Annotated in this window: 98 protein-coding genes, 1 tRNA gene and 2 pseudogenes (1 of these 101 running past the window's edge); 56 read left to right on the top strand and 45 right to left on the bottom strand. The window is 48.2% G+C overall.

All coding sequences use genetic code 11. The features are described 5' to 3' along the window. Positions 1-1,181: the 3' portion of a 1-deoxy-D-xylulose-5-phosphate synthase gene (gene dxs / locus U2F10_RS19060; RefSeq protein WP_499873045.1), read on the top strand. It extends 733 nt beyond the left edge of the window; the window shows 1,181 of its 1,914 coding nt (coding positions 734-1,914); the start codon falls outside the window, past its left edge; it ends in the stop codon at positions 1,179-1,181. 89 nt (positions 1,182-1,270) lie between these two features. Here dxs and U2F10_RS19055 read toward each other — a convergent pair whose 3' ends face one another. Continuing rightward, positions 1,271-1,747, bottom strand: a complete 477-nt coding sequence (locus U2F10_RS19055) for a hypothetical protein (protein ID WP_499873044.1) — start codon at positions 1,745-1,747, stop codon at positions 1,271-1,273. A gap of 198 nt (positions 1,748-1,945) precedes the next feature. Here U2F10_RS19055 and U2F10_RS19050 point away from each other — a divergent pair, with 198 nt between their 5' ends. The 3 genes from U2F10_RS19050 to U2F10_RS19040 all read left to right on the top strand — a co-directional run bounded on the left by U2F10_RS19050 (position 1,946) and on the right by U2F10_RS19040 (position 4,286). Next, complete coding sequence (locus U2F10_RS19050; protein ID WP_499873043.1) at positions 1,946-2,644, top strand: hypothetical protein; 699 nt, start codon at positions 1,946-1,948, stop codon at positions 2,642-2,644. Then, positions 2,641-3,330 (top strand): molybdenum cofactor guanylyltransferase, encoded by a 690-nt coding sequence (locus U2F10_RS19045; protein ID WP_499873042.1) that lies wholly within the window; start codon positions 2,641-2,643, stop codon positions 3,328-3,330. The genes U2F10_RS19050 and U2F10_RS19045 overlap by 4 nt, the downstream gene beginning before the upstream one ends. Before the next feature lie 137 nt (positions 3,331-3,467). Then, a complete protein-coding gene (locus tag U2F10_RS19040; RefSeq protein ID WP_163699987.1) occupies positions 3,468-4,286 on the top strand; it encodes a phycobilisome rod-core linker polypeptide in 819 nt (272 codons plus the stop codon). 89 nt (positions 4,287-4,375) lie between these two features. On the opposite strand, the gene U2F10_RS19035 is transcribed toward U2F10_RS19040, so the two are convergent. The 3 genes from U2F10_RS19035 to U2F10_RS19025 all read right to left on the bottom strand — a co-directional run bounded on the left by U2F10_RS19035 (position 4,376) and on the right by U2F10_RS19025 (position 7,295). After that, complete coding sequence (locus U2F10_RS19035) at positions 4,376-5,332, bottom strand: RluA family pseudouridine synthase (protein ID WP_163671016.1); 957 nt, start codon at positions 5,330-5,332, stop codon at positions 4,376-4,378. Positions 5,333-5,391: 59 nt separating this feature from the next. Then, positions 5,392-6,198, bottom strand: a complete 807-nt coding sequence (gene cobA, locus U2F10_RS19030) for a uroporphyrinogen-III C-methyltransferase (protein ID WP_163671870.1) — start codon at positions 6,196-6,198, stop codon at positions 5,392-5,394. 200 nt (positions 6,199-6,398) lie between these two features. Beyond that, positions 6,399-7,295, bottom strand: coding sequence for a sirohydrochlorin chelatase (locus U2F10_RS19025; RefSeq protein WP_490795993.1), 897 nt, complete (start codon positions 7,293-7,295; stop codon positions 6,399-6,401). A gap of 558 nt (positions 7,296-7,853) precedes the next feature. Here U2F10_RS19025 and U2F10_RS19020 point away from each other — a divergent pair. From U2F10_RS19020 to U2F10_RS19000, 5 genes are all read left to right on the top strand, one after another. Then, positions 7,854-7,926: transfer RNA gene (locus U2F10_RS19020), tRNA-His, on the top strand. Between the two features lie 568 nt (positions 7,927-8,494). Next, entirely contained in the window at positions 8,495-10,195 is a 1,701-nt protein-coding gene (locus tag U2F10_RS19015) for a ShlB/FhaC/HecB family hemolysin secretion/activation protein (protein WP_499873041.1), read from the top strand. A 100-nt stretch (positions 10,196-10,295) separates the two neighbouring features. After that, complete coding sequence (locus U2F10_RS19010) at positions 10,296-14,756, top strand: two-partner secretion domain-containing protein (protein WP_499873040.1); 4,461 nt, start codon at positions 10,296-10,298, stop codon at positions 14,754-14,756. Between the two features lie 41 nt (positions 14,757-14,797). Next, on the top strand, positions 14,798-16,435 hold the full coding sequence (locus U2F10_RS19005; protein ID WP_499873039.1) for a tetratricopeptide repeat protein: 1,638 nt from the start codon (positions 14,798-14,800) through the stop codon (positions 16,433-16,435). Next, positions 16,426-17,709 carry a CHAT domain-containing protein gene (locus U2F10_RS19000; protein ID WP_499873038.1) on the top strand — a complete coding sequence of 428 codons (1,284 nt, stop codon included), beginning with the start codon at positions 16,426-16,428 and terminating at the stop codon, positions 17,707-17,709. Before U2F10_RS19005 ends, U2F10_RS19000 begins: the two co-directional genes overlap by 10 nt. Before the next feature lie 45 nt (positions 17,710-17,754). Here the strand turns inward: U2F10_RS19000 and U2F10_RS18995 are convergent, their stop codons facing one another. Continuing rightward, positions 17,755-17,925, bottom strand: coding sequence for a hypothetical protein (locus tag U2F10_RS18995; protein ID WP_163666591.1), 171 nt, complete (start codon positions 17,923-17,925; stop codon positions 17,755-17,757). 778 nt (positions 17,926-18,703) lie between these two features. On the opposite strand from U2F10_RS18995, the gene tftA reads away from it, so the two are divergent. Both tftA and U2F10_RS18985 read left to right on the top strand, forming a co-directional pair. Then, positions 18,704-20,077, top strand: a complete 1,374-nt coding sequence (gene tftA, locus U2F10_RS18990) for a hormogonium tapered terminus morphoprotein TftA (protein WP_163666590.1) — start codon at positions 18,704-18,706, stop codon at positions 20,075-20,077. 320 nt (positions 20,078-20,397) lie between these two features. Beyond that, positions 20,398-21,537 carry a SpoIID/LytB domain-containing protein gene (locus U2F10_RS18985; RefSeq protein WP_163703333.1) on the top strand — a complete coding sequence of 380 codons (1,140 nt, stop codon included), beginning with the start codon at positions 20,398-20,400 and terminating at the stop codon, positions 21,535-21,537. 85 nt (positions 21,538-21,622) lie between these two features. Here U2F10_RS18985 and ilvB read toward each other — a convergent pair whose 3' ends face one another. Beyond that, positions 21,623-23,470, bottom strand: a complete 1,848-nt coding sequence (gene ilvB / locus U2F10_RS18980) for a biosynthetic-type acetolactate synthase large subunit (RefSeq protein WP_163666585.1) — start codon at positions 23,468-23,470, stop codon at positions 21,623-21,625. A 319-nt stretch (positions 23,471-23,789) separates the two neighbouring features. After that, positions 23,790-24,308 carry a hypothetical protein gene (locus U2F10_RS18975; RefSeq protein ID WP_163666583.1) on the bottom strand — a complete coding sequence of 173 codons (519 nt, stop codon included), beginning with the start codon at positions 24,306-24,308 and terminating at the stop codon, positions 23,790-23,792. Positions 24,309-24,704: 396 nt separating this feature from the next. Between U2F10_RS18975 and U2F10_RS18970 the strand changes: the two genes are divergently transcribed. Together U2F10_RS18970 and U2F10_RS18965 are read left to right on the top strand one after the other, a co-directional pair. After that, positions 24,705-25,031, top strand: a complete 327-nt coding sequence (locus tag U2F10_RS18970; RefSeq protein ID WP_163666581.1) for a late competence development ComFB family protein — start codon at positions 24,705-24,707, stop codon at positions 25,029-25,031. Positions 25,032-25,225: 194 nt separating this feature from the next. Beyond that, positions 25,226-26,731 (top strand): sensor histidine kinase, encoded by a 1,506-nt coding sequence (locus U2F10_RS18965; protein WP_499873037.1) that lies wholly within the window; start codon positions 25,226-25,228, stop codon positions 26,729-26,731. 18 nt (positions 26,732-26,749) lie between these two features. On the opposite strand, the gene U2F10_RS18960 is transcribed toward U2F10_RS18965, so the two are convergent. From U2F10_RS18960 to U2F10_RS18950, 3 genes are all read right to left on the bottom strand, one after another. Next, entirely contained in the window at positions 26,750-27,706 is a 957-nt protein-coding gene (locus tag U2F10_RS18960) for an SDR family oxidoreductase (RefSeq protein ID WP_163666577.1), read from the bottom strand. A gap of 222 nt (positions 27,707-27,928) precedes the next feature. Beyond that, entirely contained in the window at positions 27,929-28,033 is a 105-nt protein-coding gene (petM, locus tag U2F10_RS18955; protein WP_006516600.1) for a cytochrome b6-f complex subunit PetM, read from the bottom strand. A 120-nt stretch (positions 28,034-28,153) separates the two neighbouring features. Next, positions 28,154-28,588, bottom strand: coding sequence for a glutaredoxin family protein (locus U2F10_RS18950; protein ID WP_163666575.1), 435 nt, complete (start codon positions 28,586-28,588; stop codon positions 28,154-28,156). 241 nt (positions 28,589-28,829) lie between these two features. On the opposite strand from U2F10_RS18950, the gene U2F10_RS18945 reads away from it, so the two are divergent. Next, positions 28,830-30,005, top strand: a complete 1,176-nt coding sequence (locus U2F10_RS18945; protein ID WP_163666573.1) for an HhoA/HhoB/HtrA family serine endopeptidase — start codon at positions 28,830-28,832, stop codon at positions 30,003-30,005. Positions 30,006-30,237: 232 nt separating this feature from the next. Here U2F10_RS18945 and U2F10_RS18940 read toward each other — a convergent pair whose 3' ends face one another. From U2F10_RS18940 to rpsT, 5 genes are all read right to left on the bottom strand, one after another. Next, positions 30,238-34,236: a DNA-directed RNA polymerase subunit beta' gene (locus U2F10_RS18940; RefSeq protein ID WP_163666571.1), complete on the bottom strand. Its 3,999-nt coding sequence runs from the start codon at positions 34,234-34,236 to the stop codon at positions 30,238-30,240. 54 nt (positions 34,237-34,290) lie between these two features. Then, positions 34,291-36,156, bottom strand: a complete 1,866-nt coding sequence (locus tag U2F10_RS18935) for a DNA-directed RNA polymerase subunit gamma (protein ID WP_163666569.1) — start codon at positions 36,154-36,156, stop codon at positions 34,291-34,293. A gap of 187 nt (positions 36,157-36,343) precedes the next feature. After that, entirely contained in the window at positions 36,344-39,697 is a 3,354-nt protein-coding gene (rpoB, locus tag U2F10_RS18930) for a DNA-directed RNA polymerase subunit beta (RefSeq protein WP_163666567.1), read from the bottom strand. A 452-nt stretch (positions 39,698-40,149) separates the two neighbouring features. Continuing rightward, complete coding sequence (locus tag U2F10_RS18925) at positions 40,150-40,959, bottom strand: TatD family hydrolase (protein ID WP_163702721.1); 810 nt, start codon at positions 40,957-40,959, stop codon at positions 40,150-40,152. 6 nt (positions 40,960-40,965) lie between these two features. Continuing rightward, on the bottom strand, positions 40,966-41,262 hold the full coding sequence (rpsT, locus tag U2F10_RS18920) for a 30S ribosomal protein S20 (protein WP_163666563.1): 297 nt from the start codon (positions 41,260-41,262) through the stop codon (positions 40,966-40,968). A 160-nt stretch (positions 41,263-41,422) separates the two neighbouring features. Between rpsT and hisD the strand changes: the two genes are divergently transcribed. After that, positions 41,423-42,715, top strand: coding sequence for a histidinol dehydrogenase (gene hisD / locus U2F10_RS18915; protein WP_163666561.1), 1,293 nt, complete (start codon positions 41,423-41,425; stop codon positions 42,713-42,715). Positions 42,716-42,731: 16 nt separating this feature from the next. Here hisD and U2F10_RS18910 read toward each other — a convergent pair whose 3' ends face one another. Further along, positions 42,732-43,136, bottom strand: a complete 405-nt coding sequence (locus U2F10_RS18910; RefSeq protein WP_499873036.1) for a hypothetical protein — start codon at positions 43,134-43,136, stop codon at positions 42,732-42,734. A gap of 219 nt (positions 43,137-43,355) precedes the next feature. Between U2F10_RS18910 and hslO the strand changes: the two genes are divergently transcribed. After that, the gene (hslO, locus tag U2F10_RS18905) at positions 43,356-44,264 is read left to right on the top strand and encodes an Hsp33 family molecular chaperone HslO (RefSeq protein ID WP_163666557.1); all 909 of its coding nucleotides are present in this window, start codon (positions 43,356-43,358) and stop codon (positions 44,262-44,264) included. On the opposite strand, the gene U2F10_RS18900 is transcribed toward hslO, so the two are convergent. Both U2F10_RS18900 and U2F10_RS18895 read right to left on the bottom strand, forming a co-directional pair. Next, entirely contained in the window at positions 44,265-45,587 is a 1,323-nt protein-coding gene (locus tag U2F10_RS18900) for a four-carbon acid sugar kinase family protein (protein WP_499873035.1), read from the bottom strand. A 61-nt stretch (positions 45,588-45,648) separates the two neighbouring features. After that, positions 45,649-46,407 (bottom strand): DsbA family protein, encoded by a 759-nt coding sequence (locus U2F10_RS18895; protein ID WP_499873034.1) that lies wholly within the window; start codon positions 46,405-46,407, stop codon positions 45,649-45,651. Positions 46,408-46,496: 89 nt separating this feature from the next. On the opposite strand from U2F10_RS18895, the gene pdxA reads away from it, so the two are divergent. After that, positions 46,497-47,513, top strand: coding sequence for a 4-hydroxythreonine-4-phosphate dehydrogenase PdxA (gene pdxA, locus U2F10_RS18890; protein WP_499873033.1), 1,017 nt, complete (start codon positions 46,497-46,499; stop codon positions 47,511-47,513). A gap of 755 nt (positions 47,514-48,268) precedes the next feature. On the opposite strand, the gene U2F10_RS18885 is transcribed toward pdxA, so the two are convergent. After that, positions 48,269-49,186, bottom strand: coding sequence for a DUF72 domain-containing protein (locus U2F10_RS18885; RefSeq protein WP_499873032.1), 918 nt, complete (start codon positions 49,184-49,186; stop codon positions 48,269-48,271). A 1-nt stretch (position 49,187) separates the two neighbouring features. Then, a complete protein-coding gene (gene grxC / locus U2F10_RS18880; protein ID WP_163702725.1) occupies positions 49,188-49,496 on the bottom strand; it encodes a glutaredoxin 3 in 309 nt (102 codons plus the stop codon). A gap of 428 nt (positions 49,497-49,924) precedes the next feature. Here grxC and U2F10_RS18875 point away from each other — a divergent pair, with 428 nt between their 5' ends. Beyond that, the gene (locus U2F10_RS18875) at positions 49,925-50,746 is read left to right on the top strand and encodes a lysophospholipid acyltransferase family protein (RefSeq protein ID WP_490794755.1); all 822 of its coding nucleotides are present in this window, start codon (positions 49,925-49,927) and stop codon (positions 50,744-50,746) included. A gap of 40 nt (positions 50,747-50,786) precedes the next feature. On the opposite strand, the gene U2F10_RS18870 is transcribed toward U2F10_RS18875, so the two are convergent. Continuing rightward, a complete protein-coding gene (locus U2F10_RS18870; RefSeq protein WP_499873031.1) occupies positions 50,787-51,776 on the bottom strand; it encodes a hypothetical protein in 990 nt (329 codons plus the stop codon). A 298-nt stretch (positions 51,777-52,074) separates the two neighbouring features. On the opposite strand from U2F10_RS18870, the gene U2F10_RS18865 reads away from it, so the two are divergent. The 3 genes from U2F10_RS18865 (at position 52,075) to U2F10_RS18855 (ending at position 55,754) form a co-directional block, all read left to right on the top strand. After that, the gene (locus U2F10_RS18865; RefSeq protein WP_499873030.1) at positions 52,075-53,532 is read left to right on the top strand and encodes a protein kinase domain-containing protein; all 1,458 of its coding nucleotides are present in this window, start codon (positions 52,075-52,077) and stop codon (positions 53,530-53,532) included. Between the two features lie 238 nt (positions 53,533-53,770). Further along, positions 53,771-54,085, top strand: a complete 315-nt coding sequence (locus tag U2F10_RS18860) for a DUF4212 domain-containing protein (protein ID WP_163666539.1) — start codon at positions 53,771-53,773, stop codon at positions 54,083-54,085. Next, on the top strand, positions 54,075-55,754 hold the full coding sequence (locus tag U2F10_RS18855) for a sodium:solute symporter family protein (RefSeq protein WP_499873029.1): 1,680 nt from the start codon (positions 54,075-54,077) through the stop codon (positions 55,752-55,754). Before U2F10_RS18860 ends, U2F10_RS18855 begins: the two co-directional genes overlap by 11 nt. Before the next feature lie 188 nt (positions 55,755-55,942). On the opposite strand, the gene U2F10_RS18850 is transcribed toward U2F10_RS18855, so the two are convergent. Then, the gene (locus tag U2F10_RS18850; protein ID WP_499873028.1) at positions 55,943-57,019 is read right to left on the bottom strand and encodes a formylglycine-generating enzyme family protein; all 1,077 of its coding nucleotides are present in this window, start codon (positions 57,017-57,019) and stop codon (positions 55,943-55,945) included. A gap of 150 nt (positions 57,020-57,169) precedes the next feature. Beyond that, a complete protein-coding gene (locus U2F10_RS18845) occupies positions 57,170-58,924 on the bottom strand; it encodes an ABC transporter ATP-binding protein (RefSeq protein WP_499873027.1) in 1,755 nt (584 codons plus the stop codon). 100 nt (positions 58,925-59,024) lie between these two features. On the opposite strand from U2F10_RS18845, the gene rdgB reads away from it, so the two are divergent. Then, the gene (rdgB, locus tag U2F10_RS18840; RefSeq protein WP_499060678.1) at positions 59,025-59,603 is read left to right on the top strand and encodes an RdgB/HAM1 family non-canonical purine NTP pyrophosphatase; all 579 of its coding nucleotides are present in this window, start codon (positions 59,025-59,027) and stop codon (positions 59,601-59,603) included. An 87-nt stretch (positions 59,604-59,690) separates the two neighbouring features. Next, positions 59,691-60,476, top strand: coding sequence for a Uma2 family endonuclease (locus U2F10_RS18835; protein ID WP_499873026.1), 786 nt, complete (start codon positions 59,691-59,693; stop codon positions 60,474-60,476). Between the two features lie 92 nt (positions 60,477-60,568). Here the strand turns inward: U2F10_RS18835 and U2F10_RS18830 are convergent, their stop codons facing one another. Further along, positions 60,569-60,691: a photosystem II protein Y gene (locus U2F10_RS18830; RefSeq protein WP_006516626.1), complete on the bottom strand. Its 123-nt coding sequence runs from the start codon at positions 60,689-60,691 to the stop codon at positions 60,569-60,571. Positions 60,692-60,974: 283 nt separating this feature from the next. On the opposite strand from U2F10_RS18830, the gene U2F10_RS18825 reads away from it, so the two are divergent. Further along, a complete protein-coding gene (locus U2F10_RS18825; RefSeq protein ID WP_499873025.1) occupies positions 60,975-61,721 on the top strand; it encodes an SDR family NAD(P)-dependent oxidoreductase in 747 nt (248 codons plus the stop codon). 82 nt (positions 61,722-61,803) lie between these two features. Here the strand turns inward: U2F10_RS18825 and U2F10_RS18820 are convergent, their stop codons facing one another. Together U2F10_RS18820 and U2F10_RS18815 are read right to left on the bottom strand one after the other, a co-directional pair. Then, positions 61,804-62,670 (bottom strand): MBL fold metallo-hydrolase, encoded by an 867-nt coding sequence (locus U2F10_RS18820; RefSeq protein ID WP_499873024.1) that lies wholly within the window; start codon positions 62,668-62,670, stop codon positions 61,804-61,806. Positions 62,671-62,869: 199 nt separating this feature from the next. Beyond that, positions 62,870-64,039 (bottom strand): DUF58 domain-containing protein, encoded by a 1,170-nt coding sequence (locus U2F10_RS18815; RefSeq protein WP_499873023.1) that lies wholly within the window; start codon positions 64,037-64,039, stop codon positions 62,870-62,872. Positions 64,040-64,145: 106 nt separating this feature from the next. On the opposite strand from U2F10_RS18815, the gene U2F10_RS18810 reads away from it, so the two are divergent. Then, positions 64,146-64,367, top strand: coding sequence for a hypothetical protein (locus U2F10_RS18810; protein ID WP_348918081.1), 222 nt, complete (start codon positions 64,146-64,148; stop codon positions 64,365-64,367). A gap of 40 nt (positions 64,368-64,407) precedes the next feature. On the opposite strand, the gene U2F10_RS18805 is transcribed toward U2F10_RS18810, so the two are convergent. Beyond that, entirely contained in the window at positions 64,408-64,740 is a 333-nt protein-coding gene (locus U2F10_RS18805) for a Uma2 family endonuclease (protein ID WP_499873022.1), read from the bottom strand. Between the two features lie 108 nt (positions 64,741-64,848). On the opposite strand from U2F10_RS18805, the gene U2F10_RS18800 reads away from it, so the two are divergent. Next, positions 64,849-65,079: a hypothetical protein gene (locus U2F10_RS18800; RefSeq protein WP_499060682.1), complete on the top strand. Its 231-nt coding sequence runs from the start codon at positions 64,849-64,851 to the stop codon at positions 65,077-65,079. Here U2F10_RS18800 and U2F10_RS18795 read toward each other — a convergent pair. Both U2F10_RS18795 and typA read right to left on the bottom strand, forming a co-directional pair. After that, the gene (locus tag U2F10_RS18795) at positions 65,047-65,715 is read right to left on the bottom strand and encodes a hypothetical protein (RefSeq protein WP_499873021.1); all 669 of its coding nucleotides are present in this window, start codon (positions 65,713-65,715) and stop codon (positions 65,047-65,049) included. The two genes, U2F10_RS18800 and U2F10_RS18795, sit on opposite strands and share 33 nt — an antisense overlap. Before the next feature lie 306 nt (positions 65,716-66,021). Then, complete coding sequence (gene typA / locus U2F10_RS18790) at positions 66,022-67,818, bottom strand: translational GTPase TypA (protein WP_163666517.1); 1,797 nt, start codon at positions 67,816-67,818, stop codon at positions 66,022-66,024. Between the two features lie 413 nt (positions 67,819-68,231). Between typA and U2F10_RS18785 the strand changes: the two genes are divergently transcribed. The 4 genes from U2F10_RS18785 (at position 68,232) to U2F10_RS18770 (ending at position 73,269) form a co-directional block, all read left to right on the top strand. Beyond that, on the top strand, positions 68,232-68,579 hold the full coding sequence (locus U2F10_RS18785) for a DUF760 domain-containing protein (protein WP_163666515.1): 348 nt from the start codon (positions 68,232-68,234) through the stop codon (positions 68,577-68,579). A gap of 69 nt (positions 68,580-68,648) precedes the next feature. Further along, entirely contained in the window at positions 68,649-69,842 is a 1,194-nt protein-coding gene (gene mutY / locus U2F10_RS18780) for an A/G-specific adenine glycosylase (protein WP_499873020.1), read from the top strand. A gap of 428 nt (positions 69,843-70,270) precedes the next feature. Beyond that, positions 70,271-71,791, top strand: a complete 1,521-nt coding sequence (dacB, locus tag U2F10_RS18775) for a D-alanyl-D-alanine carboxypeptidase/D-alanyl-D-alanine endopeptidase (protein ID WP_499060685.1) — start codon at positions 70,271-70,273, stop codon at positions 71,789-71,791. A 92-nt stretch (positions 71,792-71,883) separates the two neighbouring features. After that, positions 71,884-73,269 carry a serine/threonine protein kinase gene (locus tag U2F10_RS18770; RefSeq protein ID WP_499060686.1) on the top strand — a complete coding sequence of 462 codons (1,386 nt, stop codon included), beginning with the start codon at positions 71,884-71,886 and terminating at the stop codon, positions 73,267-73,269. Positions 73,270-73,322: 53 nt separating this feature from the next. Here the strand turns inward: U2F10_RS18770 and U2F10_RS18765 are convergent, their stop codons facing one another. Further along, the gene (locus U2F10_RS18765) at positions 73,323-73,664 is read right to left on the bottom strand and encodes a hypothetical protein (RefSeq protein WP_499060687.1); all 342 of its coding nucleotides are present in this window, start codon (positions 73,662-73,664) and stop codon (positions 73,323-73,325) included. A gap of 446 nt (positions 73,665-74,110) precedes the next feature. Continuing rightward, positions 74,111-75,208 carry a photosystem II q(b) protein gene (gene psbA, locus U2F10_RS18760; RefSeq protein WP_499060688.1) on the bottom strand — a complete coding sequence of 366 codons (1,098 nt, stop codon included), beginning with the start codon at positions 75,206-75,208 and terminating at the stop codon, positions 74,111-74,113. A 202-nt stretch (positions 75,209-75,410) separates the two neighbouring features. Here psbA (U2F10_RS18760) and U2F10_RS18755 point away from each other — a divergent pair, with 202 nt between their 5' ends. From U2F10_RS18755 to U2F10_RS18700, 12 genes are all read left to right on the top strand, one after another. Further along, on the top strand, positions 75,411-76,073 hold the full coding sequence (locus U2F10_RS18755; RefSeq protein ID WP_499060689.1) for a TetR/AcrR family transcriptional regulator: 663 nt from the start codon (positions 75,411-75,413) through the stop codon (positions 76,071-76,073). 233 nt (positions 76,074-76,306) lie between these two features. Next, positions 76,307-77,911 carry a DUF6399 domain-containing protein gene (locus U2F10_RS18750; RefSeq protein WP_499870936.1) on the top strand — a complete coding sequence of 535 codons (1,605 nt, stop codon included), beginning with the start codon at positions 76,307-76,309 and terminating at the stop codon, positions 77,909-77,911. 87 nt (positions 77,912-77,998) lie between these two features. Then, positions 77,999-78,493: a hypothetical protein gene (locus tag U2F10_RS18745; protein ID WP_006516645.1), complete on the top strand. Its 495-nt coding sequence runs from the start codon at positions 77,999-78,001 to the stop codon at positions 78,491-78,493. Positions 78,494-78,711: 218 nt separating this feature from the next. Continuing rightward, positions 78,712-80,814, top strand: coding sequence for a M3 family metallopeptidase (locus U2F10_RS18740; protein ID WP_499873019.1), 2,103 nt, complete (start codon positions 78,712-78,714; stop codon positions 80,812-80,814). 123 nt (positions 80,815-80,937) lie between these two features. Then, the gene (mgtE, locus tag U2F10_RS18735; RefSeq protein ID WP_163666501.1) at positions 80,938-82,335 is read left to right on the top strand and encodes a magnesium transporter; all 1,398 of its coding nucleotides are present in this window, start codon (positions 80,938-80,940) and stop codon (positions 82,333-82,335) included. A gap of 273 nt (positions 82,336-82,608) precedes the next feature. Beyond that, entirely contained in the window at positions 82,609-83,388 is a 780-nt protein-coding gene (locus U2F10_RS18730; protein WP_163666499.1) for a DUF502 domain-containing protein, read from the top strand. A 71-nt stretch (positions 83,389-83,459) separates the two neighbouring features. Next, positions 83,460-84,173, top strand: a complete 714-nt coding sequence (gene nusB / locus U2F10_RS18725; protein ID WP_163666497.1) for a transcription antitermination factor NusB — start codon at positions 83,460-83,462, stop codon at positions 84,171-84,173. A 95-nt stretch (positions 84,174-84,268) separates the two neighbouring features. After that, positions 84,269-85,846, top strand: a complete 1,578-nt coding sequence (ftsY, locus tag U2F10_RS18720) for a signal recognition particle-docking protein FtsY (protein WP_163666495.1) — start codon at positions 84,269-84,271, stop codon at positions 85,844-85,846. 76 nt (positions 85,847-85,922) lie between these two features. Then, a complete protein-coding gene (holA, locus tag U2F10_RS18715) occupies positions 85,923-86,909 on the top strand; it encodes a DNA polymerase III subunit delta (protein ID WP_499873018.1) in 987 nt (328 codons plus the stop codon). Positions 86,910-86,973: 64 nt separating this feature from the next. Further along, entirely contained in the window at positions 86,974-87,444 is a 471-nt protein-coding gene (locus U2F10_RS18710; RefSeq protein WP_499873017.1) for a DUF4168 domain-containing protein, read from the top strand. A 42-nt stretch (positions 87,445-87,486) separates the two neighbouring features. Further along, positions 87,487-88,560 (top strand): GTPase ObgE, encoded by a 1,074-nt coding sequence (obgE, locus tag U2F10_RS18705; RefSeq protein WP_163701509.1) that lies wholly within the window; start codon positions 87,487-87,489, stop codon positions 88,558-88,560. A 6-nt stretch (positions 88,561-88,566) separates the two neighbouring features. Then, positions 88,567-89,916 (top strand): serine/threonine protein kinase, encoded by a 1,350-nt coding sequence (locus tag U2F10_RS18700; protein WP_499873016.1) that lies wholly within the window; start codon positions 88,567-88,569, stop codon positions 89,914-89,916. A 9-nt stretch (positions 89,917-89,925) separates the two neighbouring features. Here the strand turns inward: U2F10_RS18700 and U2F10_RS18695 are convergent, their stop codons facing one another. Genes U2F10_RS18695 through U2F10_RS18685 form a run of 3 tightly spaced genes read right to left on the bottom strand, consistent with a single transcriptional unit; the run spans position 89,926 to position 92,234 of the window. Next, on the bottom strand, positions 89,926-91,266 hold the full coding sequence (locus U2F10_RS18695; RefSeq protein ID WP_499873015.1) for a hypothetical protein: 1,341 nt from the start codon (positions 91,264-91,266) through the stop codon (positions 89,926-89,928). 3 nt (positions 91,267-91,269) lie between these two features. Further along, complete coding sequence (locus U2F10_RS18690) at positions 91,270-91,683, bottom strand: VOC family protein (RefSeq protein ID WP_499873014.1); 414 nt, start codon at positions 91,681-91,683, stop codon at positions 91,270-91,272. 41 nt (positions 91,684-91,724) lie between these two features. After that, positions 91,725-92,234, bottom strand: coding sequence for a TIGR02652 family protein (locus U2F10_RS18685; RefSeq protein WP_006516656.1), 510 nt, complete (start codon positions 92,232-92,234; stop codon positions 91,725-91,727). Positions 92,235-92,572: 338 nt separating this feature from the next. On the opposite strand from U2F10_RS18685, the gene U2F10_RS18680 reads away from it, so the two are divergent. The 3 genes from U2F10_RS18680 (at position 92,573) to U2F10_RS18670 (ending at position 95,697) form a co-directional block, all read left to right on the top strand. Then, entirely contained in the window at positions 92,573-93,118 is a 546-nt protein-coding gene (locus U2F10_RS18680) for a gamma carbonic anhydrase family protein (RefSeq protein WP_163666483.1), read from the top strand. A 145-nt stretch (positions 93,119-93,263) separates the two neighbouring features. Continuing rightward, positions 93,264-94,211: a serine hydrolase gene (locus U2F10_RS18675; RefSeq protein WP_163666481.1), complete on the top strand. Its 948-nt coding sequence runs from the start codon at positions 93,264-93,266 to the stop codon at positions 94,209-94,211. A 46-nt stretch (positions 94,212-94,257) separates the two neighbouring features. Then, positions 94,258-95,697, top strand: coding sequence for a RecQ family ATP-dependent DNA helicase (locus tag U2F10_RS18670; protein WP_499873013.1), 1,440 nt, complete (start codon positions 94,258-94,260; stop codon positions 95,695-95,697). 174 nt (positions 95,698-95,871) lie between these two features. On the opposite strand, the pseudogene U2F10_RS18665 reads toward U2F10_RS18670, so the two are convergent. The 3 genes and pseudogenes from U2F10_RS18665 to U2F10_RS18655 all read right to left on the bottom strand — a co-directional run. Further along, positions 95,872-96,264, bottom strand: a pseudogene (locus U2F10_RS18665) (transposase); the annotation flags it as partial. 205 nt (positions 96,265-96,469) lie between these two features. After that, a complete protein-coding gene (locus tag U2F10_RS18660) occupies positions 96,470-97,741 on the bottom strand; it encodes an insulinase family protein (protein WP_163666477.1) in 1,272 nt (423 codons plus the stop codon). Positions 97,742-97,797: 56 nt separating this feature from the next. Continuing rightward, positions 97,798-99,105, bottom strand: coding sequence for a M16 family metallopeptidase (locus tag U2F10_RS18655; protein ID WP_250565040.1), 1,308 nt, complete (start codon positions 99,103-99,105; stop codon positions 97,798-97,800). Between the two features lie 1,102 nt (positions 99,106-100,207). Between U2F10_RS18655 and sds the strand changes: the two genes are divergently transcribed. The 3 genes from sds (at position 100,208) to U2F10_RS18640 (ending at position 102,854) form a co-directional block, all read left to right on the top strand. Then, a complete protein-coding gene (sds, locus tag U2F10_RS18650; protein ID WP_163666475.1) occupies positions 100,208-101,179 on the top strand; it encodes a solanesyl diphosphate synthase in 972 nt (323 codons plus the stop codon). Positions 101,180-101,335: 156 nt separating this feature from the next. Further along, positions 101,336-102,298 carry a carbohydrate kinase family protein gene (locus U2F10_RS18645; protein ID WP_163666473.1) on the top strand — a complete coding sequence of 321 codons (963 nt, stop codon included), beginning with the start codon at positions 101,336-101,338 and terminating at the stop codon, positions 102,296-102,298. Positions 102,299-102,371: 73 nt separating this feature from the next. Then, positions 102,372-102,854 carry a CYTH domain-containing protein gene (locus tag U2F10_RS18640; protein ID WP_499873012.1) on the top strand — a complete coding sequence of 161 codons (483 nt, stop codon included), beginning with the start codon at positions 102,372-102,374 and terminating at the stop codon, positions 102,852-102,854. Here U2F10_RS18640 and U2F10_RS18635 read toward each other — a convergent pair. Next, entirely contained in the window at positions 102,838-103,578 is a 741-nt protein-coding gene (locus U2F10_RS18635) for a carbonic anhydrase (protein WP_499873011.1), read from the bottom strand. The two genes, U2F10_RS18640 and U2F10_RS18635, sit on opposite strands and share 17 nt — an antisense overlap. 317 nt (positions 103,579-103,895) lie before the next feature. Between U2F10_RS18635 and rnhA the strand changes: the two genes are divergently transcribed. Together rnhA and U2F10_RS18625 are read left to right on the top strand one after the other, a co-directional pair. Then, positions 103,896-104,762 (top strand): ribonuclease HI, encoded by an 867-nt coding sequence (gene rnhA, locus U2F10_RS18630; protein WP_163699863.1) that lies wholly within the window; start codon positions 103,896-103,898, stop codon positions 104,760-104,762. A 328-nt stretch (positions 104,763-105,090) separates the two neighbouring features. Next, entirely contained in the window at positions 105,091-107,202 is a 2,112-nt protein-coding gene (locus tag U2F10_RS18625; protein WP_163699865.1) for a S8 family serine peptidase, read from the top strand. Positions 107,203-107,339: 137 nt separating this feature from the next. Here the strand turns inward: U2F10_RS18625 and psbA (U2F10_RS18620) are convergent, their stop codons facing one another. The 3 genes from psbA (U2F10_RS18620) to U2F10_RS18610 all read right to left on the bottom strand — a co-directional run bounded on the left by psbA (U2F10_RS18620) (position 107,340) and on the right by U2F10_RS18610 (position 109,494). Further along, positions 107,340-108,422, bottom strand: coding sequence for a photosystem II q(b) protein (gene psbA / locus U2F10_RS18620; RefSeq protein ID WP_499060702.1), 1,083 nt, complete (start codon positions 108,420-108,422; stop codon positions 107,340-107,342). A gap of 206 nt (positions 108,423-108,628) precedes the next feature. After that, positions 108,629-108,973: a histidine triad nucleotide-binding protein gene (locus tag U2F10_RS18615; RefSeq protein ID WP_163699284.1), complete on the bottom strand. Its 345-nt coding sequence runs from the start codon at positions 108,971-108,973 to the stop codon at positions 108,629-108,631. A gap of 173 nt (positions 108,974-109,146) precedes the next feature. Continuing rightward, complete coding sequence (locus U2F10_RS18610) at positions 109,147-109,494, bottom strand: hypothetical protein (protein ID WP_163671250.1); 348 nt, start codon at positions 109,492-109,494, stop codon at positions 109,147-109,149. Between the two features lie 390 nt (positions 109,495-109,884). Here U2F10_RS18610 and U2F10_RS18605 point away from each other — a divergent pair. Then, positions 109,885-110,220 (top strand): annotated as a pseudogene (locus U2F10_RS18605) (magnesium chelatase domain-containing protein); the annotation flags it as partial. 171 nt (positions 110,221-110,391) lie between these two features. On the opposite strand, the gene U2F10_RS18600 reads toward U2F10_RS18605, so the two are convergent. The 4 genes from U2F10_RS18600 to U2F10_RS18585 form a co-directional block, all read right to left on the bottom strand. Further along, entirely contained in the window at positions 110,392-110,676 is a 285-nt protein-coding gene (locus tag U2F10_RS18600; protein WP_499873010.1) for a hypothetical protein, read from the bottom strand. Positions 110,677-111,083: 407 nt separating this feature from the next. Continuing rightward, positions 111,084-111,506, bottom strand: coding sequence for a hypothetical protein (locus U2F10_RS18595; RefSeq protein WP_499873009.1), 423 nt, complete (start codon positions 111,504-111,506; stop codon positions 111,084-111,086). A 123-nt stretch (positions 111,507-111,629) separates the two neighbouring features. After that, positions 111,630-111,803, bottom strand: a complete 174-nt coding sequence (locus U2F10_RS18590) for a hypothetical protein (protein WP_499873008.1) — start codon at positions 111,801-111,803, stop codon at positions 111,630-111,632. Between the two features lie 685 nt (positions 111,804-112,488). Next, on the bottom strand, positions 112,489-112,908 hold the full coding sequence (locus U2F10_RS18585; RefSeq protein WP_499873007.1) for a hypothetical protein: 420 nt from the start codon (positions 112,906-112,908) through the stop codon (positions 112,489-112,491). Between U2F10_RS18585 and U2F10_RS18580 the strand changes: the two genes are divergently transcribed. The 5 genes from U2F10_RS18580 (at position 112,908) to U2F10_RS18560 (ending at position 115,136) form a co-directional block, all read left to right on the top strand. Beyond that, positions 112,908-113,978 carry a hypothetical protein gene (locus tag U2F10_RS18580; protein WP_499873006.1) on the top strand — a complete coding sequence of 357 codons (1,071 nt, stop codon included), beginning with the start codon at positions 112,908-112,910 and terminating at the stop codon, positions 113,976-113,978. The genes U2F10_RS18585 and U2F10_RS18580 overlap by 1 nt on opposite strands. Then, a complete protein-coding gene (locus tag U2F10_RS18575) occupies positions 113,971-114,210 on the top strand; it encodes a hypothetical protein (RefSeq protein WP_163671285.1) in 240 nt (79 codons plus the stop codon). Before U2F10_RS18580 ends, U2F10_RS18575 begins: the two co-directional genes overlap by 8 nt. Next, positions 114,207-114,452 carry a hypothetical protein gene (locus U2F10_RS18570; RefSeq protein WP_499873005.1) on the top strand — a complete coding sequence of 82 codons (246 nt, stop codon included), beginning with the start codon at positions 114,207-114,209 and terminating at the stop codon, positions 114,450-114,452. Before U2F10_RS18575 ends, U2F10_RS18570 begins: the two co-directional genes overlap by 4 nt. A 179-nt stretch (positions 114,453-114,631) precedes the next feature. Beyond that, positions 114,632-114,820: a hypothetical protein gene (locus tag U2F10_RS18565; protein WP_499873004.1), complete on the top strand. Its 189-nt coding sequence runs from the start codon at positions 114,632-114,634 to the stop codon at positions 114,818-114,820. A 10-nt stretch (positions 114,821-114,830) separates the two neighbouring features. Continuing rightward, a complete protein-coding gene (locus U2F10_RS18560) occupies positions 114,831-115,136 on the top strand; it encodes a hypothetical protein (RefSeq protein WP_499873003.1) in 306 nt (101 codons plus the stop codon). Positions 115,137-115,343: the final 207 nt, after the last annotated feature.

Here is a 115,343-nt window from a genome sequence, read left to right as displayed (position 1 = left end):
TCGGCTTTACCTACATGGGTCCGGTTGATGGTCACAACTTAAGTGAACTGATCAACACGTTTAAAGAAGCCCATGCCAAGGGGGGACCTGTATTAGTACATGTGTCTACGATCAAAGGCAAAGGGTATGAAATCGCTGAAAAAGATCAGGTGGGCTATCACGCTCAGTCCCCCTTCAATTTAACGACTGGTAAGGGTTATCCATCTACAAAGCCAACGCCTCCAAAATATTCCAAGGTTTTTGCAGAAACTCTGATCAAACTAGCAGAAGATAATCCGAAGGTTGTTGGCATTACAGCAGCCATGGCCACTGGCACTGGTCTCGATAAGCTACAAGCCACACTCCCTCAGCAATATATAGACGTTGGTATCGCCGAACAACATGCCGTTACTCTGGCAGCAGGTCTAGCCTGTGAAGGCATGCGCCCAGTGGCCGCTATCTACTCCACCTTCCTGCAACGCGCCTACGACCAGATTGTCCATGATGTTTGCATCCAAAACCTGCCGGTATTTTTCTGTCTAGATCGGGCGGGCATTGTCGGTGCTGACGGCCCTACCCACCAGGGCATGTACGACATTTCCTATCTGCGCTCCATTCCCAACATGGTGGTCATGGCTCCGAAAGATGAGGCCGAACTCCAGCAGATGGTTGTTACTGGCATTGAGCACACTGATGGCCCCATTGCAGTACGTTATCCCCGTGGCAGTGGCTATGGCGCTCCGCTCATGGAAGAAGGCTGGGAAGCACTACCCATTGGCAAAGGAGAAGTTCTACGCCAGGGCGATGACCTACTCCTACTAGGCTATGGCTCCATGGTTTACCCCACCATGCAAACCGCAGAAATTTTAAGTGAGCACGGTGTTGAAGCGACTGTGATCAACGCACGCTTTGTGAAGCCTCTAGATGAGGAATTGATTGCTCCGTTGGCTCAGAAAATCCAACGGGTCGTCACCTTTGAAGAGGGCTGCCTCATGGGTGGGTTCGGCTCAGCCGTAGCAGAAGCCTTACTCGATAATGATGTCAACGTACCCATTTTGCGTCTGGGCATCCCTGACATCTTGGTGGATCATGCGACTCAGGCTCAAGCCAAAACAGCCCTAGGATTGACCCCTGCTCAGATGGCAGACAAAATCCTCAAGCGGTTCGCCTTAGCTCAGCGTGAACTGGCCAGTATGGGTTAACTACACTCACATCTAAATCATTACGCCCCTGCCAGGCTGTCCTGGCAGGGGTTTCTTTTTGAAAATCTTGCTGATTTCTGATTTCCTGATTACCGCCGCTGTCTGCGCTGGACGCGACGCCGCCGGGTACCCGTTGCCATCGAAGCAGGTAGCAAAGCTATCGGTGGGGCATGAAGCAGATCACCCTCCCCAGACCGCCTAGCAACTGGGAAAGCAGGCAGATCGCCACACAGATCAACAAACCATAGCCCCAGGGCTATTAACAGGGTAATCACACTTAACAAAAAAATAGCCATTGCCCCGATTACCAGAGCATTAACAGCAATCATGGTGCGCAGGATAAGTACGCCTAAACTGGTCAACATGCCCAGCAGCGTGGCAACTGTCAGCACAAAACTAAGGTAGGCCCACCGACACCGACGTCTTATGCCTCGGGTCACCGTGCTGCCTGAGCGCAACCAACACCACCGCAGCCAAGCAGCTAGAGTCACCGTCATCACGATAATCACCATCAAGACGTTATTAAACAACAGTGAGATGAGTTGACCCGTTTGGACAGAAGACATCACAACCAAACTCCACTTGACTTAATGGATATTAGTTCAATTGTACTATTTTATTGTGCTCATGACTCCATCATGGGAGAAAAGCCAGTCGAGTGGTATCGTTGTTGGCGTGTTTGTCACCTTCTAGGCAGAAAATGATTTTCCATAGGCATTTTTGGCCTGACACAAGGCGTTACTAATCCTCTGTTTCGGTTGTTCATGCAAGTGAAGTCACGTCCAAGGCACATTGGGATTTATTTTTTACTCGGCATCCTTGCCTGTGTATTGGCTATCGCTTCCAAACTTGCCATTGTTTGGAGTGTTGACTCATACGTATATTCCTTGCCCATTGTGGGTGGCGTTCTAGCTTCTCTTGAAGTTGCTGAAATCGCTAGCCCAATACTGTTAGCACTGTTAGGGGTAGCCCTGGGTGCACTCACCTACTATTTACCCACAGGCAGCAACCTCCACCTGCGCTTGCTGCTACTTGGCATCACTCTACCGCTGGTTCTGATGCTTGGCCATCGAGTGCGTTATAACGCTTGGGTCAGACAGGTCGCCAACCAAGAAAGTTTGTCGATCACTCAAGCTCAACAGCTCACTGACGATTTTTTGCGACGGGAGACGTCAAAGTCTGGCAATGTGGGCTTTTACTGGTATACGGCCACTCGAGCGACTCCACCTACCCGACTAGATAATCTGGAAAATCCCAATGATACTAGCCCACTGCAAACTCAGTTGACTGATGTAGGGCGACAGCAGACGGGTTTATTAAGGTTGGCTTTCGATATTTACAACTGGCTTTTTAACAATGCGGGCTGGGGCATCCGCGTTGCTTATGCAGTGCTGTCTGGGTTTATGGGGCTGTCATATTTTTATAGAGGGCAGCTTTGGGCTAATCGCCAACGTCGTCAATGAACGGAGACTGTGACGTCAATCAATCAACCCATGATGGGCATAGGACTGCTGCTTTAGTCTTAGCAGGGGGGCGAAGCAGCCGCATGGGGCAAGATAAGGCCCTACTGACATTACCCATGGCAGGGCAAACAGGGGAAGCATTAACGTTACTGCAGCAGACTTGCTCCGTGGCCGAAAGTTGTGCAGCCCATACTTACGTATTAACTCCTTGGCCAGCAAAATACGCCAGTCGCTTGACGTCAACTGCCATTTTGCTAAAGGAAGAAGCTGCTGGGGCTGGCCCACTGGTTGCGTTAGCTCAAGGTTGGTCCATGATTTTGGCCCAAAGTCAGAGACGGGACCAGGAAATTCCTGACTGGCTGCTCCTGCTGGCCTGCGATATGCCCGCTCTTGATACAACCACAATCCAGCAATGGCAGGAGCAGCTGAAAACGATAGATGAGAATGCGATCGCAACCCTACCCAAAGCAGGCGATCGCTGGGAACCCCTCTGCGGGTTTTATCACCGTCGCTGCATTCCTAGTCTAAACAAGGCTTTGGCAGATAATATCCGATCATTCCAACGATGGTTAGCAACCGAAACAATTGTGCCGCTATCCCTTGCAGATTCTAATATGTTACGAAATTGCAATACTCCGGGCCAATGGCAGCAGTTTTTAGATTTTATAAACGCCAGAAACCCATAGGTAGCTTGACAAACGGTCCTTTTTTTCAATGTTAAGCTGTGTATTATTTTGCCCGACAATATCCGGTGCCGATCCCATAAACCCTTATAGTTATGATTAACGTTTGTTAAATTTCCTCATATTCTGGAGATTCTCAAGTGGCGATTCCTCTGCTGAACTATTCACCGGTTACTCAAAATTCTCGGGTTGAGGGCTATGAAATTCCTGGGGATGATCAGCCTAAGATCTATTCGACTCAGAATATTCTTTCTTCGACTGATATCGACGATCTGATTGAAGCGGCCTACCGTCAGATCTTTTTCCATGCATTTAAAGCTGACCGGGAAAAATTCCTAGAATCTCAGTTGCGTAGTAACCAAATCACCGTACGTGAATTTGTACGTGGTCTGCTGTTGGCTAACACTTATCGCAACAGCTTCTACAAGATGAATAACAACTATCGTTTTGTAGAGCAGACAGTTCAGCGAGTTCTAGGCCGTGACATCTTTAATAAGGAAGAAACTTTAGCCTGGTCGATTATAGTAGCGACCAAAGGTATTGAAGGGTTTGTTGATGCTCTCCTCGATAGTGATGAGTATTTAGACAACTTTGGCGATGACATTCTGCCCTATCAGCGTCGTCGTGTTCTACCTACTCGTAATCAAGGTGAGCTGCCTTTCAACATCAAGTCACCTCGCTACGACGAGTACTACCGGTCTATCTTGGGTTTCCCCAAGCCTGTCTTCCAATCTTCTGTCCGTCGCTTTACACCGCAAGAGAAGCAGCCTAAGGCTGGTAGCCCAGCGTTGTTTATGGATATGGCCCGTGGGTTAAGCAACAGCCAGCCCCTGCCTTCCCAGCGAGTATCGGCTGTGAGCGTTAACTTTACGTCGGGTGTGCCCTACCGTCGAGTTAATTTCCCCATTAATGATCCTGTAGCAGCTGCCGCTGTTGAAAAAGCTAAGCAAGGTGCTTAGGATTTTTTATAACTCTTAAAAATTAAAAAGGGGGTAGATTTTCTGGATCCACTCCCTTTTTTATTAGCACGTAGATATTTCTAGTATTTCTAGCGTTGTCGTAATCTTTGAAGCAGGGTTTCAAACTGTGGGGGGAGAGGTGCGATCGCAACCACATCTTTTCCCGTTATCGGATGAGTCAGCGTTAGCTGGCGAGCATGCAACGCCTGACCTGGTAACTTTACCCCTATGGAGCGTCCTGAGCCGTAGGTCATATCCCCCACAATGGGGTTCCCCAGTAGCGCACTATGCACTCGAATTTGGTGGGTGCGCCCCGTTTCCAATCGATAATGCACTAATGTGTAGTTGCCCAAACGCTCCTGAATACGCCAGTGGGTAACGGCTCGCCGCCCTCCTTTCTCAATGGGCACCACCGCCATTTTTTTTCGATCCCTCGGATGACGTCCGATGGGAGCATCCACAATCCCAACATCCTGATTTTCTGGGAGCTTCGGCACTCCAAAAACGACGCCAAGGTATTCTCGCTGGGCTGTTTTCGCCTGAATTTGTCCCTGTAGATGATGTAATACCGGCTCCGTCTTAGCCACCACCATCGCCCCAGTTGTATCTTTATCCAAACGGTGCACAATCCCAGGGCGTTGCACACCGCCCACCCCCGTCAGCTGATCGCCACAATGGGCCAACACGGCATTGACTAACGTGCCTTTGGGATGACCTGGAGCTGGATGTACCACCATGCCTGGAGGCTTATTTACCACCAGCAGGTATTGATCTTCGTACAAAATATCGAGGGGAATCGCCTCTGGCGTTAATTCAAATGCCTCAACCTCAGGAATTTTTAGCTGTAGCCAATCCCCTGAACTAACGATTACCTTTTTATTGATACAGGGCTGATCATTAATCCTCAGGGCCCCTTGCTCAATCAACTTTTGAATACGATTGCGGGATAAATCACAATTCTGGGAGAGCCACCGATCAATTCTTTCATTAGCAGCATCCGTAACCGACAGCTCAATTACGCTCCCATATTGCTCCCCATTGTCCATTTTGAATTACCTATCCCCATTCATTGCAATCAGGACAGACCCAATATTCTCCCGATCGGTTATCTTGCCTGAACCGTTTGCCAATGGGGAGAATGCATCGGCGATGCAGAGGCCAATGTTTCATACAGATCGACAACACGACCAATGATTGCGATCGCAGGTGCTTGAAACTGCTGTTCCTCAACTTGCTGAACAATTGTAGCCAATGTTCCAATCAACTCTTCCTGGTCAGGTCGCGTTCCCCATCTCACCAAAGCCACTGACGTTTCCTCAGCCATGCCAGCTGCCGTAAGTTCCGACACAATATTCACTAAATTGTGCACACCCATGTAAATAACAATGGTTTCCGAGCCATGGGCCAATGCCGACCAATTGACCTGCGGACGATACTTACCCGCAGCCTCATGACCAGTTACGAACGTCACCGACGAACTATAATTGCGGTGCGTTACTGGGATACCCGCATAGGCAGGAGCCGCAATGCCAGCCGTAATCCCTGGCACCACCTCCACATCAATCCCAGCTTCCAGCAACCCCATCATCTCTTCGCCACCTCGGCCAAACACAAACGGGTCCCCCCCTTTCAGTCTGACCACCACAGCATTAATTTTCGCCTGCTCAATCAAAAGCTGGGTAATGTCTTGTTGCACCATAGAATGACGCCCGCGACGTTTACCCGCATCAATCACCTGAGTATGCTCACTAATCATGGCCAAAATTGGCGGACTCACTAGAGCGTCATGAATCACCACATCCGCATGCTCTAACAGGCCCTTAGCTTTCAAAGTTAGAAGGCCTGGATCACCAGGACCAGCCCCCACCAAATAGACTTTGCCAAACGTATCTTGAGTCAGGGAATGAGACATGTCAGTTGCAATGGGATGGATATGATTGATCAATTCTGGCAAACCTAACCCAGCATTGATTGCCAAAATCGATACAGCAGCAATGATGTACCTGCTTAATTTTACTTAAGATATCCTTAACCTTAAGTCATATTTGTCCCATTGTTGTCCCATGGATAGTCTGAATCAAGGGCTAAAAATCGTACTCTTCAGCACAACCATTATGAGGATGTGCTGTGGCCCAAGGTCTGCACAACTATATTAGCCACGTCAAACGTGGCCCCTAATGGTGGCAATAACCGGAAATTGGTGCGCGGGAAGCGCTCAGCTAACTCCTCAGTCAAATGAGCCACTGCATCTGTAATTCCACCAGCAAACAGAAAATAGGGAAAAATAGTCAGCGTCGAACAGCCCTGCTGCATTAAATGAATCGTTTGGTTCTGAATATCAGACTCAGTTGTCCAGTAAGCAACCGCTGTCCCCAAAGACTTCGCCAAATTATCCACAGCTCGATTTCCCCTCACTCGTCGACTACCGTGGGCAACGATTAAACGCCCTGACTTCGGGGAATGGAAAAATCGATTTTGAATCAGTTCATGCATGCCTGGGGCACCGCCAATATGATGACCCAGTTCCAACTCAATGACATCACCCAGCTCGTGGCGAGCTAGATCCACTTCATCGGGTAAATCTTGCATAACATGCTTACCCTTCAACAAAAACAGCGGCACCAAGTGTAAGCGATCGATACCAGCAGAACTCAGCCGTCGACCAAATTCACAAATCTGCTGATGTAGCGGCAAAAGTCCACAGTCTAAAACAGCAGTTCCAACAATAAAGCGGTCCTGAGGCAATCGAGTGGTAGTGGCAGTCACAGCCGACCTAAATGCTGGCGCAACCGCTAATACCGTCGCCTGTTGACGATTAGCACCTAAAACCGTTTTAGGAGTAAACCGATTGTCTGGCACCATCACTGGGCCACAAGACTGACTGCTCCATGGGCTCACTAGAGACGGGTTAAGTCGCTCTCTGATTAGCTGAGCCAATCGATTTATAGCGATTTGATGCCGTGGATCACGACTGCCATGGGAAATCAAAAGATAGGCTGTAGATGTCACGAGAAGTTTTAAATGAGATTGTTAGGGTGAGACGAAATCAATAAATCCCCGGGACACTGTCCCGATGTCTGTCTTTAGGAACCAAAGCTAATGACGCTGGAATAACTAGTGAGCGCACTAATCTAGCAGCAAACTGATGCTGTAGCTGTAGATTCACTAACTTTCCAGCGGGTATAGCGACCTACCAATATGCCTCTAGAACAGACTTGGAAACTATTCAACACACGTTATGTAGTCCACACATTCTTGATAACGTTGCCGGAATAACGCTGCTGGGCATAATCAAGGTTTTCACTCTCAACTTGACCCCAAACAATTTGATAATCGGCTTACACACCAATTGTTATAAACACTACTCACTTTAGTAGTATCCACGGAATCATGCCAGATTTCTGTTGTGGTTGATGCTATTTCCATCCTTATTTAATCAACTCAATCTATCATCAAGGGTGCATTTAGTAAGCCCAACCCAGTCATCGGTTAAACTTTTAATCGCAAAATATTCAGGAAAACCATGTAATCGCTGAACAGGGGTGATATTATAGAAACTCAAACACGGCGAGCGTAGCCAAGTGGTTAAGGCAGTGGATTGTGGTTCCACCATTCGGGGGTTCGAGTCCCCTCGTTCGCCCTCCTTACAGCGATTGCTGAAAATAGTTAGCTCAACCACTAGCCTCAATCTATCGGCTAGTGGTTATTGCTGATAAAGGGGTCAAACCCCTCAACCAGCGATCAGACTCCGTGCAAAGCAAGTCTCAACCTACTTGCAAGAACAGTTGCAGACATTAAAAGGTAGTCATAACTTTTCTCAATACAACTGTCAGCATCAGCAAGCGTTATTGGATGTATAGACAGAACCCAGGGATTTGTGATGTCTTAACTGACTACTCTTGCAGAACATCTTGCTAATCAAATCCTACAAGCTAATTTGCTAAATCCTATAAAAAAACTTTTTCATGTTTTTCTCTTACAGAATTTTATCATTTAATTTCCTGCATAAAAATATTTAGATGTTCGTATTTCTCTAATAGCGGTAGATATTTTGAGCTTATGGATAGCAGGCCAAGAATTTTTCTAATAAATACCCCCCAAGGTAAGCTTATCCCTAAAAAGAACAGGAAATGAACTCACATCCATCGGGCTGCTTACAGAATAGACAATCAGTCTCTCAAAATGGTCTGCTCTTAGCAGTTGGGCTGATGAGTGTAATCAGCGTTCTGCATTTTCTTAGCCCACATCATATAGAACACGCACAAGCACAGACAACTCCTGTAGAGCTGCCCAGCCCCCAAGACACGTTACCGCCACCCCTTACTCCTCAACCTGAGCTGCTGCCTGCTCAAGATTTACCGTCTGCGGATGAACTCTTAGATCAACCTCAAGATCAACCCAATCAGTCTCCTATGCCAAGAGATAGTGGCACGTTTTTGATTAAACGTTTCGAATTTGTCAATAACACAGCTTTTGATGATGAAACCTTACAAGGGGTGACCCATGAATTTACGGGAGAATCACAAACATTTGCAGATGTGACTGCCGCCCGTGCAGCCGTAACTCAGCTATACATAGATGAAGGATATGCTACCTCCGGTGCCATCGTTCCACCACAACAAATTGTGGATGGGATCGTTCTGATGGAGATTATTGAGGGTAGCCTGTCCGAGGTTGTGGTCACAGGCAATCGGCGGCTGCACCCAGGGTATATAAGTAGTCGCATTGCGCTCGGAGCTACAGCGCCCTTAAACGTAAACACATTAGTCAAGAGATTACAACTTCTGCAGCTTGATCCGCTAATAATCACAATCTCTGCGGACTTACAAGCCAGTCCGCAAGCAGGCCAAAATCGTCTTGTGGTGTCTGTGGTTGAAGCAGATAGCTTTGGGATCACCTACACCCTGGATAATAATCGCTCTCCCAGTGTTGGCACCGTGCGTAATCAACTGCAAGCTACCGAAGCGAATTTACTCGGTTTAGGCGATCGTCTAAGTATTGGGTACACGACAACTAACGGTAGTAATGGGATTAATGTTGATTACACATTACCCGTTAGTCCCCACGGCAGCACGCTGAGATTAGCGGTTGATACTTCTGATAATGATGTCATTGAGGAGCCTTTTGATGTTTTAGATATTGACTCAGATTCTAATTTTTTTGAGCTTACCCTCAAATATCCTCTGAAGTTCACTCCAGCTCAAGAGTTTGCCATTGGACTCACGGCCTCTCATCAACGCTCCCAAACATCTTTAGGCATTGATGATATTGGCCCTACACCACTGTCATTGGGAGCTGACAATGAAGGACGTACTAGAGTCTCTGCCTTGCGTTTTTTTCAAGCGTGGACCCAGCGTAGTACGGCAGAGGTTTTAGCATTGCGATCGCAGTTTAATCTCGGCCTCGACATGCTAGATGCCACCGTCAATGACGGAGATATACCAGATAGTCGTTTCTTTTCGTGGCAAGGTCAAGCCCAGTGGCTTCGGATTCTGGCACCCGATACGTTATTGCTGCTGAAGGGTAGTGCCCAGCTGACGACTGATCCGCTATTAAGTTTGGAGCAGTTGAGTCTTGGAGGACAGTCTACTGTGCGAGGCTATCGTCAAAATCTTTTGTCTACAGATAATGGGTTGTTGGCATCTGCGGAGGTACGATTACCGATCTGGCGCGATCGCACCAATGATAGGCTACTGCAAGTTACACCATTTTTGGAGGCGGGCTATGGCTGGAATCGTGAAGGCAATAATCCTGATCCATTAGCCAGTATAGGCATTGGCCTGCTATTCCGTCAGCAAGATCTGATAGGTCGCCTGGACTGGGGCATTCCCCTCATTGCTGAAGAAGATGATCGCGATTCTCTGCAAGAAAATGGCCTATATTTTACGCTTCAGTATTCGTTCTTTTAGCCATGAATTAGAAGAGAACAGCAATCTATAAAAAAGATTGAGCCAGCATCTAAAAGCTCACATAGTTGGTAGTATCAGCACAATTTAACGTCATTACCCTATGACTTATCGTCCATCCTCCCATTTTCTCCTATTTAGTTCCATACTTGCCATTAGTCAGCTAGCAACGGTTGTTTATGCAGCCTCATCTGGTAATTCCCAGAACCATCTAGCCGCTGGATATTCTGAGGATAAAGCAACAGAGTCTCTCAGAGGAAACATGCTAGTCGCTCAGATTATTCCTGATAACACATTGGGGCTTGAGTCCTCATCTATAATTAAGGAGAATAGTACTGAGCGCATTAACGGTGGAGCTATCCGGGGAGAAAGTTTATTTCATAGCTTTGAAGAATTCAATATCAATCCAGGGCAGCAGGTTTATTTTATAAATCCGGATGGCATTGAGATGATTCTCAGTCGGGTTACTGGCAGTAATCCCTCTGAGATTGATGGGCTATTAGGCATTGACGGCCCTGCCAATTTATATTTTTTAAACCCCAATGGCATTACCTTTGGACCCAATGCTCAATTAGATATTCGCGGTGCGTTCACAGCCAGCACAGCAGGGAGCATCGAATTTACAGATGGTAGTGTATTCAGTGCTGCCAGTCCACAAGGTACTTCACTATTAACGATGAGTGTGCCACTAGGCGTCCAATTTAGTGGCTTACCTCAAGGAGATATTAACAACACTGGGAACCTGGAAACCGGAGGCGATCTTACACTGTTAGGGAATCAGCTGTATTTGGAAGGACAGTTAAGCGCAGGCAACAATCTGACTCTACAGGCACAAGATGCAGTGACCATTAGGGATACAGAAACTGACGCTTTTATTGCCCGCTCAGGCAATGACCTCATTATCCAGGGAAATGAAAGCATTGATATTTGGACACTTCAGCATTTGGAGCAGACACCTTTTTTGAGTGGCGGAGATTTACGCCTGATTAGTGATGGAGAGATTTCAGCTGATGCTCACTTTGAGAGTGGTGGTGGCTTACAGTTTTTAACCCTGACCGGTACACCTGGTAATTTTATTAGCTTATATGATCCGATTATCTTTGCCAATGGAGATGTGGTTTTCGGCAATTATGAAGGAGCCGCCCTCAAAGTTGAAGCCACAGGAAGCATTCAAGCAGGCAATATTCGCATCACGGGTCCCGATACTACGTTGACGCCAGATGGCTCCGGTTCTGATGAAGACTTATTAGCCAGCAGTTCAGCTGCAATCTTACGGGCCGGAGTCGAAACAGTTGGACGGCCTAATATACCACAGGAATCTGGAGGCACCTCTTTTAACGCAGGACCTGTAGCTAATCAACCTCCCGGCAGTATTGCAGTCAACATTATAGATACAACATCTGTCATAGATGGGGGAGATGGAGGACCCATCATCCTAGAAGCAGATGGTGATATCACAACTGGTGAAAATTTGCGTTCGTTTTCGCGTTCAGATACAGGCAATGCTGGCAATGGTGGACCTATTTTGATCTCCTCATTATCTGGAAATATCTTAATTGATGGCAGGATAGCCTCATTCTCGCAGGCACGGCGTGGAGATGGGAATGCTAGCAATGGCGGCAATATCTCGATCTCTTCAAGAACTGGTAACATCACAACCAACGACAGAATCAATGCTTTCTCCCTTAGCCAAAGGAACACAATTGGAAATGCTGGAAATGCTGGAAATATTTCTATTTCTTCCATATCTGGCGACCTGACAATCAATGAACGATTGAATGCGTTTTCGGAAGCATCAGCTGGCAGACCCAGTAGGGGCGGTGATATCTCTATCTCTTCCATCACAGGTAATATCACAACTCGTGGACGCATAGATACAAATTCAACCGCACGCAATGATGGCGGCAGATCAGACAATGGCGGCAATATCTCGATCTCGTCGAGGTTTGGAGACATCGCCACATTCAACAATTTAGTAACATTCTCGGAGTCGTTTTCAAGCGACTCTGGCAATGGGGGAGACATATCTATCTCCTCAGAGACAGGAGATATTATCAACAATAATCCATTAGCAGCATTTTCGATATCACGTGCTGGCAATGCTGGCAATGGCGGGAATATTAACCTTTCTTCAGTTCGTGGAAATATATCAACAGAAACATTTATTAGGTCGTTCTCATTTGTGCGACAAGCTGGAGGCAAATCGGGCAATGGTGGAGATATTTCTTTCATCTCAAGATTTGGCAATATCTCAGCAAATGGTCGTTTGAGTTCTTTCTCATCTTCTGCGTCTTCTTTAGAAAATGGTGGTTCAGGTAATGGTGGAGATATTTTTCTATCTTCCAATTTCGGTGATATTTCCACTAACCGCATAGATTCATCATCGACCTTCTATGCACCTTCATCTAACCCAGTTTTTTCAGAACAGACTGGTACCGTGGGGAACGGTGGTAATATCTCGATTTTCTCAGAAGTTGGTGATATCACTAACAATAACACTTTGTTCTCAGGCTCAGTTTCACGTAATGGGGATGTTGGCAGAGGCGGTGATATTTCTGTTCGCACTGTAGAAGGCACTATTTTTAATAACGATAATCGAATAAGTACAGTGGCCGCTTCAGAGATCAACGAAGATACTGGAGCAGGCGGGAATGTTACCCTACAAGCATCTAGGATCTTAGATGTACAGGTGTCAACTGTCTCCAGTGGTGATGCATCAGGCAACGTCACAATCCAAGGAGGGAACAATGACCTGACTATAAGTAATCTCAACCTAGTCACTAGTGGTCAGCTTGAAGTTATCAATCCTGTTGTAAATGATGGTCAACGTATTTCCTTAGAGCTCAGTGATTTTGATCAGTCTGGCGAGGTTTTCATAATAAGTAATGGGGATCTCAATCTCAATAATGTTCAATTGTTAAGTGATGCGAACCGGTCTGCAGATGCTGGGAATGTCAGCATCATCTCTAGGACAGGCAATATTCAACTTGATAATAGTCAGATTTTGAGTAATACCAATACTGGTAGTAGTGGTAGCGGCGGTAACGTCTTGCTTGAAAGTGCCAGCAGCATCACCCTAGAGACCAATAGTAGAATCAATACGAATACGGATGGTGGAGGAACTGCAGGGGGTATTCGCATTCGCACACCTCTATTGAACCTTCAGAACGGAGCACAAATCACGGCTGCAACTAATAGCCCAGAGAGAAATGGTATTGGCGGAAGTATTAGAGTAAATGCCGAAACAATTACCCTTGCCGATGCTGATACTGAAATCACTGTAAGTACAAATGGTCCAGCCAATGCTGGCAGCATTAGCTTAGAACCATTCAATAGTGGTGGTAGTATTAGTGTCTCTAGCATCAATAATGAGCCACAAATTTCAGCCTCTACAACACTCAACAGCAGCGGTAATGGAGGCAGCATCATTATTCGAGGTGATGAGAGTGTAACTTTAGATAATGCCCTTATAAATACCAATACTGACGGTATTGGGCGTGCAGGAAGTATCCGCATTCGCACACCTCTATTGAACCTTCAGAACGGAGCACAATTAACCGCTGCGACTAATAGTCTAGAAGAGAATGGAGATGGTGGTGATTTTGATATTGCAGCCGATGTCATTAATCTTTCTGGTAACGAGACAGAAATATCTGTCAGTACCAATGGTTTGGCCAAGGCTGGCAACATTACGCTTAGACCACTGAACAGTGGTGACATTATCATTGCAACCATTACAGATGGCCCACAATTTTCCGCTTCTACAACACGTAACAGCAATGGTCAAGGCGGCAACATCATCCTTCGGGATGCAGATCTTGCAATCTTGAGAAATACCAGCCTTGTAACCGGCAGTGATGGCTCTGGAGATGCAGGCAGTATCATCGTTGAGAATGTAGATGTTCTCCTTTTACGCCAGGGTAGCTTGATTCAGGCTGGGGCCAGTGCAAACGGCAACGGTGGAGATATTGATATCGATGCTAACTTGGTGCTCACGGTTCCTGATGAAGATAATGATATTTTGGCCGACACCAATACTGGCACAGGTGGCAACATTGACATTACCACTGAGCGTATCCTTGGCTTTCGAGAAGTTCAGACCTTTAGTAATGACCTTCGCGGCAATGGTCTCAATGATATCAGCGCCCAGTCTGAAAGGGGCGGTGACGGTGAGGTCAGTATTAATAATTTAGCGGTTGATCCGAACCAAGGCTTATCAGAACTGCCCATTGATGTGGTAGACCCCAGCAATCAAATTGCCCAAGGCTGCAATCTTGCCAACAACAACATTGCAGATAGTCAAGTAGGCGACTTTATTATCACGGGGCGGGGTGGTCAACCCTTGAGTCCGATGGATATTGCTAGCGAGGACCTCATACAAGACGATCTAGGACCAGAAACTGGTCAACCACAGTCATCGGCTCCAATAATTACCAGCTTTCCCCACCAGGAACCTGTATTACTAGCAGATGCACAAGAAGCCGTTGTAACAGAATCAGGCGATGTCTTTTTAATGGCTGAGGGTAGCTGGCTACCCTCTATTTCCTGCTCATCTTTACGATAGGCCTGATGAGTTGAATTAACTAACAGCAAGGGGTAACAGCCATGAAAGTAAACGTCTTCAAACGAGGGTTACTGAGGTCCCGCTTTTTAAGATTAATAATGGTTACTGCTGGGTTGACAGCCCTTCTAGGACTACAAACACCAGTCAGCCTATTGAGCTCTGCCATAGCAATCACTACATCAGATGATATCTCCCTGAGTCAGCATGGGCAATCACCGTTCTATTTAACCAGTGCTCAACAACTTTTACAGCAAGGTAGAGAACATTATAGAGCCGAACAATTTACCCAGGCTGCCAATCTGTGGTTAGAAGCAGAGAAGCGCTTTTCCATCCAGCGTGATGGACTGAATCAGGTATTGGCTCTCAACAATTTAGCCCTCGCCTATCGTCAACTAGGTCAATGGTCAGAGGCTGAAAGTGCTATAGGCAAAAGTCTTGAAATACTTCAGAATATAAACCCTCTAACGACTGAAGGATTAAGACTCTATGGTCAAGCCTTAAATACTCAAGGTAGCCTGTACTTAACTCAGGGACATACACAAAAAGCATTGGAAATCTGGGAACAGACAGCTGATATTTATACGCAAGCTAACTATTCCGAAGGTGTAGTCAAAAGTTTACTGAACCAAACCCATGCCTTACGCAGGCTAGGCTTTCTACTAGAGTCCCGTAGTCGTTTGTCACAAGTAGAGGCACTTATAGAGGCACAAGACAATATCTCACTAAAAGTAGCTCTTACTCGAACTGTAGGAGATCATCAGCGTTTGCTGGGAGAATTTAAAGCATCTCAGGCTTCACTAGATAAGAGCCTACAGCTAGCTGAGGAATTTGCTGTAGATAAAGAATTAGCAGCCACTCAATTGAGTGTTGGCAATACTCTACATGTCAGGGCGCAACAACAGGAAACCTTTGCTCGCCGTACTCGAAATAAGACAGATCAGGCAAAGGCTGACATCTTATATCAACAGGCATTGGATTCCTATGCAGCGATTTCTGTTCAAGCTCCTTTACTGGTTCAAACTCAAGCCCTGTTAAATCAGTTTGATATTTCTTTGCATCGTAAGGGGTGGTCAAGGGCAAACTCTATACAAACATCGTTACTATCAAAACTTGACGCTCTACCCTCAGGTCGCACATCTGCTTTTATTCATATGAGGCTGGCACGCTTACTAATGGATAAATGCACAAACGCCTGCCTTGCAGAGATAACTATTCCTCAACAACAGATCTATTCTTTGCTTTGGAAAGCAAAGCAACAGGCTGAAGCCATCAGAGATCCAGTGGCCGTATCTTATGCGCTGGGATATCTAGGCCATCTTTATGAAATAGAAAAACAGTATGTAGATGCGCAAAAACTAACTGAGGCTGCCCTGAAGCAAGGACACCATCAGCCCAGTCTTATTTATCAATGGGAATGGCAGTTAGGACGCATTGAGAACAAGCTAGAGTTTACGCGAGAACGAGTACTCTCTCACTATGATGTAGCTTTTCAAAAGGTGCAGGCAGTGCGTAACGATTTATTGTATGTAGGGCCAGACATACAATTCTTTTTCGCGATCGCATCGAACCTCTATACCGAGAATATATCAGCCTCCTTCTACCCAAAGAAGAGATCGCGATTTCAGACAATACAGCTCAACTGCTCCGAGCACAAACCGTCATTGATGATTTGCGCGTAGCCGAGTTAGAAAGCTTCCTGGCCTGTGGACTCATTGCACCTGATGACAATATTCAACGCACGACTATTCAGGATGTGGCAAATACAGATAAAACCACAGCAATTATTTACCCAATTATTTTGCCAGATGAACCTGGAGGAGACCGCATTGAAGTTCTCCTTCAATTACCAGACAAAGCTCCAGACCAGACCATCCAAAGATATTCTCCGAAAGTCAGCCAGACCGGTTTATCGCATACACAAAATACTGACAGTCCTGAGCAGCGGTCTTCTAAGGTAAAAGCAAAACTAGAACAGTTTCGCCATGAGCTTGAGAGAACATACAATTATGTGCTTTCTCAACCTGGACAACGGCTGGCTAACGAAATTTATGATTGGTTAATTCGCCCGGCTGAAGAACAAGGCTGGCTAGAATCCATAGACACCCTAGTCTTTGTTCTAGATGGAGCATTTCGTAATGTGCCCATGGCAGCGTTGTATGATCAACAAACAAAACAATTTTTGATTGAGAAATATGCGATCGCAGTCACCTTTGGTGATTTAGCCATTCCCCAAGCCCCTCCCGCACAATCTTTCAGTATTTTCACAGGGGGCCTATCTTCTGCAAGTTCATTACCCATAGCCCCAGAGCAAAGCATCACCTCAAACTCCAATGCGCCCGAGTCTACAATGTATTTCCACGCACTGGCCTTTGTAGAAGATGAACTAGAAGCCATTCAAAACATCATGGGCGAGACAGAAAACCTGCTCAACTTAGAATTCAAGAAGAGCAGTGTACAAACCAAAATGCGCTCATCTACTCACAATATTATTCATTTCGCCACCCATGGCGTATTTGGCTTTACCCGAGACGACACTTATTTATTGGTGGCAGCATCAGAGCAACCCACAGAAAACAGAGCAGAGCAGAAAGGTCAGGCTATTGAAGTAGAAAAAATGGACCTTAATGACTTTGACCGTTTGCTTAGAACTCGCAACCAAACACCACTTGAGTTACTGGTTCTTAGTGCATGCGAAACAGCTACAGGTGATAGTCGGGAGGTATTGGGTATTGCAGGCCTTGCAGTACAATCAGGCGCTCGCAGCACTGTGGCCTCTCTATGGAGTATTAATGATTTCTCTACAGCTGAGTTAATTAAGGATTTTTACGAACAGTTAGTTAACCCAGGTATTTCTAAGGCAAAAGCTCTACAGCAGGCACAGGTAAACCTCATTAGACAGAATATAAGACCCTCTTATTGGGCTCCCTATCTATTAGTAGGAGACTGGCGTTAGAGAGCATTTCAAGGCGAATACCCACTCTAACGCCACAAGCAAGGACTACAAAGAAGACTTACGCCGATTTAATCGATTACGTCTTGGAGCAAACATAAACAGTAGCAAGACATAAACTAATACACTCACACCAAAATAGGGGGCAAGACTATCCTGCTCAATCTCGTTCGTAATTACAGGCGCTTCCACCTGAGCTATGCTAACGTATGTTTCCATGGCTAATACAAGCCTCCACCATTGTCTAAGGGAGCATCAAGGCATTAACTCACTGGCAAAGGGGGGAGATCTGAACCACTTCAAGACCCACTCACTTAAATCACACACCCCTCTCAATCTTGCATCAGAAATCCCTGAAATCTAACAAGATCTTACTTTTATATACCGCTATCTATTCACACCATAAATCACCTATGCAAGTGTTTTTATATTTGCCATATTGCTTAATGTTTCGAAGACATACTTCAAGAGATTAGCAGAGGATGTTAATTATTGCTCTCTGTACTAAACTTCGGACAAATCTCACGGCTCAATCGTTTCACCCCCAATGTTCAGATCTAAGAACAACATCTGTCAACGGTAAAAACACGCTATTTCCTTTTCTTTCGATCAGAATTAGTAGGCTAGTCGTTTTTATTTTTGTGCTAGCTATTTCCTCTAGGTTTACTAATAGCCAACTCACGAAAAGAACTCTCTTGCAAAATTTTCCATACAGATGCTTGTTGAGCTTTTGCTAACTCCTGAACCTGATACCAGTGACTATCTTGATAGTCGTCTTTTCAAAAATACTTATCCCACCAGGGATTAACTCGCGCCAAGCATGCTATGTCATCCGAAATTCCACACCCTTGATGCTCAATCATCTGCTGAGGCCAAAGTTGCGCGTCAAAGATAGGTACGTACACATCCTCCATTTCATTCCCCAAGATTGAGAAATTGATGTATCCTTGCGGGGACAATTGGCAATATGCCTGGATAGAACGCTTTACAGGGTCACATGGCACAAATTTTTATCTCAGCAGGCCACGGTGGATTTGAAAATGGAGTCCGCGATTCTGGAGCAAAAGTCGAGGGCATTACGGAAGCCCAGGAAATGATCCGCATTCGGGATCTAATTGTCCCGGAGTTGCGAGCACGTGGGCTCGCAGTCCTTTCCGTCCCCGACGACCTCAGCCTACAAGAAAGCATCCGCTGGATAAATGCCCGCAACCGTCCCGGTGATGTTGCGTTAGAAATACATGTGGGAGCCTTTCAAAATAAGAACGTCCGGGGAGCAACTGCTTATTACATTGCAGGCAACAAAGCTCGAGCGGAAAATGCCCGGGTTGTGTTGGTAGCCATGCTGCGCCGGGTACCGACGTTAACTGGCCCAGGAGGTCCAGGCGTTAGACCAGACACCGAGGCTGGTATGGGTCGCTTGGCCTTTTGTCGACAGGTAGAACCGCCATCCCTTTTACTAGAACTGGGCTACATAACCAATGATCGCGATCGCGGCATTATCCTCAGTCGCCGCCGCGAAATTGCCATTGGCTTAGCGGATGGTCTGGCAGCCTGGAGTCGTGAGATTAGTGGCACCCAGCCGACAGCACCCACACCTGCGCCCCAGTTTCCCATCATCAATATCACCATTAATGGCGGTCAGTATGACGAGAAAGGCGTCTTAGTCAGCGGTAACTCCTATGTGCCGATTGATGTCGCAGACCGACTTGGGCTTAATCTGGCCAGTAATGATGACATCCGCAAAGTACGGTATGGCAATGTGGTGTACGTCAAAGCCGTTGATTTAAGAGACTTTAGCATCTCCATCGGCTGGGATGCTGCTAGCCGTACCGTGCAACTCAAGTCTCAGTCGGCCCTTACCATCTGCCCAGGCCTCATTGATCAAATCATGGGCCACGGCAACGCCTCTGAAATCAGCCTGATGATGTTCTTGAAGAACAATAACGAACAAGCACTTCGAGACTTCCCGGATTTGCATAAAATTTATCGTCAAGAAGGAATAATTGAGGGTGTGAATTATGACATCGCCTTCTGTCAGATGTGTGTAGAAACCTCTTTTCTACGATTTGGCGGGAATGTGAAAGCCTCGCAAAATAATTTTGCAGGAATTGGCGGCCTGGGAGGGGATGCAGCAGGGGCATCCTTCCCCAGTGCACGTATTGGTGTGAGGGCTCACATTCAACACCTCAAAGCCTATGGCAGTAAAGAACCCCTGGTGCAGGAACAGGTAGATCCCCGTTTCAAATTTGTCAGTCGGGGCAGTGCCGTACTCGTGGGTCAGCTCAGCGGTCGTTGGGCTGCTGATCCAAACTATGGTGAGAAAATTCTCAACATGGTGAGACGACTTTATGAGTCTGCAAAGCTACTATAACTTCGCAAAAGTAGCCCCAGATAGATGTTCCTCAAACTGGTATTATTCATGGCTAATGCCCATCGGCAAACTGTCATATGCCAACTGGCACACATCCCTGTAGAGATTATTCTGAGAACACCGAACTGCCGCCAAAATAGCGCTGTTTACAGCCTTTAAGCGGTAATTGTGTAGGTTTTTCTTAGACATTGGGGTTGGCAGACTACCTTTTATGGTTATGATTTGTCACCCAGCATCTGCTTAGGTTTTAAATACTGCGTATTACCGGGCACCCTTAGAACTGGTCTACTGATATCTGCCTCAATTCCTGACTATCTGCCATGCTTAATACCTCTTCTTGGCCTCTTAAACTTTTTTTAGCCCTTGGCCGTCATAGCTGGTGGGGTGCCCTCCTGTGGTTCCTCTGGGTTATTCCTGCCCATGCTACCGAGCTGAGAATTGCTATCCGCAACAGTGCTAATCAAGTCCAGATTGGCGCGTCTACAACAGGTGTTATTCGCGACAACCGAGGACAGGCAATTCTTCAGCTACCTGAGTTACAGTCCATCAGCGTCGATACAAACGGTGGACGATTAGAACTTACTGATGGCTATAGCGACTTTGGTCAAGCCAACACCTTTTGGTTAGAGCCCTCCAACGATGGAGTTGTCTGGATTGGCGACCGTTGGTATAGAGGTAGAGTTAAGCTAATACCCAGTAATGGTGGGGTAACGGCGATTAATTATGTCGATATCGACGATTATCTCTACAGCGTTGTTGGTAGTGAAATGCCTGCGAGCTGGCCCCAGGAAGCATTGAGATCGCAAGCCGTGGCGGCTCGCTCCTATGCCATGTATCACAAGAGCAAAGCTAACGGCCAATCCTATGATCTAAAAAGCACTCAAGCGTCCCAAGTGTATAAAGGATTAGACGGTGAAGCAGCCTCTACCCAGTCTGCCGTAGATGCCACCCATGGCAAGGTACTTACCCATGGCGGCAAAGTGATTGAAGCCGTGTTTCATTCGTCATCCGGCGGCCACACCGAAAATTCAGAACATGTATGGTCTCAAGCTGTGCCTTATCTGAAGGGGGTGCCTGACTTTGATCAAAATGCGCCTGTTTACAGCTGGCGAGCACAGTTTTCGTTGGAAGAAGTTGGCGCACGCATCGGCTACCCTGGCATCATTCAGGCTGTGGAAGTCCTGAGTCGCAGCCCCCAAGGTCGGGCCAATCGCATGAGCATCATTGGTGATGCTGGCGCATTAACCATTACGGGCAATACATTCCGTCAAAAGTTGGGTCTACGTAGCACTAAGTTTGATCTGGCCGTCAGTCCCACCAGCATTTCAGTGGCGGGCAATGGGTTTGGTCACGGCATTGGCATGAGCCAGTGGGGAGCCCGAGGCATGGCTGAACGGGGTCAGCAATACCGTGATATTCTCACGCATTTTTATAATGGAACTCGCCTAGGGTCGCTATAGGGAACCAAAAGTATCCATAGAGCAACCCCAATCACGACGCATTCACCTTCCAGATGAGCAGATCGTGACTTAGGCGAGCAATCTATTACAGCTTAGTGCCACACTCAGAACAGAATCGATGACTCACTTTGTTGTCACTGCCACAACTATGACAATGAACAAATTCTACTGGGCGCTTAGTTGCAGGCTCGGCTAAACCAATCATCTGAGAGTTGTTCTTGCCAGGTGGAACCATAGGATAACAGTTCTCATCACGGCGGACCCACACGTCCAAGAGGACTGGACCGTCATGGGCAAGCATATCAACGATGGCCTGATCAAGTTGATCAGGCGATTGCACAACAATCCCTTTTACACCAAAGGCGGCGGCCAACTTCTCAAAGTCAGGCATACCCACTTCCATATTGGAAGAGGCATAGCGCTCACCATAGAAGCCCTGTTGCCACTGACGTACCATCCCTTGCCAGCCGTTGTTAATAATGACGGTTTTAACCTTGATATTGTATTGAGCCAGGGTCGCTAGCTCTTGCAAATTCATCTGGAAGCTGGCATCACCACTAATGCAAATGACCTGCTCATCACCCACACCGATTTGCACACCCAATGCTGCTGGCATACCGTAACCCATGGTGCCCAGACCCGCACTAGAGATCCATTTACGCGGACCATTCTGAAGAAACTGAGCTGCCCACATCTGATGCTGACCGACATCAGTGGTGTAGTAGGCATCAGGGGCATAACGACCCACTTGAGCAATCACCTGCTGTGGAGCAAGCTGATCGCTATACGTAGGAACTTTGAGGGGATAATCCGTTTTCCATTCATCAATGCGGGCACGCCAAGCACCTGTTTGGTCTGGGTTGGCGGGTTTGTCCAGACGAGCCAACAACTCAGTCAAAACATTTCTGACATCGCCCACAATCGGCACATCAGGCACACGACACTTACCGACCTCAGCGGGATCAATATCGACATGAACGACTTTAGCGTGCTGTGCAAACTGCTCCAGGTTGCTCGCTACTCGGTCATCAAAGCGGGCACCAATGGCCAGCAAAAGGTCGCACTCACTCACGGCAAAGTTGGCATAGGCTGTACCATGCATCCCTAGCATGCCAACAGATAGAGGATGTCGCTCATCAAAAGCCCCCTTACCCATCAGCGTGGTGGTAACAGGAATCTGAAAATGTTCGGCTAGCTGAGCAATTTCTGCATGGGCCCCGGAAATAACAGCCCCACCACCGACGTAGAGCAAAGGCTTTTGAGCGCTGCGCAGCAGTGCGATCGCATTAACAATCTGCCGGGGATTCCCTCGTGTCGTGGGCTTATACCCTGGAATTGCAATGGAGCGTGGTGCCACTGGAGCATAGTCAAATTCTTCTAAGCCAACATCCTTAGGCACATCGATCAGCACTGGACCAGGACGACCAGACTGAGCAATGTAAAACGCCTCAGCCACGATATTTGCCATCTGTCGCGGATCGCGGACCACATAGGAGTGCTTAACGATGGGCAGCGTGATACCAAAAATATCGGTTTCCTGAAACGCATCACTACCGATTGCTTTGCGAGTTACCTGCCCAGTGATAGCAACCATTGGCACCGAATCCATCTGGGCCGTTGCAATTCCTGTGACCAGGTTGGTCGCCCCAGGTCCCGAAGTGGCAATACACACACCCACCTGTCCTGTCGCCCGAGCATACCCATCCGCCGCATGGGATGCAGCCTGTTCATGACGCACCAGAATATGCTGAATATCACCTCTCTCTTCTGCTTTATAAAGTTCGTCATAAACCGGCAGAATTGCCCCACCGGGATAGCCAAACACGTGACGCACGCCATGGCGCACCAGGCTATCGATTAGAGCAAAGGCACCGGTCGCTCGCTGAATGACGGGTTTTGCTTTAATGGAAGGCTTAACAGACGTTGAAGTCATAATTTTCGAAGGGCAGTCAGAAGTGCGTCAGCTACGGGAATGCTATCTAGGCATAATTGCTGATGGTTGTCTATTTTACAATCCCAATTCCAAGGAGTTAGACAAATTTCATAGAAAAACGATTTTCTAGCCTCAGGTCAGAAGACTCAAGCAAACAAACAATCGGGCTCTGAGCAGGTTCTGAGATAGTAAATAGAGGAGCACGGCATCACCATCTGCCGCCCTAAATAGCATGGATTCAAGGTTCCCCAATCATTCGTAAGTTAATTCATCTCAGGACAAAATTACGTCAACACCTGATAACAAAATCAAGTTCACCTTAATCCAAGGACAAAACAGAACAGATGAACTCAAGCGCGGTCATCGGCTGACTCCGTGCATTTATAGCCCCCATTCCCGTAGTGGAATCAGGTGACTGCCAGAGTGTTAGGTGCTCAACCGCCGGATCTGAATAGAAGTAGCCCTGACTCTCAATCGCTGCAGGAAAGTATGTAGTGCGATGGGTCCAATGGTCATGACTCATACGATAAATTTCCAGGTCCCCCAGGAGCGGCATGCCCCATCCATCGATTGCAATTAATCGACTGCTTCCCCCCATCTTTGTCCAGGTCATTAACATTGGGTAAGCGGCAACCACCCCAGCACTAAATGCAATCACCTGTAACAAGCGATCGCGGCGCGGCGCTTGTGGTGAATTGAGCAGCCAGGGCAACGTTCCGGGGGCCGCCCAAATTGGCATCACCCATAACCGCTCTGGCGTAATTACCCTCAACAAAGATTGCAGGAAGTCATAGGTTAAATCGGCGGAATGATAACCAGAACAAATCAACAACTGCATCGTCACAACATGATTCGCCCGAATTGAAACAAAATGATCGCAAGGTAAAAAAACATTGCAACAGCTGTTAACTATAGTTTATTTATCAGTGTCTTCAAGTTTATTTTCCAGACAAATATTTAGTCTTTATTAAAGATGACGCACCCTTGATTCATGGTGGGAAAAAATAACATTAGCTAAAGGCGGGGATCAAAGATTTAACAGCGATCCCCGCCTTTGAATTGAAGTCAGAGACAAGTCTCATATCATCTTATTCAAGCCACTTTTGGGTATGGTTTCTCAACAGACTTACATAGTGGAAATCACGGTTGAAATGACAGAGTTTTGACTATTACATAAACTCCATAGCCATGCCCTTGGCAACCTACCCACAATCCAGAATCGGAGATCCTCACGATGGCCAACACTCTCATTAACATCGCGCTACCCGTCGTCAACGAAATTATCGATGATGTTTTAGCAACTGGCCCTTCAGCATCCTATCGAGATACCTTTACGAGTTCTGATGCTCGCGACCGGCTAGCCACGTTTGTGCTGAGTCGTTTGCCCGCTCGTTATATGACTATTGCTGAAGAATGTTCCTTAGAACTACCGCGTAACTGCTACTCTGCGGAGCAACATCGCCAAATTCGTCAGCTGGTGTACCAGGGCATTCAAAAATTACTCACGCGTCCCATTTCATCCACACCGGACACCTTAATACCCTCAACCTGGTTCGGCTAATAATAACCAGTAGTTTGAGCATCAGCTTAACAAATAGTATTGTTCCAAACCCCCTATGGACGTTCGGTTCTACCCCATAGTCATAGGGGGAATCTTGCCAGTAGTCTCTAAATAGACATGTTGTCAGACGTGTTGTCCATATCAGCTATCGTCTGCTGATGTATGGTACGACAACTATATGCATCTAGAGGCCCATGGTGGAGAAGTTTTTACCCACAATTAGTAGTCTGGTGGCCTTGGGAGAATTAGGGGCTGAGCCAATGGCTTGGGAAGGCCTCAACTCAGACAGTGCCAGGGAGACTGACCACCAGAATCAAGCAGAGCGGGCTGAAATGGAGTGGCAGGGAGCAATTACATCCCTCGGACATCTTTTAAAAGAGACGCTACCCCACGGTGCTGAAAAAAGCACTAAATCTAAAAAATCGGCAAAATCGCGCCAAAGTAATCGACAAACACCAGCAGGCATCCTCTTAAGTGGGCCGTTCCCGGTTCTAGATGCACCAAAGCTTACGATGCAGTTGTCCAATTGGGTGTTTATTCCCCCACCGTTAGATCAGCTATCCCAAGCATTTTCTCAATTAATGCCAGCTGATGATAAACCGCCCATCAATACAGCCGCTGCTCGTATTTTGCCGTTAATTGACGGAGACCCTTTAGCCGGCGAGCGGTTTTGTTTGTTGCTGACCAAACGTTTTAGCGTCGTACTGGTGCTGGGCCGTGATGCTGATAATGACCTACGGTTTCAGTTTTCATTTACTCCTGAAGTTATTAATCAGGTCTGGCGATTATTGCGATCGCGCATCTACTTGACCACACCAAAACAGCTAGCCTTCCTGAATCCACTGGTTGAAAAATTTGTCCCCACAGAGCCAGATTACCGAATTGTCAGCCAGTTTAGCCGCTGGATGCTGTCTTCCCTACCAGTCCCCAAACCTAACCCAGTGATCGAACGCATTGTTGCGGTGCCAGGTGAACCTGGCAACAGCCATGAATCCCACGGATTGGATACCGAATTGCTCCAGGCCATGGCCCATGAAATTCGGACACCATTGACGACAATTCGCACCTTGACCCGTTCCCTAATCCGCCGCAAAGATCTAGTCGAAAAAGCGAAGCAGCGACTACAGCAAATCGACAATGCCTGCACCCAGCAAATTGACCGCTTTAATCTCATCTTCAAAGCTGTCGAGTTAGAAGCAGCAACCCACAAAAGCCACCGTTCATCTTTAACAGCCACTGCGCTCAGTGAAATTATCCAATCCGCCATTCCTCAATGGGAACAAGCCGCCACTCGCCGTAACCTGTCCCTTGAAGTCAAACTCCCCAAAGACTTACCCATGGTAGCCAGTGATCCCATCTTGCTGCAGCAAGTGCTCACGGGCTTGGTAGAACTTTTTACCCATACAGTGGCTCCCAAAGGCCAAATTCAGCTGCACGTTATGGCTGCCGGTGATCAGCTCAAACTTGAATTTCAGGCTGAGGTTAGCTCGATCTGCGATAAAAACCGTCCCACCCTGAAGTCGCTTGGAAAACTACTGATGTTTCAACCTGATACAGGGGGACTCAGTCTCAATTTACAAACCACCAAGGCCCTCTTCACAGCCTTAGGCGCTAAGCTCACAGTACGAGAACGAACCAACCAGGGTGTCACTTGGATGGTTTTCCTACCCATCGAAACGGCACACTACCCCATTGTGTAGCGCTGCTAAGAACTGATATTAGAAAGGCAGCTTTTTTTTGCTTTCCCGGCTGCTTTCAAAGTCCATTTCCTTGAGCTTTTTAAGAATGCGGTTAAAGTATTCACCCATGTACTCTTCCACAGTGGTCGTTTCCGACTTATCCAAGCCAAACGTGCTATAAACTTCATCCATCTCAGCATCTAAGGGCTCACTGCCGGCACTGACCTCAGCAAATGCTAAACGATCAGCAAACTGCCATCCCCATTGGAAAAAGTTTGCAAAGCTGCGGACACCACGCAATAGGCCCAACGACATGGTTGAGACCTTCGCGTCTTCACCAGAAAGACGTTCACAGAGTCTTACTAGCTCATAGGCTCCCCAAGCTCGAGTGCCAGCCAGGGGAAAGGAACGCTTACCAGTCTCAGGTAGCTGCAATGACCGTACAGCAAACCGAGCAATATCTTGGGTATTCATATAAGCGATGGGAGCTGCTTCGCCCATGACCCAAATGGCCTGCTTTTCTAAAAGCGGAATCGCATATTGCCCTACGAGGCCCTGCAAGAAACCACAGGGTCTCAGAATTGTGTAATTTATCCCCGATTCTTCTAAGAACTTTTCCGTACAGTGCTTAATGTCCATTAAAGGGACATGGGGGTATTTCTCACAATTAAGAATCGAAATGAATACATACCGCTCTACCTTGGCATCCACAGCGGCCTTGATTAAGTTAACTTTGCCGTCCCAGTCCACATCGTAGGCAGAATCCTGAGGGCGGGACGTTGCTGCATCAATCACAGCAGTCACGTCGTCAAAACATGGTGGCAATGACTTAGGGCCACAGAGATTCGCTTGGACCAACTGGGCTCCCCATTCTCGAAGAAATGCGGCTTTCTGGAAGTTACGCACCAGGCACTTAACGTCAAACCCTTCATCTAAGGCATTGCGAACAATCTGACGACCCAGCGTGCCCGTTGCACCAACCACCAATATGCTCATGGAGGACTCTACACAAAACTTAACGCTTTACTCAGCTTAACAGACGCCGCTTCGTTCGAAAACCTAGGTTTGAGTTAAAAAAACAGCGGAGCTTCACCAAATGGCTAGTTTCGCTGCTTTTTTAATAAACTAGGCAATTTGAATGAGCCTTAATCTGAATCCATCAAAGATTAAAATCAGCACCCACAAAAAGCACCAATCAAGCTGTGAAAATCCAAACGATTACTCTTCAGCACCTTGAAGCTTCAGCATTAGAAACCCAACACCAAGCCCCACCATGACAATGACAGACATTGTGACCGCAACCGAAAAAATTTCTCCGCCCATAGTGCCTAATTATCCTCCTGCGTATGTCTCTAATAATTAGAGACGGCATAGCTTAAATTCTTTGGTTACATTCTAAAGCAGTTTGGGCATCTAACTCTAGCAAGGTCTATACCGTTCTGCTTAAAGAGCAGGACTAAACCCACCCCATTCCCCATGGTTAGGTTCAAGGGGCTCACTCGATTTCTCAAAGCCTGAGATGATTGCTAAACGCCTCAGGGGTTGAGCTCCTAAATAGAATTCTCCGTTGATTTGCCAGGTGGGATACGCGTTGATACCCACTGCATTGCAGAGGTCTACTTGCGGATTAACCCCACGCAGATCGCATTCAACATATGGAATGGACAGGGCAGCGTCGCCAAAGATTTGCTTTTGCCTGGCACAGTGCGGGCACCAGTAAGCTCCATACATTTTTGCCCCCGTGTTTGACAGGTAATCAGCTAACTGAAATTCATAGCTGGGGGCAATGAGCTGGCCGATGGAGAAATCCTGGCAGCTTGCGATCGCAACCACTATCGTTACCCCCCACAAAACCATCCAAAAACCCCTACCGAACATGACGTTTATCCCCTCATAACGACCATTACCTTACATGAGCACAACCCTTGGCACTAGAAGAAATGGCTAAAATTTTCCAAAATCGCAGGTGATGATTTCCAGGGCGGGTTACCGCACACGATTCTTAAGGAAACTGGCACAATAGAACCAACTTTTAGCCACTAAACTAGCTCCCCAACAAAGTCTAGTACAGGCCTTACGAGAGTCCTTTAGGGCCGTTATTGTCTCAGAGCATGACCTTATGACGCCTTTTGATCTACCCAAGCCCTTCAGCCATCGAATAATTCGATGGCTGATTACTTGCTGTTCAGCAATACTGCTTTTTCTGGCAGGCATCCAACCAGCAGCAGCTCTGACTCAACCAGCAGCTGAAACAACTTCACTATCGAGCGAAAGCTTTGTTGCCGCAGCTGTGCGACGCGTTGGTGAAGCAGTTGTGCGCATCGACACCGAACGCACAATCACCCGCAACGTACCCGATTTACTCTACGACGATCCCCTTTTTAGGGGATTCTTTGGCCCTGATACATTCCAGCGAATTCCCCAGCAGGAACGTCTCAGTGGTCAGGGTTCTGGCTTCATCGTAGATAGCAAGGGCTATATTCTCACCAATGCTCACGTTGTCAACCAAGCAGACCGCGTTACGGTCACCCTCAAAGATGGCCGACATTTTGATGGCACGGTCGAAGGATCAGACGAACTAACTGACTTAGCCGTCATCAAAATCAATACAGACAGTAAAACCTTACCAGTAGCCTCCTTAGGGGACTCTGACACAATCGATGTCGGGGATTGGGCCATTGCCGTAGGCAATCCACTGGGATTAGACAATACCGTCACCCTGGGGATTGTCAGCACGCTGAAACGATCAAGTGCCACTGTTGGTATTCCCGACAAACGACTTGATTTTATTCAGACAGATGCCGCCATTAACCCAGGTAACTCTGGTGGCCCCCTCCTCAATAGCCAGGGCGAAGTCATCGGTATCAACACCGCAATTCGAGCAGATGCCATGGGTATTGGTTTTGCTATTCCTATCAACAAAGCAAAATCTATTCAAGACCAGCTAGCCCATGGTGAGCGCATTGCTCATCCTTATCTGGGCATTCAAATTGCTGATCTAACTCCAGAAATGGCAAAACGCAACAATGATGATCCCAATGCCAGCATGATCATTCCAGAAATTAGCGGAGTCTTAGTTATCCGTGTTCTTCCTGAAACACCAGCTGCTGAAGCTGGGTTACGCCGTGGAGACGTGATAACGCAAATTGATGAGCAGCATTTTCAAACAGCTAATCAGCTACAGTCCTATGTTGACCAAGCCCAAATTGGGCAGCAATTAAACCTAAGCCTACATCGTGGAGAACAGACGCAGACAATCACAATCAAAGCCGCAGCACTAGATCTAGACGCATAATACAAATCCGAATTCATTCAACCCGATTGAAAGGGCAATCCTGTAGGGACACTCCATTAGGGATTAGTTCTCTTCCATACTGGGCGCTATCAGTCAGCATTCCGCATAAGGTCAAATCCCAAAGTAGTAATCTGAGCCAATAAGAATAAAGGGGCTAAGGAAATTCCTTAGCCCCTTTTACTTAGATGTTTATTTTTCTAGAGGATTAGCTAGACTTGCAATCCTAAATAACCTAAGGAGCGGCCGTTTGATCATCAATCAAAGCATTATCATCCAAAAACGGAGATGGAGGCGTTGGAGGTGTCTCAGCAGGTCCGGGTCCCGATGCATTTGCTCCAGGAGTATTACCACTTGGAGTACCGCCCAACATATCGTCGGTAAACATGTTAAGGCCACCTTCACGATCATAGGCACGAGCGGTGCGATCGTCTAAGACCATATCTTGTAAAGCCATATCATCCGATAGAAAAGCCTTATCGAAAGAAGGATCTATCTCAGGAGTTGAACGCTCTTCATAGGCATTAAATCCGGTACCAGCAGGGATTAGGCGACCAATAATCACGTTCTCCTTCAGACCACGTAGCCAATCAGACTTGCCTTCAATAGCCGCTTCAGTCAACACACGAGTTGTTTCTTGGAAACTTGCTGCTGAAATAAAGCTATCGGTATTTAGCGAAGCCTTAGTAATGCCCAACAATACAGGAGTGTATTCCGCCGGAGCCCCCCCTGTAATCGACATCGCTTCATTCACCTGTTCTAGCTGACGAATCTCAACGAGCTCGCCAGGTAGCATTGTGGTATCACCACCGTCTTCCACACGGGCCTTAGAAGTCATCTGGCGTACGATCACCTCAATGTGCTTATCAGCAATATCAATCCCCTGGGATTGATACACCGACTGTACTTCATTCACCAAGAAAGTCTGTACTTTTTGCAGGCTGATCATGGCAGCCTCATGTACGCCTTTAGTCTCACGATGATATTTGAAGAAGAACTCCAAAATCTGGTGAGGATTCAGAGGTCCATCCGTCAGTGGTTCAGCCAAAGTGACCTCTTGACCATCGGAGACAATCATAGGCTGCCCCGGAGTAATTGGATACTCAGTCACCACACCATCATCTTCAATGATCTTCACCTCTACCGTTTCATCATCGCCATAAACAACCTGAGCACTACCCGGTCGCTCCGCTAAGACACAAGCTTCTTTAGGCTTACGAGCCTCAAGCAGCTCTTCAATCCGAGGTAAACCTTGAATGATATCCCCAGTCTTGGCACGTTCAAAGATCAACAACACCAAATTATCGCCCCGCTGAACGAGATCACCATCCTCAATGTGCAGTACCGCACCTGTTGATACACGATAAGGACGCGCAATCCGTAGAACAACACTGTCGCCATTAATCGCTACAACCTGACCAGAGTCTTCAGAGATAACCCCCTCAGCTAATGGAAAACCATCAACCAACAAATCTCCTTCCTTCACAGTTGGCGATTTGCCATCCATAGCAATTGTTACCAGGTCACTATCACGCACGACTAGGATACGGCGAACAGATTCCACATCTTGACGAATACCACGAACCTCTCCAGCTTCCTTAGACTGGATTTCGGTACGTGCCACAACAGCACCAGGTTCTATCTCCTGGCCTTCCTCAACAAGCAAGCGCGTCTGAGTACTACCCTGGGTTTGGTCAGCAGCAATATCACGACGGATGACTAGAGTCTCTAGAATCACTAGCTGAAGGCGCTGAATCTCTGGATCATGCTGATCGGGCACCAGCTCAATATCAGCTGTCAGTTGTGACGACTCATTGTCCACATTCAGAACTAGCTGAGTCCGCAGTAACTCAACACCATCAACCGACTTCACACGCTCGCCATCCTTAAAGAAGAGACGTTGAATCGCAGTGATGCCAATAGAATTATCTTCACTATCACTCACAGCATGTTGCGTCGGCACATCAGGCACATCAGGCACATCAAATTCCTGCACCGGGCGCAATAACAGCGCAGCTCCTTCAGGGGTTTCTACATACTCAACAAATCGAAGAGCTTCTGCCGTTACTCCAGGAATCACTTCCTCACCAGCACTAACCAGCACCCCATCCTTACCACTAGCAGCATCTGGGCTATCCACCATGTGAATATCCCCTGGCTTAATCACAATCTCCCGTAGAATGTCATTCTTTTGGGTGACTTCAACCACACCGCTAATTTGACAGAAGATATCCTTAACAACTTCAGTACCAGCTTCAATGAACTGGCCATCCTCAACCATTAGTAGGGAGATATCTTTATTGACCTCATGGGCTTCTTCTGGGATCCAAAGGAGAGTTCCACCTTTGGTAACTTCGTACCCTTGCTTGCCCTTACTCTTCTTAGCAATTTCTACACCTGAGAACTTGATGATGCCACCGCTCTGAGTGTGGTAAGTATCATCAACGAGTTCTGCAATCACCTGACCACCAGTGACTTTGGCACCCGGTGTAGCAATTAAGGAGTAACGTACTCCCTGATCGGTTTGTAGAAAATAATGCTCACGTCCTTGACCGCTCTCAACCGTGACTTCCGTGGTGTCCAGCATTACCGAAGCAGTAATAATCTCAACCTCACGGCTACCTTTACTATCAGAACGATCAGGCAAGCGAACCACCCCACCCCGCTCAGTGACAATTTTGGTTTCAGCCAAAATGCCGTTGGAATCAATCATGTCACCATTTTTAACCGTAGGCTCCGCACCAGGAGGTAAGTTATAAACTTCACCCGAGAGCACCCACAACAACCCACCACGTTGGGCCAATTTAGTGATGTTGCCTTGACGGTCTTTTTTCTCTTCCTGCACTAAACCAGCAAATAGCACTTCACCCGACATATCGGAGGTTACGTCTTTACTCGCTTTCTCAGTTACTTTACGGACTCGCCCAGTGGTAGGTAATTCTGCAATCAAGTCACCCTTTGCAAGAACAGTCCCATCAACAACAAATACAATGGAACCCTGTGGTAAAGCAACCGCGCGTGTCTTACCGTTCTCCATAACGATTTTGGCGTCGGTATTCGCCTCCATCACAAGAGCGTCTTCACCATGACGAGTTCGATAGGGACGGCTACGAAGGCTCGAAGGCATTTGGAACTGACCAGCTACCTTTGCTCGAACTTGGGGTGCTAGTTCTCCGGTAAATGTACCACCGGTATGGAAGGTACGCATAGTCAGCTGAGTACCCGGCTCACCAATAGATTGAGCCGCAATAATACCGACAGCTTCGCCTAAATCCACCATATGCGAATGGGCCAAGCTCCAACCATAACAATGCTGGCAAACAGAACGGGCTGCCTCACAGGTCAGAGCAGAACGAACTCTAACTTGTTTAATCCCAGAATCGTCTACAGCCTTAGCCATGATTGCGTCCATAGGCTGATTGCGAGGAACGATTACTTCACCAGTTTTAGGGTGAACGGCATCGTCAGCCAGAATTCTTCCTAACAGTTTGTCCTCAAGAGAAATTAGCACCCGCTCACCGTCTGTCATGGCACTTAGGGGAATGCCCCGATCCGTACCACAATCAATTTCACGAATAATGACATCCTGTGAAACGTCTACCAGACGACGGGTCAAATAACCTGAGTCAGCTGTACGTAGTGCAGTGTCCACAAGGCCTTTCCGGGCACCATAGGAAGAAATAATGTACTCAGTAACCGTCAGTCCCTCGCGGAAGTTAGTCTTAATCGGCAAGTCAATAATTTCACCCTGGGGATTTGCCATCAAACCGCGCATTCCCACCAGCTGACGTACCTGGGAGATATTACCGCGAGCCCCAGAGAACGCCATCATGTAAACCGAGTTGAGCGGATTATTCTCCTTAAAGTTACGGACTACTTCATCCTTTAACTCTTCACTAGTTTCGTTCCAGGTATCAATTACCTTCTGAAAACGTTCTACCTCAGTAATTTCGCCCCGAGTATAGCGCTCTTCAGTGTCGCGAATTTCCTGCTCCGCTGCATCCAGCAATTTTCGCTTACTCGGGGGAACCTGCAAGTCGTCAACACTGATAGAAACCCCCGCACGGGTAGCATACTTAAAACCAAGGGACTTGATTTCATCAGCCATTGCAGCTGTACGAGCCGTGCCGTAGTTATCAAATGACCAGGAAATCAGGTTTTTAAGCTGCTTCTTGTCAATAATACGGTTGCGAAAAATGATGGAGTTGGCTTGTTCGTTACCTTGATCTGCCATGGGGTCTCTCTGCCTCAACGTGGTACTGGCTAACTGGATAAAAAACTAAAAAATTTAACTGGCAAGGGCCGCATGGACAGCATGGTTGTAAATAATGCGCCCAGGGGTCGTATAGATATGTTGAGATAGGAGATTGCCGTCCCCATCTTCGCGAACACGACGATGGGCATAACGCTTAGTCACAAAGCCATCTCCGTTATCAATCACCTCAACCGGGTCGCCGTCGTGTTCCACAGGACCATCAAATCGCAGCCACACCCAAGCGTGGAGATCTACCATGCCTTGTTCGTAGGCAACAATGGCGTCTTCCATACTGGCGAAATGTGAGTCAGCTCCCTTTTGCTCATAGGGATTTTCCGCAGTGAGATAGTAGCAACCCAGCACCATATCCTGACTAGGCGTAATAATGGGTCGCCCTGTGGCTGGGGAAAGAACGTTATTAGATGCCAACATCAGCAGCCGCGCCTCAGACTGCGCTTCCAGTGATAGTGGCACGTGCACCGCCATCTGGTCACCATCGAAGTCAGCATTAAATGCCGGACACACAAGCGGGTGCAGTTGTAAAGCTCGTCCCTCTACCAACATTGGTTCAAATGCCTGAATACCAAGACGGTGTAGAGTTGGCGCTCGGTTAAGCATAACCGGATGATTTTCAATGACTTCCTCCAACACACCCCAAATACTCGGGTCATTGCGCTGAATCAGTTTTTTAGCGGCTTTAATGTTATTCACCAAACCTTGACGAATCAAACGATGAATCACAAAAGGCTGGAAAAGCTCAATAGCCATCTCACGCGGCAGGCCACATTGGTGAATTTTTAGATTGGGGCCAACCACAATTACGGAACGACCAGAGTAGTCAACTCGCTTACCTAACAGGTTCTGACGGAAACGTCCTTGTTTACCCTCAATAATGTCTGAGAGAGACTTAAGAGGTCGATTATTAGCGCCAACTACTGTTCGGCCACGACGACCATTATCAATCAGAGCATCTACGGCTTCCTGAAGCATCCGCTTTTCATTACGGACAATAATCTCAGGTGCCAAAATCTCTTGCAGTCGTGCCAAGCGATTATTCCGATTGATCACACGACGATAGAGGTCGTTGAGGTCCGATGTTGCAAATCGACCACCATCTAGCTGTACCATCGGACGGAGGTCAGGGGGGATGACGGGAATAACATCCAACACCATCCAATCTGGACGAGATCCGGTTGCAATAAAGTTGTCAATCACACGTAGACGTTTGATCAACTTCGCCCGCTTTTGACCTTTAGAGTTATCAATATTTTCCCGCAACTGCTCAGCAACAGCTTCAAGCTCCAAATCTTGTAGCAGACGCTGAAGAGCTTCAGCTCCAATGCCAACCTCAATACCAGACAGATCAGACTCTTCATCGTAAAGCTGATCTTCAATTTCAATCCACTGATCTTCAGTCAGGAGCTGTTTGTAGCTTAAGCTGTCAGCATTACCTGGATCTAAAACAACGTAGGCGTTGAAATACACAATTTGCTCAACATCTCTAAGAGGCATGTCGAGCAAAATTGCAATATAGCTAGGAATACCTTTGAGATACCAAACATGCGCTACGGGAGCAGCCAGTTTGATATAGCCCATACGATGACGACGCACACGTGACTCCGTCACTTCTACACCGCAACGCTCGCAAACGATTCCGCGATGACGGACGCGCTTATATTTACCACAATGGCATTCCCAATCCTTAGCAGGCCCAAAAATGCGTTCACAGAACAGCCCGTCCATTTCAGGCTTTAAAGTTCTGTAGTTAATGGTTTCTGGCTTGGTTACTTCCCCTACAACCGTGCCATTGGGAAGCGTACGTTCACCCCATTGACGAATACGGTCAGGCGAAGCCAGGCCGATTTTGACATAGTCAAAGCGCTGTTCTAGTTTTGGCATTCTCTTGATTCCTTGTACGCGGCCTACACATCAGGACATAGTTTCTGTTGACGAATCGAGGGACAGTTGTTTACAAAAGGTTGCTTCGCCTCGATTCTAAAGTGATGACATAAGCGTTCAGGTCTTTTCTAGCTACTTTGCATAGAGCTAAAAACAGACGGCTAAACGCTTATGCTCATTCACAGAGTTAAAGGGGCGGCTCCTCAATGGCAGGGGTAGGAGTCGCAGCTGGTGCAGCCGCAGGGGGAGCCTCAGGAGATGCTTCATCTCGAGAAATAGACTCATAGGTGGGCCGCGATGGTGAACGTCGATTAAGAGAATCTGACATTAAGTCAACCTCTACATCACGACTGGTGCCATCTTCTTGGGTTTCTAGTTTATGCACCGCGATGTCTAAGCAGAGGGACTGTAGCTCACGCATCAATACCTTGAAGGATTCAGGCGTACCGGGTCGAGGAATTGCCTTGCCTTTAACAATGGCATTAAGGGCTTCATTACGTCCCTGCATATCATCGGATTTGACAGTTAGCAGTTCCTGCAAAGTATAGGCAGCACCGAAGGCTTCGAGTGCCCATACCTCCATCTCTCCAAAGCGCTGACCACCTTGCTGAGCTTTACCACCCAAGGGCTGCTGAGTAACCAGCGAGTAAGGACCTGTAGAACGAGCGTGAATCTTATCGTCTACTAGGTGAACCAGCTTCAGCATGTAGGGTTTACCAACTGTCACCGGACGGTCAAAGGCTTCCCCAGTACGGCCATCGTAAAGCTGGATTTTACCTGGATCTTCAGGATTAAACACCCAGCTATTACCCGTGTTATCACGAGCATCCTGGAGCTTGCCATGGGTAGTTTCCATGGACGCTTCACTGCCATACATCTCATCAAAAGGCGTAATCTTGAAGCGTGCATTGAGATTCTCTCCGGCCCAGCCCAGCAAACATTCAAAGACCTGGCCTACATTCATACGAGACGGTACACCCAGAGGATTGAGTACGATATCAATCGGAGTACCATCCGGGAGATAGGGCATATCTTCAATGGGCAAAATCCGAGAAATAATACCTTTGTTACCGTGGCGACCAGCCATCTTATCGCCTACCTGGATTTTGCGCTTTTGGGCCACATAAACCCGCACCACCATATTGGCACCCGGAGGAAGCTCATCACCTTGCTCACGGGTGAAGACACGCACATCGACCACACGACCTTTTTCACCATTGGGTACACGTAGAGAATTATCCCTAACGTCTCGAGCTTTTTCACCAAAGATTGCCCGCAGCAGTTTTTCTTCTGGGGGCTGATCAGATTCACCCTTGGGTGTAACTTTACCCACCAAGATGTCGCCTGAGGTAACCCAGGCTCCAATGCGGATAATGCCGGTCTCATCTAGTTGACGCAGAGCATCTTCTCCAACATTAGGAATTTCGCGAGTGATTTCTTCAGGCCCTAGCTTGGTTTGACGCGCCTCAATCTCAAACTTCTCAATGTGAATAGAGGTGTAGAGGTCGTCGTATACTAAACGCTCGCTCAGCAGAATTGCGTCTTCGTAGTTGTAGCCCTCCCAAGGCATATAGGAAACTAAGACATTCTGCCCCAGGGCAATTTCACCCCCTTCAGTGGCTGAACCATCTGCTAGCACCTGGCCTGCAACCACCTTGTCTCCAGAGAAAACTAAGGGGCGTTGATTCAAACAAGTGTCTTGGTTAGAGCGCTGATACTTCTGGAGTTCTTGGGCATATTGCTTACCATCAGCATCAGTAACCACTACTTTCTTGGCATCAAGGAAAGTAACTTCACCATCAACCGGGCTGACGACTACCATCCCTGAGTCACGAGCGGCCTGAGCTTCCAGACCTGTACCTACTAAAGGACGTTCGGGACGCAGCAGGGGAACAGCCTGGCGTTGCATATTTGATCCCATGAGAGCACGGTTCGCATCATCGTGCTCAAGGAAAGGAATTAGTGAAGTAGCCACCGAGATAATTTGAACCGGTGAGACGGCTACGTAATCTACTTCAGAGGCTGACGTACTGATGAAGTCTTGACGGTAACGAACAGGGACAGATTCACCCAAGATGTTGCCATCGATATCGATGGGGATATCCCCTGGCGCTACACGGAAATCATCTTCCTCATCAGCTGTCATATAAACTGACGGCTGATCTTTACGAATACGACCATCTTCTACCGGGAAAAATGGCGTTTCGATAAAGCCAAAATCATTGACGCGCGCATGGGTTGCCAGGGAACCAATCAATCCAGCATTAGGACCTTCAGGCGTCTCAATTGGGCAAATACGACCGTGGTGCGAGGGGTGAATGTCGCGAACAGCAAAACCAGCACGCTCACGGGTTAAACCACCAGGCCCAAGGGCACTAATGCGGCGCTTGTGAGTTAACTCAGCCAAAGGATTAGTTTGATCCATAAACTGAGACAGCTGACTGGAACCAAAGAATTCCTTGATGGCAGCGACTAAAGGCTTAGGATTAACCAGAGACGCAGGCGTTAGGGAATCAGCATCTGAAACAGTCATCCGCTCACGGATAATGCGCTCCAAACGGTTTAGACCGACACGCACCTGGTTTTGTAAAAGCTCACCCACGGAACGAACACGACGGTTACCCAAGTGGTCGATATCGTCAATAATGCCGATGTCAAACTCTAAGTTAATGAGGTAATCAATAGCCGCTAAGACATCTTGAGGTGTCAATACGCGAACGGCATCTGGCACATTCAGGCGCAGCTTACGGTTAAGCTTATGACGCCCAACTTTACCCAAGTCATAACGCTTGGGATCAAAGAAGCGCGAATGTAGTAACTGCTGACCACCAGATACTGTGGGAGGCTCGCCAGGACGAAGCTTACGATATAGCTCTAATAGTGCCTCTTCTTCACTAAATTGACCTTCCTTCTCAATGGTCTTTTGGAAGTATTCAGGATGACGTAAGGAGTCAAAAATCTCGCCATCACTTAGGCCTAGAGCCTTAAAGAGGACTTGAGCAGAGAGCTTACGGGTTTTATCAATGCGGACCCAAACTAGATCGTTCTTATCAGTTTCAAACTTAAGCCAAGCACCTCGGTTGGGAATCAGGTTCGCATTGTAAGTACGGCGACCGTGCTTATCAGTTTCGGCTTTGTAGTAAACACCAGGACTACGGACAATCTGATTTACGATCACACGCTCAGCACCATTGATAATGAAGGTGCCGCGATCGGTCATCAGTGGCAGGTCACCAATGAATACCTCTTGCTCCTTAATTTCCCCAGTTTCCTTATTAATGAGGCGCGTTGGGACGTACATTTGTACTGAATAAGTGCTATCCCGACGCTTAGCCTCATCAACCATATATTTAGGGCTTTTGAGCTTATAATCCTTACCAAGGAAATGCAGCTCCAACTTCCCCGTATAGTCAGTAATCGGCGAAAAACTCTCAAGTTCTTCAATTAGACCTTCTTGCAAAAACCAGCGAAAACTAGAGCGCTGAATCTCAACTAGGTCAGGTAATACAAAGGAGGATTGGGAAATGGTTAGGTCAGTCATTCGTCTCCTCAAGCAGGTCGGGCCTAAATAAATGGGGTATAAAAGTGAGAGAGTGAGATATAAGAGGGTTTAGTTAAATCGAAACCAGTAATGCTAAGCGACAAACAAAAGAATGACTACACTCCCTTGTAGGGCAATGCAGTCGGGCTAATATTTTTCGGGGTTTTGCTAGCATCCGATAGCTGAAATAGGTGCAATGGGCATTTTTGAAGCAACCGTTGGGCACCAGCGTTATGAATAGGATAAGTGTAAAAAGCTGAGCCAGTCGGCTATAGTAAGGCTAACGTACAGCCGAGGTAGTATATCACAAATCAGCAGTGAAATTTAATATTCTTGTCGCTTTGTATTTTTATTTAGCGATGAATCACCACAGAGACAGTGTTTTACTAAACTTCGCTCACAAATTAAGCACCTGTTTTTTACATACCTACATCATTTATTAAGGTTTGTCACTAAAGATCGAACGAAGACTCAGGAAGTTTGAACAGGGATCTTGCATTAGCAGTGGTCTGCGCTGCCAGCACTTCTAAAGGCACCTCTCGCAGCTTAGCGACACACTCAGCAACATGGAGTACATTAGCTGGTTGATTTCGTTTTTCTTTTCGCTTTGGCACTGGAGATAGAAACGGACAGTCAGTTTCTACGAGAATGCGATCGCATCCCACCATTTGAGCCGAGGCCTGAACCTGCTTAGCACTCTTAAAGGTCACAATACCGCTAAAGCTAATATAAAAACCTAAATCAAGGAACCACTGAGTTTCTTCAGGGGTACCCGTCCAGCAATGCATTACACCCTGCACAGGACCATGATTCTGGATAAACGCCTGTAGCACATCGCGCACTGCTGCCGCTGCATCTCGACAATGAATGATTACGGGCAAATCTAACCCATGGGCAACGGACAATTGGGCCCGAAAAGCTTCAATTTGAATTGCCTGATCATCGCCCTTGTAGAAATCCAGCCCGGTCTCTCCAATCGCCACTACCCGACGATCGGAAAGTGCCAGATGATGAATTTTCTCCGCCAAGTCTGGCGTCCACTTATCCATATCTTCTGGATGTAGACCCACCGCAAAGGACACTTCACTAAATTGATCAGCAATAGCCTGCATGGCAGCAAACTCTGAAGGCTGAACACAAGAATGAACAAGGTGAACCACACCAGCCTGTCGCCAAGCTGCTGCCACCTCATCTAAGTCTGCCTGAAAACTTAAGTTATCAAAGCTATGGTGAATGTGAACGTGGGAATCAACCAGCTGCATGGATGACTATGCTGATGCTTCTTGCTTCTTACGAGCATGGGCAAGCTTGGACTTGCGACGAGCCGCTGCATTCTTATGGATGCTGCCGCGCTTGACTGCCTTGTCGATTTTACTAAATGCAGCTGACATGGAAGAATCAACCGCTTGCTTCTTCTCCTCATCAGAAGGATCTGCAGCATACGCGTCTAGAGCAGCGTAGTAGGTCTTGGTTAGGGTTTTAACCGCCGACTTGTAGGACTTATTACGTAGACGATTGCGCTCCGCAACTTGGATGCGCTTCATCGCAGATTTAATGTTTGCCACTATTTGCCAGTGTATTTTTGTCAGGATTCCGAATTATAACATCAAAGAGCATGCACAAGGGCTTGAACTGTCATAATCTGATTTGGCTATCCGGCTGACCCTCACTAATCCGCGCTAAGCTATAACAGTCATACTCCTCCCACTCTCGCCACCCGCCTCAATGTTGCGAACTTTGTACAAGATCAGCGAAGCGCAGGCTGAACTCCAGCGTATTTGCGATCGCATCCATACCGATCAGGTGGTTGAGCAAGAAGCCACCGTTCGAGAAATCTTAAACGCCATCCGACAGTCAGGGGATGAGGCACTCTTGCACTATACTGCCAAGTTTGATGAACAAACCCTGACCCCCCAAACCCTTCGCATTAGCGGCGCGGAAATTGACACCGCCTACCAGCAAGTTTCCGGTGACTTGCTCCAGGCCATTCGCCTTGCCTGCAAGAATGTCAAGGCTTTCCATCAACAACGCTTGCCTAAAAATTGGGTCACCTTTGAAGAAAACGGCGTTGTCCTGGGTAAACGTTATACCCCTGTTGCCAACGCCGGAATCTATGTACCAGGCGGCCGAGCCTCTTACCCGAGCACAGTGATCATGAACGCCATTCCTGCCCAGGTAGCAGGGGTGGAACGTTTAGTCATGGTTACCCCCACCCCCAAAGGTCACACGAACCCAGCAGTGTTAGTCGCAGCCCAAGAAGCAGGGGTGCAAGAAATCTATCGAGTGGGTGGCGCTCAGGCTATCGGGGCATTGGCCTACGGCACAGAGACCATCCCCAAGGTGGACGTCATTAGCGGCCCTGGGAATGTCTATGTCACCCTGGCTAAAAAGCAGGTTTATGGAACCGTTGGCATTGATTCCTTAGCGGGTCCATCCGAGGTACTGATTATTGCTGACCACACGGCTAATCCTGTCCACGTTGCGGCAGATCTGTTAGCCCAAGCCGAGCACGATCCTATGGCTGCGGCTATCTTACTGACAACAGATAGCAAACTAGCCGATAAAGTTGTGGTTGAAGTCGACCGCCAGTTAGCAGGCCACCCCCGCCAAATCCTCACCGAAAAAGCAATCGCCCATTACGGCATCGCCATCGTCGTAGAATCCTTAGAAGAAGCTGCCCAACTGTCCAACCAGTTTGCCCCCGAGCATTTAGAACTTGAAGTTGAAGATCCTTGGGCACTGTTAGAAAAAATCACCCAAGCAGGCGCAATTTTTCTGGGTCATGACACACCAGAAGCTGTGGGTGACTACCTGGCAGGCCCCAATCACACGTTGCCTACGTCTGGAGCCGCTCGCTACGCGTCCCCCCTGAGTACTGAAACCTTTATGAAACACTCCAGTTTGATTCAGTATTCAAAATCTGCCCTGCTCAATGTTGCAGGGGCCATTGATGCCCTTACCAATGCTGAAGGTCTACCTTCCCATGGGGATTCGGTGAGATTGCGCGTAGAAGAGTAAATTTACTGCTCAAAACCTATGGGGTCTCTTTTGATTGGCGGTTTTGCATTGCCATAAATAATTGTAATCTCAGCAAACTGGTTGCCTGAGCGATGTTAAGGGGCAATGTGGACACACCTTCTAAGCGAGACTGTACCCAGCCATCCCCCCAGTACCACTCGTGAAAACCATCCACACCTCGATGGAGCAAAAATCGGATGGCATTATCCGAGCATTCATCAACTGTGTGATCAATCTGAATGGGGCCAACGTAACTAGAAAAGGTTTGCCCTACCCCTAACGGTGACTTAAAGTTTTCAGAAAACTGCTGTGGCCAGAGCCACTGACGAAGCTGGTCGGGCTGGGTCAACCCGTGCCGCAACTGAGCCATGGTCGCATCTATTTCAATCCTGAGGGTGCTTTGTTGATAAATCCCAAACATATCTTGAGTACTACTTTCTAGCGATATAGCAGGTGATAAAACTCTAAATAACCGACAACCTGACGCGACGGCTCTACCTACTACAATATTAAGTATTCAAAAGCGTTGCTGATCCTCAAACGAACTTAATCTGAGAAGTTTGGACAAGTCACGTTCAGTTCAAATAGATTTATTTCGCCCATCGGCAGCGGAGCAAAACTGTAGAAACAAAGTAAAACCATGGCGGATCAGCTCATTCGAGCAGTAGCAGCAGATGGCGGCATCCGAGTTGTTGGAGCCATCACCACCCGTTTAGTCGAAGAGGCCAGGACTCGCCACAAGCTTTCTTACGTTGCCACGGCTGCCCTAGGCAGAGCACTAACAGCTGGCACACTTCTAGTTTCTAATATGAAACGAGAAGATTCACGCATTAATATTCAGATTCAAGGGGATGGACCCATTGGCGGTATTCTTGTTGATGCCCGGCTAGACGGTAGCGTCCGGGGTTATGTCTCTAACCCGTATGTAGAGTTACCCCCCAATGCCCAAGGCAAACTTGATGTGGGTGCAGCAGTGGGGCGCAATGGCTATCTCTACGTCGTGCGTGACTCGGGTCTGGGTTATCCGTATTCCAGCACAGTGGAATTGGTATCAGGGGAGATTGGTGAAGATCTCACCCAGTACCTGGCCACATCAGAACAAACACCGTCAGCCTTAGTTTTAGGTGTATTCGTCGACAAACACGGCGTAGAAGCAGCAGGTGGCTTGCTCCTTCAGGTTTTACCTCAGGTATCCCATGATGAGCGCCTGATCTCCACCTTAGAATCTCGACTGGCATCCTTACCTGGATTCACCCCCATGCTACGGGCACAAAAAACGCTACCTCAAATCATTGAGGACCTGGTGGGAGATATGGGGTTAGCCATTTTTCCGGAGAGCCAACTCCTACGTTTCCACTGCCCCTGTAATGGTCAGCGCATGCTATCTGCCCTCAAACTACTGGGCGAAGATGAGCTCCAGGATATGATCGACAAAAGTGAGCCTGCTGAAGCCATCTGCCATTTTTGTGGAGATACCTATGAGGCTCAGTGCGATCGCTTAACCGAGTTGCTAGCTGAACTCAGATTGGAAAATGCGAATCGAGCATAATCATTTCGCCATACGCTGGTAGGCGGCCGCAACAGCATCGTCGCCGCCAACGTTACCGGGAAATAGGACAACGGGCAAATTTGGAAACTGTGGGTGCTCAGGCCCCGCTGTAATCACCGAAACCCCTGGAATAACCTGACCTAAAAGCCTGGCAGATGTTAGAGCTAGGCCTTTGCTAAGGGTATCGTTAGAGGTAATGCCACCCTTACTGATCAAAAAACCCAGATCCGTAGGCAGGCCACACACAATATCCATGAGTAGGTGAGAAACAGCTTCACCAAACGCCAAACGAGTGGCCACATCGGCGAAGGTAAGTTCTTTGCGGCTGGTATAAACCACCGCTGTTGTCCCCTGAGCGTAGAGGGTGTTCACCTGGGCCAAGATTTCAACTACCATATCCTGCGCTTGGTCAGGATTCTCATTTAACCGAGAGACATCAACTTCTACACCAGTTACCCCTGGCTGCTTAAGAAGATACTCCAGTTGCTGAGTTGTTTTTTTAACGTGAGAGCCCACTAAAATCACACCCGGTTTATGGTTACGGGTGTAGCGTGACATCTCACTCGGGCCAGCCGGTTGTACAGGTAAAGCAGCGAGAGATGTGAGCAAGCTAGCAGCACTGCGAAAGAGAAACTTTTTACCTTGGGCGGCGGCGGCCAATAGGTCTTGGGAAAACTGATCGAGCTCAGCCTGGTTTTGGGCATCAACAGCTACGCAAACATTGTTACTCAGCTGCATTAAGCGCTCCATTGTATTCTGGCGAATCACATCCAGGGTAAACCGTTTCACCTGATCGGCAACAATCTTGCCAGATGTCTTTTCGGCGACATAATCAGGCAAGTAGCTATAGCTATAACCAAATACTGAATCCTTAGCGAACTCAGTCTCATGAACAGGGATGCGTACGCCATCGGTTTCAATATAGTGGGTGCTATCGAGAGTAATACGTCCTGCTTCAAAAAATGCTGGCACCATAAAATGGGCGTCAAAGGGACCCAATTCTGACGCGATCACATCGGTTTCGAGGGGATAGTGGCCGCGCAGGGTCGAATCTGAACGACTGACCACCAAATACTCTTGTGTGTTGGTTTCAACCAGTGCCTGTTTTAGGTTCTGACAGACTTCACGGATGGTACGCTCTGCTTCAGCAGGGGTGAGCGAACGGGTATTGGCCAGAATAAAGAAAATGGGAGATGCGTCTAAGAGGCCTTGTTTTAGGGTGGCCACATCCCATTTCAGTAACAGTAAACAGCTATGAACTGTTTGAGAACCGGTGGGGTCGTCGTCGATAACAATAATTTTGGGGCGGCGGGAATCAGGCATGGGGCAACAGCATACTGGTAGATTAACTCGAACAGGGTGGTGGGCAGTGCCCACCTTAATATTACTCAGCCGATTGAGCCGGTTGAGCAGCTTTGAGGTTGTCTAGCAATTCTCCAAAGCTCTCGGGGGGAACACCAGGGGGAATGAGCAAACCACCGATTAAAAAACTCGGGGTACCGCGTAGTTTCAGTTGTCCAGCTAGAGCCAGGTCGGCATCGATGGCGACTTGGGCAGCATCGCTGTTGCGATCGCGCTCAAATTGTTCCATATCCAACCCTATTTGCTCAGCTAGCTCCACATATAGCTCATCTCCTAATCGTTCTTGATTGGCAAAGAGGCCTGTGTGATAAAGCCAGAACTGATCTTGCTGAGCAGCAGCCCATGACGCCTTAGATGATGGCACTGCTTCTGGATGAATACTGGTGAGGGGGAGATGCTTGTACACGTAGAGCACCTCTTCACCGCGTTCTTCCACAAAGTCTTTCATATGGCCCGCTGCAACAGCACAAAACAGACATTCAAAATCGGAGAACTTGACCACCACCACTTCAGCATCAGGATTACCTTTAGTGGGGGAGCCGCCAATAAATGTAGCCCGATCCATGGATGATAGAACCTGATTGACCTCATCCTGACGTTTGCGCCATTCCGCTTCGGCGGACTCAAGCTCAGCTTCAGTTGGGGGGGCTTCCGCCTGTTGCTGGGTTGCGGGCTGTTCCGCCGCAGAGGGCTGTGCTGAATCAGTCGCAGAGGTACAGCCAATCGGAGCGAGCAAAGTAGCGATCGCAACTGTGCGCATCAAGACGTTTTTGAATGCCATGGGAAAGGACTGACAGTAGCAACTCATTAACGCTAACACTTTGGTTTATTGTTGGGGAAATTGAGGGGAGTCATCAGGAGGTGTGAGCTATGGGTAATGCTAGACAAATCAAGTTATTGATAACCTTAGGCGACATGGCCGGGATTGGGCCAGAGGTCGTGCTTAGGGCATTACCTTTGGTGCAACAGACAGCACAGCTCACATTGGTAGGAAATGAGCAACAGTTGATGGCCTGTAGCAAACGGCTAGGGCTACCGTTGACAGACCATCCAATTATCGATGTCCCCTTGGCAGCCGATCAGACGATTCGTATCGGTCAGGGTGATGCTGTCAGCGGCGATCTTAGTTTTCGCAGCTTGCAAACAGCCATTGGTTATTGCTTAAAAGATGGCTATAGTGGTGTGATCACAGCTCCCATTGCCAAATCAGCTTGGTTGGCAGCAGGTCACCATTACCCAGGTCAAACAGAACTACTGGCAGAAATGGCGGAGGTCACGCGGTTTGGCATGTTATTTGTGGCACGGTCACCCATGACTGATTGGACCATGCGCACCCTGTTAGCAACCACCCATATCCCTCTGCGTCAGGTGCCTGAGGTGCTGACACCTGAGGTGCTGACCTTGAAACTGGAACTACTATTAAAATGTTTAGAACGGGATTTTGGGGTAGAGAACCCAAAGGTTGCGATCGCAGGTCTCAACCCCCACAGCGGTGAACAAGGGCAAATCGGTCGAGAAGAAATAGACTGGCTAATTCCTTGGCTCAACAGTCAACGACAGCGATTTCCCCATGTAACTTTAGAAGGTCCAGTACCACCAGATACACTGTGGGTAAGCCCAGCAAAAGCCTGGCATCATTTGGAACAACAGGCCCACCATGGCTACTTGGCTTTGTATCATGACCAGGGATTGATTCCAGTCAAAATGTTGGCGTTTGACCAAGCCGTAAATACCACCATTGGTCTGCCTTTTATTCGCACTTCCCCCGATCATGGCACCGCCTTTGACATCGCTGGTCAAGGTATAGCTCGACCCGATAGCATGGTAGCGGCTATCGACCTTGCCATTGAATTAGCAGTACAACGCCAAGTCAATGGCCACAATTAATCAATGGCTTTTGGTGTTAAAAAAAGCACATAGGGTAACGAGAGAAATCCGTCATTTCCCTGGAGCTTTTTGGGACGCGCTATATAAGGACACGTATTTTTTTAGGCAATTTTACATGTAAATAAAAAACCCAAAAATCAAGCAAATTCAGTGGTTCAAAGTGGGATTTGATCTGTACAATAGCGAGTGACATACAAGTTTTGTTTCAAGGAACCTTAGGGGACTATCTAGTCCCCTTTTTCTTAGTCATTTTAGAAACCACTAAGAAATTGCCAGACCGAAGTAGGTTCTAGAACTGTATTGGAAAAGATGTATACAACCTTAAATTACGCTGACTGTCCTTTCAAGCTGTAACATGACACGTCAACCTAGACTTTGAACAGGTTGGGCATGTATGCCAAACTGCTGAATGCATATCTCCACAGGAGAGGCTACGTCAACAGCAGTTTGCTGCGCACATAGCTGTTATTATTTATAGCCTTCAGCAATAACTGTTATTGGGGTTGAGATAATTCTTCTAAATGAGCTGACACACCTGATGTAGTATTAGCCAAGCTTAAAAACTCACTACAAGAGAAGGAGATTAATCCTGCTGAGCTTTAGGAGAAAGATATAGTAAGTTTTCACACGTCGTCTGTATACTCATCGACTTTCACGTTTATCGTCCCAAATATCGATAAGATCTTTGAAAATACTGAGAGACTCGCAAAGTTCTAAATCATTGATTTCGTGAGAGTCTCTTGGGCTCTGCCTCTTCAAAACAATCCTAACTGCTGAGGTGGCGATTGAATCAACGACCAAGGCAACGGCGGCACATCCACACCTGCTTTTTCTAGCTGCTCCTGAAAATAGCGAGCAATGGCTGGTGACTTTGCTTCGTGGGGACAATGTACAAAAAAATAAACCGAGATACCTTGAGCTAACCAATCTCCTACCTGCTGCACCCAGCCTTTTAAAAAATCACGATTGCGATCCAGATCAGGGTGACTGATGTAGCGCACCAGCACCAATGGGGCAGTCGCTGCTGGCAGCAAAGGAACCCGAGGCTTTTTACGTTCAGAGCGTAGTTGCGGGTCCTCTGCTGGATTACTCCAGGTATAAATCGGACGAGTGTCCAACAAGACTCGACCTACACTCCATCGAGTTAATAGCTCGTCTAGCCGCTCTAAGTGAGGAGATTTAAACCAATCTAAATGACGGACTTCTAACGATAAAGGACATTGCTGATGAGGCCAGTTCGCCACAAACTTAGACAAGTCTGCAAACAACCTGGGGCTATATCTCGGCGGCAGCTGTGCAAATATTGGCCCCAGCTTTGACCCCAGCCCCTGCATCAATGTGAGGAAATCCAGAGCAGCAGACCGTTGCGGCATTAACTCACCACTGTGGGTGACTGTACGAGGCAGTTTTGGACAAAACCGAAATGCATCAGGCGTATTTTCAGCCCAGCGCTGCACCGTCTCTGATATCGGAATTGAATAGAAAGTGGTATTGCCTTCAACGCAGGTCATGCGATCGCCATAGAGACGCAAAAAATCGCTAGCACGACTGCCCTTCGGATAAAAATCTCCGAGCCATTCCCTACAAGCCCATACGGCACAGCCGATGCGAAAATCTGCCAATTGTTCTGTTCCTAAAAGCGTTGAATCCCAATTCTGGTGAGCTATTCCCACCCTATGCCACTTGGGTTAAAAGAAGGTCAAGCTGGCCTTTGCTATCAAGAGCATACAGGTCATCACAGCCACCAACGTGATGATCATTGATAAAAATCTGAGGCACACTGCGGCGCTGATTAGACCGTTCCGCCATCTTGATACGGGCTGCCTCATCACCATCAATTTTATATTCCGTAAAATTCACCCCTTTCCACCACAGCAGTAGCTTGGCGCGGATACAGTAGGGGCAGATCTGCCATGTATAGATTTCCACATTTGCCTTTACAGTATCAGGGTTGCGACCTAGCAAACGGTTGAGCAATTCCATGGTGTGCGTCCCTAGACAATAGATCTGCACTAACGTCGTATTCACAGCGCTAGTATCTATATGGTAAATCTTTTTTAGGTGGTCGAAACTCTTTGCAAACCCTTGACAATAATGATACCGAATAGATCAGTACTGGGATATGAACTTAAACACGACCAGGGCATGATCATCGTCACAACTCAGACTAAATTTCCCTGGCACAATTAAGTCATTAAGGAATAACGCTTACTGCGGCTCCCACTTCGGTGGGGGCCCTTTTTGTATGCACCCCAAATGGGAGCATGCCAACTAGCATTGTGTAGGCTGAAGTACTTCAATATCCTGATTAATTGACACAACTCAGGACTTTTTTCCTCATCTATCAAATCTTGATAAGTATGTCGGTAAATCTTCGGTAGGCTGAGGGCTGCCCTAATTAACATGAGTCTATGCCCGGTAGCAGCTATGACATTGAATCAGCGCTGTCAGAACGTGATCCTCAAGTAATCGCATCGTTAATGCCCAAGTGGGAATGGTTTTACAACCATTACTTTCGTACCCGTACCGATGGCTGGCACCATGTACCCAAACAGGCTCTATTTGTTGGCTCTCACAATGGCGGACTGGCGGCCCCTGATCTATTAATGATGATGGTGGACTGGTTTCGCCGCTTTGGTTACGAGCGACCGATGTATGGCCTAATGCATGCCAAAATCTGGCAGGTGAATCCTGATTTGGCAAAGCTGGCTAGTCAATGTGGTGCTGTACCGGCTCAACCTAAGTTTGCGATCGCAGCTCTCCAACGCGGTGCCAGCGTCCTGGTTTTTCCAGGTGGAGCCCAAGACGTCTTTCGTCCCCACCGCGAGCGACACCAAATCCAACTGATGGGACGTACCGGTTTTATCAAACTTGCCCTCAGGGAGCGCGTCCCCATCGTACCGGTGATTTCCACAGGTGCCCACGACACTTTTATAGTTCTGGAAAACTGCTACGAACAAGCCAAATGGCTTAACCAGCAAGGTCTTCTACCCTGGTTTCAAGACATCGATCCAGAAGTTTTTCCAATTTATCTAGGGCTCCCCTGGGGCTTGGCCCTTGGCCCCTTGCCCCATATTCCATGGCCCAACCAAATCCAAACCCGTGTGTGTCCTCCCATTATGTTTGAACGCACAGGTCGTGCCGCTGCCCAGGACAAGGCATATGTTCAAGAATGCTATGAGCAAGTTGTCGACCAAATGCAACAAAATCTTGACCAATTAATTGAAACGTAAGGAGGGCCGACAGCAACTACCCTCCAAAACAAATAAATATCTATTGGCAGTTGCTGGGTGGTAAGGAAGGCCCGGCATTTATACGAGAAAAATCATTGAGTTCCAGGGTAGCGCTAGCGTAATAGCGCTTACCTTCATCACCACGGGTACGACGCACCCGCAGAAATGTAGCCGGTCCCCAAAAAGTAAAGTCTTCGCCCAGGTCACGGGTAACACCATCAAACGGATAGGCTTGCCCGCTCACCGTGTTACCACTAACTCGGCCAGTTACACAGATAGCTTCGCCATCAATGTAACTATAGGACCCAATAATCTCATCGCCTGTCTTGCGAAAAACAAACAGAACGCCACCTCGACTCAGTAACTCCTGCTCAGAATAGGCCCGATCCTCAGCGGCCCCTGAAACATACCGATAATTACCATCAGCAAGGCCAGCAATCGTGTCATAAAACGTCGGGGGTGTAGCAGCAGGGCTACCAGTAGAGCTACCAATAGCACCACTGGGGGCTGGACTATCCAGATCAGGCAGCTCTGAACGAGATCGAGCACCACTGAGATCAGGTAGTTCTGCCGCAGCGGGCGGGCGGGGCTCAGGACGAGCCACTGGACGAGCAACCGTCTCAGCACGACAAATCAACGTACTATTAACGGGCGCAAACCCTTCTGGATCATCAAATCCAACCAATTCTTGATAGTACGTATCATTGGTTAGCAACAGCTGTCGCACCCGATCAATAGACTGATTTGGGAACACCAATGTTCGCTCTGAGGTAAGCACAGCTTCTACGGGACCAGGAACAAATGTCCCCAATTGCTCATAAGATACTTCGGTTGTCCCCTCAGCTTCCCTTAGGGTGATAAACGTCCGCATTCCCAATGGATTAGGCGCACCTGTACTAGGGTCATAACTGCAAACAATGATGGGGCCAGGCTGTGCTTGTAGTGGTTGGTTAATGGCATCTTTACCTATAACAGTTGCAATGGAAGCGAACAATGCTAACGGGAATACATGCTTACAGCGACCAACCATGGAAAATAGCTCTCTATAGACAACGGCTCAAACCAATTTTCCAACCAGAACCGTACCTTGAGTTAAGGCATAACAGACTAATTGGAGACTAAAAGAATTCTATGGGTTAAAGGCCACCTGGTAATGTTCAACGGACAATGTTAGTGAATGCATCCGCGCCATTGCTGATTCAAAGGATAAATCGATCTATAAAACTTGCCACTAGCTCAAATTGGATAGACGTAACCATACCGAGGATCAGCCATGCCCATCCTAAATATAGCCACCTTGCAGACCTAGACAGAAAAGCCTACTCACCATGAAGCTTGCCCATCGTTTTGAAATACTAGAAGTTCTGGATCAAGGTGGCTATGGCATTACCTATAGGGCAATTGACCATCACCAGCACAGTCACCCCCAATGCGTAATTAAGCAGCTGATCCACACTAGCCCCAAAGTTTTAGGAATGTTGCGCCAAGAGGCCAGCACCTTAGAAAAAATAGGTGTACATTCTCGTATTCCGAAGCTCCTGGCTTACTTCGATGAGGGCAATAAGTTCTACATTGCTCAAGAAATGATCCATGGCCATGACCTGCGACAAGAAATCAAGACAAGCAACCGACTAGACGAAAGCTACGTCACAAAATTGTTGAAGGATATTTTGACTGTGCTGGCATTTGTTCATCAGCATCGAACCATTCATCGCGATATTAAGCCAGCCAATTTGATTCGCCAAACCAATAACGGCGACATCTGCCTGATCGATTTTGGGGTGGTCAAAACCCTAAGCAACAGTCAGATCGATCACAACGGAAAGATAACAACCACGGTCAAAGTTGGTACAGCGGGCTATACTTCTCCCGAACAAGCACGGGGTAAACCCTGCTACGCCAGTGATCTCTATTCCGTTGGCATGGTAGCGATTGCGGCACTCACCAACATTCATCCACAACAATTAAATATTCATCCCATCACGCATCAGGTGCAATGGGCTAATGAGACTATTAGTCCATCCCTTGAGACCTTTATTAAACGACTCATAGAGCCTAATCCCAAAAACCGCTATAAGACTGCGATCGAAGCTCTCAAAGCGCTTGAAAGAACAATTACAGGCATTCGCGTTGGGCAAGATAGCCAACTCCCAACCCATGTTGCAGCGGGCGTCTTACCACCGGTAGATGCTAAACCGACAACAAAACCTGTGAAATTAATCCCACCTAAGATTATTTTAAAAGTCATAGGTTTTGTCACAGCAGTTTTGATCGTGCTCGGGTTTGGCGTCAAAGGTTATCAATGGGCCGCCTATAACATCAGTCGAAAATGGGATACTGTGACCGCCGCCCCGAGAGGCTATGATGAAGCCAAACGAGGAGAGTTGGTAGCCCTGTTAGACGACGGCAGCATTCAAGCCAGGCCTGATATGGTAGACGCTTTTTGGAGCATGGTGGCTGCAGCCAAAAACGAAGGTGTTGAACTACTTCCTTTAGCAGGATATCTCTCGTTATCTGAACAACGCCGACGGCTTCAAGAGAGAACAGATATAGATGTTAACCAGTGGCTTAAAAAAAGTGATTATCATACTGGGTATGCCGTGGCCATTGGCGACAAAAACGCTGATGAGAGTACTGACTGGGACATTAGTTTTAAGCAGACCGATGCATATCGCTGGCTGAAGCGATATGCAAAAAACTATGGCTTTGAGCTGTCATATCCCCAGGGTAATCCGGCAGGAGAAGATGAACCCTGGCATTGGCGATACAGCAAGGGGCTACAATAAGCGGCTGCAATAGAAATCTCAAGAGATAAGTCAACAGATAAGTCAACCTGTCTGTATAGTTCGCCTTCGAGCACATAACAGGTATCATAAAACCATCTTGTTGTGTCGTTTATTAGAAATGTTGAAGATTAAATAACCAAAAGTAAATTTGGGACAGGAACCTGCTTAAATCAAGAACACTAGAAAAGATTGGGGCAATTAACCGTTCTTTTCTTAACTAATCTAAAGTTTTCAACGTATGAGAGATCCTGCTCAAAGGCATGCGTATTGGCGTGCCAACATTACCCTTATTCTAGCGCTACTGGCGGTTTGGGGATTTGTATCCCTAATCTGCAGCATTTTGTTGGTAGACATCCTCAATCAGATTCAGTTTTTTGGTCTACCGCTTGGATTCTGGATTGCGCAGCAAGGTTCAATTCTCACCTTTGTGGTGCTGATTTTTGTCTATGCCTATCAGATGGATAAACTCGACAAGCATTATCGAGCTCAACAACTTAGTAAACGTCATGCAAGTATTGCTGAGCATGATGTAAGGAGGGAACATGCCAACTGAAGTTTGGACGGGCTTGTTTGTCGCTGCATCATTCCTGATGTATATCTACATCGGATGGCGTTCTCGCGTTCGTGATAGTAAAGGCTTTTATGTGGCTGGGCAAGGTATTCCCGCCCTTGCCAATGGGGCTGCTACTGCCGCTGACTGGATGTCGGCAGCATCGTTTATCTCCATGGCGGGTCTCATCTCGTTTATGGGTTATGACGGTTCGATTTATTTGATGGGTTGGACCGGTGGCTATGTTCTTCTGGCGTTGTTGCTAGCGCCCTATCTGCGGAAGTTTGGCAAGTACACAGTGCCTGATTTTGTGGGTGATCGCTACTATTCCAAATGGGCTCGTCTGGTAGCTGTGGTAGCCGCGATCTTTGTGTCACTCACCTATATCGCGGGCCAAATGAGGGGGGTCGGTATCGTCTTTAGCCGCTTCCTACAGGTGGATGTAAACACAGGCGTGTTTATCGGCATGTTGATTGTCGGCTTTTTTGCTGTTCTGGGTGGCATGAAGGGTATTACGTGGACGCAAGTTGCCCAATACTATGTGCTGATTATTGCCTACATGATTCCGGCGATTGCGATCGCACTCCTCCTCACCGGTAATCCTGTTCCCCAGTTCGCCATGACCTTTGGCGACATCAGCACCAAACTAAACCAAATCCAGGTGGATTTGGGCTTTGCCGAATACACCCAGGCCTTTGCCAACAAATCTATGTTGGATGTGCTGGCCATCACCATTGCCTTAATGGTAGGCACCGCTGGTCTTCCCCATGTAATCGTGCGCTTCTACACAGTTAAGAACGTGCGTTCAGCAAGATTCTCTGCAGGCTGGGCCTTGTTGTTTATTGCCTTGCTTTACACAACAGCGCCTGCGTTGTCGATGTTTGCCCGTTATAACCTGGTCAACACATTGCACAATGCCACTGTTGAAGAGGTACAACAGCTGGACTGGGCACAAAAGTGGGAAAACACGGGCCTGTTAGCCTTTAACGACAAAAATCAGGACGGTCGGTTTCAGCTCACTTCTGAGGAAACCAGCAATGAAATCACCATTGATCGCGACATCATTGTGCTCTCCACACCAGAGGTGGCTAAATTAGCGCCTTGGGTAATTGCCTTGGTTGCCGCTGGTGGTCTTGCCGCTGCGCTATCAACGGCCTCAGGTTTATTGCTAGTGATTTCTAGCTCCATCGCCCATGATGTCTACTATCGACTGATTAATCCAGAAGCTTCAGAAAAGAAACGGGTGTTTGTAGGCCGTGTGATGGTAGGGTTTGCCCTGGTAATTGCCGGATATTTTGGCATTAATCCGCCTGGCTTTGTCGGTCAGGTGGTAGCCTTTGCCTTTGGCTTAGCCGCAGCCAGCTTCTTCCCCGCGATTATCTTGGGTATTTTTGACAAGCGCACTAACCGTGAAGGTGCGATCTCAGGTATGCTTGTCGGTCTGATTTTCACCTCGTTCTACATTATCGGTGTGAAATTCTTCGGCATGCCCACCTGGTTCTTTAATATCTCCGCTGAGGGTATTGGCACCTTGGGTATGATTCTTAATCTGATAGTGACACTTGTTGTTTCCCGATTGACACCGCCACCACCACTTCACATTCAAGAACTGGTGGAAGATTTGAGATCTCCCGAAGACAGCCTTGGAGATGACCCTGCCATAGCTGCATAACCAACACTGTTATGGTCTGCATCTAAAGGGTCCAAAAAGGTTTCTAAGATTTTCTTGGAAACCTTTCTCGCTTTTTAGACATAAGGGTTGAGAACCTTACGCCAAGATCTCCCCATAGATCAGAAACATACAGGATAATAAATTTGACAATAAAGATGCAGGTGTTTTGACTCTTTTTTCAGCTTAACCTAGCTTTTAGGCTCACACACCACTCGAAAGCCACAGGAATTGCTACGCCCTACTTGAGTGTTTTTATCACGGGCAGCTGATCGACAGAAGTGCGTATCGTTAAACCATGAGCCACCGCGCATTACCTTAGAAGCAGTCGCATTACCCGACAGCCATTTATTAGCATCGCTTGGAGCACCTTCATAACTCTCGTGATAATCATCGGAACACCATTCATGAACATTGCCATGCATGTTGTATAGGCCAAAAGCATTGGGCCAGAAGCTGTCAGCTTTTACTGGGTTGTTGCGATAGTTCTCTTCATAGTTTTCAGTAAAGGAGAAGTCTGCAAAAAAGTTAGCAATTTCTGTTGTTAAGGCTTCACCAAAAGAGAATGGGGTTGTTGTTCCAGCACGACAGGCGTATTCCCACTCAGCTTCACTGGGTAATCGATAGTTACGCCCCGTCAGCTCACTCAGTTGCTGGCAAAATATATCCGCATCCTCCCAGGTAATCTGCTCTACTGGCAAATCGGCCCCATCTTCGCCTTGATCATCTGTAAAGTACGACGGATTGTTGCCCATGACAGCCTCATACTGCCGCTGGGTAACCACAAAAGCTCCCAGGTAAAAGCTAGGCACCTGAATCGAACGCTGAGGCCCTTCTTGTTCTTCACGTTTAGGCTCGGATGGTGGAGACCCCATTAGAAACTCGCCAGCCGGTATTTGGACCATACGGAGAGGGAGTACTTTACGCAACTGCCGACGTAGAAGAGGCTCATCAAAGTAATCAACCCTGATAGACGGTTCCGCAGTGATCTGGCCATTCGAATCGACTTGAACCGTCTTCAACCCTCGGCTTTTTAGAGGCTGCCCTGTAGGCGTGATGGTCGCCGCTGCATTTTTACAGCCTACGGTCACCACAGCCGTTGCGGTTGACACACCTAAAAACTTCAATGCTTTACGCCGTGAGCATTGATACTGAAGACTGCGACTGCTCCAAAAAGGATTATGGCAAATACGACTATCCTGGGTCAGGGCAGCCATGCTAGCCCCGCCTATTTGTTTGATGACCTGGTAACGACGACTGCCTGACATAACTCCTTAAATAAGGACACCCTTCTCAGTGATCCAATACCAGATAATTCGCTCGTTTTTTCGGCAACACTGAACTAGTAAGGTAAAAAAACCAAAACCCAATGCATTTGTGAAGTTTTACAAATGCATTGTTATCATCACATACTCGGTTTATATCTGGAACTGCTTGGCATAGAAGCTGGCATAACGTCCCGATTGCTGTAACAGTTCAGCGTGGTTTCCGGATTCGATAATACGACCTTTTTCCATGACTAGGATGCGATCGCACCGTCTTACGGTCGCCAGCCGATGGGCAATTACAAACACAGTCCGTCCATGCATTAACCTCTCCAATGCTTCCTGCACTAGCGACTCTGACTCTGCATCGAGGGCAGAAGTTGCCTCATCTAGAATTAGAATCTTTGGATCAAATAAAACGGCTCGTGCGATCGCAATTCGCTGCCGCTGCCCCCCTGACAAGTTAACCCCTCGTTCGCCGACCCAGGTGTGGTACCCCTGGGAGAACTGGCTAATAAATCCATGGGCATTGGCAACCCGTGCCGCAGCTTCCACCTCTGCCAGATTAAAGTCTTGTTGACCAAAGGCAATATTTTCGGCAATCGTCCCAGAGAACAAAACATTTTCCTGGGGCACAATCCCAATCTGACGACGCAGACTTTGTAGTGTCACCTGACGCACGTTGATACCATCAAGCAAAATCTCTCCCGTGGCCACATCATAAAAACGCGGCAACAGATTTACTAAAGTAGTTTTGCCGGCCCCTGATAGGCCCACCAAAGCAATAGTTTGGCCAGGTTCTGCAGAAAGGTTCACCGCATCTAACACCGGCTGGTTGGCTTCATAGGCAAAGCTAACATCGCGATAGTCCACTTTCCCTGTAACCGTCGGCAACGGCTTTGCATGGGGCTCATCCTGCACTAAGGGTTTAAGCTGTAATAGCTCTAGAACCCGGTCTACGGACGCTTCCCCTTGCTTAAACTCATTGAAATTTTGAATCACATGATTGACCGGATCAATCAGCAGTAACGCATTGATCACATAGGTGCCAAACCCTTCACGGGCCAAATTGCCCAGGCTAATCTGCCAGGTACCGACGAGCAACAAAATCACAATCATGCCGGCATAGAGAAACCCAACAACCGGAAACTGTACTGCCTGCAACCAAGCCACGGAATAGCGGGCATCACGATTGTTGGCGGAGGCCTGAGCAAAGCGATCAATTTCATAGTCTTCAGCTGCAAAGGCTTGAACTAAGCGAATACCGCTAAAAACTTCCGCCACCTGAGAAGAGAGATCGGCAACTTTGTCCTGACTGCGACGGGCAGCGGTCAGCATCTTTTCGCCAAACCAGCCAGATAAGACTGCCAGCAACGGAATCAGGATCAAGGCCGTCGCCGTTAGCTGCCAGTTGAGATAGATCATGTAGCCAAACACAACCACCAGCTGTAGCGCAGAGGGCACAAAATCGTGGAATAGCTTGTAGACAACCTCGCCAATGCGATCCACATCTTCGGTCAAGCGATAGGCCAGATCGCCCGTTTTAGTTTGTTCGAAGTAGGTCAGACTGAGGGTTTGCAGATGGCCATAGACACGGGTACGCAGCTGATGGGCAACACGAAATGCAGCCTTCGCCATCAGGGAGTCTTGGCCATACTGAGCCGCTTTTTGGATGAGCAAACCGATCAGGGTAAGCGCAGCAACTTTACCAAAGGCCGCAACTTGTCCCTGCACCAGGGTGGAAATAGCCAGACCACCTAGCTTGGCAAGAATTGGCCAGTAAATGGTGAAAATCAGGGTGCAGATAAAGGCAGGAATTAAGATTGCCTGCTGACGACGAATGTAGGGCAGCAGCTGCCAATAGTTGGGGCGATTATCCAAGGCGTTTTGAACCAATAGGCGTGTCATGGATTACGCTACCAGGTTCCGGGCGGGTACAAGACACCGCCCCTACCGTGGTTAAATACCGTGGTTAAAATGAACGCACATTGGAGACTCGCACATCATTATGCCTACCGTCATCGTCGCTACGGGTAACCCTGGCAAACTCAAAGAAATGCAGGTGTATCTGACACCCCTGGGCTGGGATTTGCAGCTAAAGCCCCAAGAAATTGATGTGGATGAGACAGGGATAACATTTATTGAGAATGCGCGGCTCAAGGCAAGGGAAGTTGCGATCGCAACCAACCAATGGGCCATTGCCGATGACTCAGGGCTGCAAATTAATGCCTTAAACGGTGCACCAGGTCTCTATTCAGCCCGCTATGGCAAGGATGACCAGGATCGCATTAATCGAGTTTTGCGGGAGTTAAGCGGCAATGAGGACCGTAGTGCTCAGTTTGTCTGTGCCCTGGCCCTCGCCCGCCCCGATGGCACCATCTCCCTCGAAACAGAAGGCATCTGTCCTGGGGAAATTCTGACTGAGCCCAAGGGTAGCAACGGTTTTGGCTACGACCCTATTTTTTACGTCCCGAGCCAGGGTAAAACCTTTGCTGAAATGAGCGACCCACAAAAAGAAACCCACAGCCATCGGGGTGTTGCCTTTGCTCAAATTATGGAGCAGCTGAGGCAATTGCCAATGCCCTAAGCAAACAAGTGAAGTTAGGGGGTCATCAAAAACAAGTACAAATGAACCTACAATATACTGAGGCTAGCGTTTGAATTCCCGAAACCTATGGTTGCCACGTCCACCAAACTGAGCATTCGTTGGGAAAAGCTACCCAAGCATTATGTTCTACCGGATGACCCTGTGGACAATATCAGCCAACCCTTTATTGCCGCTGCGTTGAGTGAAAGTCTTTCTATTGCTGGTCGGATTTCGGAAACAGCCCTGATAACAACCAACTATGGTCTCTGTGCCACAGTCAATGACAAAACCGTAGTCAAAGCTCCTGATTGGGCATTTATTCCCCACATCACCGTACCTAGAGCAGATATCGAACGAAGTTATACCCCATATCTAGAAGGTGATCCGCCCACAGTGGTGATGGAGTTTCTGTCAGCTACCGAGGGAGGTGAATACTCCATTAAAGCCACCTATCCACCGGGTAAATGGTTCTACTATGAGAGCATTCTCAAAGTGCCCTATTACATCATCTTTGAGCCGACCAATGGTAGCCTCGAAGTCTATCGTCTGGATGACGCCAATGGGTATCAACTACAGATGCCTGATAACCAGAATGGCTACTTGATAGAAAATATGGGTCTTTCCCTGGGAGTGTGGGAAGGTATTCGTGAAAATCGTTCAGGTTATTGGCTACGGTGGTGGGATACCCAGGGACAGTTACTGCTTTGGGGCAGCGAGCTATCTGCCCAAGAGCGCCAACGAGCAGAACAGGCTGAGCAAACTCGAAATGCAGCCGTTCTTAAGTTACTATCCATGGGACTAACCACTCAACAAGTAGCTGAAGCGTTGACCCTATCTGAAAAAGCTGTCATTTCAATACAGGCCTCTAATTAACCCTGTGTCAGCAGCAATAAAAAGCTGCCTCCTGCTGAGAAGGCAGCTTATATGAGTAATTCGATAACTTTTCGTTACGAAAAGGGCTTTCTTTATTCTTCGCCAAACATGGATTGAATCTGGCCCAGTGCAGCTTGGAAAATGTTAAAACCAGCCCAGCCCGCAGCTAGGGCAATGGGAGCAAGTACAGCTACAACCCGGAAATCAATGTCCATTACCGAACCTCCTGCGGAGAAAAACGTTTTATGTAAATACTTATATATAATATTCTCATAAACCAGGCGCAGTTTGAAGTGGGGATAAGATCTTCGCCGAAGGTTAATGAGTGGTGAAAGGAGCGGGAAATAGGGTTAGCCCCATGGGTGTACATGGCTTTTTATGTAGATAATTTTATTTAGAGCGGGTCGCAAAACCAAACACCTCAAGCATCTCAGGTTTGACAGCGGACGCTTCCGTTCACAACATCAAAAAGGTTCATAAATCATTTCTATAATTACTATGACTAACCGGCCTGTCGCCGCTATTACCGGAGCCTCTAGCGGTATTGGTAGCGCTATTGCCACTCGCCTGGCGGCGGATGGATATGATTTAGCCTTGTGTGCCCGTCGTCAGCAGCGTCTGACAGAACTAGCCGATATGTTATCGCAGCAACATGGGGCCGCAGTGTTAACTCAAAGCGTTGATCTGCGCGATGAATCCCAAATTTTGGCCTGGTTTAGCGCGATCGCAACCCGCTTTAACCACCTCGATGTGCTGATCAACAACGCTGGTCTCGGCTATCAAGAATCCCTCACCAGCGGCAGTACCGAAAAATGGCGCGAAACTCTTGATGTTAACGTTATTGCCCTTTCCATCTGCACCCGCGAAGCCATTAAGCTAATGCAAAACCTTGGCAAAGACCAGGGTCATGTTGTCCACATCAGCTCCATGTCAGGCCATCGAGTTCCCAGCAGCGGCATGTACTCCGCCTCTAAGTTTGCCGTACGTGCCCTCACAGAAGGACTACGTCAGGAGCTCCGAGCAGACGGCAGCGCCATTCGCATCTCATCCATCAGCCCTGGCTTTGTGGAAACCGAGTTTGCCGAAAAATACTCCGGCAGTCGAGAACAAGCTCAACAGGTCTACAATCAATTTCCGGTACTCCAGCCCAATGACATTGCTAATGCCATTGGCTATGTCCTCAGCCAACCCGACCATGTACAGGTCCATGACATCTTGCTAAGGCCGACTCAGCAATCGAGTTAGGGGGCATAGACATCAAAGTCTGATGTGGATCGGTGGATCGGTGAATGGGTAGATGAGTGGATGGGTTTTAGTTGTAAGCGTCTTAGGCTGTTTCCATCCACTCAATACATGTCTGCAACTCGTTTGCCATGTTACTGCTGTGGAAGCGACGACCGTGCCCCGGCAGAACCCATTCAAACGAGTAATCGGTCAGGCGCTTCATGGATTTGATTTGCTCGTCCCAGGAGTACCAACAATAACGCCGGAAACCGTAGAGGTGCTCCAGGTAAGCCGACCAGGCCAGGTGATCGCCTGTGAACAGAAATTTGTTCTGATACAGCAGTACGGTATGGCCTTTACTGTGGCCAGGGACGGGAATGATGGTGATATCTGGTGCTAGTTGGTAAGGGGCCTGTCCCTGAAGCTGAATTTCGACGGATTGGGTATCGCTGGTGATATCGTCCTGGTGGAGAATGCGATCGCAGCCAAAATGCTCCTGAAACTTGGCATGATCTGCCACATCGTCCCGATGGGTGAGATAGAGGTATTGCACCCCACCCATAGCCTCCAATTGTTTTACTAAGGGTGGGGTAAATCGAGGAGAATCAATCAGCACATTTCCCCCAGGCCGTTGAATAAAATAGCTGGCCGCCCCATAGGATTTCTCAGAATGATAGCCACAATGATAAACATTGTCCTCAATTAGCGCCGGCAGTTGCTCCTGGGCCTGTTTAATATCCTTGGGTGTAGCCGCTGTCCCAATCGATGTGGTGGGACACGACAACAATGCTTTTAACGCTTGAATCCGCTGCTCTGTAGTTGTCGGTTGAGCATGCACCGCCGACATCTCTCCATCTCGACCAAACACCTCAGGAGCCATCCAGCGGCAGGTATCGCAATCGATACACGTAGTATCAACAAAAAAGTCACCTTCTACATTCTCTGGACGACGAGCTTTAAGCTGAGCCATAACATCACCATTTGTTATAGTTCCAGTTTAGTCAATGCATTAGAAACTGTTTAATACATACAAGAAATTATCAAAGAAAAGAACCTACTAAAGAGACTCTTAGTTGAAAAGAATCTCCAGAAAAGAGCCGCCAGATCTGACATATCCAACTACAATCCATCGCCCATTCGCCTGGGCATATGAGTAATGAAAGCGATTGTTAAACTGTTGGACTGGCATTCAGATTATTTTGTAATTGCTGTTGTAGATCATCGACAGGATTAATCACCAAGCCAGAAGTCTCGCTTTCATTGGGAAGATACTCACTAGAGTAGGCGGCAGTTTTTGATAAAAACAAAACTTCAGCGCTGTTGCGGGGCAATTGTTTACCCGCTTGCGCTGTCAGCCATATGATGGGTGGGGCTGGCAATTTTTGATTACCGACATCATTTAGTTGAATGCCTGCCAACACCGTCAAAACCGCTGTTGAATCGTGCACTAGCCCCGTCCTGGAACTCCAAAACTGAGTCGCCAGACCTTGGCGCTGACCATAGTGATAGAGTGATGCTGCTGCGATTACGGCTCTTTCAAAACTATCAATATCCCATGACTCAGAGGTATCTAAGGCAATAATTAAACTCTGGTGACTGGTTAACACCTCTAGCTCCCGCACCCGCAGTTCTCCGTAGCGGGCACTGGTGCGCCAGTGGATTAATCGAGTGGGGTCACCCCAGCGATAGGGGCGCAGAGCACGAGTGATACCTTCCGTGCCACTGGCATTGATGGCCGTTTTTTGCAGCTGCCGCCGTCCTGTTTCATCGCCCAAGGAGTCGATGACTGGACAACGCTCTAAGGGCAGTATTTGAGGATAGACGACAGCCTTTGCGTGAGCGGCATGCAAACGACTGCACCAGAACAATCCTAAAGGGGCCGCCGTTCGTAGACGGACATCAGGCCAGGTATAAATACCTCGCTTTTCAGTCGGAATTTCGTAACGCCAAGTGTGTTGCGATCGCGCCTGCAAACTGGCAATGACATGGGTCGGCTTAGGCCCTAACTTAGCAGGTACAAGGTCTTGCATCTGGAGCAAACTCTTAGGGGAAGCAGTGGCATTTTTCAGCGTCACCACCATCGCTAGAGCCTCTCCTGCCGAGACAGGACGCGGCATTTGTCGAGCCACAGATAGCCCATGCAACGCTCGCTGCGGCAAAATCGACGACACCGACAATAAGGCAATCATGATGCCACTAATCACATACAGCCAACCTGCCATGGTGTTAGTTGCCGCGCCGAAAAAACATAGCGTAATCCCCAGCAGCACCCAACCACTATAGGCAGGGGTCACCCAGTTGGCTTCCATCCAATGAGATAAACGTTTTAATAAAAACATCAACTATGCTCGAAAAGAACGATTGGCTACCTTTCTGCGCTTCAGGATGCCCTAAGTAATTAGGTTAAACTAATGACACCATAGATGGCTTCTGAGCGATTTAACCATGCCTAATCCCCGCTCTACGCTACACAACGTTACATATCCTGAGTCCGACGGCCAGCCAATAGCGAAAAGTGACGCTACTCGCGATTATTTGTTTTATAGCGTTGAAGCCCTCAGACTTTACTTTAAAAGCCGTGGCAGCGTTTATGTGTCTGGCAATTTATTTGTCTATTACGAAGAAGGAAACCCCAAGGCCGTTATCTCACCTGAGCTGACGCTTTAGCAGAGAAGTTGCGATCGCTCGGCATCGATCCAGATGAGATTTAGGTCCCTGACGCAAATACGGCATCTGTAGTCAAATCCAACTCAGGAAATACCCTAGAAACCAACTTTTCTCCCGCTACAAACCATCGAATTTGGTACTTTTCTGCATGGGGGTTCACTAGACAAGTACGAGGAATCGAATAAGGTAGCTTATTTCGCCGAATTTCAAAATTGAACTCTGCGCTCAAAAAGCCGCCGATATCTTCATGGGGACCGGTTGGCAACATCTCAACCACAACGCCCTCAATCAATTCATACCGATAACCATCGTCTGGATACCAATCCAGGAAAGCCTCAAAATTCATCGGGCTTGCTACCCGCCCCTGAACCATAAGGAACCTTCAACTCGTTATGGAGCCTGGGTTTAAGCCTAGTACAGGCGCAATTTACTCAGCGGTGGGGTGATGGGATTTGGGTGATGGGTGGATAGGTCTTTAGACATGGCCTTTGAAGGCTTTGTCGAGGATGGCGGGGAGCAGGGCATCGAGTTCGATGGCGGTTTGGGGTTGGAGGGTGCGGAGGGTGTTGATTTTGGTTTGGAGATTATCGAGGTCAGTGACAATCTCGCACTACTTCCACAAAAGAGTTTCAGGAACCAACCAAGAGCCTTAAATGACTGGCTCACTTTACTACCAGAGCTATTTTGTCGCAGGAGAATTGCGAATCATTGAAACATAAACTACGGCCAAAGTAAGACGACTCCAGTTGGGCTGGTTAAGCGTAAATGAGAGACCGCCCAAAAGGGCTAACCAACCCACTGGACCAATCACGAGGGCAATTGCTTGACTCATTCCCATATACACAGCAAAAGGCAAAGTAATACCCAGAGTGCTAGTCAGCCCTCCAAGTACGGTACTGGCCATCAGATACACACCAAACCCACTGACCTTAGCAACAGTCATAACACTACCTGTAAGTAAAAAAGCTTCTACTCTGGGGTCATTACTACTGCGCTGCGTCTCCATAATTACTTGCTCTTGTTGCTCTAGAGTCAGGCGGTCGAACATATATTGAAAAACCTTAGCGACCACAGCTGTTTCAATTTCATGAGTTTCTAATTGTTTCCAGCGTCGTCCTTTGAGGGTGGCTAACCATTCAATACCAATGTGATCAGCTACATCAGTTACAACTTGTTTCCACGATTCATCCCAAAACAATTGCCCAATACTACCTGCCCTGAGATAGCGAATGTGATTACACAGAGTATCAACATCACTACCAAAACCAGAGGCGGTTAGTTTTCCAAGATTGTGACGATGTTTATGGGTAGTGCCTTGGACAATTTTTTTGAACTCATGCAGCGGCATAGTATGACCAAATATATGGTTTGAGATGCTTTTCTCTAATTTTTTCAACGCACACATCAACCAAACCGCATGATTCTTTAATACTAGTAGGGCTATTTCATTCTAAAAATATGAGGGCACAAAAATCGTAAGTTGTGCGACATAACAAAGCCCCAATGGCACTCAACCATCGGGGCATTTTCACAAATTTATCTACCAACCGTAACCATCCCAGAGAAGCCGTTGCCTGAGCAGCACCGTTGGCTGAGCGGAGTCGAAGCCAACATCCCCTTCGACTCCGCTCAGGGGACGCTTACAGACCAACCCTTAACGCTTCTTCGCTAGCTTCTTCTTCGGCATTTTGCGCAGACGAATCGACTCAGGCGTTACCTCAACCATCTCATCCGACGCAATATACTCCAGCGCCCGTTCTAGACCCATTTCCTGGGGTGTCTGCAACTGCACTAGCTCATCACCACTCGCTGCCCGATGGTTGGTTAGCTGCTTAGCCTTACAGATATTCAGCTCCAGATCCTGAGGCCGATTATTCTCCCCAACGATCATGCCCTTGTACACCTTAGTACCAGGCTCAATAAAGAAGATGCCGCGATCCTCAGCATTCTTCAGCGCGTAGAACGTGGCCACACCTTCCTCAAAGGCAATCAGCACACCGTTGCGGCGAGCACCCACATCACCAGACATGGGGCGATAATCCAAGAAACTATGGTTCATGATGCCCTCACCACGGGTTTGGCGCATAAACTCACCCCGGAAGCCAATCAGACCACGGGCAGGTACCACAAACTCAAGCTGGGCACGGCCATTGCCGTCCACCATCATGTCCTGCATTTCACCGCGACGTTGACCCAGGCGCTCCATACAGCCGCCCACAGCATCTTCAGGCACATCCATCACTAGCTGCTCATAGGGCTCACAGGGCTGGCCATTGACTTCACGGAAAATCACCTGCGGCTGAGACACTTGGAACTCGTAGCCCTCACGACGCATGGTTTCAATCAAAATACCCAGGTGAAGCTCACCACGACCAGATACGCCAAAGCGGTCGGGAGAATCGGTTTCTTCCACACGCAACGCTACGTTGGTTTCCAACTCGCGCATTAAGCGATCGCGAATCTGACGAGAGGTAACAAACTTACCTTCTTTACCTGCAAATGGGGAGTCATTCACAGCAAACGTCATCTGCAGCGTGGGTTCATCCACCTTAATCAGCGGCAAGGCTTGGGGGTTGTCAGCAGATGTGAGGGTTTCACCAATGTTGGCATCGGCAAAACCGGCGACTGCAACGATGTTGCCAGCGGTGGCTTCTTCAATGTCAGTGCGCTGTAGGCCTTCAAAACCCATCAGCTTCGAAATTTTAGACTTAACAATCTTGCCGTCTTCTTTGACTAGCGCAATCTGTTCACCAGCACGGATAGTCCCATTGTGAACCTTACCGATCACAATCCGCCCTAAATATTCGGAATAAGCCAGGGTAGTGACCTGCAACTGTAAAGGCTTGTCAGAATCACCGACTGGTGGTGGAACATGATGCAAAATCCCCTCAAATAGAGGCTGCATATCCTTATCTTCGTCTTCTAGCTCATTTTTGGCATAGCCAGCCAAACCAGAAGCAAACAGATAGGGGAAATCACACTGATCGTCATCAGCACCCAGCTCGATAAACAGATCCAGAACCTTGTCCACGGCACCCATGGGCTCTGCCCGTGGGCGGTCAATCTTATTCACGACCACGATGGGACGCAGACCTTTCTCCAATGCTTTTTTAAGCACAAAGCGGGTTTGAGGCATCGGCCCTTCATTCGCATCCACGATCAGGATGCAGCCATCTACCATACCGAGTACGCGCTCTACCTCACCGCCAAAGTCAGCGTGACCAGGGGTATCAATAATGTTGATCAGCGTGTCTTGATAGTGAACGGCTGTGTTCTTAGAAAGAATCGTAATACCGCGTTCACGCTCCAAGTCATTGGAGTCCATGACACAGGTGGGAACGTCTTCACCTTCCCGAAAAATACCAGACTGCTGAAGGAGAGAATCGACCAGGGTTGTTTTGCCGTGGTCTACGTGCGCGATGATTGCAACGTTACGGATGGGAAGGCTCATTGGGTTGGAACTTCCAGAACTAGCGGTGTGATGTTTCGTAAAAAACCTTAACAATTGTAGCTTAGATAGCAGCGATGTCGGTCAAAGCTATATGGATTGTCAGGAAATGGGGAATAGGGAATGGGCAGTGGGCCATGAAAATAGCCCTTATGATCTGGCCAATTCTCCATTGCAAAGTTTCTAAGCTCAGGAAATTGTTCACTCTTCTATCGAGAAATAATCAATTTCCCCATTCGTAACCTATAGGTTCCATTCTGATGTACAGACATTGCATGCAACGTCTCTCCAGAGAAAATCCCCACCTCGCAGTTCGGTTCTACTCACTACGAGGATTCAAATGGCTTTGTTAAATTGGCATTACAGCGGCAAAAGACCTAACAGCCGCTACCAGCCACGTTTTGAGTGAGGCAATCATGACTAACGAGTCTTTTAACAACACAAATTCCGAATTTATGGGTGGGGCTGCTGTACAGGGCAATTCTCTGATGCAATATGTGCAGTCTATGGAAACAGAGACAGTGGCACAGCTATCGCGTCCGGTATCAAGTGATGTTATGCAGGCAATGGAACATAACATCATTGCGATGTTGGGTGGCTTACCCTCTGAAGGATTTGATGTCTCTGTCACGACTAGCCGTGAGAATCTAGGTCGCTTGCTAGCTTCGGCCATGATGGGTGGCTATTTCCTTAAAGGCGCTGAGCAACGTCTGGCCATGGAAACCACACTGATGGGTAGCCTGGAAACTGACCTACAGGAATAACGCGGTCTAGATCGCGCAAATGCGCTCACCCATGGCAGGATCAGAAACAACAGTCAAGATTGATCCACAGTGGGTGAGGCAAAGAGAACACAATACAGCGTGCACGACAGTGCTGACGGTAAATATGGCCAAAAGCAGATGTCCTTATCCCAGGCATCTGCTTTAAGTTTTGGGGGGACTGCCAATCTAGGGCATGCGGCCCCCGCACTACGGCAAGCTTTACTGACTTGGTATGGCGAACAAGGTCGTGATTTACCCTGGCGACGCAGCCGAGATCCCTATGCCATCTGGATCTCGGAAATCATGTTGCAGCAGACCCAGGTCAAAACGGTGCTGCCTTACTATCAGCGCTGGTTAAAGTTATTTCCGACAGTGGCAGACCTGGCTAAAGCGGACCAGCAAACTGTACTTAAAGCCTGGGAAGGGCTGGGATATTACGCTCGAGCTCGCAACTTACACAAGACGGCACAACTGATTGTGAAGCAGCATGATGGCGTGTTTCCAGAGGCGTTTGAGGATGCGATCGCACTCCCCGGTATTGGCCGCACCACCGCCGGAGGCATCCTCAGTGCCGCCTACAACCAACCTGTCGCCATCCTCGATGGTAATGTGAAACGGGTGTTAGCTCGACTGGTGGCCCTCCCAAAGCCTCCAGCAAAAGCCATGAAAGAACTGTGGCAGCTATCCGAGCAAATCTTGGACCCACAGCATCCCCGCGACTTTAACCAGGCAATTATGGATCTGGGGGCCACCCTATGCACCCGTCATCGGCCATCGTGCCTGCTATGCCCATGGCAAAGCTACTGCACCGCTTACCGTCAAAATCTACAGTCTGAACTACCCATGACCGAATCTCGTGCTCCTCTGCCCCATAAGCAAATTGGTGTCGCTGTTATCCACGACAATGATGGCCGCATTCTCATTGACCGTCGTAAGCAAGAAGGCCTACTGGGAGGCCTATGGGAATTTCCTGGGGGTAAAATCGAGCCTAACGAAAGTTTTGAGGAATGCGTCAAGAGGGAGATTAAAGAAGAATTAGATATTGATATTGAGGTCAACGACCGGCTAATTACGGTTGACCATGCCTATAGCCACTTTAAGGTGACGCTGAATGTCTTTAACTGTACCCACATCAGCGGTGAGCCCAAACCCATTGAATGTGATGAAATCAAGTGGGTTACCCTGGATGAAATTGATAGTTACCCGTTTCCTAAGGCGAACGGTCAAATTATTGACGCAATTAAAGAACAGGCTAAAGGATAAACAGCCCGCCATCTGAATAATGGGAAAAAGTCTCGGAGACGTTAAGAAGTACGAAGGGCAATATTGTTGTTATGTCTTCTCTAATGTCAGATAACAAGCTTTACTTTTGTATCTTGAGTTTTCCCAAGGGCGACAAGTCAGTGTACGGTGTGCAAGGGCGAAAAGTCAGTGTACGGTGTGCATTGAACAATCTACACGTTTTGAGTGTTACACCCTCCAAAAGGAGAAGAAAGAGCCCCAAAGATGCATCTCCAGGGCTCGGAATCAGGGTGCATCTACCACTCCAACATGCTCGATATATCGGGTTATATCCGGAGTTGAACGGCGACTTCACTAAGACTTCAAACAATATCCATTGTCATCAGGGTGTTAGTAAATTTTCTAGCTAACCTCTTTAAAGCAGGTTGCATTATTTACTTAGAACTGCCATGACTCTTCAATGCGTCCAGAAACCTGAACAGACTGATATTGGGCCATCCCAGAGGATACAGACATTCTTTTGTGTGTCCATAAAGGGGGTATTCGGCTTGATCTGGGGACTGAGTCTCTGGCTATCAGGGGAAGCAGCTGTTGCCCAACGCTATTGTCGGGCAGACTTGGTGGACAAGATTGATGCGATCGCAACCCGCCCCAACCTCACCCGAGCCCATCTGGGACTACTTATAGAAACCCAAGCAGCTCAGCCTTCAGAACGCCAGATCATTCTGGAACGGAATATCGACAAATGGTTTGTTCCTGCATCCACCTTAAAACTCCTGACCACTGCCGCCGCGCTCCAGCAACTAGGCCCAGACTTTCAAATCGAGACCTCAGCCCACCTCCAGCAACAGGGTGAACAGACCCATTTGTATGTCATAGGAAGAGGCGACCCTACGTTTGGCAACGACCAACTCCAGAGCCTAACGCAGCAAATTACCCAGCAGGGAATCAAAAAAATCGATCAGCTATTAGGATATGACAGCTACTTTGCTGGCCGCACTGTGCATCCCAACTGGGAATGGGAAGATGTATTGGCAGGTTATGGAGCCTCAGCCAACGGTCTGATTTTAAATGAAAATGCTTTAGGGGTGACCCTATACCCAACAGAGGTAGGCCAACCACTACGGGTGGAGTGGGCTACCCCAGAGCAGACTACTCGTTGGGAAATATACAACACTTCCAGCACCGTGGCAGCAGGCGAGCCTTTAACCGCAGACGTTGGTCGTGATTGGAGCCAACCCATTTTGCATGTCTTTGGTAACCTCAGCGTTGATGCTGGGCCAGATCCATTTGCCATTGCCATCACCCAGCCAGGGGAGCACTTTATGGAACAACTAGCGAATAGCCTGCGCCAGACCAGCACTCCAGTAGATTTAACCGCGCTGACATCCAGCTGGCCCGATCGACCAATGCCAGAGATGGCAACAGTCATATCACCGCCACTCTCTCAATGGCTGTCAACGATTAACCAAGATAGCAACAACCTCTATGCAGAGGCCTTACTCAAGTCCTTAGGAACAATCGCAGCAGAATACGACGACGCCACGCAAGCTGGCACAGAGGCTGTCAAAGAGATTTTAGAGGGCTTGGGCGTTGACTCAGACAGCTATCAAATGGTGGATGGATCAGGGTTATCGAGACACAATTTAGTCACCCCTCGCACGTTGGTTGATACACTGCAAGCGATGGCCTTCCACTCCCATAGCGAAGTCTATCGCAGGTCTCTCGCCGTTGCTGGAGAACAAGGAAACTTAATCCACCGGTTTCAGAACACCCCCGTTCAAGGAAATCTACAAGGCAAAACGGGATATGTAAGCAACAATGAATCCTTGGCTGGCTATCTTCAACCTGTAGACCATCCACCCATGGTATTTAGCATTTTCTTAAACAATGCCGATCTCTCAGCCACAGCCATGCGAGCAATCATCGATGAAATTGTGGTTAACATTGCTCAGCTATCGGACTGTTAATCGAACGATCTGGAATTTAGCACTATAAACTTGTATCTAGTTCCAATGGGACTACGCCACATTGCCTACATTATTGACTAGCGCCTCATACCATGGATCCCTTCCTCAATCAGGTGCTGTGCCAACGCTATAAAATTCGCGCTCGCCTCAGCCAAAAACCAGGACGTCGCACCTTCGTTGCCACCGACTTACAGACAGACACTACCGTTATCGTCAAGCTGCTGCTATTTGACGTTGACTTTACATGGGAAACCCTTAGACTCTTTGAACGGGAAAGTGCAGCGTTACAGTCGTTAGATCATCCGGCAATTCCCCAATACTTGGATTTTGTGGATATTGAAACAGACTTGGGCAAAGGTTTTTTACTCGTACAGACCTACATAGAGGCTAAGTCTCTACAAGACTGGATTATGACTGGTCGCACCTTTAGTGAAGAAGACCTGCACTACATTGCCCAAGAAGCACTCAACATTCTTGATTACTTGCATGATCGTAAACCAGTCGTTATTCACCGCGATATTAAGCCGAGCAATCTGTTGCTCACAGAGCGCACTGGCAACAATCCTGGACAGCTTTATCTAGTAGATTTTGGTGGCATTCAAGCACCGCAACAAGGTAGCACAATCACGATTGTGGGCACCTATGGCTATATGCCGTTGGAACAATTTGGTGGGCGAGCGGTTCCAGCTTCAGACCTGTACAGTTTAGGAGCCACACTAATCTACCTCGCTACAGGGCTACACCCCGCCAATTTACCGCAAAAAGATATGCGGTTACAGTTTGCCGATCAGGTCAGATTAAGCCCCGAATTTGTCCATTGGCTAGAATGGCTAACGGAACCTGACATTGCTAAACGGCCTCAAACAGCCGCCATTGCCCGGGAACGTTTCAATCAATCACCCACACAACCGGCCGACGGTCTTCATCCGCTCCGAGTACCACCACCCCAAAATAGCGCCATTCAGCTGAGCCAGACCCAAGAGCATTTTAATATCCAGGTACCCTCTAAAAAATTCAAACTCGAATTTCTCTTGCCAGCTGTCATCAGCAGTCGGCTAACGCAAACCTTTGGTGCTTTTGGCAATATTTTAGCAGGCGTTCTTTTAATTCTCTTAGTTGTTACTGGCTTGATCTGGCCAGCCCTCATCATTCTACTGCTTATTTATTTCCACATGAATAAACGGAGCAAACGCCACGCAATTTACTCCATAACATTTGAGAAGTCGATTCAAGGCACCCTGATCTCGTTAACAGAGATTCATGGAAACAGAGAGAGAGTGTTGTTTAAGCAATCCTTAACTCACATGACGGCAGGTCCTGACAAAATTCCTCAGTATAAAATTAAATTGAGAAGCGAAGGGCCATTTCACACCATTCGCATTAATGGTAGCTATCAAGAAATTCGTTGGCTCTGTGATGAACTAGACAGTTGGGCTCAAATCCCAATTACCTATGAATCCTACAATGAAGAAGTTTAATACTGGTAGTGCATGGTGCGTGGTGCGCGATGAAAAAGCTTGAAAACCCAAAGCTACTGGGTAGGCTCCTCCATTTCTTCTAGTTTGGTCTCCAACACCGATACTCGCTGTTGCAATTCGATAACCAAAACTGCCAGGGTATCAAACTGCTGATCAAAGGATGGTGTTTCAGGGCTGGGCGGACGGTCAATGGGAGCGGGCCTACTGTTGCCAGCGCGAGGGAGTTGAGACTGAAGGCGGTTGACCTGGGATTGGAGCGATCGCAACTGTGACTCCAGCCGGTTAATCCGAGGATCTGAAAGGGAAAGCGATGCCTCCACTGGCTGTAGCCAAAGACTGAGAAATAAAGCCAACAATAAACAGAAACAAGTCAACGGTTTTAGAGCACACTTCATAATTCATCAGTGGTTAACCTGATGTCATTCTAGCTATCGTTTTTTCTTTTGTTAGGAACAAGCACTACCTATCTTACAAATCTCTCCCAAGAAAACAAGCTAACGACTCATCTTTTCCTAAGACAACAATCTCCTTTAGATACGAGAATTCCTTGGGAATCGAAGCTTAAAAAGCAATTGCCATAAATCAATACAACCTGATGTAGCAACACCCCAAAATACGGTTCAATCGTACTAAAGCAACAAAATCAATCAACGTCCAAAACTCAGAAAAAAGCTCCTATCTTATAGCAATCTACTGAATGCCATAAGATAGGAGCACTCTATCATCACTTCAATAACAAGAGTTACTAACCAGGTCTAGTAATCTCGTTTAAGTTAAGATCTTTCAAATCAGGCAGTTCAATTTCTTATGGCGAATGAGAACATTACTCGATGAGTAATGTTCAGCTAGTCAGGGAAGGAACCGCTATCGCCACAGGAGTTGCCTCGCCTGAGGCCAGATCAAGGGGAAAATTATGGGCGTTACGCTCATGCATCACTTCCATACCCAGATTGGCACGATTAATAACATCAGCCCAAGTGCTGATGACACGTCCCTGGGAATCAAGGATGCTCTGATTAAAGTTAAATCCATTGAGATTGAAGGCCATGGTACTGATACCCAGAGCCGTAAACCAAATGCCTATGACGGGCCAAGCCGCCATAAAAAAGTGCAGAGAACGACTATTAGCATCTACACCCAAGAGAATCTCATTCGTGCGTCCGACTAAGCGACCAAAGTAACCATGGGCGGCCACAATATTGTAAGTCTCTTCTTCTTGCCCAAACTTATAGCCATAGTTCTGAGACTCGATTTCAGTGGTTTCTCTCACCAAGGAAGAGGTTACCAGAGAACCGTGCATGGAACTGATCAGTGCTCCGCCAAATACGCCTGCTACCCCCATCATATGAAATGGATGCATCAGGATATTGTGTTCTGCCTGGAACACCAGCATGAAGTTGAAGGTACCGGAAATACCTAGGGGCATGCCATCGGAAAAACTCCCCTGACCAATGGGATAAATCAAAAACACTGCGGTAGCTGCAGCCACCGGAGCAGAGTAGGCGACACAAATCCAAGGGCGCATACCCAGACGATAGGACAGCTCCCACTCACGACCCATATAAGCGAAAATGCCAATAAGAAAATGAAAGATGACTAGTTGGTAAGGCCCCCCATTGTATAACCACTCATCAAGGGAAGCGGCTTCCCAAATGGGATAGAAGTGTAAACCAATCGCATTGGAAGAGGGCACTACAGCCCCAGAAATAATGTTATTGCCCAACAGCAATGAACCTGCTACAGGTTCACGGATACCGTCAATGTCAACGGGAGGGGCTGCAATAAATGCAAGCACAAAACAGGCTGTGGCTGCCAATAGAGTGGGAATCATTAAAACACCAAACCATCCCACGTAAAGACGATTTTCTGTACTGGTTATCCAGTTACAAAACTGCTGCCACGGACCGGATTGGTTTCGTCTCTGCAAAGTTGTTGTCATAAGTCTGACGAAAAGACGACAAGGTTAAGCTAAATTAACTAACCAAATAGTTAAACTAACTTGTTAGTTAATTTAAAGGCGCTAACTAAATCTGTCAATAACTTTTTAACTGGTTAGTTAACTCAGGTATTGAAACCGGTCAATATGCCTCGGAGTGGCGTTGTATCCTGGAGGTAAGAATCCTCTATCTGCGAAGCCTGTAGTGAAGTCGTCAGCCAAGTCAAAACGCTCATCGGCAAAGCGGCAAAGCCGTAACCCGGAAGCCACCAAAGCAAAAATTTTAGATGCGGCCGAAGAGGAATTTGCACGTCATGGGCTAGCAGGGGCACGAACGGAGCCGATCGCTGCCAACATCGGTTGCACCAAGGCGATGATTCACTATTATTTTGGTACGAAGGAAGAGTTGTACCAGGCAGTGTTAGAGCGCTATGCGGCTACTTTTTTGGTGGCTGTTGAGACCTTAAATTTAGAGAATCTATCGCCACCGGATGTTTTGAGGACATTCCTGCGGGCGGCTGTAGCCCATGAAGTTAACAACCCTTATCAGGGCAAGGTACTGCTCCATGAGGCCATGGGTAATGAAGGTAGGTATTTTAAGCTCACGGGTTGGGAAGTGCCCATTAACCTGGGGGTGAGTTTTTTACAAAAAGGGATGGATGAAGGCTATTTTCGCCCCCTGGACCCCTGGTTAACGATGATTCACATCATGGGAACAATGACTTTTTACTTTAATGCGGAGAACAATCTGAGAAACTTAGTGCCAGAAAGTGAATGGCGAGCACCCCAGGCGATAGAAGCCTACGCAGAGTCTGCGATCGCATTTATTCTAGCTGGCGTGCTCAAACACTCTCAGGCCAACGGGTAGCCCCATAATACCCATGGTTTAGTGAGGTGGGTGTTTGTTGGCAATCCCCCCATAGGTGGACAGCTGCTCTGTGCAAAACAACAACCCCCAAAATGGGGTAACTCTTTAAGGCGGGAAATAAATACAGCTTTCAGGTGTGTATAAATAAACACCTCAGTCAAAGACCAGAAAAAGAGCTCTGCAGCAATGCTCAGAGCCATGTATCGTACCCATGCAAAGTAAAGTTGGGAACGATGTCTCTTACTATACGAGAGCGCAGTCAAAAAGTCGCCGATTGTATCAAAACGAATGCAAAGCAAGGGATAGAGTCGATAGCAACCACCCTTGGCATCAGCAAAAGTAGTGTGCATCGTCATCATCAGGCCATTGCACGTCGCAACCAGCATCCGGAATCAGGTTTGTGGGAAACTGCGGCTGGGACTGCCTGGCTATTACGTCTGGTGGTGGGGGTGATCTATCACTTTGGCATTAAGCACGGGGTAGGAGCCGAGAGCCTATCGGAGTTCTTCAAAGCCGTTCACCTCGATACCCATGTGGGGAGTTCTGCGAGTGCGCTACGTCAACTCAAACACCGTCTCTATGAGGCCATAATGGCCTACGAAACGGCGCAAGCCGAGCAGTGCCAACCGGTCAACAAACCTGGCATCTGTCTCGGAGGGGATGAAACCTTTTTTGGCCTGCCGATTCTGGTGCTGGTGGAGTTAGCCAGTGGGTTCATTTTTACAGAAGTGGAATGTGAGAACCGCCGTTATGACACTTGGCTCAAACAGACTGAGACCTGGTGGCATCAGACCCAATGGCAGTGTCACTTTATGGTCAGTGATGGAGCTCGTGCCTTGGTCAAACTAGCGCTCTGCGGTCTGGGAACAGCCAGTGTGGCGGATCTATTCCATGCGATGCGGGCGCTCGGACGTCCTATCGGCAGTGCTCTGGGACGTCAACTCGCTCAGCTTGAAAAACAAGTAGACACCCTTCACCACCAATTAGGCCAAACAACAGACAAGGCCAAGCAACAGGTCTTGTCTTCGCAGCTAGAGTCCCTCTCTCACCAACACCAACAGCTTGAACAAGATCAACACATTTACCATCAGGCCTTGGCAGACATTAGCCAAGCGGTCCATCCCTTCACGCTCGACACGGCCCAATGGCAATTCTTCGACGGCTTAACCACACAACTGACCGTTCCCTTGAGCACCTTGAGCAAGTTGACTTGTCTCTATGGGGGCGATACGGCTCAAAAAGCGATTGCCACCTTTCAAGCTCAGATCCCCCATTTTGCCACGGGGATTCATGCCTGGTGGCAGTGGGTGATCCAGGCCTTAGCCACTGAAACTCAGGAGGTTGACCTCCAAAATTGGGTACTGACAGCCTTGTTGCCCTGGGTCTACTGGTTACAACAAGCTGATAAAACTCGACAGCCTCACCTCAAATCTCGCTATCAACAGGCCGCTAGCGATGCCTATGATCAGCTCATGGCCCAGACGATGACCCTACAGATGGATGCCCCTCAACACCAACACTGGGTGCAGTGGTGTCAGTGGATGTGTGCAAAGTATCAACGCACCTCCTCTGCTGTCGAAGGGCGCAATGGCTATTTGTCGCAGCGCCATCATGTCAACCGAGGCTTTTCTCATCAGTCGTTGAAGGTGCTTACCATTATTCACAATTTCGACCTGAAACGACCCGATGGCACCACCGCCGCACAACGACTCTTTAGACAGCCTTTTCCGGACCTATTTGAATGGATTCTCAGTACGATTGATGAGCTGCCAATGCCTAGACGGTCATATAAAGCACATCAGATACAACCGTTACACGCAGAACTTTTCCCGGCTTAAGTTGTTACCCCCAAAATGTAGTCAACGAGGAATAATAGAACATATCGGGGTTTGCCCTGACTTGGAGCCATTACTTGTTCTATCCCCATGAGATACCTTGTCGCTGCTTTTTGCGATCGCACCAATGCCGAAGAAGCCTATGCCAGGCTAGAGTCCAGCAACTTTTCCATGGACGATGTCTCTATTCTGGGTGAGGGGTGTCCGACCACTGACGAGTTTGGCCTGCAAAATCCTAAAGAAGCCGCCTGGACTCAGGTACGACGCATGGCCACCTGGCTAGTCCCCTTTGGGTTTGGCGGAGGCTTTGTCTTTGATGCTATTACAGGTCTGAATACCTTTGAGTGGACAGGCACCTTAGGCAATCAGCTTTTAGGAGGTCTGCTAGGCGCTGGGTCTGGACTAATGGGCAGCTTCTTTATTTGTGGTGGTCCTGCGTTGCTGTTTAACAATAACGAAACACCTTATCGCGATCGCATTGATGCTGGAGAATATTTAGTCGTCGTTAGTGGCGGTGAAAGCATCATCACCCAAGCTGCCCGTATTTTGCAGGCTCTGGATCCAGAAACCATCGAAGCCCGTTAAACAGAGGGCTTCATGGCATTGCCTTGCAGGAAAAACTCCATCAGGGTTGTCCCAAATGCCCATAACACCGATTAGAATCCTTTAGAACAAGCCCTTGTAATTTCTACCCCCACACTCACCAAAAATCGAACTAACATTATATAGATAAGTCGGAATAATTCCGGGAAGTTAGTTTTTCTGAGAATTCTGTCACACTTAATTTTTTTCCAAAGCAACCTATGACTTCTAAGGCAACTACCAGTGCTCCCGCTGTAGCAACCAACCCTTTTCTGACTGGCCATGGTCTCCCTCCATTTGATCAGTTTCAGCCCGATCAAGTAGAACCCGCGATCCAGCAGTTGATTGGCGAACTCACCACAGCCTTGGAGTCATTGGAAAAAACCATGAGCCCCACCTGGGAAGGATTAGCCAAACCGCTAACTAAAATCAGTGAGCGGCTGGGTTGGACTTGGGGTGTTTTAGGACACTTAATGGGCGTTAAAAACAGCCCCAAACTCCGAGCCGCCTATGAAGCTGTGCAGCCTGCTTTAGTACAGTTTGCCACCCGCTTAAGCCAGAGCAAAGCCTTCTACACCGGTTTCAAACAACTGGCCCAAGACACCAACCTCAGCCCTGCACAAAAACGCATTGTGGAAGCAGCCATCCGCGATGCTGAACTTTCAGGTGTGGGTCTAGAAGGTGACGCTAAGGAAACCTTCAACCAAATTCAACAACAGCTGGCGGAGCTATCAACCCAGTTTTCGAACCATGTGCTGGATGCCACCAAAGCCTTTAGCTTAACCTTAACAACCCAGGAAGACATTGCTGGCTTGCCCTCTAGTTTGTTAAGTCTAGCGGCTCAGGCAGCCCGCGATGCTGGAGAGGAATCGGCTACTGCAGAAGCAGGCCCCTGGCGAATTACCCTGGATATTCCCAGCTATGGTCCCTTTATGAAGCACAGCCAGCGTCGTGACCTGAGGGAAAAAGTTTACCGCGCCTACATCAGCCGTGCGTCCTCTGGTGATCTCAATAACTCACCCCTGATTGATAAAACCCTGGTCCTCAGAAAACAACAGGCTAATCTCCTTGGCTTTGATTCCTACGCCAATCTCAGCATTGCCAGAAAAATGGCCTCCTCAGTCAATGCAGTGGAGGAGCTGATGGAAGAACTGCGCAGTGCCAGCTATGACGCTGCTGTTAAAGAGTTACAAGATCTCAAAGTCTTTGCGCTAGCGCACAACGCATCGACAACTAACGACTTGAAACAGTGGGATATCCCCTTCTGGGCAGAACGCATGCGGGAACAAGAGTTTGATCTTAACGACGAAGCGCTCAGACCCTATTTCCCATTACCTCAGGTACTCAACGGTTTGTTTGAGTTAGCCCATCGCCTCTTTGGGGTGACAATTCAGGCCGTCGATGGGGAGGCTCCCGTTTGGCATCAAGATGTGCGCTACTTTGCCATTGCCGATGGCAACGGTGCACCCATTGCCTATTTCTATCTTGACCCCTACAGTCGACCCGCTGAAAAACGCGGCGGTGCCTGGATGGATGAATGCATTGTGCGTGCCCATACAGAGCCTAAACTACCCGTGCGTCTACCGGTGGCCTATCTTGTCTGCAACCAGTCACCCCCCATTGATGGCAAACCCAGCCTGATGACCTTCCGAGAAGTAGAAACCCTGTTTCATGAGTTTGGACACGGGCTACAGCATATGCTGACCCAGGTCGACTATCCAGGGGCTGCGGGCATTAACAATGTGGAGTGGGACGCGGTCGAACTGCCCAGTCAGTTTATGGAAAACTGGTGCTACGACCGTAATACCCTATTCAAAATGGCACGGCACTTTGAGACTGGCGAGCCTTTGCCTGAAGCCGATTACCAGAAGCTACTAGCTGCCCGCAACTTTATGACCGGCAATGCCATTCTGCGCCAGGTGAATTTTGGTTGGCTCGACATTGAACTGCATTCTCGTTATCAGCCTGATGGGGCAGAGACCATCTGGGATGTGCGGGATCGACTGGCCAAAAAAACTACGGTGCTGCCACCCTTAGCTGAGGATGCGTTTTTATGCAGCTTTGGCCATATCTTTGCCGGTGGTTATGCGGCAGGCTATTACAGTTACTTCTGGGCCGAGGTACTCAGCGCCGATGCCTTTGCAGCGTTTGAGGAGGTGGGCATTGATAACGAAAGTGCTGTGCAGGAAACTGGTAAGCGTTTCCGCGATACGGTGCTGGCCTTGGGCGGCAGCCGTCATCCCATGGAGGTATTCCAGGCATTTCGCGGACGTGAGCCTAGCACGGACGCGCTGTTGAGACACCGGGGATTAAAGGCAGCATAACCATCAGGAGGGTGGGAAATGTCCATCCTCCTAAATTATGTGCCTGAGAAATTTGCAGGATTTTCTTCGTTCTAGACCCATTCCACCACTAGACTATAGGCAACTGGATTGGGCATACCTTCCTTGACGGACACTGAACAGGCTACAAGCACTGCATCATTTTCGCGCAGGGAACTGCGCGAACTGGTGCGATCGCAACTTCAGGCTCTCCTAGAACAGAACAATTACCAAGGGGCAAAAGCATTACTGGTCCCTGTACAGCCTGCGGATATCGCTGAAGCTATCGAAGGATTGCCTGATACGATGCAGGCCCTTGCCTTCCGCCTCCTGTCTAAGGCTGAAGCCATTGAAGTCTATGAAAATCTAGACTCCAGCATTCAGCAAACCCTGGTTGAGGACTTTAAGCGCCAGGACGTCATCGACATTGTGGACAAGATGTCGCCTGACGACCGGGCGCGCCTCTTTGATGAACTCCCCGCCAAGGTGGTACGACAATTGCTGCAACAGCTGAGTGCACAGGAACGCGAAGCCACAGCCCTGTTATTGGGTTATGAGGCAGGCACAGCTGGGCGGGCCATGACCCCCGAATACATCGCCCTAAAAGAAAACTGGACGGTGGAACGGGCACTCAATCACATTCGCAAACTGGCCAGTGCTAGTGAAACGGTGTACTACCTGTATGTCACCGACAGAGCCCGTCGTCTCACAGGTATCTTGTCACTGCGAATTTTAGTGACCGGTCAACCCGATCAAACCATTGGAGAGCTGATGACCCGCGAAGTGGTTTCAGTGCAAACAGGTGTGGACCAAGAAGAAGTCGCCAGGTTGATTCAACGCTACGACTTTTTGGCAGTGCCCGTTGTCGATACTGAGGAACGGCTGGTGGGCATCATCACCGTTGATGACGTGATCGATATCCTCGAAGAAGAAGCCACCAAGGACATTTATGCCTTGGGCGGTGTTCAGTCTGGCGGTGATAACTACTTTCAGACCAACCTGCTAACGGTCGCTCGTAAGCGCGTTGTATGGCTCTCAGTACTGCTGGTGGCCAATACCTTTACCGCTGCCGTGATCAGAAGCCAGGAAAATTTGATTCAACAGGTGGCAATCTTAGCCTCGTTTATCCCGCTACTGATCGGTACCGGGGGTAACGTAGGCGCTCAGTCATCCACCGTGGTGATCCGTGGTTTGAACACCGATGAGCTTAAGCTACGAGAGGCGTTCCAGGTGATTCGTAGAGAAGCGATCGCAGGTGCTTTCCTGGGTCTCATGCTGGCCCTAGTCGTCACCGGAGTGCTATACATCCTGCCTGTTATCAATGTAGGCGTAGCCCTCACCGTAGGCCTGAGCCTGATCGCAATTTCCGTCCTGGCATCCAGCGCCGGAGCAGCTCTACCCATTCTGTTCCAAAGCTTAGGCTTTGACCCTGCGCTGATGTCAGCCCCATTTATTACCACCGTCGTAGATGTATTTGGAGTCTTTATCTACTTAACGCTGGCAAGACAAGTGCTCCAGCTGTAGTGGTTGGTGAACAATAGGGCATAGGATGCCAACATCTGTAGCAAAAAGCTAAAACGCTTGAATCTTGGCGCTCAGTGAACTACTGCCTATTCCCTCAATTGGCTACCACGTATAACCGATCCCCGGACCGATCACAGCATTTGCCACAATAATTTAGGATATATATGGTGATAAGTGACACTGCGAAACATTCCAGTTTTCTGAAACAGGCCCTACCTAATCAGCTTATTTGACTGAAATAGACCGCTACGACTACAACCGAGACGTCAGCCCGTGCTAAAAAATTTCCAGCAAGGTTTGAAGAATGACCTGATTGCAGGTCTTCTGGTGATTATTCCCCTAGCCACAACGATTTGGCTAACCATTACCGTAGCCAGCTGGGTAATTCGTGCGCTGACCAAATTTCCCAAGCAGTTAAACCCTTTTGTTGATTTACACCCAGCTCTAGTAGCCCTCTTTAATTTAGGCGTTGGATTTGCGGTACCTTTACTAGCCATCTTGCTCATTGGTCTGATGGCTCGCAATATTGCTGGTCGTTGGCTATTAGATCTTGGCGAGCGCATCCTCCAATCTATTCCCTTGGCTGGCTCAGTTTATAAAACTCTGAAACAGCTACTTGAGACTGTCTTAAAAGACACCAAAAGTCAGTTTAGCCGTGTGGTGTTGGTGGAATATCCCCGTCGAGGCATCTGGGCCATTGCCTTTGTCACCAGCTCCGTCACATCCATGAATCCTGATTCCAAGATGCTGAGTGTGTTTGTGCCCACTACGCCTAATCCCACCAGTGGCTGGTATGCAGTTGTTCCCGAGGCTGATGTGGTTAACCTCAGTATCTCTATTGAAGAAGCGTTCAAAGTTTTGCTATCAGGCGGTATTGTTGGGCCAAATCTAGCTGAGGCCTTGGTAGCAAAAGATTCAGACAGACCCCAACTACCTGCTGGAGACGGAGAGGCCTTACCATTCGACTCGTCCACATCCCAACAGGCTGAGTCCGAAACAGCTGAATCCCCTGAAACCAGAGTTGAACTCGTTAATATTGATCAACAAGGATAGCCTCGTATATCCGCGCCGCCCACACACTGGCTGATAAGATATCTGAGCTAGACCACCCATTCCCAAACGCCATGCAATCCCGTCGTATTGCCCGTGAGCTTGCCCTCCTTGGCATGAGTCAGCTTACGGACGATCCAAAACGTAGTAAGCAAACTTCTGGCCCATCTGTTGACACATTGTTGACCGAAGCCATTCGCACCCTCACAGCCGAGGTGAAAGAAACCCTAGAAGCAGCATCGGCAGAACTGGTGCGGGGTAACCGCCAATTGCTCGATAGCGAAACTCGCTCTGGCGATCTTCGCAGTGCCCAAGAAACGGTCAAGGGTGCCATTGAACAGGTGCAAACTGCTATTAACCGGCTTGGGGCTGCCACAGAACTACCAGAATTTGTGCAACTGGCAGGTCGTAAAGATATTCAGGATTACTCCCAAAGGATTATCACCCAACTCACCCAGCATCGTGATGACATTGACCAGCAGCTAGACAGTGCCATGGTGGGGTGGAACTTAAAACGTTTGGCTCGGGTGGATCGCGATATTCTCAGGATTGCTCTCACCGAGATTTTGTATCTGGCAGTGGATAAACGAATTGCGATCGATGAAGCCATCGAAATCGCCAAACGATACAGTGATGAGGAAGGCTACCGGTTTATCAATGGTGTTATGCGTCGAGTGACAGATCAGCTAGCAAGCCAAAAACTGGATGCCAGATCAACACCTCTGAAATTATCGAAAGTGGCATCAGAGAGCAGCCCTGACCCTACGCCTTCTGATGATGAACCTTAAGTTTGCAACCAAATTTCAAATTTATAACAGGCCTGATTGTTACATCAGTGGGTGATGCCCACTCTACACGTTGAACATTGCCCATTCATTGACCTATGTCTTCATTTAATTGGTTTCGCCGTGGCTATGACGAGTCCTCTGAAACAGAGGATGCCAAAACAGATGAAACAACAAATGATTCAACATCTGCGGAGGCTGCCGCAGACGACAGTGATGCACCTGCCAGTGCTGAAGACTATTTAGCTTGGGCCAAGGCCGCTTACCAAAATATTCAGCAGCAACAGGCAACCGTTGAGGAACCTGAAGCAGAACCGGAACCCGAGCCTGAGCCCGTGGAACCGGAACCAGAATCTGAACCGGAGCCAGCAGTTGAGGCTCCAGTAGGGAGTAAAGCCGCTGCACCAGCGGCAGAAACTCCGGTCTCTACAGACGTGTCCACAGAGATTTCTACGCCGGAAGAAACTCCTGCAATCACTGAGCAAGAGGAAGCAGAGGAAGCATTAACAGAAGTTACCCCCTCCGTTGCTGCTCCCTTCTGGGCCAAAGCAGCCGAGGCGGAACGAGAAGCACGCTTGGCCAAACTAAAGGAAACTGCCATCGTTGAGCCTGAGCCAGAACCGGAATCTGAGCCAGAACCAGAACCGCCAATGGTGATGCCCGATGTCGATTTAGACGAGGCATTTCTTTGGTCAGCCGAGGTTTTAGCATCCCAAGGGCGACGTCCGGATGACATATCCCTTGAAGAAATCACCTGGCTTAACCAGTTACGTCAAGGGCTAGGCAAAACTCGACGGGGCCTGGTCAATCAGCTGAAAGCAGTTGTGGGGCAGGGACCGCTTAATGAAGATGCCATCTACGAAATTGAGGCCTTGTTGCTGCAAGCTGATGTCGGCGTAGAAGCCACCGATCAGATTATCGAAGCTCTCCAATCCAAAATGCGTGAGGCGACCTTACCGCCTGAAGCCGCCATTCGCTATCTTAAAAAGCTGCTGCGACAGATGCTGGATAGTCCGCTTGAGGGAAATCACAACTTACTGTTTGTGCCCGAAGGTGAACAGCTCAACATTTGGTTGATAGTGGGTGTCAATGGAGCCGGTAAAACCACGACCATCGGTAAGCTCACCCACATTGCGAAAAAATCTGGCTATAACTGCCTGATTGCAGCAGCGGATACCTTCCGCGCAGCTGCCGTGGAGCAGGTCAAAGTTTGGGGAGCCCGCAGCGGGGTCGACGTCATTGCTAATCCAGGGCAAAACACTGACCCAGCTGCCGTCGTGTTTGACGCCATTGCCGCTGCCCAATCACGCAATACAGAGCTACTCCTGGTGGACACAGCAGGCCGTCTACAAAATAAAAAGAATTTGATGGATGAGCTCAACAAAATCCGACGCATTGTCGATAAGAAAGCATCGGACGCCAATGTAGAAGCACTGCTAGTGCTAGATGCCACCCTGGGGCAGAACGGTGTCAGACAGGCTAAGGTCTTTTCAGAAGCGGCCAATCTTAGCGGCGTAGTGCTGACAAAATTGGATGGTACTGCCAAGGGTGGAGTGGCCCTGGCGGTGGTGCAGCAACTAGGCCTACCGATTCGGTTTATTGGTGCCGGCGAAGGGATTGAGGATTTAAGACCGTTCTCTAGCTATGAGTTTGTCGAAGCATTATTAAGCGGGTAGTTGGGTTGAGATACCATTGGGTGTTGGGTTTCGCAAAGCTCTACCCAACCTACGGGAATTTTTCATTTCACCATAAATGCCGGTTTATTTCTTTTGGGGTGCCGATGAGTTTCGGATGAAAAAGGCGGTACGCGCATTGTGCGATCGCAACCTCAACCCTGACTGGGCTAGCTTTAACTACGAAAAAATCCCACCGGAGCAGTCCGACGCCATCATCCAAGGGTTAAATCAGGCCATGACACCCCCCTTTGGCATGGGTAAACGGGTTGTGTGGCTAGTTGATACCCCCGTTTGTCAGCGATGTTCTGCCGACCTTGTGGCTGAACTAGAGCGGACACTGCCCAAAATTCCTGATAGCGCCATCCTGCTGCTGACCAGTAACAATAAACCTGATGGACGCTTAAAGTCCACCAAACTCATCAAAAAATACGCTGATATCCGCGAGTTTGACACCATCCCGCCGTGGAAGACGGACCAGATTGAACATCAGGTATATCAGGTTGCTAAAGATGTGGGACTGCAACTCACTCCCCAGGCAGCTGCCCTACTGGGAGAAGCAATTGGTGCCGACACTCGCCGTCTTTATAACGAACTGGAAAAACTCAAAACCTATTGGCCCCAACCGAAACAGGCACTGCCACCCGAAGCGGTTCATGCCCTCGTGGCCACTAGCACCCAAAGCAGTCTGCAGTTAGCGGCAGCCCTGCGCCAGGGCCAAACAGACCGAGCCCTGACCCTAATTACCGAACTACTAACGCGCAATGAACCCGCTTTGCGCATCGTCGCCACCCTGGTAGGGCAGTTTCGCACCTGGCTATGGGTCAAACTTATGACCGAATCCGGTGAACGGGATACCCGAGCCATTGCCCAAGCGGCAGATGTCGGCAATCCTAAACGTATTTATTTTTTACAAAAAGAGATATATGGCATCTCATCCTCACAATTGCAAAATGCCCTGAAACTGCTACTATCCCTTGAATATTCCCTTAAACAGGGAGCGCCAGAAACTGTAACATTACATACCAAAGTCATCGAACTAGCACATTGCTTCAAGCCGGTCTAAAGGCTTACCATGCAGTACTCCCGTTTTATTCACTAAAATTGGTCAAATCTTGCTAGGTATTGCCATGATGATTACTCGTTGCTCTAGTAATGACAGCCCCTGTCACTTCCGCTGGGCAGTTGGCATTAGTGCCAGCCTACTTGCCATTGCCTGGTTCCCGCTATCTACACTCTGGCAAAATGTCTACGCCCAGAGTTTTACAGAGGAAGAAATCGGCAACTACGCTGCTGCCATACTAGCTATCGAAGAAATTCGCTGGGACGCTCGCGCTGACATCAGCAACATCATGCAACTTGCTAATGAGGATATTACCCGGCACGATTTACGCTGTATGAGCACCAATGATTTATCAGAGCTTAAACGTGAGGTAAGGCCTCAAGTCCGGCGTTTACTGATCAAATACTGTAACAATGCCAAAGATTTAGTAGAGGAACAAGGTCTCACTACTGATCTGTTTAACGCAATAACTGCTGCTCATCGTCAGGATGAGGCGCTAACTGAGCAGATACAATTGGAAATAGCAAAGCTACAGTAGGGCAGTTAGCTACTTCTTTTTACCGTCTACCCGTTCCCCCTTATGCAATTTATTGATCAAGCCGAAGTTGACGTCCAAGGGGGCGATGGTGGCGATGGTCTAGTGGCCTTTCGCCGAGAGAAATATGTGCCAGCAGGTGGGCCATCTGGCGGTAGAGGGGGCAATGGCGGCTCAGTCATTCTCCAAGCGGTCTCCGATTTACAAACACTGCTGGACTTTCGCTACGCCCACCGCTTTCAAGCAGAACATGGCGAACGGGGTGGCCCTAAAAATATGACGGGGGCAACGGGGAAGGATCTGGTTGTAGAAGTGCCCTGCGGCACCATGATCTACGATGCCGAAACAGGCGAACTACTGGGGGATTTGGTCACCGAGGGTCAAACCTTATGTGTGGCCGAGGGGGGTAAAGGCGGCCTCGGCAATGCGGCTTTTTTGAGCAATCGTAACCGAGCACCGGAGACCTGCTTACCCGGACTCCCCGGAGAAGAGGGACGGATTCGTCTAGAACTAAAGCTGCTGGCGGAGGTCGGGATCATTGGTCTGCCTAATGCTGGTAAGTCAACGCTGATTTCCGCGTTATCGGCAGCCAAGCCAAAGGTGGCGGACTATCCATTTACCACCCTAGTACCTAACCTTGGCGTGGTGCGCAAACCCACAGGCGATGGTACTGTATTTGCTGATATTCCAGGACTCATTGCAGGAGCCCATGCTGGAGCTGGCTTGGGGCACGATTTTCTGCGCCATATCGAACGAACTCGTGTGCTTCTACATGTCATCGACATTACGACGTTGGATCCCATTGAGCATTACCACACGATTCAGCAAGAACTCATCGCCTACGGTCACGGGCTAGCAGATCGTCCGCAGCTACTGGCACTCAATAAGGTGGATGCAGTTCCTGAGGATGAGCTTGAGGTTGTCACTGAAGAGCTGATGGCTAGCAGTGGATGCGATCGCATCTTTGGGATCTCCGCTGTCAGCCGCCAGGGTCTAGACGAATTGCTGCAAGTGATCTGGGACTTACTTGAAGAGACCGCGCCCAAAGAAGTAGAGGTAGAACCAGAACCATTCCCAAACCTGGTGCCCCAAGAAATGGCCCCTACCCAGTGGACATAATCCCAAATGCACAACGCCCAGCCAAACAACTCCGTTATCAAGAATCGGTACAGAATTCTTGATGTCCTGGGTCAAGGGGGCAGTAGCATCACGTATGAGGCAGAAGATCGAGTTACAGGGCACCATGTGGCCCTGAAGGAGCTATCACTCAAGGGATTAAGCGATTGGAAAAAGCTAGAGCTATTTGAGCGGGAGGCTCAGGTTCTAGAGGGTCTCAACCATCCGGGCATTCCCAAATATGTTGACTATTTTCAGGTTGATACAGATTGCGATCACTACTTCTACATTGTTCAAGAATTAGCTAAAGGGCAGTCCATTTCAGACTTAGTCATTGCTGGTGCACGCTTCTCAGAAGCAGACACTCGACACATTGCCATTGAAATTTTGCAAATCCTGGAGTACCTCCATAGCCTAAGTCCACCCATCATCCATCGGGACATTAAGCCCCAGAACATTATTCGTGGTCATGATGATCGGATTTTTCTGGTGGATTTTGGAGCGGTGCAGAGTGTGTATCGCAATACCATTGCTTTTGGTAGCACGGTGGTTGGCACCTTTGGCTATATGGCTCCTGAACAATTTCGTGGCCATGCTTATCCCACCACGGATCTCTATGGCCTTGGGGCAACGTTGATCAATCTGCTCACCCATCAAAATCCAGCGGATTTGCCACAAACACGTCTGAAGATGGACTTCCGTGGAGTAGTCAACGTTTCTGAGGCATTTGCCAACTGGTTAGAGGGGTTGATTGAGCCTTTAGCCGAAGAGCGATTTGAGTCTGCTAGAACTGCTAGGTTGGCGTTGACCAGACCTAGACTGACTGCAACAAAAGGACTCCAATATCCTGCCGGTAGCGATATTCAACTGACTTACGGTCGTCACCACCTATTCCTAAATATCCCACCCACAGGGTTAAGAAGAGCGGCCTTCAGAGGACATTTCAACGTGGCTTTGGCCTGGAATAGTATTGCCTGGTTTGTAGGTTTGGCCATTTTACCGGTTTTCTCATTGGGGGCAGCTGTTATTTTTTTTGTACCTTTCTGGGCGATTGGCCTAGGCCTCGCTTGGAGAGCTTTTTGGACGGCCCTTGAACACGTTACGTTAGACATTAGTCAAGAGCGTTTTACCCTCAAACGAAAAATGTTGATTTGTAAAAGCGTTCATCAAGGTCATGTTGCTACTTTGGAAAGGGTGACTTTAGAAACAATTCTGCTAAGTAACGATCAGCCTGTGAAGACTTTGGCACTGCGGGAAGGTGTCTACAGTCATCAGTTTGGTATATCGCTTTCGATAGCAGAAAAAGAATGGTTACAGGAAACGTTAGACAACTTTATCCAAAGGCAAAAATCAAAATAGCTCTGACGGCTAACGCAGTTTCCAAAAATGTTCCTGCTGATTTAGGGCTTGCTGTAAATGGTTAATGGTAATCTCTTCATCGCCTGCCAGACGATGTGTCATACGTCCAATTTCAGTAATCTGCTGAGTAGATAAGGATAAGCCTTCAGCTAGAGTAGTCCAGCGGACTTTTCCCATGGATTTAACGCCGTTGGGGAATATTTGTTGCCACAGCTGCAAGCGTAGTTCGGTATTGGGCATGGGGATATCGATCGTCGTGAGCTGCTGTCGCCATTGGTGGCGGATAAGGTGACGATGATGAACTATAAAAAAGACGTGGGTTGATGATTTGGTCAGCCAGTGCTGAAGGGCTGCTGTATCGATGGCTGAATTGCGGCCAAGCCAATGGTGGGCTGATTTAATTAAGACAATGGGATACTTAGCCTGGCCTAGTTCGGTAAGACAGTTGGGCCAGTCTTGGGGAGAAATTTGGGCCAGATCGAGAATATATAGAGATTGTTTGAGGTGGGTGGCGAGTGCGATCGCACTGCGCTCTTTACCCACACCTGGCTCTCCCACCAGCAATAGCCTCAACCGTGGCTGCTCTGCCACTGACTGTAGTCGCTGCTTGAGTGCATCGGCCAGTATCAGATCTGGCCAAGTCACTCGCCCTCGACATAGTTGGGCATACCAGTCAGCTGCTATAAACTGTAGCGGCCAGCTCGGGTCAGGATTCTCGGCCAGCAGGTACTCAACCCATGCAGGAGCCAGCTGCATCTGACTACCCAACAATGTCGAGGATGAACCCTCAACACATTGTAAAACCTGGCGCTTGATCAACGAATTTTCACCAGACAGCCGGGCACGCGCACGCCGACGCTCCAAATCATTGCGACACAATAATCGTAAGGCAAGTTCGACGGTCGGTAATGCCCCTACCGCGCAGTTAGTCCCTGTTTGCAAATAGTGATAAAGCCGCCCATAACGTACCTGAACTTCCGGAGCCAACGCCATCAGTACCAGCTTCTTTTCAAACAGGCTCAGCCCCAGCACCATTTGCATAGTTGGTAGCCCTAACGAAACTTTGCTAGCCCGACTCAGCAAAATCCGCTTGTCTATTGCTTTTTGGTACCCCAGTGAGGGTTTATCAGATGATTTAGGCGCTGTATCATCGTAGGCACGTTTTTTAACCGCAATGAGACCTTGCCACCAGTCACTAGTCGCCTTGTCAGACGCATTTTTGGCCACCTGATTAACCGACTTTAAATGCTTGCGTTGCTGAGAAACCGCCACTAAAAGCAGCCGTTCTAACCAGCTGAGCTCTGTTTCCAGATACGCCCAATTATTTGCAAACGGAATCCCAGAACCCATTAATTATTTCAAACGACGCAGGAACTCAAGCGGTAGCCCATCAGTATCAGCAATAAAGGCTACTTCATACACACTAGACCCAATCATCTGTTGCTGAGGTTCCAACAGGACGTTTAGAACCGTATCTTGAGAAATCGCTTTTTGCTTCAACTGTTCCAGCCAGGTCGGTAAACTGTCAGCTGCTTGAGTCAGGTCAAATGACAGATGATAGTAACCAGTGTAATGCTCATCACTAAAGGCATCGGCAGCAGGTTTGGGGTCTGGCACCTGCATGAGCTCGATTCGTCCATGTAAACCTTCCATCCAACACGCCAGAGTAATGCCAGCAGTAAAACGTTCTACCACATCAAATCCCAGCAGCTCATAAAAGGCAATGGCCTTATGAATATCCGCCGTTCGAATCGACGCATGATGCATAGTATTCCTATCACCGTCTTTTAACCAACAACTCGAACAGCTTACTCAAAAAATTTTAGATACCGATAATTATTCGGCACCCCAGGCTCTTTTTCTAAATCAAAATTGATCACTTCCCACTGAGGCACTTCTTGGGAAGACGGACTAAACGCCACAGGTAACCCATATAGCCTGGGAGTTCCTGTATCCACTTGGCCACGCCAAGGTGCACTGTATTCCAGATACGACTTCACTAGGGGCCGATAGCGTTCTGCAATAATCACTCGTGTCGCCCGATAACCCTCGGTATACAATCGATCGAGCGCTTCATGAATCTCAAACCGAATACCATCAGGATGAGTATGCTGACGATACCACTCCCCTTCCCATTGACGCCAGTGACGCCCCGATTGCACATGTACCAAATCATGGGTTTCAAGACTGACCTCAAACGCACCATGGCGTGTACATAGATAGCTATCGGTCAAGGTTAATGCCGGAATTGTCTGCCGACAGTGGGGGCATTTTATCTCTGGCCCATAAAACGGATACTGAGAAGCGGAATTTAGCATGCGGGTTTATTAAAGCATTGACACCTAAATATGTATTGGCCTGTCTCAACTACCCCAACGTTGAGCCTAGGCAAAGCCCCAGGTGCCGGAACGTACTAATAGAACACTCCAAACAAAGCCAATTAGGCTTTCACTCGCCTTATTATAACGGGAGGCAAAATAGCGCGCGCTAACCCTTACATACATTATTCTGAAGAGTTTTGTCCATCTCAATGGTTAACGTTGATAAACCCATGGACATTGAGACGGGGTATCAATCACCTGATTCCTACCCTCCGGCAAGCCTCCTAGGTTCAATTGGTAACCTTTAGAACTAGATCTATTCTGTAGGTAATTCTGTGACTAACCTCACTCCTGTCTTAACCACACCTGAAAGCTTTTGGCCTGCACCAGACCTCTCACAAGCTGCCTTTATTGCCCCAAATGCAACGGTCATTGGCAATGTAGAGATAGATGAAGGTGCGAACATTTGGTATACCGCCGTCGTCCGAGGCGATGTCGAGCTGATTCGCATCGGTGCCCACACCAACATACAAGACGGTGCCATTCTCCATGGCGATCCTGGGCAGCCCACAATCCTTGAAGACTATGTCACCATTGGCCATCGCGCTGTGGTGCACAGTGCCCACGTTGAGCACGGCTGCCTCATTGGTATTGGAGCCGTTATTCTTAACGGCGTCCGTATTGGTGCAGGCAGCATCATCGGCGCGGGCGCAGTCGTGAATAAGGATGTCGCACCCGGGTCACTGGTGGTCGGCATTCCTGGCAAGGTATTGAAAACTGTATCCGCCGAACAAATCGAAGAGCTGATCGACCATGCTAAAAAGTATGAACAGTTAGCCCTAGTTCATGCAGGTAAGGGCACTAATTTAGGGTTTGAGTAAATCAGTTTGAAGTTTTGAGTTTTGTAGAGTTTTGCTCTTCTCAACTTGTCGAGTATTTTGAGTTCGATTACCTCGACAAGGTATAGCAAGATAAAAAGCGAACAACTTAAAACTCACAGCTAAGCCCTTACAACGCCTCTCCCCGATGACCTCCAAATTCTTCCAGCCCAACGACGCTCTCCAGAAAAAACTCAACCAAATCCTCGATTTAACCTGGGCTCGTTTTCCTAACCTGGCACAAAATCAAATCGCGGTTACCTGGCTAGCTTACGAGCCTCCCTACACTGTCAATACAGGGGGCGCGCTAAGTGCTGATAACTTCTGGAAGCAACAGCCAAAGGGGGCAAGCTATCGCGGTGTAGAGCGGATTTACCCAGCCAGCGTCATCAAGTTGTTTTACCTGGTGGCTATTCATGAGTGGTTAGATCGCGGCATGGTCCAAACAAGCTTGGAACTAGAGCGAGCATTACGGGACATGATTATCGACTCTAGTAACGACGCAACAGGCTATGTCGTTGATGTGCTAACGGGTACGACAAGCGGTCCAGAGCTACCCCCTGGACCGTTTGAAACCTGGAAGCAACAGCGAAACTTGATCAACCGTTATCTAACCAGTCTGCAATGGCCTGAGCTAGCAACCATTAACGCTAACCAAAAAACTTGGTGTGATGGTCCCTACGGTCGAGAGCGAGCATTTCTGGGCGAGGGCTATGAAAACCGCAATATGCTGACGACCGAAGCATCTGCTCGGTTACTGCATAGCATTATTGGCGGGGTGGCAGTCAATGCAGAGAGGTCTCACACCATGATGGACCTGATGAAGCGCGACCTGGATCCTAAAGTACTAGCTGCGGATCCAGAAAATCAGGTGACGGGCTTTTTAGGGGCGGGTGTGCCCGTTGAGACAAAGGTTTGGTCAAAAGCAGGACTAACGAGTAAAGTACGCCATGATGCCGCTTACATTGAGGCAGATGGGGCACATCCCTATCTATTAGTCGTGTTTACTGAAGGGGCTGAGCACAGCCAAGACGAGGAGATTTTACCGTTTGTGTCAGCACAGATCTTGGCTGCAATGCATGGGATGAACACGTAAGGCTCACTTTCAACGGGCACTCTAAGACCAGTTCAAGGGTGCATCAATGATTACAAAAACGTCCTGGCAGCAAGTAGAAGCGCGCTTCAAAGAAATTTGGGGCTACGACAGTTTTCGTCCTCCACAAGATGAAGTCATTCGCACACTATTGGCCAAACAGGATGCTCTGATTGTCATGCCGACCGGTGGAGGTAAATCCATTTGCTTCCAACTGCCTGCTTTATTGCAAACAGGCATAACCCTGGTCATCTCTCCATTAGTTGCACTAATGGAGGACCAAGTTCAGGAGCTAAAGCAACGCCATTTAGCCGCAGAACGCATCCACAGTGCCCTGGCCAACTTTGAGAAACGAAACATACTGCAACAGGTGCAGCAAAACCGGTTGCGGTTGTTGTATCTATCGCCTGAAACACTACTCAGCAAACGAGTCTGGGACATTCTCTGTCACCCCCAGGTAATCATCAACGGCTTGATTTTGGACGAAGCCCATTGCCTGGTCCAATGGGGTGACACTTTCCGACCCACGTACCGACGACTCGGTGCTGTCAGACCAGCGCTGCTGACCCATAAACCCGCAGGCACCCAGATACCCATTGCAGCATTCACAGCAACGGCTAACCCAACGGCTCAGAAGACCATCTGCGAAGTGTTGCATCTACAACAAACTCAAGAGGTCAAACTCAGCCCCTATCGGTCAAACCTGAATTTAGCTGTGAAAGTGGTTTGGACTCCAAGGGGACGACGACAGGCAATGGTTCAGTTTGTAAGGTCTCATCCTGATCAAGCAGGATTGATCTATGTTCGCACTCGCCGGACTGCTGAAGAGTTAACCCAGTGGTTACACCCCCAGGGGTTTTCAGTGGCAGCGTATCATGCGGGGCTGGCCAGTGAGGCACGTCGGCGCATTGAAGCAGAGTGGATAAAGGGAAACTGTCAGTTTGTAGTATGCACCAGTGCATTTGGCATGGGGATTAACCATCCACGAGTTAGATGGGTCTGCCATTATCATGCGCCAAGTACGCTCAGTGAGTATGTGCAGGAGATTGGTCGCGGAGGACGAGATGGGAAACCAGCGGATGCGCTAACGCTGGTAAGTGAGCCTACAGGATGGTTAGATTCAGAGGATAAAAAACGCTGGCAGTTTTTTGCAGAGAGTGCGCGGAAGCTACAGCGAGAGGCACAACAGTTTGGGAAGTCATTAGCCGCATCTGGCCATATTGATGAGGTGTTGCGACGTAATGGGAAAGCAGCGACAGCACTAGCATTGTTGCATGGTCAGGGACGGTTGATTTGGCAAGACCCGTTTCACTATCAGTTGACGGTGGAGCAATCATCGAAAGCTGATAAACCAGTCGATAGTGTGAAGGAGACTAAGCAATATATCTTTAGTCGGAAGTGTCGCTGGCAGAGACTTTTAATACAGTTCGGCTGTGAAGCAGAAGCTCAAAACATGCAGTGCGGGCATTGTGATAATTGTCGACATTAGTCAACAAAAGATACTTAAGCCCATGCCCCTGAGATAAATTTTCATTCCAGAGATGGAGTATTCTCTTAAGAGCCTTAACCCAGGTCCTTAAACAATACTAGCCATAACATTTTTGATATAACAACCAAGGAAAAATATCGAGAGTGATCTGAATTTTGTGTAAACGCGGTTTGTTTAGAGAGGAAAGCGTTCTGGGAACAGGATCGCAAAATGTGACAAGGCGGCTCGCCAATTTTTAATCGGTCGATTCCATTTTTTCGCGATATGATTCATCACCAGATACATCAGTCTGCAAACAGCAGCTTCATCTGGGAAGATCGCTTGGGTCTTAATCACCTTACGCAAGGAGCGATTGAGGGATTCAATAGCATTGGTGGTGTAAATCACTCGACGAATCTCCATGGGATAGTCAAAAATAGGAATGACATTGTCCCAGTGGCGAATCCAGATTTGGCTGATAGCTGGGTAGGCCTCATCCCATTGTTCGCTGAAGGCATCAAGGACGGCTTCTGATTCAGCCAGGGTGGCCGCTTGGTAAATCGGTTTGAGGTCCGTGGCCACGGCCTTTTGCACGCCTTGGATACGTTACCGAGTGTTTTGGCTAGGTTTAAGAGGCCTAAGCGGTTCTTAACGATCTTGTCTTGGGTATTCATTGTGACACTCCTGATTCAGTGTGAGTTTACAGGTTGTGTCAGATAAAGTCTTAACTATTACATTTGATGTCAGCGACTATGCCGCCAAGCCCTGAGCCCTTACCTTATAACCTTGTCCTTTATCTCAGCGCTTCTACTGCTGTAGCTGGCCCCAAAATCGAGATATAGGAGTCTACAAAGCAACGCTTTGCTGCCTCTTGGGCGTCTTCAATGGTCACTGCCGCGATATTAGCCTGGAACTTGTCGTCAAACTCAGTGCCCAGCCCCAGAATCTCATACCAACCCAGCAGTTGAGCAATTTGCCCATTAGTCTGCTTACCCAATGCATATTGCCCAAGCATTTTATTCTTAGCGACCTGGAGCTCATGCTCGGTGAGGGGAACTTTGCAGAGTCGTCGCAGCTCACTCTGAAGACCGTCTAGTGCAACGGATGTATTTTCTGGTGCAGTGCCAATATAGGCGACAAATTGTGATGGGCCCAAACGTGTGGGATAAAACGCAGAAACGTCATAGGCCAAGCCCTGTTTTTCCCGTAGTTCGACAAATAGACGACTGGATAGGCCATTCCCTAGGTGAGTGCTCAGAAGCTTAAGGGCTGGAAAATCTGGGTGCATGACTGGGGCCGCTAGGTACCCAATAATCACAAATGCCTGGTTCGTTTCTTGGGGCGTGACGATGCGATAAGCATGGGATTCGAGCCCTGGCAGTTGAGGGGCAGGGGCAGGATACTCAGGGACAGCCCAATCGCCCATGAGTTTATCGACTAAAGCAACAGCCCGTTCAGGATCAATGCGTCCAACAATAACCACCACCATGTTGTCGGGACGAAAATGCTTTTGGTGGGCCTCTAAAAGATCATCGCGTTGAATGGCCATGACGGTTTCTTCAGTTCCCATGCTAGAAAACCCATAGGGATGGGTGCCGTACATGCCTTCACGAAAAAACTTATAGGCTACGCTAAAGGGCTGCTCTTGCATGGAGCGCAGACCTTGAATCGTCAGCTTCCGTTCGAGTTCAATTTCATTCTCAGGAAAGCTAGGCTCTTGCAGAATTTCAGTGGCGAGGCTGAAGATTTCCTCAAAATCGGCGGATACCGTTTTAACACTGACGACGCTGTAATCTGAAGCGCTATCGGCTCCTAAGCTGGCTCCTACATATTCCACAGCTTCCGCAATATCGAAGGAACTGCGGTGAGTTGTTCCTCTTGTGAGTAGGGATGTGAGCAAGCTAAAAATACCTGCATTTTTTGGTGTTTCATGGCCTTGTCCAACGGGTAGAAACACACGTGCTGAGACGATATCAGCGGCTGGATTTTCAATAGCAATAACTTTGAGGCCGTTGCCCAGATGGGTCGTGATGGAGTTTTGCTTTGGGGCAGTTGATACAGTCACAGGTGTTGTGGTTAGAGGTTGTAGTGAAGTCTGTCAGGAAAGGATGCAGTGTAGCGCTAGGCAGGAATTAGAGCAAGGGTGCCACAACTCTGTGGAGATAAGTATTGCTGGGCCAGGGGCATAAGTTGTTCAGCAGAGTATGCCTGTATGTGTTTGGGGTAGGTCAGGGAAAGTTCAGGTTTAGCCAAAGTGCCGTAATATCCATAGAGTCCAGCAAGCTGTCCTGGAGTTTCCATTGAAAAGGCATAGTCATTGCATAATACCCGTTTGGCTCGTGATAACTCTGCCTCACTAATCGGTATGTTAGCTAGGGTCGCGATGCGATCGCAAATGACCTGTTCTACTTCCTTTACATAATTGGGGGGGAGCCAGGCTGATAAAACGAATAAACTACAGTCCTTCTGTACCGAAAAACTACTTGCGATTTCATCTACCCATTGACGATCTTCGCGCAGCTCTCGTACCAGGCGCGACACCCGACCCTCGGCCAAGACTGTCGCCAAAATGTCTAAGCCACAGGCTGATTCTAAGTCCTCAATCCCAGGGGCTAGCCAGGCCATGATCAATCGCCCATGTTCCAATCGAGGCAATGCTAAGGTATGCCGAGGGTTGGTCAGTAGGCGTGGGGGTGACATTAGCCCTGCTGTCGGACATGATTCTCGTTGTGCAAATGCACGAAACGTTGTCTGCACTAGTTCTAGCACTCGCTCTAAGGAGACGCCACCAGTAATCACCACCTGCATATTCTCAGGTTGGTAGTGAGTACGATGGAACTGCCGCATTTCTTCAGGTGAGCGCTCTTGCAAGATCTCGGGAGACCCTAATACTGAACGTCCGTAGGGATGATTCCCATAAATCATTTCCGACAGCGTTTGAAAACCTATCCAATCAGGGTCATCCCAAGATTGATGAATCTCTTCGATGACTACATGTCGTTCTCTTACAAACTCGTCGGCTGGGATCGCTGCATGCAGTAACAGATCTGCAAGATAAGGGAGGGCATGGGCTAAGTCATTGGCAGCCACTGTCATATAAAAATGAGCATAATCATGACTTGTCGCTGCGTTTGCTAAACCACCACGGCTCTCAATAGCTGCATCGAACATGCCCGGCAAGATCTGCTCAGTCCCCTTAAACACCATGTGCTCTAAAAAATGAGCCATGCCTGTCCAAGTGTCTGGTTCACAACGAGCACCTGCCCGAATCCAAACGTCCACAACGACGACAGGAGTCGCTGCTATTTCTTGGTGAATAACAGTTAAGCCGCTGTCTAATTGGACAATGCTCGCTGGAAATGACCCATTGGCCTGATTAATATCACTGTTTGAAATATTGGAGGCAGGAACGTCAGGGGCTGAACTCAAATTGTTGGGTGCCTACTGCTTAAAACTTCTGTCTATGCTACCTCTCTAAGTTGTTTTCGGGAATACATACTTGGCAGAAGTTATCTGGAAGCTGTGCAATAAGCAATAAATCTCAGAAGGAAGAAAATTATACCGTTGCTGACTGGAGGGGTGTCATAAAACAATGGTCTGACCACTAACGTGGTCAGACCATCTGCTAAAAATAAACATAAATTAAAAGGTTTTTTATCTAGAGATTATTAAACCCTGATCAGGGACAAGGATGAAATGGCAAAAACCCATTACTTGAACCTGTAAGTCATTTCAACATTTGCTCTCTACGCCTGACAAAGCGTTGAACAGCCGTGAAAAGAATGTAGACCATTAACAAGTAACTAGTGGCAAGCAGCAATATCAGCAGGGGGGTTAAGGGATGAGTCATGGACGTAGCCAGTGAGAGAGGAGCAACAAGGACGATTCGCAGGCCAAACAGGCAGCCAGCAAAAACTGACAGCGGGGCAGCTAGTTCGAAAATTATGCAAGATTCCCAATAATCAAAAAGCCTTGATACAAGAATCACCCAGCACCATACGCATTGCAGTATCGCTCGTCACTCCGTACGCATCTAGGGCATACATGCACCGATAAATTTTCTAGCTGTCTGTTCGAGACCTTACAAGTCTGACTCAGCCATGGGTTGGGTCAAACAGTTGCCATACTCTTATAGACATTGCCTGCCATGGGTATCAACTACCCCAGACAACTGCAACACATCGGCGGATGACTCAAGCACTACTAGCAGTCAGAAGCCAACTACTAGAACAAAGCTACTAACACCAACTATTGAGCTTGCTATGAAATTTTCTAATTCCTAGTCCTTAGCTTAACATAAGAATTTGTTATTCACATAGACCTAATTAAAAAAAAGAAATAAAAATATCTAATCAATGCTGGCCAGATGGAACTCTTTATGGGGTGTGGTGCTTTGAGAACTGCAAAGTACTGAAGCAAAAGGTGTTTCTACATTTTCTAAATGGATTTACGACACCAAATGAGTCGTTAGCTTAGAATGAATATGGATTACTTAAAATTTCGTAATCAAGCCGTCTGAGCATTTTCTCCCATGACTTCAACAACATCGCTGTTTGCTCCCGTCGAAGCCGATCTCAGGCTATTGGCGGATAATTTAAAGCAGCTGGTCGGTGCTCGGCATCCTATTCTCTACGCTGCTGCAGAGCACCTTTTTGGGGCCGGAGGGAAACGGATTCGACCTGCTATTGTGCTTCTACTTTCACGGGCTACGGTGATGGAGGCAGATATTCCAGCTCGGCATTTTCGCCTGGCTGAGATTACTGAAATGATTCACACCGCCAGTCTGGTACACGATGATGTCGTCGATGAGTCGTCATTGAGACGTGGTGTTCCTACTGTCCACAGTAGTTTCAATAATCGAGTGGCGGTTTTGGCAGGGGATTTCTTATTTGCTCAATCGTCATGGCACTTAGCAAATTTAGACAATCTAACGGTTGTTAAATTGCTGTCCCGCGTGATTATGGATTTAGCTGAAGGTGAGATCCAGCAGGGGTTAAATAAGTTCGACACCACACTCTCCATTGATGCTTACTTGATGAAGAGCTATTACAAGACAGCATCACTCATTGCTAATAGCTGTAAGTCGGCGGGTGTTTTGAGTGAGGTTTCTGACTCTCTGGCTGAGGCATTTTATCAATATGGGCGGAACTTAGGCCTGGCATTTCAGGTGGTAGATGACATTTTGGACTTTACCGGTTCTGAGGAAGTGTTGGGTAAGCCTGCTGGTTCTGACTTGCTGAGTGGTAACCTGACAGCCCCAGTGCTTTATGCCATGGAAGAAACGCCTTATCTGGCTACGTTAATTGAGCGAGAGTTCGCTCAAAGCGGAGACTTTGATGAGGCGATGGCCTTGGTGAAGGCTAGTCGTGGTATTGAACGCTCACGGGAGCTGGCCTCTCAGCATGTTAAACAGGCTGTTCATAACCTGGCTGATTTACCTCAGTCTGAACCTAAGCGCGCACTGGAAGCTTTGTCTAGCTACGTGTTGAGCCGATTATATTAATTAGTCTAAGGTGCATTTGCCCGCTGCTCAAAGTGCGTTCAGCATAGGGATACTGGGTAAAAATGATTTTCTGGGTCTGCTAGTACCTTATACTTTCGGCGAGAGGCTAAATTAAGGCAGTCATCGTGTGATGGAGTATTGGGGCCAAAGACAGGGATGAGTAATCCAGGGCGTCCAGTTATATGTCTAGGGGAAATTCTGGTTGATAGTTTCTGGTCAAGCGATCGGGAGAAAAAACTGTCATTACCTGGTGGGGCACCGGCTAATGTAGCCTGTGGTCTGGCTAAGTTAGGAACATCGGCAGAATTTATTGGTGCTGTAGGCGTTGACTCTTGGGGGCAGGCCCTGGCTCAGTTGCTGTCGGACCTACAGGTGGGATCGCGTGGTTTGCAATCTCATCCGACAGCTCCCACCCGTGAGGTTTATGTGCTGACCGATGAGATGGGAGAGCGATCGTTTGCTGGGTTTTCATTGCCTGATCCAGCTAGTTTCGCAGATGCCCATGTGATTTGCGATCGCATCGATCCCCGCTTGTTCCATGGCACCAAATATTTAGTGATCGGCACCCTAGGTTTGGCCTATTCCCAAACGCGAGAATCTATTTTGCAGGCTGTGGAATGGATGCAAGAGCAAAATGGTCGAGTCGTCCTGGACGTTAACTGGCGGCCTATGTTTTGGGAAAACCCTGCCCAGGCCATGGGTCTAGTGATGGATTTACTTAAACACGTATCCTTTCTAAAGCTATCGGATACTGAGGCGCAGTGGTTATTGGAGACGACAGATCCGGTGGCAATCGCCGCCCAACGCCCTTATCTGGAAGGTGTTATGGTGACTGCTGGTGCCGCTGGCTGTCGCTATTATCTGGGGGGGTACAGTGGTCACGTGCCTGGGTTTGATGTGGATGTTGAAGACACCACTGGTGCGGGTGATGCCTTTGTTGCCGGTTTTTTACATAAGTTATGTCTCTTAGGTCGCAGCTGTTTACTGGATGCTGATTGTGCCCATGACGTCGTTCGCTATGCCAGTGCGGTGGCAGCGTTGACGACAACTCGATCGGGTGCGATCGCAGGGCAGCCCACCCCACGCGAGGTGGATGCATTCTTATTTTTGAGAAAATGACAATATATACGTGTAGGGGTATTCCATGGAATGCCCCTACACGCAACGTCCCTACGTCTCGAACGGAAATTCAATGGCTAAAGAAATCGAACGGAAGTTTATGGTGCAGGGCGACACCTGGCGTGATTTGGCAGAGGGACATTATTACTGCCAGGGCTATGTTGCTACCCAGGGAAAACAAACTGTGCGGGTACGGATTATTGGCGAGCAGGGATATCTCACCCTAAAAGGCCCCGTAGTGGGTATGAGTCGCTCGGAGTTTGAATACGAAATTCCTACCGTTGATGCCCAGGCAATGCTGGCAGAACTATGCCAAAAGCCTTTTGTCGAGAAAAACCGATACCGAATCCCAATGTCAGCAGTTGTTTGGGAAGTTGATGAATTTCTAGGGGAGAATCAGGGCTTAATTCTGGCGGAAGTAGAATTAACCCACGTTGGGCAAACAATAGAGCTGCCCACTTGGATTGGCCAGGAGGTAACGGGAGATCCTCGGTATTACAATTCCAACCTGGTCAAGAATCCATTTAGAGATTGGGGGCTTAGTAAGAACCCTTAAAAATTCTCTCAGCCTGTGTTCGTGCCAACCGATCTTCCCCTGGCATATGGGATACAGCATGGGCACCATGGGCACTTCCATTATTATTGAGGGCCTTGCCTAGATTGCTAAAGGGTGCAACAAAAGCATGACGCTCAGCATCGTAGGCTAAGATGCTGCCATCATTGATGTTGTAAATCCAGCCATGGAGAGATAGGTTGCCTCTATGGAGCATAGAGCGAACAGCTGGATAGGTGCGCAGATTTTCGATTTGCGTGAGGACATTCTCAGCCACCAGCATATCCAGCTTGTCAGACTTTTCTAAGTCGTTGTAATTGTCTTCAACCAGCTGACGGGTAGCTTCTGTATGGATTAGCCAGTTGTAGACCAAAGGCATTTTTTCTTCCAGCTGACCGATCTGTAGCAGTCCTTTCATGGCACCACAGCTAGAATGACCACAAACAATGATGTGATCAACGTTTAAGGACTTGACAGCATATTCAATGGTCGCCCCTTCCCCACCATTGGTAGCGCCAAAAGGAGGAACGATATTGCCTGCATTACGAATGACAAATAGTTCACCGAGTTCAGCTTGGGTAATGAGCTCGGGTTGTACTCGCGAGTCGGAACACGTAATAAATAAAGTATTGGGACTTTGACCCTTGGCCAGGGTCGCCATTAGTTTCTTATGGGAAGGAACGTAGGTATCTTGAAACTGACGCAGACCGCGCATTAATTTTTTCATTGTCCTTCGTCCTTCATACGTGCTCCTGGGCATTTTCTGACAATACCCTGTAATCCTTATCCCATATCTTTAGAGCTATGCGTACAAAGTTTTACTTATCAGTGTGATTAAAAGAAAGGTCAGAAGGGGGCAATGGGGACTGGAGATTGCTTTGGCAATATTTCTCCATGGGGGATTTTTTTGTGGATTTAATGAGCAATCCTGTAAATCACCGCTATGATGCATAGGGTTTTTAAGGCAACTATCTGCTGGGTGTAATGATCGAGCCATAGCTCATACCCGACTCCCCATTTCCCCTGTACTTGAAGGATTTCACGATGACCGATTTGCCTACAATTAAGGCGGTATACACCGACGGTGCTTGTTCAGGAAATCCTGGGCCAGGGGGCTGGGGGACGGTGATTTATTTTGTTGATGGGCAAGTGCATGAAATGGGAGGACACGCCTCGGGGACGACGAATAATCGCATGGAAATGCAGGCTGCGATCGCGGCGCTTCAGTTTCTCCAAAACAACGACTATGACGGCCCCATAGAACTGAATACCGACAGTAAATATTTGATTCAAGGCATCACCCAGTGGATGTCAGGTTGGAAACGCAAAGGTTGGAAAACATCTGCTGGCAAAGCGGTGCTGAACCAAGACCTATGGATGACGTTGGATAAATTAAAGCAGGATCTAGCAACGTCCCAAGGCGTTGACATTGATTGGCGTTATGTAAAAGGGCATGCAGGTAATGTGGGTAATGAACGCTGCGATGAAATTGCCCGTGCTTACTCCCATAAGCAATCAATTCGCTTAAAGCAGCTTACGGCTAAAGTCTTAGCGAGTAAGCAATTGTCATCGACCCGTACAGCCGACAATGGGCCGAAAAGTGAAGAGGCGGATTGCGATCGCATTGCAGCTGAGGCTCCAGACCGACAGAATCAAATGAATACTGAAGCTGGCGATACGTTACAGCGGCTTAGCCACATCCTTAACCGTTTGCAAATGGCCGATACGTTGGCTGAACACGGATATCTAATCACGACGCAAGAACTGGCCGACCTAGTGAATGAGACCGTTAGCGATATTGCTAAGCGTGGAGCGCAATGGACTTGGCGGAATTGGTCTGTTGTACAGGTGGGTGGCAATGGTGCCGACAAAGATTTTTGGCAGTTAGAAAGACTAGATTCCCTGTATTGATCTAACAGGATTGACCTGCATCAGAACTTTTTAGACCAAATTTTTTCGAAGATTAGTAAAATCCGGAACTTTTTTGCTCGTTTCTACGGCTATGTCTGCATAAAGCCGCAAGGCGAACTTTTTTTGAGCGTGCTAATCTGCGTATAAGAATAAACTTTTCAGCAAAATATTATTTTGACAGATTTGTGGGTTTCCAAAAGCCAGTTTTAGCTGTTTTGGTTAACCTTGCTGTCTGGATTGCCCCGTCTGCAATATATGGCACATGGGAATGTCTGTTTCATCTACTGATTTCACTTGATGTATCAAAAATGCTTGTAAGTAAAGAACTATGGCGTTCTTGAATGAGACGTTTTCTCCTGAAAGTCTTGCTGCCGATCTCACACAGCTGCTAAGTGCTGATGTTACTCCTTTTGTGCAAGAGCGTTTACAAACTATCGCTCCTGCTCCAGAGAACTTAACTCAGCTGGCTGAAGCACTTGACATTATAAATTTGGATCAAACCGCAGATTTTCTAACTGCTATTACGAATGAGGAGTTTTTAGATTCCATTAATCAAACGTTGAGGAATGGGTTGGCCAGAAGGGCAGAATTCCTGTCCGAGCAAACTATTGACTCTTCATCCGGTTCCTTGGCAGATGGTGATTGGCTAACGGGACTGGTGGGAGCACTCACAAGCAATATAGATGGCTCCCTCGATACTTTGCTCAACGGCGGCTATGCAACACAAGAGGATGCAATAGCTACTGAGCAGGCTGATAGAGCTGGGAATACGCTCACAACAGCCCATAATCTTGGTGTCTTGAGTAGTAATCAAACAGTTCAAGATTTTGTGGGCGCAGCGGATGCAAATGACTACTACCGCTTTAGCCTGACGCAGCGCAGTCGTTTAAGGCTGGCATTAACTGGCCTCACGGCAAATGCGGATATCGAATTGCTCAATCGTGATGGCAAAGTCCTGGAAGCTTCCTATGGTGAAGGTCTAGCATCAGAGGAAATGACGCAGGCTGTAGATGCTGGTGATTATTACATTCGAGTCTCCTCAGCCGGAGGAGATTCAAACTATCGTTTGGCAGTGGCTGCTAACGTGCTATCAGTACCAGACAATGCAGGGAATACCTTTAGGACTGCTCGTAATATTGGCACGCTGGGCAGCAGCCGGTCTTTTCAAGACTTTATCGGCAATGGCGATGCCAACGATTTCTATCGCTTTAGCCTTAGCCAAAATAGCAACTTCAGCTTAGAACTCACAGGGCTAAGTGCGGATGCCGATGTACAGCTATTCAATAGCCTTGGACAGTTGGTTGAGCAGTCTTGGGCACCGGGTTCAAGTTCTGAATCAATCAATCGGTCTTTAGCGGCAGGTACCTACTATATTCGTGTCTTTCCCTATGCAACTGCGAACACTAACTATCGTTTGACGTTGAATGCTGCTGAATTGACAGCATCCCCATCGTCATTTAGCAATGTCTACGGTTATGGGCTGGTTAATGCAGCGGATGCCGTAGCCCGTGCTTTGGGCCAGGCTACTTCCCTGCCTGATGTTGCAAATCTAGGGGGTAATAACTGGGGCCTTGATTTGGTGAATGCACCGGAAGCCTGGGCTCGAGGATATACCGGCGATGGAGTGGTAGTCGCTGTTATTGACTCAGGGGTAGATATTAATCATGCTGATTTGCGCGATAACATTTGGGTCAATACTGACGAAATCCCTAATAATGGTGTCGATGATGATGGCAATGGCTACATCGACGATATCAACGGTTGGAACTTTGGCGTGGGGCAAAACAATAACAACGTTTTGCCTGGAACCAACGATCCGGGTCAGGGCCATGGTACCCATGTGGCAGGCACCATCGCCGCTGCTAATAACGGTATAGGTGTGACAGGCGTTGCCCATGAATCCAGCATCATGGCGATTCGTATGGGAGATGTTTCAGGTGGCAGATTCCTTAATGCTGGTAATCTGGCCCAAGCTATTCGTTACGCAGTAGATAACGGTGCAGATGTGATTAATATGAGCCTCGGCTGGACTGATTCGCCGGAGATACAAGCTGCCTTAGCCTATGCTGCTAGCAATAATGTCATCACGGTGAGTGCATCTGGTAATGGGGATGCTAATGGTAATGGGCTACCGTTCCCAGGTAATCCGGCCCGATATGCGACACAGTATGGTATTTCTGTAGGCGCTGTTGATATTAATCAAGATATTGCTAGATTCTCCAATCGCCCTGGCAATAATAGCGATCTCCAGCATGTAGTTGCTCCAGGGGTTCGTGTCTATTCCACAACACCCAATAATACCTACGGTTTCTCTAGTGGAACATCTATGGCAACACCGCACGTTGCTGGTGTAGTTGCTCTGATGCTGGATGCAAACCCGAACTTAACCCACGCTCAGGTTAGGCAAATCTTGACTGATTCGTCTGTCAGGCTAGCTTAAGTTTGGTGCGTCATCTTCTTCATGCGGAGGGTGTGAGTTAGCTGTCAATCAAGCTATAAATCAATAAAAAGAGGGGCTCCTTTACGGAGCCCCTCTTTTTTAGCTTATGCCTTACAACTTAGCCAAGACTAAAGTACTTAGCCATTGATTGCAGGAGCGCTCAATGCAACAGGTACTTCAGCACCAGCAGCCAAATCTAGAGGGAAGTTGTGAGCGTTACGCTCGTGCATTACTTCCATACCTAGGTTGGCACGGTTGATCACGTCAGCCCAAGTGCTAACGACACGACCCTGGGAGTCCAAAATAGACTGGTTAAAGTTAAAGCCATTCAGATTGAAGGCCATGGTGCTGATGCCCAGCGCGGTGAACCAGATACAAACAACGGGCCAAGCACCCAAGAAGAAGTGCAAGGAACGGCTGTTGTTGAAGGAAGCATACTGGAAGATCAAACGACCGAAGTAGCCGTGGGCTGCAACGATGTTGTACGTCTCTTCTTCCTGACCAAACTTGTATCCATAGTTCTGGGACTCAGTCTCAGTGGTCTCACGAACCAAGGAGGACGTTACCAGAGAACCGTGCATTGCGGAGAACAAAGACCCCCCGAAGACACCCGCCACACCGAGCATGTGGAAGGGGTGCATCAGGATGTTGTGCTCAGCTTGGAAAACAAGCATGAAGTTGAAGGTACCGGAAATACCTAGAGGCATACCATCAGAGAATGAACCCTGACCGATGGGGTAGATCAAGAATACTGCAGTTGCAGACGCCAAAGGTGCGGAGTAAGCAACACAGATCCAAGGACGCATACCCAAGCGGTAGGACAGTTCCCACTGACGACCCATGTAGGCAAAGCAGCCAATGAGGAAGTGGAAAATGACCAGCTGGTAAGGGCCACCGTTATACAACCACTCATCTAGAGAAGCAGCTTCCCAGATGGGGTAGAAATGTAGACCGATAGCGTTGGAAGAAGGAATTACAGCACCGGAAATGATGTTGTTGCCTAGTAGTAAAGAACCAGCAACGGGCTCACGGATACCGTCAATATCAACAGGAGGAGCAGCGATGAATGCGATGACAAAACAAGCAGTAGCAGCTAGCAGAGTAGGGATCATCAAAGTGCCGAACCAACCAACATAAATGCGGTTGTCAGTACTAGTAACCCACTGACAATACTGCTCCCACATGCCAGCCCGTTCACGGGATTGCAAAGTAGAAGTCATAGTGATGATAGAAGTTATGAACATGAGTCAACATCACTGTGAAGGCAAACAAAGATAAATAATTTAATCTCTGCGGCAAATTAAGTGAGTGAAGACTCGTTTATAAGATTAGTAAATATGCTTAGCGCATTGTAGGGGTACGATACGAAACTTCCTGGATCGACACATTTCTACGTAAAAAATGATTGGTTGCTCATTGTGAGAATTTATCCGGGTGGCCAAGCTAATGAACGTCCACCCAATAGATGCATATGGAGATGGAAGACCGTTTGTCCGCCATCTTGGCCAGTATTGATAACTACTCGATATCCGTTACTCAAGCCTTCGGCATCAGCAATTTCCTTTACAGTTAGTAACATATGGCCCAGTAATTGCTTATCCTCAACCACGGCGTCTGACAGTTTGGGAATGGGCTTTTTAGGAATAACTAATATGTGAGTAGGTGCTTGGGGACTGATATCGCGAAAGGCTAGACAAAGATCATCTTCATAAACGATATCTGCAGGTATTTCTTTGCGAATAATCTTGCTAAAAATTGTGTCTTCACTCATGGTGCGTTGATGGGCACAACGCTTCGCATTGTAAGGGTTAGTGATGCCTTAAGAAGGCGAAGATTTTGAAGAGATGGGGGAGTCTTAAATTGTGTGTGATGAATATTCTTTGTCCAAAGGTATTAGCTGTATCCCATGGACGATTTTTCTTAACCTAACTTTCTGAGAACTGTTTAGCTGCCTACAGGTGGTTTAGGAAACTGAACTTGGCTATATAACCAATCGGCGATTAATTTAGGGCAATTTTTTTTTGACCAGCGCACAGCCAAATAGTGGAATGCTGGTTTGGTGAGACGAGCGATCCACTTCATGAGGCGGTTGAGATGACGAGGTTTGACGCGATAATTTATGAGGTTATTGGAGCCGATGTCATAGAGGCGGTCCAAAACAAGCTGTAACGTTGCTTCTTCCCGTAGAAACATGTTTTCTAATAAGAGTTCCACATCCTGCATGTGCTCATCTGCGAGCTGCTTTTCGCGCATAGTTATGGCGACGTCAGCGGAGTTGGAAGTCGTCAGCATGATTTCTTAAAACTGATTTATATGTGTAAGGGATGTGGCAGGCATCGCTTCTCTGGACATCGATGAAGAGTCACATTTGTCATTCAACTGTCTAGTATGCAGATACCATATTTCATGGTTCATAATTGTGATCCTAGTCCTAATCAGGGCCTCTTTAGCCGGAAGTGACTACACAATTCAATTCAATTTGACCGGCCCAGTTCAAACACCTCAATGATAGGGGACATTTTTAATTGAAACCGATGGTGTGCAGCTTAGTCTCTATTCATCGAGAATACTAAAGTATTTATAGTATGTAGTTTTCTGATCAAACCAGTTACCCAAATTGCACTGGTCAAGTCGCACTATTTATATGCTTGGGCATTCTACGTAAACATGTAGGAGACTACCATGCTGGCAAGAATCTGGAGTGCGTCTTTAATCGGTATTGATGCCTTAAAAGTTGGTGTGGAAGTGGATTTGTCAGGAGGCCTACCGAGTGTTGCCATAGTGGGTTTGCCTGATGCGGCTGTGCAAGAATCACGTGAGCGTGTGAAGGCGTCACTAAAAAATGCGGGTTTTCCGTTTCCGATGCGCAAAGTTGTAGTAAATTTGACGCCTGCTGATGTTCGAAAAGAAGGCCCTATCTATGATTTGCCTATTGCCATTGGCATTTTGGCGGCGTCTGGTCTAGTCAGTCAAGAGAGTTTAGATGGGTATTTGCTTTTAGGTGAGCTATCGCTTGATTAGGAAACGATGTCAGACCACCCTTAATACATTTCTTTTTAGCTGGATTATGTGTCTTAGCTAGGTTAGCTGAGCTATATGAGTTACATGCTGAGGGAGCCAGTGGTTCCTGCTGCTTTATTAGATGTCTCTCGGCAGCTGCATTGTAGACTTCTGCTGGAGTTTTAAGATTCATGTCCATGACCCAACCTCCCCAACCTGAGGCGTCATTACCCATTGCTTAATTGCAGGAGCTTCACCAGCTTCCATGCTTTGAAATAGACGCTCAATCGATTCAGAGAGAGGCATATGCCCTTGATGGCCCAACCCCGTGAGTAAGGCGATGATTTCCCAGAACGTTGTCAATAGTTCCTGTGTGTCTGTGTCGAGTGCCAGGAAGCGCTTTTGGAGAGGCTGATGGGAAATTTCAAGAGATAGGCAGCTAGAAACGCGCTGCCAGTAGGAAGGTGTCGTCATTAGGATGCACCCCCTAGTAAATTTAATCTACGATTCTCCACTGTAGATTGTGGGATTCGAGTATACTGTGGACAGTGTATTGAAGTTGCTAGTAAATTCATACTTGAAAGCCGCTTCGGCGGTTAGGTGGTGTATCGCGTAGATGCGGTCATCGAAATCAGAAAAACTCACGACTTGTCCGGTGTGGAAACTGTGGAGCAGGGTGTGGGTTTTTCTGATCTAAGGCACCCTGCCCAAACAAAACATTTCAAACCTCCTGACAATAATGGGCTTCACGTAGCTGCACCTGATTTGAAAATCTATGACGACGACCTATTTGTTACGGAAAAACGATTAAGAAAGAGATTCTCAGGGCGGTTCTCGGGGGACGCCACCCCATCTCCCCCTCCATTTACCGAGGAAGGTGTTCATCCCCATATCTCCTCAATGGCTTTCATGGCGCTGACACGGTTGAGCAAGTCTTTTGTCACGGTCCATTGCCAGATCGCAGTGTCGATATCGTGCTCAGCGGTTTCAAATAGAATCGTTAATACGTCCAAGGGTGAATCAATGCCGATGATTCCCTCGTTGCTTAAGAAGATGATTCCCTCGTTGCTTAAGAATCCGAGTCGGATGCCGTAATCCTGTAGATGCCCGATGCGGATCCAGGTTTGAGTGACGAGCCGCTGTTGGTCTGGCTTGAGGGTATAGAAGCGCTTCTTGCGTTTCTTGATGTGGCGATTTGGAATCCCTAGATAGCGGGATACCGTCTTGAGGAGCCTCCAAAACGATTGAGAGCAATCAATCTCCTGAGAATTTTTATTAGAGGCTGGGCAAAAAGAATTTTTCATGCTATTTATATATATGTAATCTCTTCTTACTGTACGGATTACATTTGCATTCAGGGTAGTGTTCTGAAGTCAATGTAAAACCACTCAGAGCCGCCTGACTCCTCTTGGTCAGGCGGCTTTTTGCTACGTGGCGACTTTCCGCTGAGACGCCGTTTTCTGCTGAGGAGTCGTATTTGCGGAGATCAGACTTCTCAAGCGAGCCGTCCGGCTTTCACCTTGTTGGCTATCAATTTTGCGAATGTCACGAGCGCTCAGACGGAACGAATAGATTTGGAGGGGTTCGCTACTTTTTCTCATGGTTCAGTTCCTACTTGATTGGGTTGCATAGATGATGGGAGATGCGGAGAACAGCCAGGCAATCGCCCTAACAGGAGTGGTGTACCTGAGGTACAACTAGAGTAATCTCAATAAACACATTAGACTACACTTAATGGCATTACTTAAGGCCAATAGAGATATATTGGCCTTTGCGCGTTCTCTTAATAGTAAGACTAGCTTACTATTAAGACGACAGCAACCCTTATTTTGTGAAGTTATCTCACGGCTGATACGTAATTATAGGTTGCTTGGCGATTGATTGACTAAAGATTCAGCTTACAGTGAAGACTACATAAAGTCTCTAAAGCCAAATAACAGGTCGATATGACGGATTCTCGACGCATCCGCTAGGTGAATCAGGGATCCCGTCGCGCGCTGAGGCCTGAAATGTGATTTTTTTGTGATGTTTGATTCCGTTGAGAGCTCAACGCATTCTCGCCATATGGTCAGACGACCGAGTGCTGTTGCCGTCGTTGGTCATTGCCCGTTCAGTGTCTAGCGGGCCACCCCTTTATCTATATCTATCGTGAGCGTCTAGTTTTTGGAGCCATCAGCCCTCTGCTTTGAGCGTCCGGCCTATAGGTTGGCTGGCCGTCTGCTTCTCGTACCCGTCATCCCAGCAGGACAGACAGCAGCACAGCCATCGTGACACCCTGGAACGTCATCACTCCTCAGCTCTCCGGCGCTTGTCTTCCCCTTCAACTGGTGGCTCCCATTCCGGCACCTCTTCATTCATGGACTCCAGCCATAGGGCCAGCCCCGTTTCAACCGCTTCAGCAAACGTCAACTCATTCAGCGCACACACCGATCTGACCTTGAGTAGCAGGGGCTTAGGGAGGTCTACGGAGGTGTGCCCATAATTGGGGTCTTTACGTCTGCTGCGGGCCAAGTGAGTCACCGTGTCATAAAAGTCGCCCCTATTGTTACATACCAAGGCATCCGTCATATTTTGGGATATAGGTATCTTGCGATCTTTATATCTTGATGCCATAATATCAAAAGCAACAGTTCCGATACCGCTACCGAACCGACCGAAATCGGAACTCCTAAACACCCGCTTTTTAGTAACGGAACGAGAAATCAATGGTTACAGCTACTGACACCCCGAAGGCCGGGGTACCCAAACGCACCAAAACGGAACCTGCCATCGTCTTAACCGCTGCCGGTGATTTTGGCTATTCGCTGGCTCAACTCCGTGGCTCAACGATTCAGGTGAATGAGCCGAGCTACTACATCAAAGAGGGACTCTCTGATTTGCCCGATATGCCCGAGGAAGGAGTGTTTACCTATATCTCGGGAGATGCTACCGAGCTAGTAGGGCGACATATTGCCGTGGGCAGTGCCGCGTATGCCATCGACCCTGATAACTGTCAGAAGAATTCGGACGACAAATCAAACAAGCTGGATTCAGCGCTCATCATGGTGCTCGGGTTGTTGACCTACCAGAAAGGACTGCCCGAGGTCTTTACTCTGAACTTGCTGACGTGTCTACAGAAGGTGACGAAAGAGTTACGACGCTATGCCATGGACATCCTCTCGGGGACCCATGAGATTAAATGTGGTCGTCGGTTTCACAAAATCACTATCCAGCCGCTGGGGTGTGGGGATGAAGGGATTGGTGTGCTGTTAGGGGTGCCTGATTTGAACACCCATGGCAACATCGTTGTTATGTCCATTGGCGGTGGCACGATTAATGTCAGTTCGTTTTATCGCAGGAAGCTCGTTAATCAGGCCCCGTTTCCGATGGGGGTGATGGATCTCTATCAAAAGATTGCGCTGGCTCCCAGTGTTACCGATGTGTTGCGGTCAACCAGTGGTGATATTCATGTCATCCGCCAGGGGGTTGAGCGAGGGGATATGTATTATGGAGCCGCTGTGGCCCATGACCGCTTTAGTTTCGAAGATGACTACTACATCTTGTTGAAAGAGTGGTTCACAGAAGCGTTTGTTAGGCCACTGCAATTGGCGAACAAGTTTATGAAGACCGCTGATGCGGGGTTGGTGTTTGGGGGTGGTGCGATGCTTCCAGGGATTGAACCGTTGCTTCGTAAGTACAACTTCAGAGTGGTTGAAGATCCGGTCAATGCCAATGTTCAGGGCTTATATGAGATTGCGAAAGCGTTAGTCGCGAAGGGAGGTCAGGCCAGTGGCTAAAGTCCACATCCGGGATGTGGTGAAGGCTGACTTAGAGGCTCGATACCCTGGCGATGACTACACATTCTCAGATCGCGTGTTGAAGTTGATGACTGAGCTAGATGCCTATAAGAGAATGGCCGTTCGTCGTGATGAGGCGACATCCCAACACAAGACGCAACGGTCAGTGCCTGAGGAAGGCTTGGCAGAGGATTTAGCTGAGCTCTGTATATCTGACGATGAATCCCCATGAAAACCCAACGTTTTATCCATACTCGCACCCACCAAACCGTTGCCCTGCCTGTCCTGGGCCATGGGTTTGTATTCTCGCCGGTCCCTGGCATGAAGCCTGCTATCTGGACCGTCGATGGGCTCAAGGCACTCGGCTTCTTTATGGCCTCCAATCACACCCGTTGGTTACCTCCGGCGAGGTATCCGCGCAAGCTGATTACCCGAACTACCCAGAGAGAACGTCGCGGAGCTTTAACGTACTAGAGACCGCAGTCATTGCCTGTCGTGATGAGCTGGCGAGGGGGTCGGCACCCGCACCCCGTCTCCTCTGTTATTCACCCCAAAATCATCCGTATTCAGGCTGTGTTTGCCCATCTCATCGAGAGGAGCGTCTTGCTACCCAGGATTGGGCATTGATCAGGTTATCAATCAGGAAGAGAACCATGAAGACGACAACATATGGGCTCTATAGCCGCGAATCCCTGCACAGGCTAGAGCACTACCGGCCCACCCATCATTGGTATTGGGCCTTAAAATGCAAGGCCGATACTGAGGCGCAATCACAGCCCATGACTGGCGTGGGTTGGCCCAGCACGCTGCCGAGCGTAGATTTGAAACTGTTTCGGGAGTAGAGAAGAGCCGATGAACACCCGTACTCCCAAGGTCAGAGATACCTACCGGGCTGAAGTCTGGTTGAATGCCGCTCAGGTCTCGTTTCTCGATTCTCTCTATCCCGATCAGGAGCTGGCGATCCAAGTCGGGCTCCTGATCCGAGATGAGATGAGGGCGAGTCGTCGTAATACGCCTGGAAAGCCTGATCCAATCGCCTCCCAGGGCACGGTGGTGGCGTTACGACCGGCCAAGCGACCGGCCATGATGCGACCCAGAGCTACAGATAGGGCTGAGCTTTCTAAGGTGCCTGTGAATGACGTCTTCTGGCCCCCTTGAGCCTTCTGAATGTCCTCGGTGGAGCCATCTAATGTACTTGTGGCTCATTCTGGACTGCTCTGACTCCTTCTAATGGACCTGTGAAGGCTTCTAATGGACCTGTGGCTCCCAAGGCTGCCACACCGCCTAAGAAGGTCGCTGAGCCGTCCCAGCCTGCTCCACCTCCCTCCTCAGCGCCTACCAAGCCCGCTCCACCTCCCTCCTCAG

Source organism: Leptothoe sp. EHU-05/26/07-4 (genome assembly GCF_043421015.1).
In the GTDB taxonomy this organism is placed as follows: Bacteria; Cyanobacteriota; Cyanobacteriia; order Phormidesmidales; family Phormidesmidaceae; genus Leptothoe; species Leptothoe turfae.
The sequence above is the reverse complement of the archived record's forward strand: the minus strand, read 5'-3'. Positions and strand labels throughout refer to the sequence as shown.

Excerpts from the sequence above, each read along its gene's own strand:
- U2F10_RS18985 (WP_163703333.1), top strand. The coding sequence starts at position 20,398 with ATGCTTAATACCTCTTCTTGGCCTCTTAAACTTTTTTTAGCCCTTGGC.
- U2F10_RS19035 (WP_163671016.1), bottom strand. The coding sequence starts at position 5,332 with ATGGACAATGGGGAGCAATATGGGAGCGTAATTGAGCTGTCGGTTACG.
- U2F10_RS18795 (WP_499873021.1), bottom strand. The coding sequence starts at position 65,715 with ATGCCGCTGCATGAGTTCAAAAAAATTGTCCAAGGCACTACCCATAAA.
- psbA (WP_499060702.1), bottom strand. The coding sequence starts at position 108,422 with ATGACTTCTACTTTGCAATCCCGTGAACGGGCTGGCATGTGGGAGCAG.
- hslO (WP_163666557.1), top strand. The coding sequence starts at position 43,356 with ATGGCGGATCAGCTCATTCGAGCAGTAGCAGCAGATGGCGGCATCCGA.
- U2F10_RS18700 (WP_499873016.1), top strand. The coding sequence starts at position 88,567 with ATGCACAACGCCCAGCCAAACAACTCCGTTATCAAGAATCGGTACAGA.
- U2F10_RS18625 (WP_163699865.1), top strand. The coding sequence starts at position 105,091 with ATGGCGTTCTTGAATGAGACGTTTTCTCCTGAAAGTCTTGCTGCCGAT.
- U2F10_RS18610 (WP_163671250.1), bottom strand. The coding sequence starts at position 109,494 with ATGCTGACGACTTCCAACTCCGCTGACGTCGCCATAACTATGCGCGAA.
- U2F10_RS19005 (WP_499873039.1), top strand. The coding sequence starts at position 14,798 with ATGAAAGTAAACGTCTTCAAACGAGGGTTACTGAGGTCCCGCTTTTTA.
- U2F10_RS18975 (WP_163666583.1), bottom strand. The coding sequence starts at position 24,308 with ATGCAGTTGTTGATTTGTTCTGGTTATCATTCCGCCGATTTAACCTAT.
- sds (WP_163666475.1), top strand. The coding sequence starts at position 100,208 with ATGACTTCAACAACATCGCTGTTTGCTCCCGTCGAAGCCGATCTCAGG.
- U2F10_RS18595 (WP_499873009.1), bottom strand. The coding sequence starts at position 111,506 with ATGAAAAATTCTTTTTGCCCAGCCTCTAATAAAAATTCTCAGGAGATT.
- U2F10_RS18865 (WP_499873030.1), top strand. The coding sequence starts at position 52,075 with ATGAAGCTTGCCCATCGTTTTGAAATACTAGAAGTTCTGGATCAAGGT.
- U2F10_RS18820 (WP_499873024.1), bottom strand. The coding sequence starts at position 62,670 with ATGGCTCAGCTTAAAGCTCGTCGTCCAGAGAATGTAGAAGGTGACTTT.
- U2F10_RS18945 (WP_163666573.1), top strand. The coding sequence starts at position 28,830 with ATGACGCCTTTTGATCTACCCAAGCCCTTCAGCCATCGAATAATTCGA.
- U2F10_RS18965 (WP_499873037.1), top strand. The coding sequence starts at position 25,226 with ATGGTGGAGAAGTTTTTACCCACAATTAGTAGTCTGGTGGCCTTGGGA.
- rnhA (WP_163699863.1), top strand. The coding sequence starts at position 103,896 with ATGACCGATTTGCCTACAATTAAGGCGGTATACACCGACGGTGCTTGT.
- U2F10_RS19010 (WP_499873040.1), top strand. The coding sequence starts at position 10,296 with ATGACTTATCGTCCATCCTCCCATTTTCTCCTATTTAGTTCCATACTT.
- U2F10_RS18740 (WP_499873019.1), top strand. The coding sequence starts at position 78,712 with ATGACTTCTAAGGCAACTACCAGTGCTCCCGCTGTAGCAACCAACCCT.
- U2F10_RS18995 (WP_163666591.1), bottom strand. The coding sequence starts at position 17,925 with ATGGAAACATACGTTAGCATAGCTCAGGTGGAAGCGCCTGTAATTACG.
- U2F10_RS18690 (WP_499873014.1), bottom strand. The coding sequence starts at position 91,683 with ATGCATCATGCGTCGATTCGAACGGCGGATATTCATAAGGCCATTGCC.
- U2F10_RS18845 (WP_499873027.1), bottom strand. The coding sequence starts at position 58,924 with ATGACACGCCTATTGGTTCAAAACGCCTTGGATAATCGCCCCAACTAT.
- holA (WP_499873018.1), top strand. The coding sequence starts at position 85,923 with ATGCCGGTTTATTTCTTTTGGGGTGCCGATGAGTTTCGGATGAAAAAG.
- U2F10_RS18675 (WP_163666481.1), top strand. The coding sequence starts at position 93,264 with ATGACCTCCAAATTCTTCCAGCCCAACGACGCTCTCCAGAAAAAACTC.
- grxC (WP_163702725.1), bottom strand. The coding sequence starts at position 49,496 with ATGGAATTGCTCAACCGTTTGCTAGGTCGCAACCCTGATACTGTAAAG.
- U2F10_RS18765 (WP_499060687.1), bottom strand. The coding sequence starts at position 73,664 with ATGAAGTGTGCTCTAAAACCGTTGACTTGTTTCTGTTTATTGTTGGCT.
- U2F10_RS18805 (WP_499873022.1), bottom strand. The coding sequence starts at position 64,740 with ATGGTTCAGGGGCGGGTAGCAAGCCCGATGAATTTTGAGGCTTTCCTG.
- petM (WP_006516600.1), bottom strand. The coding sequence starts at position 28,033 with ATGGGCGGAGAAATTTTTTCGGTTGCGGTCACAATGTCTGTCATTGTC.
- U2F10_RS18815 (WP_499873023.1), bottom strand. The coding sequence starts at position 64,039 with ATGTTTTTATTAAAACGTTTATCTCATTGGATGGAAGCCAACTGGGTG.
- U2F10_RS18750 (WP_499870936.1), top strand. The coding sequence starts at position 76,307 with ATGTCTCTTACTATACGAGAGCGCAGTCAAAAAGTCGCCGATTGTATC.
- U2F10_RS18785 (WP_163666515.1), top strand. The coding sequence starts at position 68,232 with ATGACTAACGAGTCTTTTAACAACACAAATTCCGAATTTATGGGTGGG.
- tftA (WP_163666590.1), top strand. The coding sequence starts at position 18,704 with ATGGCACAAATTTTTATCTCAGCAGGCCACGGTGGATTTGAAAATGGA.
- U2F10_RS18875 (WP_490794755.1), top strand. The coding sequence starts at position 49,925 with ATGCCCGGTAGCAGCTATGACATTGAATCAGCGCTGTCAGAACGTGAT.
- U2F10_RS19050 (WP_499873043.1), top strand. The coding sequence starts at position 1,946 with ATGCAAGTGAAGTCACGTCCAAGGCACATTGGGATTTATTTTTTACTC.
- U2F10_RS18600 (WP_499873010.1), bottom strand. The coding sequence starts at position 110,676 with ATGACGACACCTTCCTACTGGCAGCGCGTTTCTAGCTGCCTATCTCTT.
- U2F10_RS18695 (WP_499873015.1), bottom strand. The coding sequence starts at position 91,266 with ATGGGTTCTGGGATTCCGTTTGCAAATAATTGGGCGTATCTGGAAACA.
- U2F10_RS18935 (WP_163666569.1), bottom strand. The coding sequence starts at position 36,156 with ATGCCAAAACTAGAACAGCGCTTTGACTATGTCAAAATCGGCCTGGCT.
- U2F10_RS18640 (WP_499873012.1), top strand. The coding sequence starts at position 102,372 with ATGGCTAAAGAAATCGAACGGAAGTTTATGGTGCAGGGCGACACCTGG.
- cobA (WP_163671870.1), bottom strand. The coding sequence starts at position 6,198 with ATGTCTCATTCCCTGACTCAAGATACGTTTGGCAAAGTCTATTTGGTG.
- psbA (WP_499060688.1), bottom strand. The coding sequence starts at position 75,208 with ATGACAACAACTTTGCAGAGACGAAACCAATCCGGTCCGTGGCAGCAG.
- U2F10_RS18895 (WP_499873034.1), bottom strand. The coding sequence starts at position 46,407 with ATGGCATTCAAAAACGTCTTGATGCGCACAGTTGCGATCGCTACTTTG.
- U2F10_RS18580 (WP_499873006.1), top strand. The coding sequence starts at position 112,908 with ATGGTTACAGCTACTGACACCCCGAAGGCCGGGGTACCCAAACGCACC.
- U2F10_RS18745 (WP_006516645.1), top strand. The coding sequence starts at position 77,999 with ATGAGATACCTTGTCGCTGCTTTTTGCGATCGCACCAATGCCGAAGAA.
- hisD (WP_163666561.1), top strand. The coding sequence starts at position 41,423 with ATGTTGCGAACTTTGTACAAGATCAGCGAAGCGCAGGCTGAACTCCAG.
- U2F10_RS18590 (WP_499873008.1), bottom strand. The coding sequence starts at position 111,803 with ATGAGAAAAAGTAGCGAACCCCTCCAAATCTATTCGTTCCGTCTGAGC.
- U2F10_RS18570 (WP_499873005.1), top strand. The coding sequence starts at position 114,207 with ATGAAAACCCAACGTTTTATCCATACTCGCACCCACCAAACCGTTGCC.
- U2F10_RS18670 (WP_499873013.1), top strand. The coding sequence starts at position 94,258 with ATGATTACAAAAACGTCCTGGCAGCAAGTAGAAGCGCGCTTCAAAGAA.
- U2F10_RS18635 (WP_499873011.1), bottom strand. The coding sequence starts at position 103,578 with ATGAAAAAATTAATGCGCGGTCTGCGTCAGTTTCAAGATACCTACGTT.
- U2F10_RS19055 (WP_499873044.1), bottom strand. The coding sequence starts at position 1,747 with ATGTCTTCTGTCCAAACGGGTCAACTCATCTCACTGTTGTTTAATAAC.
- nusB (WP_163666497.1), top strand. The coding sequence starts at position 83,460 with ATGCAATCCCGTCGTATTGCCCGTGAGCTTGCCCTCCTTGGCATGAGT.
- U2F10_RS18710 (WP_499873017.1), top strand. The coding sequence starts at position 86,974 with ATGATGATTACTCGTTGCTCTAGTAATGACAGCCCCTGTCACTTCCGC.
- U2F10_RS18645 (WP_163666473.1), top strand. The coding sequence starts at position 101,336 with ATGAGTAATCCAGGGCGTCCAGTTATATGTCTAGGGGAAATTCTGGTT.
- U2F10_RS19015 (WP_499873041.1), top strand. The coding sequence starts at position 8,495 with ATGAGTGTAATCAGCGTTCTGCATTTTCTTAGCCCACATCATATAGAA.
- U2F10_RS18970 (WP_163666581.1), top strand. The coding sequence starts at position 24,705 with ATGGCCAACACTCTCATTAACATCGCGCTACCCGTCGTCAACGAAATT.
- U2F10_RS18685 (WP_006516656.1), bottom strand. The coding sequence starts at position 92,234 with ATGCTAAATTCCGCTTCTCAGTATCCGTTTTATGGGCCAGAGATAAAA.
- typA (WP_163666517.1), bottom strand. The coding sequence starts at position 67,818 with ATGAGCCTTCCCATCCGTAACGTTGCAATCATCGCGCACGTAGACCAC.
- U2F10_RS18830 (WP_006516626.1), bottom strand. The coding sequence starts at position 60,691 with ATGGACATTGATTTCCGGGTTGTAGCTGTACTTGCTCCCATTGCCCTA.
- U2F10_RS18825 (WP_499873025.1), top strand. The coding sequence starts at position 60,975 with ATGACTAACCGGCCTGTCGCCGCTATTACCGGAGCCTCTAGCGGTATT.
- U2F10_RS18800 (WP_499060682.1), top strand. The coding sequence starts at position 64,849 with ATGGCCTTTGAAGGCTTTGTCGAGGATGGCGGGGAGCAGGGCATCGAG.
- obgE (WP_163701509.1), top strand. The coding sequence starts at position 87,487 with ATGCAATTTATTGATCAAGCCGAAGTTGACGTCCAAGGGGGCGATGGT.
- U2F10_RS18860 (WP_163666539.1), top strand. The coding sequence starts at position 53,771 with ATGAGAGATCCTGCTCAAAGGCATGCGTATTGGCGTGCCAACATTACC.
- U2F10_RS18910 (WP_499873036.1), bottom strand. The coding sequence starts at position 43,136 with ATGTTTGGGATTTATCAACAAAGCACCCTCAGGATTGAAATAGATGCG.
- U2F10_RS18855 (WP_499873029.1), top strand. The coding sequence starts at position 54,075 with ATGCCAACTGAAGTTTGGACGGGCTTGTTTGTCGCTGCATCATTCCTG.
- U2F10_RS18960 (WP_163666577.1), bottom strand. The coding sequence starts at position 27,706 with ATGAGCATATTGGTGGTTGGTGCAACGGGCACGCTGGGTCGTCAGATT.
- U2F10_RS18950 (WP_163666575.1), bottom strand. The coding sequence starts at position 28,588 with ATGTTCGGTAGGGGTTTTTGGATGGTTTTGTGGGGGGTAACGATAGTG.
- ilvB (WP_163666585.1), bottom strand. The coding sequence starts at position 23,470 with ATGACTTCAACGTCTGTTAAGCCTTCCATTAAAGCAAAACCCGTCATT.
- U2F10_RS18940 (WP_163666571.1), bottom strand. The coding sequence starts at position 34,236 with ATGGCAGATCAAGGTAACGAACAAGCCAACTCCATCATTTTTCGCAAC.
- U2F10_RS18925 (WP_163702721.1), bottom strand. The coding sequence starts at position 40,959 with ATGCAGCTGGTTGATTCCCACGTTCACATTCACCATAGCTTTGATAAC.
- U2F10_RS18565 (WP_499873004.1), top strand. The coding sequence starts at position 114,632 with ATGAAGACGACAACATATGGGCTCTATAGCCGCGAATCCCTGCACAGG.
- U2F10_RS18615 (WP_163699284.1), bottom strand. The coding sequence starts at position 108,973 with ATGAGTGAAGACACAATTTTTAGCAAGATTATTCGCAAAGAAATACCT.
- U2F10_RS18850 (WP_499873028.1), bottom strand. The coding sequence starts at position 57,019 with ATGTCAGGCAGTCGTCGTTACCAGGTCATCAAACAAATAGGCGGGGCT.
- rpoB (WP_163666567.1), bottom strand. The coding sequence starts at position 39,697 with ATGACTGACCTAACCATTTCCCAATCCTCCTTTGTATTACCTGACCTA.
- U2F10_RS18770 (WP_499060686.1), top strand. The coding sequence starts at position 71,884 with ATGGATCCCTTCCTCAATCAGGTGCTGTGCCAACGCTATAAAATTCGC.
- U2F10_RS18560 (WP_499873003.1), top strand. The coding sequence starts at position 114,831 with ATGAACACCCGTACTCCCAAGGTCAGAGATACCTACCGGGCTGAAGTC.
- dacB (WP_499060685.1), top strand. The coding sequence starts at position 70,271 with ATGACTCTTCAATGCGTCCAGAAACCTGAACAGACTGATATTGGGCCA.
- pdxA (WP_499873033.1), top strand. The coding sequence starts at position 46,497 with ATGGGTAATGCTAGACAAATCAAGTTATTGATAACCTTAGGCGACATG.
- U2F10_RS18870 (WP_499873031.1), bottom strand. The coding sequence starts at position 51,776 with ATGGTTGGTCGCTGTAAGCATGTATTCCCGTTAGCATTGTTCGCTTCC.
- U2F10_RS19045 (WP_499873042.1), top strand. The coding sequence starts at position 2,641 with ATGAACGGAGACTGTGACGTCAATCAATCAACCCATGATGGGCATAGG.
- U2F10_RS18810 (WP_348918081.1), top strand. The coding sequence starts at position 64,146 with ATGCCTAATCCCCGCTCTACGCTACACAACGTTACATATCCTGAGTCC.
- U2F10_RS18835 (WP_499873026.1), top strand. The coding sequence starts at position 59,691 with ATGGTTGCCACGTCCACCAAACTGAGCATTCGTTGGGAAAAGCTACCC.
- U2F10_RS18900 (WP_499873035.1), bottom strand. The coding sequence starts at position 45,587 with ATGCCTGATTCCCGCCGCCCCAAAATTATTGTTATCGACGACGACCCC.
- ftsY (WP_163666495.1), top strand. The coding sequence starts at position 84,269 with ATGTCTTCATTTAATTGGTTTCGCCGTGGCTATGACGAGTCCTCTGAA.
- rdgB (WP_499060678.1), top strand. The coding sequence starts at position 59,025 with ATGCCTACCGTCATCGTCGCTACGGGTAACCCTGGCAAACTCAAAGAA.